At 51.3% G+C, this 115,343-nt stretch carries 86 protein-coding genes, 1 tRNA gene and 9 pseudogenes; 46 read left to right on the top strand and 50 right to left on the bottom strand.

Annotated elements, in window-relative coordinates:
• Positions 1-116: 116 nt before the first annotated feature.
• Positions 117-1,226: an iron-sulfur cluster carrier protein ApbC gene (gene apbC, locus AC3G3F_RS18380; RefSeq protein WP_488395496.1), complete on the bottom strand. Its 1,110-nt coding sequence runs from the start codon at positions 1,224-1,226 to the stop codon at positions 117-119.
• A 164-nt stretch (positions 1,227-1,390) separates the two neighbouring features.
• Between apbC and metG the strand changes: the two genes are divergently transcribed.
• On the top strand, positions 1,391-3,424 hold the full coding sequence (metG, locus tag AC3G3F_RS18375; protein ID WP_023248293.1) for a methionine--tRNA ligase: 2,034 nt from the start codon (positions 1,391-1,393) through the stop codon (positions 3,422-3,424).
• Between the two features lie 136 nt (positions 3,425-3,560).
• Positions 3,561-3,716 (top strand): annotated as a pseudogene (locus AC3G3F_RS18370) (DUF1307 domain-containing protein); the annotation flags it as partial.
• A 147-nt stretch (positions 3,717-3,863) separates the two neighbouring features.
• On the opposite strand, the gene AC3G3F_RS18365 reads toward AC3G3F_RS18370, so the two are convergent.
• From AC3G3F_RS18365 to AC3G3F_RS18355, 3 genes are read right to left on the bottom strand one after another with little or no spacing between them, the layout of a single operon-like run.
• The gene (locus AC3G3F_RS18365; protein ID WP_023248295.1) at positions 3,864-4,334 is read right to left on the bottom strand and encodes a YehS family protein; all 471 of its coding nucleotides are present in this window, start codon (positions 4,332-4,334) and stop codon (positions 3,864-3,866) included.
• A 46-nt stretch (positions 4,335-4,380) separates the two neighbouring features.
• Entirely contained in the window at positions 4,381-5,100 is a 720-nt protein-coding gene (gene btsR / locus AC3G3F_RS18360; RefSeq protein ID WP_000598637.1) for a two-component system response regulator BtsR, read from the bottom strand.
• Positions 5,097-6,782: a sensor histidine kinase gene (locus AC3G3F_RS18355; protein ID WP_023248297.1), complete on the bottom strand. Its 1,686-nt coding sequence runs from the start codon at positions 6,780-6,782 to the stop codon at positions 5,097-5,099. The genes btsR and AC3G3F_RS18355 overlap by 4 nt, the downstream gene beginning before the upstream one ends.
• Before the next feature lie 222 nt (positions 6,783-7,004).
• On the opposite strand from AC3G3F_RS18355, the gene mlrA reads away from it, so the two are divergent.
• Positions 7,005-7,736, top strand: coding sequence for an HTH-type transcriptional regulator MlrA (gene mlrA, locus AC3G3F_RS18350; RefSeq protein WP_063390616.1), 732 nt, complete (start codon positions 7,005-7,007; stop codon positions 7,734-7,736).
• A gap of 59 nt (positions 7,737-7,795) precedes the next feature.
• Positions 7,796-7,903 carry a protein YohO gene (locus AC3G3F_RS18345; protein WP_079813475.1) on the top strand — a complete coding sequence of 36 codons (108 nt, stop codon included), beginning with the start codon at positions 7,796-7,798 and terminating at the stop codon, positions 7,901-7,903.
• Here AC3G3F_RS18345 and AC3G3F_RS18340 read toward each other — a convergent pair.
• The 5 genes from AC3G3F_RS18340 to bglX form a co-directional block, all read right to left on the bottom strand.
• Positions 7,884-8,615, bottom strand: coding sequence for an ABC transporter permease (locus AC3G3F_RS18340; protein WP_023248298.1), 732 nt, complete (start codon positions 8,613-8,615; stop codon positions 7,884-7,886). The genes AC3G3F_RS18345 and AC3G3F_RS18340 overlap by 20 nt on opposite strands.
• Positions 8,599-9,546 carry an ABC transporter ATP-binding protein gene (locus AC3G3F_RS18335; protein ID WP_053510431.1) on the bottom strand — a complete coding sequence of 316 codons (948 nt, stop codon included), beginning with the start codon at positions 9,544-9,546 and terminating at the stop codon, positions 8,599-8,601. Before AC3G3F_RS18335 ends, AC3G3F_RS18340 begins: the two co-directional genes overlap by 17 nt.
• Entirely contained in the window at positions 9,539-10,705 is a 1,167-nt protein-coding gene (locus AC3G3F_RS18330; protein ID WP_070801831.1) for an ABC transporter permease, read from the bottom strand. Before AC3G3F_RS18330 ends, AC3G3F_RS18335 begins: the two co-directional genes overlap by 8 nt.
• 3 nt (positions 10,706-10,708) lie before the next feature.
• A complete protein-coding gene (osmF, locus tag AC3G3F_RS18325) occupies positions 10,709-11,626 on the bottom strand; it encodes a glycine betaine ABC transporter substrate-binding protein OsmF (protein WP_023248301.1) in 918 nt (305 codons plus the stop codon).
• Positions 11,627-11,806: 180 nt separating this feature from the next.
• Entirely contained in the window at positions 11,807-14,104 is a 2,298-nt protein-coding gene (gene bglX, locus AC3G3F_RS18320; RefSeq protein ID WP_488395491.1) for a beta-glucosidase BglX, read from the bottom strand.
• Between the two features lie 265 nt (positions 14,105-14,369).
• On the opposite strand from bglX, the gene dld reads away from it, so the two are divergent.
• Positions 14,370-16,100, top strand: a complete 1,731-nt coding sequence (gene dld, locus AC3G3F_RS18315; protein WP_023248303.1) for a D-lactate dehydrogenase — start codon at positions 14,370-14,372, stop codon at positions 16,098-16,100.
• Between the two features lie 50 nt (positions 16,101-16,150).
• Here dld and pbpG read toward each other — a convergent pair whose 3' ends face one another.
• The gene (pbpG, locus tag AC3G3F_RS18310; RefSeq protein WP_023248304.1) at positions 16,151-17,098 is read right to left on the bottom strand and encodes a D-alanyl-D-alanine endopeptidase; all 948 of its coding nucleotides are present in this window, start codon (positions 17,096-17,098) and stop codon (positions 16,151-16,153) included.
• A gap of 165 nt (positions 17,099-17,263) precedes the next feature.
• A complete protein-coding gene (locus tag AC3G3F_RS18305) occupies positions 17,264-17,851 on the bottom strand; it encodes a Yip1 family protein (protein WP_023248305.1) in 588 nt (195 codons plus the stop codon).
• Between the two features lie 158 nt (positions 17,852-18,009).
• On the opposite strand from AC3G3F_RS18305, the gene AC3G3F_RS18300 reads away from it, so the two are divergent.
• On the top strand, positions 18,010-18,579 hold the full coding sequence (locus AC3G3F_RS18300) for a DedA family protein (protein WP_023248306.1): 570 nt from the start codon (positions 18,010-18,012) through the stop codon (positions 18,577-18,579).
• Positions 18,580-18,626: 47 nt separating this feature from the next.
• Here the strand turns inward: AC3G3F_RS18300 and AC3G3F_RS18295 are convergent, their stop codons facing one another.
• Both AC3G3F_RS18295 and mdtQ read right to left on the bottom strand, forming a co-directional pair.
• Complete coding sequence (locus AC3G3F_RS18295; protein WP_023248307.1) at positions 18,627-19,388, bottom strand: SDR family oxidoreductase; 762 nt, start codon at positions 19,386-19,388, stop codon at positions 18,627-18,629.
• Between the two features lie 65 nt (positions 19,389-19,453).
• Entirely contained in the window at positions 19,454-20,890 is a 1,437-nt protein-coding gene (mdtQ, locus tag AC3G3F_RS18290; RefSeq protein WP_079796524.1) for a multidrug resistance outer membrane protein MdtQ, read from the bottom strand.
• A gap of 317 nt (positions 20,891-21,207) precedes the next feature.
• Between mdtQ and yohP the strand changes: the two genes are divergently transcribed.
• Entirely contained in the window at positions 21,208-21,291 is an 84-nt protein-coding gene (gene yohP, locus AC3G3F_RS18285) for a small membrane protein YohP (RefSeq protein ID WP_000698460.1), read from the top strand.
• 57 nt (positions 21,292-21,348) lie between these two features.
• On the opposite strand, the gene dusC is transcribed toward yohP, so the two are convergent.
• The 5 genes and pseudogenes from dusC to AC3G3F_RS18260 form a co-directional block, all read right to left on the bottom strand.
• Positions 21,349-22,287, bottom strand: a complete 939-nt coding sequence (gene dusC, locus AC3G3F_RS18280) for a tRNA dihydrouridine(16) synthase DusC (RefSeq protein ID WP_053510439.1) — start codon at positions 22,285-22,287, stop codon at positions 21,349-21,351.
• Between the two features lie 109 nt (positions 22,288-22,396).
• Positions 22,397-23,590, bottom strand: a complete 1,194-nt coding sequence (locus AC3G3F_RS18275) for a 3-hydroxybenzoate 6-monooxygenase (protein ID WP_023248310.1) — start codon at positions 23,588-23,590, stop codon at positions 22,397-22,399.
• Positions 23,591-23,604: 14 nt separating this feature from the next.
• Complete coding sequence (maiA, locus tag AC3G3F_RS18270; protein WP_023248311.1) at positions 23,605-24,249, bottom strand: maleylacetoacetate isomerase; 645 nt, start codon at positions 24,247-24,249, stop codon at positions 23,605-23,607.
• Between the two features lie 8 nt (positions 24,250-24,257).
• Positions 24,258-24,959, bottom strand: a complete 702-nt coding sequence (locus AC3G3F_RS18265; RefSeq protein ID WP_023248312.1) for a fumarylacetoacetate hydrolase family protein — start codon at positions 24,957-24,959, stop codon at positions 24,258-24,260.
• A gap of 48 nt (positions 24,960-25,007) precedes the next feature.
• A pseudogene (locus AC3G3F_RS18260) lies at positions 25,008-25,610 on the bottom strand (gentisate 1,2-dioxygenase); the annotation flags it as partial.
• Between the two features lie 2 nt (positions 25,611-25,612).
• On the opposite strand from AC3G3F_RS18260, the pseudogene AC3G3F_RS18255 reads away from it, so the two are divergent.
• From AC3G3F_RS18255 to preA, 8 genes and pseudogenes are all read left to right on the top strand, one after another.
• Positions 25,613-26,152, top strand: a pseudogene (locus AC3G3F_RS18255) (LysR substrate-binding domain-containing protein); the annotation flags it as partial.
• Positions 26,153-26,283: 131 nt separating this feature from the next.
• Complete coding sequence (locus AC3G3F_RS18250) at positions 26,284-26,682, top strand: CidA/LrgA family protein (RefSeq protein ID WP_023248316.1); 399 nt, start codon at positions 26,284-26,286, stop codon at positions 26,680-26,682.
• Entirely contained in the window at positions 26,679-27,374 is a 696-nt protein-coding gene (locus tag AC3G3F_RS18245; RefSeq protein ID WP_023248317.1) for a CidB/LrgB family autolysis modulator, read from the top strand. The genes AC3G3F_RS18250 and AC3G3F_RS18245 overlap by 4 nt, the downstream gene beginning before the upstream one ends.
• Before the next feature lie 153 nt (positions 27,375-27,527).
• Positions 27,528-28,412, top strand: a complete 885-nt coding sequence (gene cdd, locus AC3G3F_RS18240) for a cytidine deaminase (RefSeq protein ID WP_023248318.1) — start codon at positions 27,528-27,530, stop codon at positions 28,410-28,412.
• Positions 28,413-28,591: 179 nt separating this feature from the next.
• Positions 28,592-29,311 (top strand): outer membrane permeability protein SanA, encoded by a 720-nt coding sequence (gene sanA / locus AC3G3F_RS18235; protein ID WP_488395488.1) that lies wholly within the window; start codon positions 28,592-28,594, stop codon positions 29,309-29,311.
• Entirely contained in the window at positions 29,308-29,553 is a 246-nt protein-coding gene (locus AC3G3F_RS18230) for a DUF2542 family protein (protein ID WP_023248320.1), read from the top strand. Before sanA ends, AC3G3F_RS18230 begins: the two co-directional genes overlap by 4 nt.
• A gap of 203 nt (positions 29,554-29,756) precedes the next feature.
• Complete coding sequence (locus tag AC3G3F_RS18225; protein WP_488395486.1) at positions 29,757-30,998, top strand: NAD(P)-dependent oxidoreductase; 1,242 nt, start codon at positions 29,757-29,759, stop codon at positions 30,996-30,998.
• Positions 30,992-32,227 (top strand): NAD-dependent dihydropyrimidine dehydrogenase subunit PreA, encoded by a 1,236-nt coding sequence (gene preA, locus AC3G3F_RS18220; RefSeq protein ID WP_023248322.1) that lies wholly within the window; start codon positions 30,992-30,994, stop codon positions 32,225-32,227. The genes AC3G3F_RS18225 and preA overlap by 7 nt, the downstream gene beginning before the upstream one ends.
• A 66-nt stretch (positions 32,228-32,293) precedes the next feature.
• Here preA and mglC read toward each other — a convergent pair whose 3' ends face one another.
• The 6 genes from mglC to folE form a co-directional block, all read right to left on the bottom strand.
• Complete coding sequence (mglC, locus tag AC3G3F_RS18215) at positions 32,294-33,304, bottom strand: galactose/methyl galactoside ABC transporter permease MglC (protein ID WP_023248323.1); 1,011 nt, start codon at positions 33,302-33,304, stop codon at positions 32,294-32,296.
• A gap of 15 nt (positions 33,305-33,319) precedes the next feature.
• Positions 33,320-34,840 carry a galactose/methyl galactoside ABC transporter ATP-binding protein MglA gene (gene mglA, locus AC3G3F_RS18210; RefSeq protein WP_023248324.1) on the bottom strand — a complete coding sequence of 507 codons (1,521 nt, stop codon included), beginning with the start codon at positions 34,838-34,840 and terminating at the stop codon, positions 33,320-33,322.
• Positions 34,841-34,973: 133 nt separating this feature from the next.
• The gene (gene mglB / locus AC3G3F_RS18205) at positions 34,974-35,972 is read right to left on the bottom strand and encodes a galactose/glucose ABC transporter substrate-binding protein MglB (RefSeq protein WP_023248325.1); all 999 of its coding nucleotides are present in this window, start codon (positions 35,970-35,972) and stop codon (positions 34,974-34,976) included.
• A 291-nt stretch (positions 35,973-36,263) separates the two neighbouring features.
• A complete protein-coding gene (gene galS / locus AC3G3F_RS18200) occupies positions 36,264-37,286 on the bottom strand; it encodes an HTH-type transcriptional regulator GalS (protein ID WP_488395484.1) in 1,023 nt (340 codons plus the stop codon).
• A gap of 149 nt (positions 37,287-37,435) precedes the next feature.
• On the bottom strand, positions 37,436-38,578 hold the full coding sequence (gene yeiB, locus AC3G3F_RS18195; protein WP_488395482.1) for a DUF418 domain-containing protein YeiB: 1,143 nt from the start codon (positions 38,576-38,578) through the stop codon (positions 37,436-37,438).
• A 14-nt stretch (positions 38,579-38,592) separates the two neighbouring features.
• Positions 38,593-39,261, bottom strand: coding sequence for a GTP cyclohydrolase I FolE (gene folE, locus AC3G3F_RS18190; protein WP_023248328.1), 669 nt, complete (start codon positions 39,259-39,261; stop codon positions 38,593-38,595).
• 328 nt (positions 39,262-39,589) lie between these two features.
• Here folE and fghA point away from each other — a divergent pair, with 328 nt between their 5' ends.
• The gene (gene fghA, locus AC3G3F_RS18185; protein ID WP_053510447.1) at positions 39,590-40,447 is read left to right on the top strand and encodes an S-formylglutathione hydrolase; all 858 of its coding nucleotides are present in this window, start codon (positions 39,590-39,592) and stop codon (positions 40,445-40,447) included.
• On the opposite strand, the gene AC3G3F_RS18180 is transcribed toward fghA, so the two are convergent.
• On the bottom strand, positions 40,436-40,825 hold the full coding sequence (locus AC3G3F_RS18180; RefSeq protein WP_023248330.1) for a helix-turn-helix transcriptional regulator: 390 nt from the start codon (positions 40,823-40,825) through the stop codon (positions 40,436-40,438). The genes fghA and AC3G3F_RS18180 overlap by 12 nt on opposite strands.
• Before the next feature lie 4 nt (positions 40,826-40,829).
• On the bottom strand, positions 40,830-42,197 hold the full coding sequence (locus AC3G3F_RS18175; protein ID WP_023248331.1) for an L-serine ammonia-lyase: 1,368 nt from the start codon (positions 42,195-42,197) through the stop codon (positions 40,830-40,832).
• Between the two features lie 216 nt (positions 42,198-42,413).
• Between AC3G3F_RS18175 and serB the strand changes: the two genes are divergently transcribed.
• The gene (gene serB, locus AC3G3F_RS18170) at positions 42,414-43,301 is read left to right on the top strand and encodes a phosphoserine phosphatase SerB (protein ID WP_079796519.1); all 888 of its coding nucleotides are present in this window, start codon (positions 42,414-42,416) and stop codon (positions 43,299-43,301) included.
• Between the two features lie 32 nt (positions 43,302-43,333).
• The gene (locus tag AC3G3F_RS18165; protein WP_053510464.1) at positions 43,334-44,656 is read left to right on the top strand and encodes an MFS transporter; all 1,323 of its coding nucleotides are present in this window, start codon (positions 43,334-43,336) and stop codon (positions 44,654-44,656) included.
• A 43-nt stretch (positions 44,657-44,699) separates the two neighbouring features.
• Here the strand turns inward: AC3G3F_RS18165 and cirA are convergent, their stop codons facing one another.
• The 3 genes from cirA to yieE all read right to left on the bottom strand — a co-directional run bounded on the left by cirA (position 44,700) and on the right by yieE (position 49,559).
• On the bottom strand, positions 44,700-46,691 hold the full coding sequence (gene cirA, locus AC3G3F_RS18160; protein ID WP_023248334.1) for a catecholate siderophore receptor CirA: 1,992 nt from the start codon (positions 46,689-46,691) through the stop codon (positions 44,700-44,702).
• Positions 46,692-47,036: 345 nt separating this feature from the next.
• Complete coding sequence (gene lysP, locus AC3G3F_RS18155) at positions 47,037-48,506, bottom strand: lysine-specific permease (protein ID WP_000535001.1); 1,470 nt, start codon at positions 48,504-48,506, stop codon at positions 47,037-47,039.
• 189 nt (positions 48,507-48,695) lie between these two features.
• On the bottom strand, positions 48,696-49,559 hold the full coding sequence (gene yieE / locus AC3G3F_RS18150) for a DNA-binding transcriptional regulator YeiE (protein WP_488395478.1): 864 nt from the start codon (positions 49,557-49,559) through the stop codon (positions 48,696-48,698).
• A gap of 120 nt (positions 49,560-49,679) precedes the next feature.
• Here yieE and AC3G3F_RS18145 point away from each other — a divergent pair, with 120 nt between their 5' ends.
• A complete protein-coding gene (locus tag AC3G3F_RS18145; RefSeq protein ID WP_023248335.1) occupies positions 49,680-50,729 on the top strand; it encodes a YeiH family protein in 1,050 nt (349 codons plus the stop codon).
• A gap of 79 nt (positions 50,730-50,808) precedes the next feature.
• Positions 50,809-51,666, top strand: coding sequence for a deoxyribonuclease IV (gene nfo, locus AC3G3F_RS18140; RefSeq protein ID WP_079813487.1), 858 nt, complete (start codon positions 50,809-50,811; stop codon positions 51,664-51,666).
• Between the two features lie 64 nt (positions 51,667-51,730).
• On the opposite strand, the gene fruA is transcribed toward nfo, so the two are convergent.
• The 3 genes from fruA to fruB are packed head-to-tail and all read right to left on the bottom strand — an operon-like array spanning position 51,731 to position 55,504.
• Positions 51,731-53,419: a PTS fructose transporter subunit IIBC gene (fruA, locus tag AC3G3F_RS18135; protein WP_023248337.1), complete on the bottom strand. Its 1,689-nt coding sequence runs from the start codon at positions 53,417-53,419 to the stop codon at positions 51,731-51,733.
• Positions 53,420-53,435: 16 nt separating this feature from the next.
• The gene (gene fruK, locus AC3G3F_RS18130) at positions 53,436-54,374 is read right to left on the bottom strand and encodes a 1-phosphofructokinase (protein WP_023248338.1); all 939 of its coding nucleotides are present in this window, start codon (positions 54,372-54,374) and stop codon (positions 53,436-53,438) included.
• Complete coding sequence (gene fruB, locus AC3G3F_RS18125) at positions 54,374-55,504, bottom strand: fused PTS fructose transporter subunit IIA/HPr protein (protein WP_023248339.1); 1,131 nt, start codon at positions 55,502-55,504, stop codon at positions 54,374-54,376. Before fruB ends, fruK begins: the two co-directional genes overlap by 1 nt.
• A 368-nt stretch (positions 55,505-55,872) precedes the next feature.
• Here fruB and setB point away from each other — a divergent pair, with 368 nt between their 5' ends.
• Positions 55,873-57,054 (top strand): sugar efflux transporter SetB, encoded by a 1,182-nt coding sequence (setB, locus tag AC3G3F_RS18120; RefSeq protein WP_000551941.1) that lies wholly within the window; start codon positions 55,873-55,875, stop codon positions 57,052-57,054.
• 47 nt (positions 57,055-57,101) lie between these two features.
• Here setB and AC3G3F_RS18115 read toward each other — a convergent pair whose 3' ends face one another.
• The 3 genes from AC3G3F_RS18115 to AC3G3F_RS18105 all read right to left on the bottom strand — a co-directional run bounded on the left by AC3G3F_RS18115 (position 57,102) and on the right by AC3G3F_RS18105 (position 58,551).
• Complete coding sequence (locus AC3G3F_RS18115; RefSeq protein WP_488395475.1) at positions 57,102-57,785, bottom strand: GNVR domain-containing protein; 684 nt, start codon at positions 57,783-57,785, stop codon at positions 57,102-57,104.
• A 1-nt stretch (position 57,786) separates the two neighbouring features.
• Positions 57,787-57,909 (bottom strand): hypothetical protein, encoded by a 123-nt coding sequence (locus AC3G3F_RS18110; RefSeq protein ID WP_053510472.1) that lies wholly within the window; start codon positions 57,907-57,909, stop codon positions 57,787-57,789.
• Between the two features lie 387 nt (positions 57,910-58,296).
• Positions 58,297-58,551: a YkgJ family cysteine cluster protein gene (locus tag AC3G3F_RS18105; RefSeq protein WP_023248343.1), complete on the bottom strand. Its 255-nt coding sequence runs from the start codon at positions 58,549-58,551 to the stop codon at positions 58,297-58,299.
• Between the two features lie 309 nt (positions 58,552-58,860).
• Between AC3G3F_RS18105 and yeiP the strand changes: the two genes are divergently transcribed.
• Positions 58,861-59,433 (top strand): elongation factor P-like protein YeiP, encoded by a 573-nt coding sequence (gene yeiP, locus AC3G3F_RS18100; protein WP_001136822.1) that lies wholly within the window; start codon positions 58,861-58,863, stop codon positions 59,431-59,433.
• A gap of 48 nt (positions 59,434-59,481) precedes the next feature.
• On the opposite strand, the pseudogene torD reads toward yeiP, so the two are convergent.
• From torD to torC, 3 genes and pseudogenes are all read right to left on the bottom strand, one after another.
• Positions 59,482-60,110, bottom strand: a pseudogene (gene torD / locus AC3G3F_RS18095) (molecular chaperone TorD).
• Positions 60,100-62,598 carry a trimethylamine-N-oxide reductase TorA gene (torA, locus tag AC3G3F_RS18090; RefSeq protein ID WP_063390626.1) on the bottom strand — a complete coding sequence of 833 codons (2,499 nt, stop codon included), beginning with the start codon at positions 62,596-62,598 and terminating at the stop codon, positions 60,100-60,102. The pseudogene torD and the gene torA overlap by 11 nt, the downstream one beginning before the upstream one ends.
• Positions 62,599-62,607: 9 nt before the next feature.
• The gene (torC, locus tag AC3G3F_RS18085) at positions 62,608-63,741 is read right to left on the bottom strand and encodes a pentaheme c-type cytochrome TorC (RefSeq protein WP_023248346.1); all 1,134 of its coding nucleotides are present in this window, start codon (positions 63,739-63,741) and stop codon (positions 62,608-62,610) included.
• Positions 63,742-63,907: 166 nt separating this feature from the next.
• On the opposite strand from torC, the gene pdxR reads away from it, so the two are divergent.
• The 9 genes from pdxR to yejF all read left to right on the top strand — a co-directional run bounded on the left by pdxR (position 63,908) and on the right by yejF (position 75,794).
• The gene (gene pdxR / locus AC3G3F_RS18080; RefSeq protein WP_053510483.1) at positions 63,908-65,386 is read left to right on the top strand and encodes a MocR-like pyridoxine biosynthesis transcription factor PdxR; all 1,479 of its coding nucleotides are present in this window, start codon (positions 63,908-63,910) and stop codon (positions 65,384-65,386) included.
• A 119-nt stretch (positions 65,387-65,505) separates the two neighbouring features.
• Positions 65,506-66,492, top strand: coding sequence for a CobW family GTP-binding protein (locus AC3G3F_RS18075; RefSeq protein ID WP_023248348.1), 987 nt, complete (start codon positions 65,506-65,508; stop codon positions 66,490-66,492).
• Positions 66,493-66,520: 28 nt separating this feature from the next.
• Positions 66,521-67,240 (top strand): phosphatase PAP2 family protein, encoded by a 720-nt coding sequence (locus AC3G3F_RS18070; protein WP_024149691.1) that lies wholly within the window; start codon positions 66,521-66,523, stop codon positions 67,238-67,240.
• A gap of 412 nt (positions 67,241-67,652) precedes the next feature.
• Positions 67,653-68,225 (top strand): bifunctional murein DD-endopeptidase/murein LD-carboxypeptidase, encoded by a 573-nt coding sequence (gene mepS, locus AC3G3F_RS18065; RefSeq protein ID WP_053510488.1) that lies wholly within the window; start codon positions 67,653-67,655, stop codon positions 68,223-68,225.
• A 374-nt stretch (positions 68,226-68,599) separates the two neighbouring features.
• Positions 68,600-70,156 carry a cyclic di-GMP phosphodiesterase gene (locus AC3G3F_RS18060; RefSeq protein ID WP_053510490.1) on the top strand — a complete coding sequence of 519 codons (1,557 nt, stop codon included), beginning with the start codon at positions 68,600-68,602 and terminating at the stop codon, positions 70,154-70,156.
• 106 nt (positions 70,157-70,262) lie between these two features.
• The gene (locus AC3G3F_RS18055) at positions 70,263-72,074 is read left to right on the top strand and encodes an extracellular solute-binding protein (RefSeq protein WP_063390628.1); all 1,812 of its coding nucleotides are present in this window, start codon (positions 70,263-70,265) and stop codon (positions 72,072-72,074) included.
• Positions 72,075-72,083: 9 nt separating this feature from the next.
• Positions 72,084-73,178 carry a microcin C ABC transporter permease YejB gene (locus AC3G3F_RS18050; RefSeq protein WP_000501623.1) on the top strand — a complete coding sequence of 365 codons (1,095 nt, stop codon included), beginning with the start codon at positions 72,084-72,086 and terminating at the stop codon, positions 73,176-73,178.
• Positions 73,178-74,203 (top strand): ABC transporter permease, encoded by a 1,026-nt coding sequence (locus AC3G3F_RS18045; RefSeq protein ID WP_001137762.1) that lies wholly within the window; start codon positions 73,178-73,180, stop codon positions 74,201-74,203. The genes AC3G3F_RS18050 and AC3G3F_RS18045 overlap by 1 nt, the downstream gene beginning before the upstream one ends.
• 1 nt (position 74,204) lies before the next feature.
• Positions 74,205-75,794 carry a microcin C ABC transporter ATP-binding protein YejF gene (gene yejF / locus AC3G3F_RS18040; protein ID WP_053510507.1) on the top strand — a complete coding sequence of 530 codons (1,590 nt, stop codon included), beginning with the start codon at positions 74,205-74,207 and terminating at the stop codon, positions 75,792-75,794.
• Positions 75,795-75,797: 3 nt separating this feature from the next.
• On the opposite strand, the gene AC3G3F_RS18035 is transcribed toward yejF, so the two are convergent.
• The 3 genes from AC3G3F_RS18035 to rsuA form a co-directional block, all read right to left on the bottom strand.
• The gene (locus tag AC3G3F_RS18035; RefSeq protein WP_023248354.1) at positions 75,798-76,142 is read right to left on the bottom strand and encodes a YejG family protein; all 345 of its coding nucleotides are present in this window, start codon (positions 76,140-76,142) and stop codon (positions 75,798-75,800) included.
• 394 nt (positions 76,143-76,536) lie between these two features.
• The gene (locus AC3G3F_RS18030) at positions 76,537-77,727 is read right to left on the bottom strand and encodes a Bcr/CflA family multidrug efflux MFS transporter (protein WP_070803815.1); all 1,191 of its coding nucleotides are present in this window, start codon (positions 77,725-77,727) and stop codon (positions 76,537-76,539) included.
• Positions 77,728-77,754: 27 nt separating this feature from the next.
• Positions 77,755-78,450, bottom strand: coding sequence for a 16S rRNA pseudouridine(516) synthase RsuA (gene rsuA / locus AC3G3F_RS18025; protein ID WP_053510511.1), 696 nt, complete (start codon positions 78,448-78,450; stop codon positions 77,755-77,757).
• A 151-nt stretch (positions 78,451-78,601) separates the two neighbouring features.
• Here rsuA and radD point away from each other — a divergent pair, with 151 nt between their 5' ends.
• Positions 78,602-80,362 carry a DNA repair helicase RadD gene (radD, locus tag AC3G3F_RS18020; RefSeq protein ID WP_070803814.1) on the top strand — a complete coding sequence of 587 codons (1,761 nt, stop codon included), beginning with the start codon at positions 78,602-78,604 and terminating at the stop codon, positions 80,360-80,362.
• A 124-nt stretch (positions 80,363-80,486) separates the two neighbouring features.
• Complete coding sequence (gene rplY, locus AC3G3F_RS18015; RefSeq protein ID WP_000494191.1) at positions 80,487-80,771, top strand: 50S ribosomal protein L25; 285 nt, start codon at positions 80,487-80,489, stop codon at positions 80,769-80,771.
• 115 nt (positions 80,772-80,886) lie between these two features.
• Here the strand turns inward: rplY and yejK are convergent, their stop codons facing one another.
• Positions 80,887-81,894 (bottom strand): nucleoid-associated protein YejK, encoded by a 1,008-nt coding sequence (gene yejK / locus AC3G3F_RS18010; RefSeq protein ID WP_000050812.1) that lies wholly within the window; start codon positions 81,892-81,894, stop codon positions 80,887-80,889.
• Positions 81,895-82,074: 180 nt separating this feature from the next.
• On the opposite strand from yejK, the gene AC3G3F_RS18005 reads away from it, so the two are divergent.
• The 4 genes and pseudogenes from AC3G3F_RS18005 to AC3G3F_RS17990 all read left to right on the top strand — a co-directional run.
• The gene (locus AC3G3F_RS18005) at positions 82,075-82,302 is read left to right on the top strand and encodes a YejL family protein (RefSeq protein ID WP_001135903.1); all 228 of its coding nucleotides are present in this window, start codon (positions 82,075-82,077) and stop codon (positions 82,300-82,302) included.
• 31 nt (positions 82,303-82,333) lie between these two features.
• Entirely contained in the window at positions 82,334-84,094 is a 1,761-nt protein-coding gene (gene yejM, locus AC3G3F_RS18000) for an LPS biosynthesis-modulating metalloenzyme YejM (protein ID WP_070803813.1), read from the top strand.
• Positions 84,095-84,167: 73 nt separating this feature from the next.
• Positions 84,168-84,244, top strand: a tRNA-Pro gene (locus AC3G3F_RS17995).
• Between the two features lie 310 nt (positions 84,245-84,554).
• Positions 84,555-84,644, top strand: a pseudogene (locus AC3G3F_RS17990) (SOS response-associated peptidase); the annotation flags it as partial.
• Between the two features lie 219 nt (positions 84,645-84,863).
• Here AC3G3F_RS17990 and AC3G3F_RS17985 read toward each other — a convergent pair.
• The 3 genes and pseudogenes from AC3G3F_RS17985 to AC3G3F_RS17975 form a co-directional block, all read right to left on the bottom strand.
• The gene (locus AC3G3F_RS17985) at positions 84,864-85,667 is read right to left on the bottom strand and encodes a DUF4198 domain-containing protein (protein WP_023248359.1); all 804 of its coding nucleotides are present in this window, start codon (positions 85,665-85,667) and stop codon (positions 84,864-84,866) included.
• 15 nt (positions 85,668-85,682) lie between these two features.
• Positions 85,683-87,566 carry a TonB-dependent hemoglobin/transferrin/lactoferrin family receptor gene (locus AC3G3F_RS17980; RefSeq protein ID WP_230327651.1) on the bottom strand — a complete coding sequence of 628 codons (1,884 nt, stop codon included), beginning with the start codon at positions 87,564-87,566 and terminating at the stop codon, positions 85,683-85,685.
• A 501-nt stretch (positions 87,567-88,067) separates the two neighbouring features.
• A pseudogene (locus tag AC3G3F_RS17975) lies at positions 88,068-88,175 on the bottom strand (DNA polymerase V subunit UmuD); the annotation flags it as partial.
• Positions 88,176-88,378: 203 nt separating this feature from the next.
• On the opposite strand from AC3G3F_RS17975, the gene AC3G3F_RS17970 reads away from it, so the two are divergent.
• A complete protein-coding gene (locus AC3G3F_RS17970; protein ID WP_077944553.1) occupies positions 88,379-89,617 on the top strand; it encodes a sialidase family protein in 1,239 nt (412 codons plus the stop codon).
• Between the two features lie 69 nt (positions 89,618-89,686).
• On the opposite strand, the pseudogene AC3G3F_RS17965 reads toward AC3G3F_RS17970, so the two are convergent.
• Positions 89,687-89,832 (bottom strand): annotated as a pseudogene (locus tag AC3G3F_RS17965) (tail fiber assembly protein); the annotation flags it as partial.
• Positions 89,833-90,399: 567 nt separating this feature from the next.
• Here AC3G3F_RS17965 and AC3G3F_RS17960 point away from each other — a divergent pair.
• The 7 genes and pseudogenes from AC3G3F_RS17960 to AC3G3F_RS17930 form a co-directional block, all read left to right on the top strand.
• Positions 90,400-90,577, top strand: a pseudogene (locus tag AC3G3F_RS17960) (ISL3 family transposase); the annotation flags it as partial.
• A 325-nt stretch (positions 90,578-90,902) separates the two neighbouring features.
• Positions 90,903-91,730 (top strand): LysR family transcriptional regulator, encoded by an 828-nt coding sequence (locus tag AC3G3F_RS17955; RefSeq protein WP_023248362.1) that lies wholly within the window; start codon positions 90,903-90,905, stop codon positions 91,728-91,730.
• A 400-nt stretch (positions 91,731-92,130) separates the two neighbouring features.
• Positions 92,131-97,083, top strand: a complete 4,953-nt coding sequence (locus AC3G3F_RS17950; RefSeq protein ID WP_488395467.1) for a Tc toxin subunit A — start codon at positions 92,131-92,133, stop codon at positions 97,081-97,083.
• Between the two features lie 93 nt (positions 97,084-97,176).
• Positions 97,177-101,691, top strand: coding sequence for a Tc toxin subunit A-related protein (locus tag AC3G3F_RS17945; RefSeq protein WP_488395465.1), 4,515 nt, complete (start codon positions 97,177-97,179; stop codon positions 101,689-101,691).
• 51 nt (positions 101,692-101,742) lie between these two features.
• Positions 101,743-106,164, top strand: coding sequence for a SpvB/TcaC N-terminal domain-containing protein (locus tag AC3G3F_RS17940; RefSeq protein WP_488395464.1), 4,422 nt, complete (start codon positions 101,743-101,745; stop codon positions 106,162-106,164).
• Positions 106,161-109,040, top strand: coding sequence for an RHS repeat-associated core domain-containing protein (locus tag AC3G3F_RS17935; RefSeq protein WP_488395463.1), 2,880 nt, complete (start codon positions 106,161-106,163; stop codon positions 109,038-109,040). Before AC3G3F_RS17940 ends, AC3G3F_RS17935 begins: the two co-directional genes overlap by 4 nt.
• Positions 109,041-109,321: 281 nt before the next feature.
• Positions 109,322-112,249, top strand: a complete 2,928-nt coding sequence (locus tag AC3G3F_RS17930; protein WP_488395461.1) for an RHS repeat domain-containing protein — start codon at positions 109,322-109,324, stop codon at positions 112,247-112,249.
• A 388-nt stretch (positions 112,250-112,637) separates the two neighbouring features.
• On the opposite strand, the gene AC3G3F_RS17925 is transcribed toward AC3G3F_RS17930, so the two are convergent.
• The 3 genes from AC3G3F_RS17925 to AC3G3F_RS17915 form a co-directional block, all read right to left on the bottom strand.
• Complete coding sequence (locus AC3G3F_RS17925) at positions 112,638-112,910, bottom strand: hypothetical protein (protein ID WP_488395508.1); 273 nt, start codon at positions 112,908-112,910, stop codon at positions 112,638-112,640.
• Positions 112,911-112,945: 35 nt separating this feature from the next.
• Positions 112,946-113,266: a putative holin gene (locus AC3G3F_RS17920; protein WP_023248369.1), complete on the bottom strand. Its 321-nt coding sequence runs from the start codon at positions 113,264-113,266 to the stop codon at positions 112,946-112,948.
• 78 nt (positions 113,267-113,344) lie between these two features.
• Positions 113,345-113,830, bottom strand: a complete 486-nt coding sequence (locus AC3G3F_RS17915; RefSeq protein WP_023248370.1) for a glycoside hydrolase family protein — start codon at positions 113,828-113,830, stop codon at positions 113,345-113,347.
• A gap of 677 nt (positions 113,831-114,507) precedes the next feature.
• On the opposite strand from AC3G3F_RS17915, the gene narP reads away from it, so the two are divergent.
• Complete coding sequence (gene narP / locus AC3G3F_RS17910; protein WP_023248372.1) at positions 114,508-115,155, top strand: nitrate/nitrite response regulator protein NarP; 648 nt, start codon at positions 114,508-114,510, stop codon at positions 115,153-115,155.
• Between the two features lie 43 nt (positions 115,156-115,198).
• On the opposite strand, the pseudogene AC3G3F_RS17905 reads toward narP, so the two are convergent.
• Positions 115,199-115,343: pseudogene (locus tag AC3G3F_RS17905) on the bottom strand (cytochrome c biogenesis protein CcmH); the annotation flags it as partial.

Below are 115,343 nucleotides of genomic sequence, written 5' to 3'. Positions count from 1 at the left end.
TGCCTGTTTTAGCAGGAATTAACAATACGAGCTCTATTATTTATTTAATGCATTCACCGCATCAATATATATTAATGCAGTGAATGTCATATTCTCTTTGGAATACGTTAGAGTGCTTACACCGCGCGGAAGGCGATTTCACCCGGAATCACTTCCCCCTGCCAGTAAAGCTGCGCCGCGACGCGATCGGCCAGTTCGCGATAGAGCGCGGTAAACTCGCTCTCCGGACGGCTAACCACCGTCGGCGTACCGCGATCGAGATCTTCGCGCAGACTGATATGCAGCGGCATCTGTCCCAGAAGCTGAGTGTGGTATTTCTCCGCCAACTTCTGCGCGCCGCCCGTGCCGAAGATCGGTTCGTGATGGCCGCAGTTGCTACAAATATGCATACTCATATTTTCCACAATGCCGAGCACCGGCACTTCCACCTTCTCGAACATCACGATACCTTTTTTGGCGTCGATCAGCGCGATATCCTGTGGCGTAGTGACCACGACCGCGCCGGTAACAGGAATGTTCTGCGCCAGCGTTAACTGAATATCCCCGGTTCCCGGCGGCATATCCAGTACCAGATAATCCAGATCCGGCCACAGCGTCTCCTGCAACATCTGCATCAGCGCCTTACTGGCCATTGGGCCGCGCCATACCATCGCGTTATCGTCAGTCACCAGATAGCCGATCGAGTTGGTCGCCAGGCCGTGAGACATAATCGGTGCCATATGCGTACCGTCTGGCGATGTCGGGCGCTGATCTTCTGCGCCAAGCATGGTTGGGATCGACGGACCGTAAACATCGGCATCAAGAATCCCGACCTTTGCGCCTTCAACCGCTAACGCCAGCGCCAGGTTTACCGCCGTAGACGATTTACCCACCCCGCCTTTACCGGAACTCACGGCAATGATGTTTTTCACGCCATTAATGCCAGGCTGATTTTTGACGCGTTTCAGCGTCGCAATGTTATACGACAATTTCCAGTCGATCGCTTTTGCGCCTGTAATACGTAACAGATCGGCGCTGCATTGCTCTTTTAATACCTCAAACGCGCTGTTCCAGACGAACGGCATGACCACCTCAACGTGCAGCGTATCGTCCATCCAGGCGACGTGGTGCAACGCCTTAAGCGTGGTGAGGTTATGCTTCAGGGTTGGGTGCTGAAAATTCGCCAGCGTCCCGGCGACCATCGCTCGCAGAGTATCTGGTGATTTGGCCTGGGATTGTTCGTTCATCCCGACTCCTTTTGTAGTTCTGAAAAGTACGATTGTAACTTTGTAGTTTACTCCAGCGGTAACAATTATTCATTTACGGATAAATGCCCTTATCGCTTGGCGCAGTAATTACCATTTTGGTACTATCAAAGCCCTTTTTTACAACAGAAGAAGTAATACCTACTATGACTCAAGTCGCGAAGAAAATTCTGGTAACGTGCGCGCTGCCGTACGCCAACGGCTCTATCCACCTCGGCCATATGCTGGAGCACATCCAGGCTGATGTCTGGGTCCGTTACCAGCGAATGCGCGGCCACGAGGTTAACTTCATCTGTGCCGATGACGCTCACGGCACGCCGATCATGCTGAAAGCGCAGCAGCTTGGTATTACGCCGGAGCAAATGATCGGTGAAATGCGCCAGGAGCACCAGACCGATTTTGCCGGTTTTAATATCAGCTATGACAACTATCACTCAACGCACAGCGATGAGAACCGCGAGCTGTCCGAGCTGATTTATGGTCGCCTGAAAGAGAACGGTTTTATTAAGAACCGTACCATCTCTCAACTCTACGATCCGGAAAAAGGCATGTTCCTGCCGGACCGCTTTGTGAAAGGCACCTGCCCGAAATGTAAATCTGCGGACCAGTACGGCGATAACTGCGAAGTGTGCGGCGCAACTTACAGCCCGACTGAACTTATCGAGCCGAAATCGGTGGTGTCCGGCGCAACGCCGGTAATGCGTGACTCCGAGCACTTTTTCTTTGACCTGCCGTCATTCAGCGAAATGCTACAGGCGTGGACCCGCAGCGGCGCGCTACAGGAGCAGGTGGCGAATAAAATGCAGGAGTGGTTTGAGTCCGGCCTGCAGCAGTGGGACATTTCCCGCGACGCGCCGTATTTTGGTTTCGAAATCCCGAACGCGCCGGGCAAATATTTCTACGTCTGGCTGGACGCGCCGATTGGCTACATGGGCTCCTTCAAAAATCTGTGCGATAAGCGCGGCGACATGAACAGCTTTGAAGAGTACTGGAAAAAAGACTCCAGTGCCGAGCTATACCACTTCATCGGCAAAGACATCGTCTATTTCCACAGCCTGTTCTGGCCTGCCATGCTGGAAGGCAGCAACTTCCGTAAGCCGACCAACCTGTTCGTTCACGGCTACGTCACGGTGAACGGCGCGAAGATGTCCAAATCGCGTGGCACCTTTATTAAGGCCAGCACCTGGCTGAAACACTTTGACGCCGACAGCCTGCGCTATTACTACACCGCGAAGCTCTCGTCGCGCATTGATGATATCGATCTGAACCTGGAAGACTTTGTCCAGCGCGTCAATGCCGATATCGTCAATAAAGTAGTCAACCTGGCCTCGCGTAACGCTGGTTTTATCAATAAGCGTTTCGACGGCGTGCTGGCGGCTGAACTGGCCGATCCGCAATTGTATAAAACCTTTACTGACGCCGCTGCGGTGATTGGCGAAGCATGGGAAAGCCGTGAATTCGGCAAAGCTATCCGTGAGATTATGGCGCTGGCCGACGTCGCTAACCGTTATGTTGACGAGCAAGCGCCGTGGGTGGTTGCTAAACAGGAAGGCCGCGACGCTGACCTGCAGGCCATTTGTTCCATGGGCATCAACCTGTTCCGCGTGCTGATGACGTATCTGAAACCAGTGCTGCCGACGCTTTCTGAACGCGTTGAGGCTTTCCTCAACTGCGAACTGAGCTGGGAGGGTATTCAACAGCCGTTGCTGGGCCATAAAATCAACGCCTTCAAGGCGCTGTATAACCGCATCGACATGAAGCAGGTCGAAGCGCTGGTCGACGCCTCAAAAGAAGAAGTGAAAGCGGCGGTAGCGCCGGTGACCGGCCCGCTGGCAGACTCCCCGATTCAGGAAACCATCACCTTTGACGATTTTGCGAAAGTCGATCTGCGCGTGGCGCTGATTGAAAACGCCGAGTTTGTGGAAGGCTCCGACAAATTGCTGCGTCTGACGCTGGATCTGGGTGGCGAGAAGCGTAACGTCTTCTCCGGTATTCGTTCCGCCTACCCGGACCCGCAGGCGCTGATCGGTCGCCAGACGGTAATGGTCGCCAACCTCGCGCCGCGCAAAATGCGCTTTGGCGTCTCCGAGGGAATGGTGATGGCGGCAGGCCCTGGCGGGAAAGATATCTTCCTGTTAAGCCCTGATGACGGCGCAAAGCCTGGCCAGCAGGTGAAATAAGCAACAAGCCGGGGCATGCCCCGGCTTTTTTATCAGCTTAGTCCGGCCTGGCATCCACTATCGCCCCACCCGCCGCGTTTTAACTTTTTCCTTCATAAGCAATAGCGCTAAGACTCCCTATCCGGACTGCTAAATTGCGCAGGAAAACGTCTCTGTGGATATGGAAAAAGTGAACTTTAAGGCGTTACAGGGAATTTCAGGGACGATGGCGTCCGACGATGCCAGTAAGGGTATCGGCATGAAACCGCCCCAGACGCTGCTGGAAGCCGCTGGTTTTAAAGAAGCGAAATAACCGACAAGGCGTGCTGACAACGTACATCGTGTCGGCATTGTATTGCCTGATAGCGCTGCACTGATCAGGCCTACATTCAGAAACAGCATTTGTAGGCCGGATAAAACACCGACATCGCATCACTTCAGACAGAAAAGACAATCCAACTCAGGCTTTCGCCGCGTGTTCACGGGCCGCCAGACCACGCAGGAAATAACGCAGAAACTGATCGCCGCATTCGCGGAAGTTCTTATGGTCCGGCGCGCGCATCATAGCGGTGATCTCTGGCATCGAGACGCGGAACAACTGACCGGTAAGTATCGCCAGGATATCATCCGTTTTTAGCGAAAAGGCAATACGCAGCTTTTTCAGCACCATATTGTTGTTGATACGGCGTTCCGGCGTCAACGCAGGCGCCGCCTCATCTTTGCCGCGTTTTTCATAAATGAGGCCATTGAGAAATGAGGACAACACGATATCCGGGCAACGCTGAAAACCCTCTTCCTCTTCTTTGCGCAACCAGACCGTAATCTGCTCCGGCGTAGCATCAACGTTACCCAGCGCCAGGATACGCGCCAGATCGGTATTATTAGCTTTTAAAATGTAGCGTACGCTACGCAGAATATCGTTACTCAGCATGAGGCCTTCGGTCGTTTCTATGGCAAAACGATATTCTAACAGTCTTTTACAGGCCAATCGCCTCTTTTAAACTTTTTAGATAGCGACGGCTTACCGGAACCGTCAGGCCGTTGCGTAAAATCAGCTCTGCCTGCCCATTATCCTCCAGCCGAATTTCCTGCAAATGGGCCATATTTACCAGAAACTGACGATGACAACGCAGTAGCGGCGTCCGGCTTTCCAGCGTGCGCAGCGTCAGCTCGGTAAACCCCTCTTTCCCTTCACTGCTGGTAACATAAACGCCGCTCATACGGCTACTGACAAAGGCAACATCATCCATTTGCAATAAATAGATCCGACTGTGTCCGGTACAGGGAATGAATTTAAGCGCCTGCTGGTTTTCCGGCAACAACGAAACATCCTGTTTACTGCGTTCCTGACGCAGACGATGTAGCGTTTTCTCCAGCCGTTTCTCTTCTATCGGCTTGAGCAGATAATCAAAAGCGTGTTCTTCAAAGGCTTTGATGGCGTATTCATCAAATGCGGTCAAAAAAACAATATACGGGCGATGTTCCGGATCAAGCATGCCGACCATCTCCAGTCCACTGATACGCGGCATCTGAATATCCAGAAACAGCACATCAGGTCGCAACTTATGTACCGCGCCAATCGCTTCTACCGCGTTCGCACACTCCCCCACAATCTCAATGTCATCCTGCCCCTGAAGCAGAATCCGCAGATTTTCCCGCGCTAACGGCTCATCATCCACAATCAGCACTTTAATCATGCGTCCTCCTCCAGTGGAAGTCGTAATGTAATTCGGGTAAGGCAGTCCGGCTCGCAGGCCACGCTAATGCCATAATCATCGCCAAAGTGTTCGCGCAGACGTTTATCCACCAGACTCATCCCCAGCCCGCAACTGCTGGCGGAAGGCTGATACAGCCCCGCATTATCTTCAATATCTAACATCAAATGCTGCCCTTCGCGCCGGGCGCGAATAGCAACATTGCCAGTATCAAGCAGTTGCGACGTGCCATGTTTAATAGCGTTCTCAACAATCGGCTGTAACGTAAACGCAGGCAATTTCTGACGTGAAAGCGTCGGTGGCACATCAAGCTGAACCTGCAAACGCGACTGAAAACGCGCTTTTTCAATTTGCAGATAAGCGTTCACGTGTTCAATTTCATCAGCCAGCGTGACGATTTCCGACGGGCGTTTTAAATTTTTGCGAAAAAAGGTCGAAAGGTACTGCACCAGTTGGCTGGCCTGTTCGCTGTCGCGGCGAATCACCGCTTTAATGGTATTCAGCGCGTTAAACAGAAAATGCGGATTCACCTGCGCGTGCAACAGCTTGATCTCTGACTGCGTCAGCAGCGCCTTCTGCCGTTCATACTGCCCGGCCAGGATCTGCGCGGATAAAAGCTGCGCAATACCCTCCCCCAGAGTGCGGTTAATTGAGCTGAACAGTCGGTTTTTCGCTTCGTACAATTTAATGGTGCCCATTACTCGCTGATTTTCGCCACGCAGCGGGATCACCAGCGTCGAACCGAGTTTACACTGCGGGTGTAGCGAACAGCGATACGGCACTTCGTTGCCATCAGCATAAACCACCTCTCCGGTTTCAATCGCTTTCAGCGTATAACCTGATGAAATGGGTTTTCCCGGTAGATGGTGATCGTCGCCAATACCAGTAAAAGCCAGCAGTTTTTCGCGATCGGTGATGGCGACGGCGCCGATATCCAGCTCCTGATATAACACCTGCGCCACCTTCATACTGTTCACTTCGTTAAATCCCTGACGCAGAATCCCCTCTGTTGACGCGGCGACCTTCAGCGCGGTAGCAGAAAATGCCGAGGTATATTTTTCAAACATGGCGCGCTTATCGAGCAAAATACGCATGAACAGCGCGGCGCCGACGGTATTCGTCACCATCATCGGCGCGGCAATATTACTGACCAGATGCAGGGCATCGTCAAACGGCCGGGCTATCAGTAAAATGATCAGCATCTGCACCAGTTCGGCAACACACGTAATCGCTCCCGCCGTCAGCGGGCTAAACACTTTGTCCGGGCGTCCGCGACGTATGAGAACGCTGTGTACCAATCCGCCCAGCAGCCCTTCGACGATGGTGGAAATCATACAGCTCAGCGCCGTCATACCGCCCATAGAATACCGATGTAACCCACCGGTCAGACCGACCAGCCCACCGACGATCGGCCCGCCCAGCAGGCCGCCCATCACCGCGCCAATCGCGCGGGTATTGGCAATCGAATCTTCGATATGCAGCCCAAAATAAGTGCCCATAATGCAGAAGATAGAAAACGTGACGTAACACAGAAGTTTGTGCGGCAGACGAACCGTGACCTGCATAAGCGGGATAAACAGGCGCGTTTTGCTCATTAGCCACGCAATGACCAAAAACACGCACATCTGCTGAAGCAGCAGCAACACCAGATTAAACTCGTACATACCCGCAAACCACACTTCAATTAAAAGCGCGTAACATACATTGAGTACGATTAACTTTCTTTGAACTGTTGCATAAAAATATGAATTCGTGAGTACGATCACTTAAACGCCCCGCCGCGACCTGCTACCTGCCGTTTTAGTGCATAAAAAACAGGCAAAACTTCCTGGTTCGTAAAAGAGCGTCTAAAGTTAAACCGGGACCGCGCGAGCAAGGGTGAAACGATGGCGCTTTACACAATTGGTGAAGTGGCTTTGCTTTGTGATATCAATCCTGTCACGTTGCGCGCGTGGCAGAGACGTTATGGACTTTTAAAACCACAGCGAACGGATGGCGGTCACCGCCTGTTTAACGATGCCGATATCGACAGAATCCGCGAAATCAAGCGCTGGATAGATAACGGCGTTCAGGTCAGCAAAGTCAAAGTGCTGCTCAGTAGCGACAGTAGCGAGCAACCTAACGGCTGGCGCGAACAGCAGGAGATCCTGCTGCACTACCTGCAAAGCAGTAATCTGCACAGTTTACGGTTATGGGTCAAAGAACGCGGTCAGGATTATCCAGCCCAAACATTGACCACTAACCTGTTCGTCCCGCTGCGGCGACGACTACAGTGCCAACAACCCGCCCTTCAGGCGCTGCTCGGCATTCTTGACGGTATCCTGATCAACTATATTGCGCTTTGCCTGGCGTCTGCGCGTAAGAAACAGGGAAAAGATGCGCTGGTGATCGGCTGGAATATCCATGACACCACTCGTCTGTGGCTGGAAGGTTGGGTCGCCAGCCAACAGGGATGGCGTATCGACGTGCTGGCGCACTCGCTTAGCCAGCTCCGCCCGGAACTGTTTGACGGCAAGACGCTACTGGTATGGTGCGGAGAAAACCAGACGCTGGCGCAACAGCAGCAGCTCTCGGCATGGCGCGCCCAGGGACGCGACATTCATTCCCTTGGCGCTTAAACAGCAGCTAACAAATTTGCTTTAATGTATACTCCTTTTATTAACATAAGGAGTACATAATGCACATGGCGAAAATCGGGGTGATCGCACTTTTCCTGCTAATGGCTATCGGCGGTATCGGCGGCGTGATGCTGGCAGGTTACAGCTTTATTTTGCGTGCCGGGTAAGCGCGCGCGTCAGCCTTTCAAACAGGCGATCGATAATGATCGCCGCCAGCGCCACCAGCACCGCCCCCTGGATAACATAGGCCGTATTAAATCCGCTAAGCCCGATAATGATCGGCGTGCCTAACGTACTGGCCCCCACCGTTGAAGCGATGGTCGCCGTACCAATATTGATGATCACCGAGGTTCGGATGCCCGCCAGAATCACCGGCGCGGCCAGCGGCAGCTCAACCTGATATAACTGTTGGCGACGGCTCATTCCCATACCGCTGGCAACGCTCATCACGCTGGCAGGCACCGCGCCCAGTCCTGCCAGGGTCGCCTGCAGGATGGGCAACACCCCATACAGGATCAAGGCAATAATTGCCGGTTGCTGACCAAAACCCATGACGGGTACCGCGATCGCCAGCACCGCGACCGGCGGAAAGGTCTGGCCGACGGCGGCGATAGTCTCCACCAGGGGACGAAACTCTTTCCCACTTTCTCGCGTGACCGCAATCCCTGCGCCGACACCCGCCACGATGGCAAACAGACTTGAGATGCCCACCAACCAGAAATGGGCGAGCGCGAGGGCGGCAAAACTCTCCTGTTGGTAGACCGGGCGCGGCAAATCGGGAAACAGCGCGCCGAAGAGCGGCTGGCTATAAGGCAATCCAAACAGCAGAAGCAAGAACAGAACAATAAGCCAGAGAAGCGGATCACACAGTCGTTTCACGGGGGGACGTCTCCGAAAGCAGATCGCGGAAATGGAGCGTACCGCAGGGCTCGCCCTGCTGATTCACCACCGGCAGGACGTCGCACCGACGGGCGACAAACATCGATAGCGCATCGCGTAGCGTCATCTCTTCCACCAGCCCGTCGCCGCTGAGCTGTTCATGCCGGCGTACATAATCGCCTACGCTACGTAACGAAAGCAGTCTTACGCCCAGCTCGCTGCGGCCAAAAAACGCCTGCACGAAATCATTTTCCGGCGAGGTCAGCATAGAAAGCGGCGATCCCTGTTGGATAACGTTGCCGCCGTCCATCAGCACCAGATGGTCGGCGAGGCGTAACGCCTCGTCGATATCGTGCGTCACCAGTACGATGGTGCGTCCCAGCAGTCGATGGATACGAGTCATTTCCTGCTGTAATGCGCCGCGCGTCACCGGATCAAGCGCGCCAAAAGGTTCGTCCATCAGCAACACCTGCGGATCGGCAGCCAACGCGCGCGCGACGCCGACCCGCTGCTGTTGCCCGCCGGAAAGCTGATGCGGATAGCGATCGCGCAGCGCGCTTTCCAGACCTAATAATGCCATCAGTTCGTCAATACGATCGTTAATCCGCGCACGCGACCACTTTTGTAGTTGCGGCACGGTGGCGATATTTTGCGCCACCGTCCAGTGGGGAAAAAGGCCGATAGACTGAATGGCATAGCCCATGCGACGGCGCAGTTCAAGCACCGGCAGGCTGCGGATCTCTTCTCCGGCAAAACGGATCGTTCCGCTATCATGCTCTACCAGTCGGTTAATCATCTTCAACGTGGTCGATTTCCCCGAACCGGAGGTACCAATCAACACCGAAAAGCTGCCTTCGCTAAAGTGCAAATTGAGGTCGCTGACTGCCTGTTGATCGCCGAAGGTTTTACTGACATGGTTAAATTCAATCATCGGTTGCTCCCTTCAGAAACGCGATCCCTAAATCAAACAGCGCGTCGATCACTACCGCCAGCGCAATCACCGGAATGACGCCCAACAAGACTAAATCAATGGCGCTGCTCAATAGCCCCTGAAACACCAGCGCGCCGAAGCCTCCCGCGCCAATCAGCGCGGCGACGACGGCCATTCCCACTGTCTGTACCATTACAACCCGCAGGCTACGTAAAAAGACCGGCAGCGCCAGCGGCAGTTGCACATGCCTGAAGCGCTGACCGCTGCTCATCCCCATCGCTCTTGCGCTCTCCAGCGCATCGCGCGGCACCTGGTTGAGCCCGGCGACCACACCGCGCACCAGCGGCAATAACGCATAGAGCACCAGCGCTATCAGCGCAGGCGTCATGCCGGTTCCCGCGACGCCGAATGTGGCAAGCCACGGAAACTGTTTCACCAGTCCGGCCAACGGCGCAATCAGCAGGCCAAACAGCGCAACGGAAGGAATGGTCTGGATCACATTCAGTACGGTAAACACCGGCCCCTGGCGCGAGGCGGAAAAATAACACCAGACGCCCAACGGCAGCCCGATCGCCAGCGCCGGCAGCACCGTGCCCGCCAGTAACATCAAATGTTGCACCAGCGCGGCATCGAAAACATCCTGGCGATTGGTATACTCTTTCAGAAGCGAGAGGTTGTCGAACGTGCCTGAAAACAGCAGCGCCAGCGGTACAATGACAATTTGCGCGTGCAGCAACCAGCGCCACAGCGGCCCAACGGTAATACGGCGGATCGCATCGCTACAGGCCAGCAGCGTCAGACCAAGGCCGAGCCACAATCCGCTTCCCAGACTGGTGCGCGCCAGCGGACTGCCCTCCTGCGCCAACTGCGTCGCCGCCCTGCCGACGCCCCACAGCATGACAATGAAGAGCGTCTGCGCCACCATCAGCGTCAGTACGCTGCCGCGTTTACCGGGTACAAAGCACAGCGTAAACAGCGCGCATCCCGCGCCAGTCAGCATCCAGATGGTCGCCGGCCAGATCTCCCATAACTGGCGCCCCTCGCCGCTCACCAGACGATTCGGGGCGTAATTAATGAAAGGCAGCGCGACAGCAAGCAGGGTCAGAACAACCAACAGCAACAGCACACGATTAACCGTGATTTTGGCAACGTCACTCACAGATTACTTCACCCACCCTTTTTGTCGGAGGTAATCTGCGGCGACTTTTTTCGCATCCAGTCCTTCTACGGCGATTTTGGCGTTCAACTGTTGCAGCGTTTTCTCATCAAGGCTGGCGAAAACGGGTTGCAGCCAGTCGGCTATCTGCGGATAGGCCTGCAATACCGATTCACGCACTACCGGCGCGGGCGCATAGATAGGCTGGACGCCTTTCGGGTCGCTCAGGGTTTGCAGACCCAGCGCGGCGACCGGGCCGTCGGTACCATACGCCATCGCGGCGTTAACGCCGGATGTTTGTTGCGCGGCGGCTTTGATCGTTACCGCCGTATCGCCGCCCGCCAGCGACAATAGCTGGTTCTGATTCAAGGTAAAATCATAGGCTTTTTCAAATGCCGGTAGCGCATCCGCCCGTTCGATAAATTCCGCAGACGCCGCCAGTTTAAAAGTGCCACCCTCTTTCAGATAACGGCTGAGATCGGCAAGCGAGGAGAGTTTATTTTTTTCAGCGATGTCCTGGCGTACCGCTATGGTCCAGGTGTTGTTTGCCGGCGCAGGCGTCAACCAGACCAGCTTATTCTGCTCCGCATCCTGTTTTTTGACTTTCTCAAAGCCTTGCTTTGCATTCTTCCATGCCGGATCGTTTTCATCTTTAAAAAAGAACGCCCCGTTACCGGTGTATTCCGGATAGATATCCAGCTCTCCGGCGGTAATTGCGCCACGAACGACTGGCGTCGTCCCGAGCTGAATTTTATTGACCGTTTTAACGCCGTGGCCTTCCAGTACCTGCAAAATCATGTTGCCGAGCAGCGCGCCTTCGGTATCAATCTTTGACCCGACCGTCACGGGCGATGCCGCCTGTAGAGGTAAACTCACCGTCGCCAGCAACGCCAGCGAACTTACCCATAGCTTTGTGATCGTCATGATGCTTTCCTCATCCTTTTACGGCCTTTTTCAGAGACTTGAGAAAAAAGCATAGCTGAAAAGTCTGCGTTTAACCTGGGATTTTCCGGCAGGTTAAGTGACATGGCTGGCAATAAAAGGGTGGCAAGGAAAAGACATTGCCAAACAGGACGCTGATATCACGCCCTGTTGACGGCAGGCTTACAGTAGTTCGAACGATCCCTGTTTAACGCGAGCGGAATCCACGCCGATAAAGACGTTGAACTTGCCGGGTTCCGCGTCATATTTCATCTGCTGATTCCAGAACTTCAACGCGTCGATATCAATCGGGAAACTCACGGTTTTACTTTCGCCAGGCTTGAGGGTGATTTTTTCAAAGCCTTTTAATTGCTTCACCGGGCGGCTCAGTGACGCCGTGACATCCTGTAAATACATCTGGATGACCGTTGCCCCTTCGCGTTTACCGGTATTCGTGACCTCTACGCTGGCCGTGACGTTGCCGTCGCGTTTCATTGTCGGCGCGGAGAGCGTGACGTCAGACACCGTAAACGTGGTGTAGCTCAGACCGTAACCAAATGGATAGAGCGGGCCATTCGCTTCGTCAAAATAACGTGAGGTATATTTGTTTGGCTTTTCAGAGTTATACGGGCGTCCCGTATTGAGATGGCTGTAATAGACCGGAATTTGTCCCACCGAACGCGGGAAGGACATCGGCAGTTTGCCTGACGGGTTGTAATCGCCAAACAGCACATCGGCAATGGCGTTGCCGCCTTCCGTCCCGGCAAACCAGGTCTCCAGAATCGCATCGGCCTGTTGATCTTCTTTTACCAGCGCCAGCGGTCTGCCGTTCATTAATACCAGTACCAGCGGCTTACCGGTGGCTTTCAGAGCGGTGATTAAGTCGCGCTGACTCTGTGGAATGGTGATATCGGTACGGCTGGAGGCTTCATGCGCCATCCCCTGCGACTCGCCTACTACCGCGACCACTACATCGGCCTGTTTCGCCGCCTGCACCGCCTCATCAATCATCGCCTGCGGTGAGCGCGGATCGATTTTCACCGCCTCTTCATACAGGTTTAAGAAATCGACGATGCCTTTATCATTAGTGATATTAGCCCCTTTGGCATAGAGGATCTTCGCCCCATCGCCGACGGCATTCTGAATACCCGCCAGCACCGTCACCGACTGATCCGCGACGCCAGCAGCAGACCAGCTTCCCATTACATCACGTTGACTGTCGGCCAGCGGCCCAACAACGGCAATGGTGCCCGATTTTTTCAGCGGCAGCGTTTCCAGCCGGTTTTTCAGCAGCACCACACTTTCCCGCGCCACCTCCCGCGCCTCTTTACGATGCAGGCGGCTTTCGGCATTGGTGTCCGCTGGGTCGCTCTCTTTCGGCCCCAGATGACTGTACGGGTCGTTAAACAATCCCATGTCATATTTTACGTTGAGCACATGGCGCGTCGCGTCGTCCAGTTCCGCCATCGTCACTTTGCCCGACTTAATCAGTCCCGGCAGATATTTGCTGTAATACTCATCCGCCATGCTCATATCCACCCCTGACTTCAGCGCCACGCGCACTGCGTCTTCCGGGTCGGCCGCCGTACCGTGTTTAATCAGTTCCTTAATAGCGCCGTGGTCGGAAACGGTAATTCCCTTAAAGCCCCACTCATTGCGCAGGACATCTTTCAATAGCCAGGAATCTGACGTCGCAGGCGTGCCGTTCAGCGAGTTCAGCGCCACCATCACTGCGCCGCTCCCTGCATCCAGCCCCGCTTTGTACGGCGGCATGTAGTCATTAAACAGACGCTGGGAACTCATATCCACGGTGTTGTATTCTTTACCGCCTTCAACGGCGCCATAGGCGGCAAAATGTTTCACGCTGGTCATTACCGAGTAGCGGTCCGCCGGGCTTTTGCCCTGCATCGCTTTCACCATGGTTTCACCCATGATGGAGGTTAACCAGGTGTCTTCGCCAAAGCCTTCAGAGGCGCGCCCCCAACGCGGATCGCGGGAGACATCCACCATCGGCGCCCAGGTCATATTCAGGCCGTCGTCCGCTGCTTCATACGCCGACACGCGTCCTACGGTTCTTACCGCATCCAGATTAAAAGAAGAAGCCAGACCAAGGCTTATCGGAAAGACGGTTCGCTGGCCGTGTACCACGTCATAGGCAAAAAAGAGAGGAATTTTCAGGCGGCTCAACGCCATCACCTGATCCTGCATTTGACGGATATCCTGGCGGGTGACGGTATTGAAAATCGCCCCGACCTGCCCCTCTTTGATCATCTCGCGAATCGCTTCTTTCGGGTTATCAGGGCCGACGCTAATCAGACGTAACTGACCAATTTTTTCATCGACAGTCATTTTCTTGAGTAAATCGGTGACGAACGCGTCGCGCGCTTCGGGCGTCAGCGGGTGATTGCCAAACAGGTTTTCCGCCAATGCTGGCTGCATCGCCAGGCTCACAGCAACACCTACTGAACATAACCATTTCATGTTGAGTCTCTCTTTATCTTTATCCCGACGAGGCGGTAAAAACAGAATAAAAACCGCAGTTTGCCATAAGCCTAAACGCGAGAAGAGAAGAAAGCGAAGGTTATTCTCTTAATTTTCGCACAGCCGGATACACAACCGCCGGCAAATAGTATCAAGGCGGCAAATGAATGCCGCCAACACAGAGACAATTTGAATGAGAAAGCGTATTGTCATACAAAGCGCTATGCTTAACGCTGATATTTTGTCCCACCACAAGGAGTGGAGAATGTCTTCCATAACAATGACTGATAATAAAACGTTCCTGAATGAGCTGGCCCGCCTGGTAGGCCACTCTCACCTGCTGACAGACCCCGCAAAAACCGCCCGCTATCGCAAGGGTTTCCGTTCCGGTCAGGGCGACGCGCTGGCCGTTGTTTTCCCTGGTTCATTACTGGAACTATGGCGTGTGCTCAACGCCTGCGTTAATGCTGACAAAATTATTCTAATGCAGGCCGCCAACACGGGTCTGACGGAAGGCTCCACGCCGAACGGCAACGACTACGATCGCGATATTGTGATTATCAGCACCCAGCGGCTGGATAAGCTGCACTTACTGGATAGCGGCCAACAGGTTCTGGCCTGGCCCGGTACGACGCTCTATTCGCTGGAAAAAGCGCTTAAACCGCTGGGCCGCGAACCGCACTCGGTGATTGGTTCGTCGTGTATCGGCGCGTCGGTCATCGGCGGCATCTGTAATAACTCCGGCGGCTCGCTGGTGCAGCGCGGCCCAGCCTATACCGAGATGTCGCTCTTTGCCCGTATTGACGAGCAAGGCAAACTGCAACTGGTCAATCATCTGGGTATCGATCTTGGGCATACGCCGGAGCAGATCCTGAGCAAGCTGGATGACGAACGGATTAAAGATGAGGATGTGCGCCACGATGGTCGTCATGCGCACGATCACGACTACGTGACGCGGGTACGAGATATCAACGCCGATACGCCCGCCCGCTATAACGCCGACCCGGACCGTTTGTTTGAATCTTCTGGCTGCGCCGGAAAACTGGCGGTTTTTGCCGTTCGCCTTGATACCTTTGCAGCGGAAAAAAATCAGCAGGTTTTTTATATCGGCACCAATCAGCCCGCGGTACTGACTGAAATTCGTCGGCATATTCTGGCGAACTTCAACAATCTGCCGGTAGCGGGAGAATATATGCATCGCGATATCTACGATATTGCGGAGCAGTACGGTAAAGATACCTTTCTGATGATCGATAAACTCGGCACCGACAAGATGCCGTTCTTTTTCACGCTAAAAGGCCGAACCGATGCGATGCTGGAAAAAGTAAAATTTTTCCGTCCGCATTTCACCGACCGCGCGATGCAGAAATTCGGCCATCTGTTTCCCAGCCATCTGCCGCCGCGGATGAAAAAATGGCGCGATAAATATGAGCATCATCTGCTGTTAAAAATGGCGGGAGACGGCGTCGCAGAAGCGCAACGCTGGCTGAATGAATTTTTTAAATCCGCGGAGGGCGATTTCTTCGCCTGTACGCCGGAAGAAGGCAACAAAGCCTTCCTGCACCGCTTCGCCGCGGCTGGCGCTGCGATTCGTTATCAGGCCGTACACGCCGATGAAGTGGAAGATATCCTGGCGCTGGATATCGCCTTGCGCCGCAACGATACCGACTGGTTCGAGCATCTGCCGCCGGAAATCGACAGCCAACTGGTACATAAACTCTATTACGGCCACTTTATGTGCCACGTTTTTCATCAGGACTATATCGTGAAGAAAGGCGTCGACGTCCATGCACTGAAAGCGCAAATGCTGAAGTTGCTGCAAGCGCGCGGGGCGCAATACCCGGCGGAGCACAACGTTGGACATCTGTATAAAGCGCCGGAAACGCTGACGCGTTTTTATCGGCAAAATGACCCGACCAACAGTATGAACCCCGGTATCGGCAAAACGAGTAAGCGGAAATTCTGGCAGGAAAATACGCCCGACGAGACGCATTAATACTGAGCGGTTTACCGTGAATGCCCGGCGTCTGCCGGGCCTACGGCGACTTAATCGTTCTGTGCGGTTTGCGCCCCGGCATTGGCGCTGGCTGCTGCCATTTGCGCGGCTTTTTGCTTTTTATAGCTCAGCGCGGCAGCCGGAACGGGCATGACTTTACCGGTTTCAATCCATGTACGCAGGCGACTGGCGTCCGCAAAGTGGGTATATTTGCCGAACGCATCCATGACCACCAGCGCGACCGGTTTGTTATTGATCACGGTACGCATCACCAGGCAATGCCCCGCCGCATTGGTAAAGCCGGTTTTCGTTAACTGGATATTCCAGTTATCACGGTAGACCAAATGGTTGGTATTGCGAAACGGCAGCGTATACGCCGGATGCGAGAATGTCGCCATGTCTTCGCGCGTGGTGCTTAGCTGCCCAATCAGCGGGTATTGCTTCGTGGCAATCAGCAGTTTTGTTAAATCCCGCGCGGTCGAGACGTTATGAATCGACAACCCCGTCGGCTCAACGAAGCGGGTATGCGTCATGCCCAACGCTTTCGCCTTCGCATTCATCGCTTTAATAAACGCGTTATAACCGCCAGGATAATAGTGCGCCAGGCTTGCCGCCGCACGGTTTTCGGATGACATCAACGCCAGCAGCAACATATTTTTGCGGCTAATTTCGCTGTTCAGGCGCACGCGGGAGTAAACCCCTTTCATCTCCGGCGTCTGGCTGATATCGACCTTCAGTATTTCATCCAACGGCAATCGCGCGTCGAGCACGACCATCGCCGTCATTAATTTGGTTATTGAGGCAATCGGACGCACCAGATCCGGGTGGTTCGAATAGATCACTTTATTGGTGTTGAGATCAACAATCATTGCGCTACCGGAGGCAATCTCAGGTTGAGACGCCGCGGTTGTCGCTGCCGTTTTCGCCACGGCCTGCGGGGCAAAAGGAACGGCCAACATCAGAGCAAGGCTCAGGAATGAAGCTCGGAATTTCAGCATGATGAGATTTCTGATAATGATTCACGCGCGTCGTAACGCACACCGCCTGAGCTGAGATTTTACTCAAGCTAGCAGTGGCATCATAGCGGCACGCCAGCGTTGCCGCTACAGAAGAATCGTCAGCAAATGCTGCATTGCTGGCTTTTACGCCAGCCCTTTTTCGTATCAGAACAGGCGGTAGCCGTATCCCCACAGGATCACGGTGATTGCCAGTAGCACCTCCAGGACCAGTACGCCGATAGCGAGCGTCGAACTGGAGAAGCTTAATCCTTCCTCCTTATTAATGTTGAGGAAGGTCGGGATACCCAGATACAGCAAATAGCCGGTGTAAAAGAGCGCTACGGCGCCGACCAGAGCGCATAGCCATACCAGCGGATAGAGCGCTACCAGCCCGCTTAAAAAAAGCGGCGTCGCGACATAGCCGGCAAAAACCATACAGCGCGCAAGCGATGGCCGTTGCGGATAGTTTCGCGCCATCCACCAGATGACGCGTCCCATCACCGCGACACCCGCCAGCATCACGCCGTAGAACAAGACCGCCAGCGCAAGACCGGTAAACAGCGAGAGTTGTAACACATTACCGTCGCCAAAATTCCAGCCGATTTGCGTCGTGCCGATAAAGGCGCAGACGACGGGAATCGCCGCCATCAGCAAAACATGGTGCGTATAGTGATGCGAAACGGTTTCGTTTTCGCTTTTGATCACCTTCATTTCCCGATCGGGATGTGAAAAAAGTCCCCATACATGGTTCATACTGCCCCCTTCTGATGACTCAGATGTCAGTATGTTCAAGTATAATTCAGTTTCTGGTTATTTTATGAACAATAAAGAAATAGTCTCCGGCAAAACGTCGGCTTTGCCGCGCACACCTCTTGCCAGGGTGTATGCTTAATGCCGGAGGTGGTTTACGCATGGATATCAACACGCTTATTACGCATTATGGCTATGCGGCGCTGGTTATCGGCAGTATGGCCGAAGGTGAAACCGTTACCCTGTTGGGAGGCGTCGCGGCGCATCAGGGGCTGCTCAAGTTTCCGCTGGTGGTGGTGGCTGTCGCGCTGGGAGGGATGATGGGCGATCAGCTACTTTACCTGTTGGGACGATGCTATGGCGGGAAGATCCTGCGTCGTTTCCCCCGTTATCATACTAAGATTGGTCACGCGCAGAAAATGATCCAACGCCATCCGTATCTGTTTGTGATCGGCACGCGTTTTATGTATGGATTTCGGGTGGTTGGCCCGCTGCTGATTGGCGCCAGCCGCCTGCCGCCTAAAATTTTTCTGCCGCTGAATATTGTAGGCGCGCTGGTCTGGGCGCTGCTGTTTACCACGCTGGGATATCTTGGCGGCGAGGTGATCGCGCCATGGCTGCACGACCTCGATCAGCATCTCAGACACGGGGTCTGGCTGATTCTGGCCGTCGTACTGGTAGTGGGCGTGCGCTGGTGGCTGAAAAGACGCGGCAAAGCAGAGGCCCGTTAAACCGATGGTATCCGGATGGCATAACGCCGCCATCCGGCCCCCGGCGTTTATTTTGCGTTGAATTGCGGATTCGCCAGCATAAACCCGCCGTCGACAATCAGCGACTGACCGGTGGTATAGCTTGCGCCTTCCGAACACAGCCAGGCGACGAGGCTGGCTATTTCATGCGTAGAGCCAGGTCGGGCGATAGGGATCGAAGGTTCCGATCCCGGCTCGATGTCGCTGTCATCCATATCGTTCATCGGCGTGGCGATAGCGCCTGGCGCGACGGCGTTGACCAAAATATGATGCTCAATCAGTTCCAGCGCCATGGATTTAGTCAATCCGCCCAGCGCATGTTTCGCCGCGGTATAGGCGCTGGCTTCCGGAAGCGGCGTATGCTCATGGACGGAGGTGATGTTGATAATGCGCCCTCCCTCTCCTTGTTTAATCATATGCCGGGCGGCGATCTGCGCACAGAGAAACGCGCCGTCGACATCCACGGTAAAAATTTGCCGCCACTGCGTAAACGGCATATCAATAAACGCGGATTTGGTCATCGCCCCGGCATTATTGACCAGCACATCAACGCGCCCCAGACGCTGGATAAGATGCTCAATGGCCTGCGCGCCCTCGGGCAACTGGCTCAGGTCAAGATGAATGGTCTCTGCCCGCACGCCAAATTGCGCCGCTTTTTTCGCCGTCTCCTGCGCGCCGCGTTGATCGGAATGCCAGGTGATACCAATATCAAAACCGTTTTGCGCTAATAACAACGCACACGTTTTGCCAATTCCCGAATCTGATGCCGTTACAATTGCAACTTTGGTCATATTCCTCTCCGGATGAATCATACACAGCCTAAGTATAGGAACCCTGTCTGAATCATCCGGAAAAATCAGGAATGATAACCGCCGCCCAGCGCGCTGGTAAGCTGAATGGAAGCGTCCAGCCACTGGCCCTGCAACAACAAGCCGTTACACTGCTCGCGCAGTGCCGGGATTTTGGCCTCGCTCACGCGGGAACCCGCGATAACGCCGGCATTAAAGCGCGCTTGCGCCAGACCGACCACACGCTGCGCATCATGCTCAATCTGCTGCTGATGCTGATTTTTCTGCGCCAGCGTTTCCACCTGACTGGCGGTGCGCGCCACATCATTAACCGCATCTACCACCGCTTTGTTGTAGTTGGCGATAGAAAGGTTACTTTGCGCTTTGGTCATATCGAGGTTGGCATTCAGCCTGCCGCTGTCGAAAATCGGCAGCGTCAGCCCGCCGGTAATGCCATATTGCTGTGCGGAATGGCGGAACAGATCGCTCAGATGTAACGCATCCTGTTGTAAAAAAGCCATCAGATTGATATCGGGATAAAACGCTGCCTTCGCCGCGTTAATGCTGCTTAACGAGGATTCAATATACCAGTGCGCAGCCTGCAAATCCGCTCGACGCGCCAGCAGCGAATAGCCCAACTGCGACGGTAGCTGGCTTTCAACGGCGGGGAGACTCATCTGACGCAGTTTTAGGGCCGCCGATTGCGTATTGGTTAACGCGCTGAGCCGCGCCTCAATGACCTTCATTTTACCGTTAACGTCATTCAACTGCTGCTGGGTTTTACTGGCGTCGATATCGGTTTCAACCCCCTCGACGGAAGAGGTAATCCCGTGTTGATACAACTCCCGGTTTACCGCCACCACGTTTTGCTGCTCATGCTCGATTTGCGTCAGCACATTTTTCAACGCCGCCTGCGTTTGCCACTCCCAGTAGAGTCGCGCCACACCGCTTGCCAGCAGTTGCCGGGTCTGTTCCTGCTCCGCTTCGCGCGCTTTGACCGCCCCGATCCGCGCGGTAACTTCAGCGCGGTTTTTCCCCCATAAATCCAGATCCCAGCCCGCCGTCAGACCGAATGTGCCGTTGGTATACCACGGCCCGGTCGTTCCCGCGGCGGGATCGGTAATCGCGAATGGCCCCATCAGCCCTTCCGCGGACATTCGCTGGCGCTCAATGTCGGCAGAAAAGTCGAGTTGCGGACCGTCCTGCGCCTCAACCGCTTTGGCCTGCGCTTCCGCCAGTTGAATACGCTGTTCAGCCACCTGCATATCCGGCGAATGCTGTATGGCATTATCAATCAGCGCGTCAAGCTGCGCGTCGTGATACGCCTTCCACCACTGGCTATCCGGCCAACCGTTTTTCAACGCCGCCGGCAGGCTGGAATCAACATGAGAAGAGGGCGTCTGCTGGGTCAGCGACTGACGGGTATCATGCATGGGGGCACAGCCCGCCAGCAAAATAAAAAGCGGCAAGCTCGCTGTCGCGGCAAGGAAAGGATTACGATTCATGGAGGTGTTCTGATAAAAAAAGGTACGCAGAGAGTACGTCTTACGGCGATCTATTTTTTAGTTACGCGTGGCAATACATCATCAGACAATAAAAGATATATTTCGAAATTTATATGATTAGCAAATAATTTCATCTGATACATTTTTTGATATGATATTTCAATACAAAGTCCCACTAACCCGTTAATAAATGAACGATTTTACTGCAATACGCGCCAGCAGCCTTCATGAGTTAAACGTCGCCGCGCCCAACGAGGCAGCAGATGGCTTAATACTTTCCTATACTTTGTTTGTATTTACCAATAAAGGGACAAACAATGAAAATTCTTCTATGGGCAATCTTAATTATTTTTCTGATTGGGCTGTTGGTGGTAACGGGCGTATTTAAGATGATTTTCTGATGCCTGCGCCGGGGAGCGATAATGTCTGCCCGGCACACTTTCTGGACGCTATAAAGATTAGATTTTAATAGCCTGAATCGCCCGCGCAATCTCGGACGAACGGTTTAACGCCCGAATCGACTGAAAGAGTTCCGTCGCCTCGATATATTCTTTACGTAGATATCCCAGCCACTGTTTAATACGCGCGACATGATACAGACCGGTATCGCCCTGCTTTTCCAGTCGGGTATATTTTTGTAATAACGCAACCACTTCCGGCCACGGCATACGCGGTTCGTTATACTTCACCACCCGGCTCAGGTTAGGAATATTTAACGCCCCGCGGCCAATCATCACCGCATCACAGCTGCTGGTCGCCATACATGCCTGCGCGCTCTGCCAGTCCCAAATTTCGCCATTAGCGATAACCGGAATAGTCAGACGCTGGCGTATTTCGCCGATCGCCTGCCAGTCGATATGCTCGGCGCGGTAGCCCTGCGCTTTGGTACGGCCATGCACCACCAGTTCACTGGCGCCGGCCTGCTGCACCGCATCGGCGATTTCAAATTTTCTATCGCCACTATCCCAACCGAGGCGCACCTTTACCGTCACCGGCAGATGCGACGGCACCGCGGCCCGCATCGCTTTCGCGCCCTGATAGATGAGCTCGGGATCTTTGAGCAATGTCGCGCCGCCGCCGCTGCCGTTCACCACTTTTGACGGACAGCCGCAGTTCAGGTCCACGCCATACGATCCCAACGCCGCCGCCCGCGCGGCGTTTTCCGCCAGCCACTGCGGATGCTGGCCCAGAAGCTGAATACGCACCGGCGTGCCGGAGGGCGTGCGGCTGGCGTGAAGCAACTCCGGGCAGATGCGATGAAACACTTTTACCGGCAGAAGCTGATCCACCACGCGCACAAATTCGGTGATGCAGAGATCGTAATCATTCACTTCGGTCAGCAGCTCGCGCACTAACGCGTCGAGCACGCCTTCCATCGGCGCCAGTAAAACCCGCATATCGGTATCCACAGCAAAAAAAGAGGCGCTATCATAACGCCTCTCTGCGATGAGCAAAACTTTTTGCCGGATGGCGGCGCAAACGCCACGCTACGTCACGTAAAAGTGCTCAGCGCGGCTCAAGACAGTTATCTTCTTTCCAGCCGTACAGCCATTCGATACCGCGATAAAACGCCTCCTGCGATTTCCCTTTCCACAACAGATTACGCACCTGACGCTGCACCCCGGCGGCGTGATAGAGACGCCCCATCTCTCGGGTAGACCAGACGATACGCGCCGTGCGGGGAATACGCACCGACTCATACAGCGCAAATGCCTGCTGCGCGTCGCCATCGCAGCGTTCCAGCGCTTTGCCCAGCGTGACGGCGTCTTCCAGCGCCATACAGGCGCCCTGGGCCATATATTGCGCCACCGGATGCGCGGCGTCGCCCACCAGGGTAATACGCTCGGTTCCCCATTTCGCGACCGGCTCACGATCGGCGGTCGACCAGCGGCGCCAGGAGGTCGGCTTATCCAGCATCTGACGCGGGCGGGGATGAATACCGGCAAAATAAGAGAGCACCTCTTCTTTACTGCCGTCTTTCACGCCCCACTCTTCTTGCTGGCGGCTATGGAATGTCACCACCAGATTGTACTGTTGACCTCCGCGCAGCGGATAATGGACCAGGTGACAATGCGGGCCTGCCCACAGCACTGGCGCGTTAATACGTAAATCTTCCGGCATATCGTTGCAATCAATCACCGCCCGATAGACTACATGCCCCGTTACGCGCGGCGCGTCGCCGAGTAAACTTTGCCGCACTACCGATTTAACACCGTCGCAGCCCACGAGAATATCCGCCGTCCAGCTATTGCCCTGCTCATCAAACACCGTAACATCATCCGGCGTCTGGCGGATATCGACAATATGGGTCGAGGTACGATACTCCACACCAGGGTGCGTCAGCGCCGCTTCCCATACCGTTGCATGAATATCTACCCGGTGAATTACCGCATACGGCCCGCCAAAATGGTCGCGGAACGCCTGTCCGGTTTCAATGCGTACCACTTCTTCGGCATTCACGGCATCCATCATAGTAATGTGATCGGTAAACACCGCACGCTGGCGGGCAACATCGCCCACACCGAGACTATCCAGTGCCGAAAAAGCGTTCGGCCCAAGCTGAATACCCGCGCCAATCTCGCCAATTTCGTGCGCTTTTTCCAGCAGCATGACTTTTATTCCCTGGCGCGCCAGCGACAGCGCGGTCGCCGCGCCACCGATTCCGCCACCTACAATAATTGCGCTTGTCACGTTAGTCATGATCATTCTCCTTTTCAGGCCGGGATTTTATCTTGTTGATTTTCCGGTGCGGCGGCAATAAACGCCGGTAGCTGCACGCAGGCGTCATAAACGGCTTTGCAGCGCGAATAGCCTGACAAATCACAGCCCATCCTGAGCGCATTCGCCCACTGAGGAATCAGGCAGCAGTCCGCAAGACCTGGCGCGTCGCCCACGCAGAATGTTCCGGGCTGACTTTTACGCAATAGCTGCTCCACCGCGCTTAACCCTTGCTGTATCCAGTGGGCATACCAGCGTTTTTTCTGCTCTTCGCTAACCTTCAGCTCATCGGTCAGATAGCGCAACACGCGCAAGTTATTAATCGGATGAATATCGCAGGCGATGGTGTAGACAATTTCCAGCGCGTGGCTGCGCGCCGGATCGCTCGTCGGCAGCAGCGGCGTTTGCGGAAAATGTCGGTCCAGCCAGTCGACGATGGCCAGCGATTGCCCCAACGATTCGCCGTCATCAGTGACCAGCGTCGGCACCAGGCCTACCGGGTTCATCCGTCGGTAGGCCAGCGCATTCTGCTGACCGATACGAATATTGACGCCCACCGTCTGGTAATCGATCCCCTTTAACGCCAGCGCAATACGTACGCGATAAGACGCCGAACTATTAAAGAAACTGTACAGCTTCATCGTTCACCTCAGACAATTTTCACAGCAATGGGCGTCAGACCTTCCACGTTCCCGGTGATGACATCCCCTTTCACCACCGCGCCCACCCCCTCTGGCGTACCGGTGAAAATCAAATCGCCTGGCTGCAATTCAAAGAAGCCGGATAAATAGCTGATGGTTTCATTCACCGACCAAATCAGATGGCGAATATCGCTGCGCTGATGGTCCTCGCCGTTAACCTGTAGCCAAATAGGGGCATTATCCACATTATGCGTTTCAGCGGCTTTGTGTAATGGCGCAACAGGCGCGGAGAGATCGAACGCTTTACCAATTTCCCACGGGCGTCCCATCTGGCGCATTTCCATCTGACGATCGCGACGCGTCATATCCAGACCGGTGGCGTATCCCCAGACATATTCATGGGCTTTTTCCAGCGGAATATCACCCCCCTTTTTACCAATCGCCACCACCAGCTCAATTTCATAATGGTAGTTATCGGTCTGCGCCGGATACGGCAGTTCCAGGGTGTTTCCCGCCGCAACCGGGACGACAGCGTCCGCCGGTTTACAAAAGAAGAACGGCGGTTCGCGATCGGGATCAAAGCCCATTTCGCGGGCATGGGCGGCATAGTTGCGACCCACGCAGTAAACGCGACGTACCGGAAACTGCTCATCACTGCCCGCTACCGGTACAGTCACCGGTGCCTGCGGCTGGAATACATATTTGGTCATGTTCTCTCTCCCTAATTAATAACGTGCTTCACGGAACAGCCCCAGGGCTTACTGAACCGGCTTGTCCGAAAAGCTGAATAACACCGTGTCTTCGCTGCTGCGAAACGACACCTCATGCCAGGTTGGCGCCACAAAAATGTCTTTTGCGGAAAAATGCAAGGTTTCGTTGCCGATAGTGACTTGCCCTGCCCCTTCAACGACGTGGTAGATAGTGCTGTCGGTGCTCCGCGCCACACGCGAGGCAAAGCCTTTTGGCAACAGTTGCAGGAACGCGCCCATCGACGGCATCGGATAACCGCCGGTAACGGGATTAACGTAACGTAGCTTGTAACCTTCCCACTCATCAGGATCGCCCATACGGATCAGATCGTGCAGCGCCTCGCGACTGCGGTCGTAGCGGTAGTTGAAAATCGGCGACGAGTTCCCGCGCTGGTGGCGCAGCGGCAGCATATTCGCCGCATAGCGCGGCAGATAATCGCCCTCTTTTCGCGTTACCGGCTGCTGATCTTCGGGATAGTCTTCCGCAAAACCACAGCCCAGGAGGTTGACTAACGGCAGATCCAGACCATCCAGCCATACCACCGGATCTGACCCCGGATTACCATGATCGTGCCAGCGCCACTGCGGCGTCAGGATAAAATCGCCGCTATGCGATGCCGACCCTGCATCTGAATATTGAAGAGAAAGTAATGACGCCGCTGCTGCACGATCTGCTTGTCGGCCAGGTGGATGTGGTGGTAGGCCGTGTAGGCGGACGCGCCCTGCAACTGCCGCTTAATTATCAGGTACTTTATACCGAGCCGGTCTGCTTTGTGGCGCGTCCGCACCATCCGCTGGTCGCGCGAGCACAGATCGCCTGGAGCGATCTGGCGCACTGGCGGTGGATAGTCTGGCCAACCGGCACCCCTATTCGCATCAGTATTGATAACGCCCTCGTCGATAACGGCGTAATGCTCCCGGAAAACACCATTGAATCGGCGTCAATGAACGTCAGCACCAATTTGCTGCAAAGCAGCGATATGATCTCTATTCTTTCTTTACGGCTGGCGCAACGCTATGCCAGCCAGGGGCAACTGGCGATTTTAAACTTGCCAAAAATTGAGCAAAAAGGCAGCGTAGGGATGTTCTGGCGTAAGAATGAGACGCCCTCTTTGGCCCTGAGTCGCTTTTTATATTTTTTAGCCCAGGTTTAACGCCGCCGACCAGGAGTATTGCCCAATGTTCCTGCTGTCTATACCCACTATGCTAAGAATTCATGATGTGATCGGTAGCACGTTTTAACGTTTAATTGTATGATGAATCTATCTCATCAAGGGCTTTAAACATGAGTAAGTCACTGAATATTATCTGGCAATATATACGCGCTTTTGTATTGATTTATGCCTGTCTGTACGCAGGCATTTTCCTTGCATCGCTGCTTCCTATCACTATTCCCGGCAGCATTATCGGGATGTTAATTCTGTTTGTTTTGCTGGCGCTGCAAATTCTGCCGGCAAAATGGGTTAACCCCGGCTGTTATGTGCTAATTCGTTATATGGCGCTGCTGTTTGTGCCGATTGGCGTCGGGGTCATGCAATATTTTGATTTACTGCGCGCGCAATTCGGCCCGGTGGTGGTCTCTTGCGCTATCAGTACGCTGGTCGTTTTTGTGGTCGTGAGCTGGAGCTCACACCTGATACACGGTGAACGTAAAGTGGTTGGGCAGAAAGGATCGAAAAAATGATGGCATATATCTGGTGGTCGTTACCGCTGACGCTGGCGGTATTTTTCGCCGCTCGCAGACTGGCGGCGCATTTTAAAATGCCGTTGCTGAACCCGTTGCTGGTGGCAATGGTAGTTATTATTCCTTTTCTGTTGCTGACCGGTATTCCCTACGATCACTACTTCAAAGGCAGCGAAGTACTTAACGATCTGCTGCAACCGGCGGTGGTAGCGCTGGCCTATCCCCTTTATGAACAGTTGCACCAGATTCGCGCGCGCTGGAAATCCATTATTAGTATCTGTTTTCTCGGTAGCATGGTAGCGATGATTACCGGGACATCCGTCGCGTTGCTGATGGGTGCAACGCCTGAAATCGCGGCATCGGTGCTACCTAAATCCGTTACTACACCTATCGCGATGGCGGTGGGTGGCAGCATCGGCGGCATCCCCGCGATCAGCGCGGTATGCGTGATTTTTGTCGGTATTCTGGGCGCGGTGTTTGGTCACACGCTGTTAAACGCGATGCACATCCGTACTAAAGCCGCGCGCGGGCTGGCGATGGGTACCGCCTCGCATGCGCTTGGTACCGCGCGCTGCGCCGAGCTGGATTACCAGGAAGGCGCGTTTAGCTCCCTGGCGCTGGTAATCTGCGGCATTATTACCTCGCTGGCAGCACCGTTTTTGTTTCCGCTCATTCTGGCGGTAATGCGCTAACGACGGGACAAAAGACTGGGTTAAAATTTGCGATGCGTCGCGCATTTTTCATTTAAGTTTCACAAGTTGCATAAGCAATGAGATTTAGATCACATATTCAGACATGACAGGCCCGTAAACTACGGTTCCATTACATTGTTATGAGGCAACGCCATGCATCCACGTTTTCAAACTGCTTTTGCCCAGCTTGCGGATAATTTGCAATCAGCGCTGGCCCCTATCCTGGCGGACCACCATTTTCCCGCCATGCTGACCGCAGAGCAGGTCTCGACGCTTAAAAATGCGACGGGGCTGGACGAAGACGCGCTGGCTTTCGCACTGTTACCTTTGGCGGCGGCCTGCGCCCGTACCGATTTGTCCCATTTTAACGTCGGCGCGATTGCGCGCGGCGTCAGCGGCAACTGGTATTTCGGCGCGAATATGGAGTTCCTGGGTGCCACCATGCAACAAACTGTGCATGCTGAACAAAGCGCGATTAGCCACGCCTGGCTACGCGGCGAAAAAGGGCTCGCCGCCGTCACCGTTAACTACACGCCTTGCGGCCACTGTCGCCAGTTTATGAACGAGCTAAACAGCGGTCTGGATCTGCGCATTCATCTGCCGGGCCGCGCGCCGCATACGCTACGCGATTATCTGCCTGACGCTTTCGGGCCAAAAGATCTGGAGATCAAAACGCTGCTGATGGACGAGCAGGATCATGGCTTTGCGTTAACGGGCGATACGCTAACGCAAGCGGCGATTACGGCAGCCAATAAGAGTCATATGCCTTATAGCCACTCACCGAGCGGCGTGGCGCTGGAATGTAAAGATGGCCGTATTTTCACCGGCAGCTATGCGGAAAACGCTGCCTTTAACCCTACGCTTCCCCCGCTGCAAGGCGCGCTAAACCTGCTGAGTCTCAATGGCTACGACTATGCAGATATTCAGCGTGCGATTCTGGCGGAAAAAGGCGACGCGGCATTAATTCAATGGGATGCCACCGCCGCAACGCTGAAAGCATTAGGTTGCCATAAAATTGACCGCGTGCTTCTCGGCTAAGTTAACGTGCCGGATAGCGGCGCGCTGGCGTCTTATCCGGCCTGACTCTTCCCTCCTCCTACCACCAGACCCAGGGAAAATCATGCTGAAAATCTCCGCAATCAGACGGCGGTTTCTTGCGCTACGTCTTCGGGTACAGTAGCCTGATTGCACTTTCATCCTGGTATCGAGTTTCCTGCATGTTAAAGCGCGTGTTTTACAGCCTGTTGGTCCTGGTAGGCTTGCTGCTGTTGACGGTGCTTGGCCTCGATCGGTGGATGAGCTGGAAAACAGCGCCCTATATCTACGACGAATTGCAGGATCTCCCCTACCGCCAGGTTGGCGTGGTGCTGGGGACGGCCAAATACTATCGTAAGGGTGTGATCAATCAGTACTATCGTTACCGTATTCAGGGCGCGTTAAACGCTTACAACAGCGGCAAAGTCAATTATCTGCTGCTCAGCGGCGACAACGCCCTGCAAAGCTACAACGAACCGATGACCATGCGTAAAGACCTTATCGCGGCGGGCGTCGATCCTGCGGACATCGTGCTTGATTACGCTGGCTTCCGTACGCTTGATTCCATTGTGCGTACCCGCAAGGTTTTTGATACTAACGACTTTATTATCATCACTCAGCGCTTTCACTGCGAACGTGCTTTGTTTATTGCGCTGCATATGGGCATTCAGGCGCAGTGTTACGCGGTACCTTCACCCAAAAATATGCTGACAGTACGCCTGCGCGAATTTGGCGCCCGCTTTAGTGCGCTGGCGGATCTCTATATTTTTAAACGCGAACCACGTTTTTTAGGCCCGCTGGTTTCTATCCCCACGCAGCATCAGGTGCCGGACGACGCCCAGGGGTATCCGGCAGTTACACCGGAACAATTGCTTGAACTGGAAAAGAAAAAAGGGAAATGATCATGGATGTACAGACGATATTTGTCGCATTAGCCTTTCTGCTACTCCCGCTTTTTTGCTTCCGTGAGGCCTGGAAAGGCTGGCGAACCGGCGCGGTAGATAAAATTGTCAAAAATACGCGAGAACCGGTTTATGTCTATCGCCATGCCGATCCCGTACAATATTGGTCTTATCTTTTTCTTTATACCGGATGCGGTTTTTTATTTACTGGAATGGTTATTTATCTTCTTTTTTATCGTTAAGTTATTTATTATACATTAGTATTGAGAATAGTTATTATTATGATATAAGGAACAAATGCTGTTTTGCATTCTGGTTTCATTTTTTTGTGAATTCTTTCACAGAATCCCCTTCTTTCAATGCTTAGGCTGGCGGTAGATTTTGGATCATAAAAACGCGTTATTTGCGTTTCGCCTTAATTTATTCAAGCATTAAGGAAGATTATATGCCGCAACAAAATTATCTGGATGAACTCACGCCTGGTTTTACGCCATTACTGGCAATAAAAGAGGCTTCACGTTGTTTATTATGTCACGACGCGCCCTGTAGTCAGGATTGCCCGGCGCAAACCGATCCGGGGAAATTTATTCGTTCTATTTACTTTCGCAATTTTAAAGGCGCAGCGGAAACTATCCGGGAAAATAACGCGCTTGGCGCCGTCTGCGCCAGAGTCTGTCCGACGGAAAAATTATGCCAGCGCGGATGTACGCGTTCCGGGATAGATAAACCTATTGATATTGCGCGCCTGCAACGTTTTATTACCGATTTTGAACAGCAGACCGCCATGCAGATTTATCAGCCCGGGAGTAAAACACACGGAAAAGTCGCGATTATTGGCGCGGGTCCGGCAGGTTTGCAGGCGAGCGTGACGCTCACGCATTTAGGCTATGACGTCACCATTTACGAAAAACAGCCGCAGCCCGGCGGATGGCTGCGTCACGGCATCCCGGCATTTCGTCTGCCGCAAAGCGTTCTCGATCAGGAAATTGCCCGCATTGTAGAGATGGGCGTCAATATTAAGTGCAATTGTGACGTGGGCGAGTCGCTATCGCTTGCGCAACTCAAAGCCGAATATCGCGCCGTGCTGATGACCGTCGGGATGTCCTGTGGTTCTGATTTACCGTTATTTGAGCAAGCCAATCACGTAGAGATTGCCGTTGATTTTTTACAGCGCGCCCGTCAGGCCGACGGCGATATTAGCGTTCCGCGTAGCGCATTAATTATTGGCGGCGGCGACGTAGCGATGGATGTCGCCAGTACGTTAAAAATTCTCGGCTGTCCTTCCGTCACCTGCGTGGCGCGGGAAGAATTAGCCCAATTTCCCGCCAGCGAAAAAGAATTTACCAGCACGCAGGCATTAGGCGTATCGATTATTGATGGTTTTACGCCTGTCGCCGTCAGCGGAAATAAAGTGACCTTCCACCATGTACGCCATTCAGGAGAACTGACGCTGGAAGCGGAACGTATTATTCTGGCCGTGGGGCAGCACGCGCGACTGGATACCTTTGCGGAGATAAAAGCGCAGCATAATATTATCGACACTCACGATTATCAAACCGCCGACCCGGCGCTCTTTGCCGCTGGCGATATTATTAAGGGCGATAAGACCGTCGTTTATGCGGTAAAAACCGGAAAAGAAGCCGCTCAGGCTATTCATCATTATTTAGAGGAGGCCTGCTCATGTTAACAAAAGATTTGTCTGTTACCTTTTGCGGCGTTAAGTTTCCCAATCCGTTTTGTCTCTCTTCTTCTCCGGTAGGCAACTGTTATGAGATGTGCGCCAAAGCCTATGATACCGGCTGGGGCGGGATCGTTTTTAAAACCATTGGTTTTTTTATTGCTAACGAAGTCTCTCCACGTTTTGATCACCTGACCAAAGAAGATACCGGTTTTATTGGTTTCAAAAACATGGAACAAATCGCTGAGCATCCGCTGGAAGAGAATCTGGCCGCCATTCGACGGCTAAAACAGGATTACCCGGATAAGGTGCTGATTGCTTCCATCATGGGGGAAAATGAGCAGCAGTGGCAGGAACTGGCGCGTCTGGTTGAAGAAGCCGGCGCGGATATGATTGAGTGTAACTTCTCTTGTCCGCAGATGACCTCGCACGCCATGGGAAGCGATGTAGGACAAAGTCCCGAACTGGTTGAAAAATACTGCCGCGCCGTAAAACGCGGTTCATCTTTGCCAATGCTGGCGAAAATGACGCCGAATATTGGCGATATGTGCGAAGTCGCGCTGGCCGCCAAACGCGGCGGAGCCGACGGTATCGCCACCATCAACACCGTGAAATCCATTACTAACATTGACCTGAACCGCAAAATCGGGATGCCGGTGGTTAACGGTAAATCCAGCATCTCCGGTTATTCAGGGAAAGCGGTGAAACCCATTGCGCTGCGTTTTATCCAGCAGTTGCGGATGCACCCTGAACTGCGCGATTTCCCGATTAGCGGTATCGGCGGCATTGAGACCTGGGAGGACGCTGCCGAATTTCTGCTGCTGGGCGCGGCGACCCTACAGGTAACGACAGGCATTATGCAATACGGTTACCGCATTGTAGAAGATATGGCGAGCGGCCTCAGCCATTATCTGGCCGATCAGGGGTTTGCCTCATTACAGGAGATGATCGGGCTGGCGAATAGCAATATTATCCCGGCGGAAGACCTGGATCGCAGCTATATCGTCTATCCGCAGATTAATCAGGAGAAATGCGTCGGCTGCGGACGTTGCTATATCTCTTGCTATGACGGCGGTCATCAGGCGATGGAGTGGGATGAACACAGCCGCACGCCGCATTGTAATACGGAAAAATGCGTCGGTTGTCTGCTGTGCGGTCATGTCTGCCCGGTCGCCTGTATTGATTTAGGCGAGGTCAAATTTAAAAAAGGCGAAAAAGAACACGCGTTAACTCTGTAGCTCATGGTGTGAAGCCCGGCGCGAAGTCTCGCTGCGCCGGGTAAGCAAAGCAATACGCCTGGATAACTACTTCTTACGCGCGTATTTCAGCGAGTCCAACGCCACGGCGAAAATGATAATGCCGCCTTTGATAATGTACTGCCAGTACGGGTTTACCCCGATATAGGTCAGGCCATAGTTGATGACGGTAAAGATAATGACGCCGGTTACCACGCCGAAGACCGTACCCACCCCGCCGCTAAACGATACGCCGCCGACGACGCACGCGGCAATCGCATCCAGCTCATACATAAAGCCGAGGTTGTTAGTGGCAGAACCAATACGCCCAGCTTCCAGTAAGCCGCCGAAGGCATAAAACACACCGGAGAGCGCATAAATCATCAGCAGGTTCAGCGCCACGTTTACCCCGGAAACTTTCGCCGCCTCCGGGTTGCCGCCAATAGCAAAAATGTTTTTACCAAAGCGGGTCTTATTCCACAGGACCCAGACAAACGCTACCGCAATCAGGGCGTAAAAAGTGATATATGAGAGCCGGAAGCTACCCATCGCCACAAAGCCCTGCGCAAAGGTGGAAAAACCGCTGTCAAAGCCGGAAATGGGCGAAGCGCCAACAAAGTCATAGTAAAGGGAGTTGATCCCGTAAACGATAATCATCGTGCCAAGCGTGGTAATAAACGGTGTCACATTCAGGTAAGCAATAATGATGCCGTTCACAAGGCCAATCACCGCACCAATCGCGCAGACAATCAGGATGACCACCGCAATCGGCATGGTCGCCATTTCCGGAAACACTTTATTAGCGTTTTCCATCGATTGCAGTAATGTTGCCGCCACCACCGCCGCCAGCCCTACCTGACGCCCCGCCGACAGGTCTGTCCCCTGGGTGACGATTAATCCCGCCACGCCCAGCGCGATAATGATACGTACCGAAGATTGCGTCAGAATATTACTTAAATTCAGCAAACTTAAAAAAGTCGGGTCCTGGAAAATAATAATCGCCAGCAACACTAAAAGAACGACGTAAATTCCGCCCTCTTTCAGCCAGGTAAGAAAGCTTTTCTTATTTAACGCACTCATAAGGAGCCCCTGATCTTAAAGGTGCAAAGAAGCAAGACGCAAAATTTCGTTTTGCGTTGTTGTTTTAGTATCGACAATGCCGGAAACGAGACCATTGCTCATCACCAGGATACGATCGGTAATGCCTAATAGCTCCGGCATTTCAGAAGAGATAATGATGATTCCCTTGCCTTTTTTCGCCAGCTCAGCCATAAGCTGATAAATTTCAAATTTTGCGCCGACATCAATACCACGAGTCGGTTCGTCGAGCATTAATATTTCCGGCTGCGTTAATAGCCAGCGACCAATGATCACCTTTTGCTGATTACCGCCGGAAAGCGAACCAATTTGCGTACGATGCCCCGGCGTTTTTACCCGCATGGAATCAATGACCCATTGGGTATCGCTTTTCATGCGGGAATTATCCAGTAACCCCACTTTATTTTTATAATTACGGATATTCGAAATTAACGAGTTAAATCCGATATCCAGATAGGCGTAAATCCCGGTGGAACGACGCTCTTCCGTCACCAGCGCAAAACCGTGGTTAATCGCTTCGTTCGCAGTGTGATTGTTAATTTTCTTGCCATGTAAAGTGATTGTCCCGGACGACTTCTCACGAATGCCGAACAGCGTTTCGACGATATCGGTACGCTTTGCCCCAACCAGACCGGCAATGCCCAGAATTTCGCCCTTATGCAAATCAAAGGAGACATCACGAATGGAAGGCTGGCGCAGCGAGGTCAGGTTACGCACCTCCAGAATCACGTCGCCCGGCTTATTTTCTTTATCCGGAAAACGCTGGTTCAGGGAACGTCCGACCATCATCGCAATGATCTTATCCATATCCAGCCCTTCCAGCGGCTGGGTGGCAATCCACTGACCGTCGCGCAGGATGGTAATTTCATCGCACAATTGGAAAATTTCTTCCATTTTATGCGAGATATAAACAATACCGCAGCCGCGTTCTTTCAGCTTGCGAATAATGGTGAACAGATGATTAACCTCTTTCTCAGTTAACGATGAGGTCGGTTCATCCATAATAACGATCTTAGCGTTATAGGAAAACGCCTTCGCAATTTCGATCATCTGCATTTGCGAAACGGATAACGTTCCCACGCGCGCGCGCGGGTCAATATCGATATCCAGTTCATCAAATATCGCTTTGGTATCCTGGTACATTTTATCCTGGTCGACAAACATACCTTTGGTAGGATAACGCCCCAGCCACATGTTATCCATGACCGAACGTTGCAATACCAGGTTTAACTCCTGGTGTACCATAGAAATCCCATTCTCCAGCGCTTCTTTCGCGGAATGGAAATCCACTTCTTTTCCCTGAAATACAATGCTGCCGGAATCTTTTTGGTAAATACCAAAAAGACATTTTAATAATGTTGATTTGCCTGCGCCGTTTTCGCCCATTAATGCATGAATAGAGTGCGGACGAACGTTTAAGTTGACATTATCAAGCGCTTTCACGCCGGGAAATGATTTGTTAATGCCACGCATTTCCAACAAATATTCACCCGACGACGGAGAAATCGTGCTGACCATAATGATACCCTGTCGGCCTTTTTAATTATGACTATCCGTGCCGGATGTCAGAAGAAATACTTTATCCGGTCTACGGCGCGTCACCCTTCCACAGTTTCAGGGCGCAACGAAATTGCGCCCACAGACGGGAAACTTATTTCTGGGTAAATTCGCTCAGATTGTCTTTGTCCACGCCAACATAAGGCACGCGCACAATTTTGTTCTCAATCTTCCAGTTGGTGCCGTCAGCCGCGCTCTTGCCTTCTGCGAGGTTTTTCGCCAGATCGAATGTCGCTTTCGCCTGATTGTTGGCGTCATTCAGTACCGTACCGGCCATCGCGCCCGATTTCACCAGCGCCAGAGCTTCCGGTAACGCATCGACGCCAAAGACCGGAATCGACGATTTATTATGCGCTTTCAGCGCCTCTACCGCGCCCATCGCCATCGCATCGTTATTAGCGATAACCACTTCAATCTTGTTAGCGTTCGGGCCAGACAGCCAGGCATCCATCTTATCTTTTGCCTGCGCGGTATCCCACATGGCGGTGTCTAACGCCAGTTGCTCGGTCTGAATACCTTTATCATTTAACTCTTTCACCACATACGTCGTACGGGCTTCCGCATCCGGATGCCCCGGCTCGCCTTTCAGCAGGACATACTGAATTTTACCGTCTTTATTCAGATCCCAACCCTGATTAGCCTGCCAGTGTTTGGCAATCAAGTCGCCCTGAATCACACCGGATTCTTTAGAGTCAGTCCCGACATAATACGCCTTGTCATAGCTGTCCAGCGCTTTGCGGGAAGGCTCTTTGTTAAAGAACACCACCGGCACATTTTGCCCGCGCGCTTTTTCAATCACCGTACCAGCGGCAGCCGGGTCTACCAGGTTAATCGCCAGCGCTTTAACCCCTTTCGCCAACAAAACGTCAATTTGATCATTCTGTTTGGACTGATCGTTTTGCGAGTCATTCATCAGTAACTGAACATCCGGCGCGGATTTGCCATCTTTTTCAATAGCCTTACGCACGACGGACATAAAGTTATCGTCATATTTATAAATCGTCACGCCAATACGAGTATCAGCCGCGTGCGCGTGCGCACCGAATAACAGACTTGCCATCACGGCAGAAAGGGTCAATACCTTCTTATTCATGGTAGCTCCGGTTTTATTATGTAGGGTATAGCGTAAAAAAATGCCCGGCTGCTCAGCATGTTAACGTCGTGTTACTGAACGCCGAAGCGTATTTATTCAACTCTTTATTTTGTGGCCGGTAGTCGCTGGATAGGGTGATAACGGTTTTTATAAGCGAAATACCCCTGCAAAACTGATTACCAACTGTTACATATCAGTTACAGTGCGACAAACGTTGTCATCATAGCTATCGCAATGTTAATAAACTGTGAATTTACTCACAGATTGAAAACGGTTACATGCGGTGCGTAATCAGTTAGTGATCAGCACCGCATTCTGTCGCCACGCCACCGAATGGCGCCGCACCAGCGTCGGCATGAAGCAATGCGTCGCCGTAATATCCAGCGTGCCTGCGGCGCCCTGTAACGCCAGTTCGGTCGCGATTTTCGCCATAGAAGCAATAGGATAGCGCACGGTAGTCAACTGAGGATCGGTATAACGAGCGATAGGGATATCATCGAAACCGATGATAGACAGATGCAAGGGAATGGCGATGCCATTATCTTTTAACGCCGTCAGCGCGCCCGCGGCCATGTTATCGTTATAAGCAAATACCGCCGTCAGTTGCAGATTGCGTCCCAACAACTCAACCATTGCCGACTCGCCGCCCTGCATATCCGGGGTGCCGATGCCAATCCAGCTCTCCGACGCAGAAATCCCCTGTTCTTGCAGCGCGTTTAACCACCCTTCTCTGCGCATCGCGTCATCTTCAATACGGTGGCTGGAGGCAAGGTAGCCGATGCGCTGATGTCCATTATTCAGCAACATGCGGGTCGCCATTCTGGCGCCGCTCACATTGTCAAGACAGACACAACGATGCGCATAACCCGGCACGATACGGTTAATCAGCACCATGCCGGGGATCTGATCCATAAAGTCGCCCAGCTCGCGATCGGTTAAGGCTTTTGAGTGAACAATCAATGCGTTACAACGCTGGCGGATCAAGACTTCAATAGCATGTCGCTCTTTTTCCGCCTCATGATAACTGTTGCCAATGAGAACATATTTCTGGTGCTGCTGCGCGACCAGATCCACGGCTTTCACCAGAGCGCCGAAAAAGGCATCGGAAACATCCATGACCACGACGCCGATGGTGTCGCTCACCTGCGTGGCCAGCGCTTGCGCATTCGCATTTGGCCGATATCCCAATAGCGTGACAGCCTGCATGACGGCGTCACGGGTGTCGGGACTGACCAACGCGCTGTTATTCAGTACGCGAGAAACGGTCGCTACAGACACGCCAGCCTGGCGCGCTACATCACGAATGGTGATCATATTCACTGCCCTGTTTGAGTTCAAAAATACTCACAAATGCCCCGTTAGCAGGCGGCTATTTTGTCAGCACCCTGCACAGGACTGCGTGAGAAACATCACAGGGATGGAAACGGTTACAACCATTTTGTTAATGAATGTGATCCAGATCGTTATCTGGATGATCCTGACGCGCGCAACGTGAGTTGGCGCCATAACCACTCGACCGGTCCCTGTCGCCAGAAACGTAGCCAGATGACGGAAAAGAGAAGGTTTATTACCCATACCGGAACGACAAAGAACAAGAGTTCCAGCCGATTGAATTTCATAAATAAGCCAAACTGATAAAACAGCGTGGTACAGATGATCGTCTGCAGCAGATAATTGGTCAGCGCCATTCGCCCCACGCAGGCAATGGCAAGCGTCAGTCTGCATCGGCTAAGCTGCGGCCAGAAGCCAAACATCAGCGCGGCATAGCCCAGCGTTTGCAACGGCGCGCTCAGTTCGCGCGGCGCCTGCAATAAGAAGGCGCACCAGCGGTACGCCCAATCCAGCCGCCATTGTAAAATGACCGCAGGAAGGTTGATCATTAGCCCTAACGCCACCAGCAGCCCCCCGGTACGGCGATAGTGCCGCAGACTGTACTGACCTTTCAGCCAGCCGCTACGCATTAGCGCGGCGCCCAGCAGCATCATACCCGCCAGTTGCCAGCCATACTGCGCGCCGAGCGCCAGTAAATTATTCGACAACATCTCCGCCCGGTTGCTGATAGCCTCCATGCCGCCGTTCAGCTTCCAGTATTTTTCATACAATATTGCGGAAGCATCCGGCGTCCAGGCGCGACTGGTTTCGCTATTCGATACTACGCCCAGCAGCAGCAGCACGCCAATCCCGACCAGATAAAGGAGTACGCCGGTATTAAACAGGCTTTTTACCGAAGGCGCGTCACGTACCAGCCGCCAGCAGATTAACCCGACCAGACCGTAGGCCAGCAGAATATCGCCGTCCCAAAAGAATAACGCATGGATAAAACCTAACAGTACCAATAGCGTTAAGCGCGACTGAATCCACTGTGTACCACGCGGAAGCAGCATTTGTAACCCCGCGCCAAACAACAACGCGAATAGCGTAAGAAACTTAGCCTGCGCCACAATATCGAGAATCGCCCAGGACCAGGCGTCTTCGGCAATAATCGAGCCGTACCAGGCAGGGTTAAGATAAGCCGCCTTTGGCAATCCAAAGGCGCTGATGTTAAGAAGCAGGATACCGAGGATGGCGACGCCACGTACAAAATCCAGCGTGACATTACGCTCCATCGTCTCCGCCTTAATCAGTGATGATGGCGAACGGCGCGCAGGAACTCCTGGCGCGTATTCTGGCTGGACTTAAATAATCCGCCCAGCGAAGTCGTCGTTGTGGCGCTGGTTGCGTCACGAATACCGCGCGCTTTCACGCAGTAATGCACCGCATCAATCGATACCGCTACATTATTGGTGCCGAGCAAGGTTTGCAGCGCCGTCAGAATTTGCTGGGTTAAACGTTCCTGAACCTGCGGACGTTGGGCGAAGAATTGCACGATACGGTTAATTTTAGACAGGCCGATCACAGAATCTTTGGGGATATACGCGACGGTCGCTTTGCCGTCAATGGTTACAAAGTGATGTTCACAGGTGCTGGTCAGCGTGATATCGCGGACGGTGACCATTTCATCTACCTTCATTTTATTTTCAATGAGGGTAATTTTCGGGAAATTGGCATAGTCGAGACCGGCGAAAATCTCATCAACGTACATCTTAGCGATACGATGCGGCGTTTCCATCAGACTGTCATCGCTCAAATCGAGATTTAGCAACAGCATAATCTCAGTCATATGCCCTGCAATAAGGCTTTTTCGCGTTTCATTATCTAATTCATCCATAGGCGGGCGCAACGGCGTTTCCAGCCCCCGGGCAACTAGCGCTTCATGAACCAGGGCCGCTTCTTTACTGAGTGATGGCATTAATCGTGTTCTCCTGCAGGTGTGGCGCCTTTGCCCTGCGTGGGGCAAAGTTTGTCAATATTGTGACAACGTGATTATTGTGCGTGAGGTAGCGCACATAATCCAGTATTCACGCCCATAATTGTTGAAATTGTCGCTGCCTTTCATGACATCTTTTCCGGCGCGAGAATGATGGCAGGGCAAAGGGCATATTTGTTAACGCAACGTTATTTAAATGATGAAGCATGTTTATGTATTACGGAAGTGAAAGTTACTCACAACGCGGTGAATAATCTGTATTATGAAGAATCTGCATACCTTATCAGGTTCACTATAAAAGGAGCCCCGCATGGAAATGCTCGAAGAGCACCGATGTTTTGGCGGCTGGCAGCAGCGCTGGCGTCATCATGCCGCCACGCTAAACTGCGCCATGACATTCAGCATTTTTCTTCCGCCGACTCAGGATAATGAACCGCCTCCGGTGCTGTACTGGTTGTCCGGGTTAACCTGCAATGATGAGAATTTCGCCACCAAAGCAGGCGCGCAGCGTATCGCAGCAGAACTGGGCATCGTATTGGTGATGCCGGATACCAGTCCACGCGGCGAACAGATCGCCAACGATAGCGGATACGATTTAGGCCACGGCGCCGGGTTTTATCTCAATGCCACGCAGCCGCCCTGGGCCAGCCATTATCGCATGTATGATTACCTGCGCGATGAGCTTCCGGCGCTTATCCAGACCCAGTTTAACGTCAGCGACCGTTGCGCCATCAGCGGGCACTCGATGGGCGGTCATGGCGCGTTGATCATGGCGCTGAAAAATCCGGGCAAATACTCCAGCGTCTCTGCATTTGCGCCTATCGTCAACCCCAGCCGCGTGCCGTGGGGAATCAAAGCGTTTACCGCCTATCTCGGCGAAGATGAATCAGCCTGGATTCAGTGGGATAGCTGTGAATTAATGCTGACCAGCCAGCCGCAGGACGCCATTCCTGTGCTCATCGATCAGGGCGACAGCGATCAATTCCTTGCCGACCAGCTTCAGCCCGCCGTGCTGGCGGAAGCCGCGCGACAAACCGCCTGGCCGATGACGCTACGAATTCAGCCCGGCTACGATCATAGCTATTATTTTATTGCGTCCTTTATCGAAGACCATCTGCGCTTTCATGCCCGGTATTTGCGAGGCGAGCGTGAGGCGTCACCAACATAATGAATTTTCCAGCGCCGCGCTGTAATTCACCTCCTCCGACTGCGGCGCGGAAGATTTATTATTTAAATCCGCGGCCTGCTGGCGTACCTGAAGGCGGCCGCTGCCCTCTCCGCCTTCATAACTTTCGTGAAAATTACGCAGCTCGGATTCAAACAGCACCGCATCAAGATTATGCAACTTATCCAGAGCCCGCAGGAGAGAAATTAACGTATCAAGATTCAGCCCTCCCCCTTTCTCGATACGCTTGATGGTAGCGATGCCAACTTGCGCGCAATCGGCAAGCTGCTGCTGGGTCATCGAAAGAGACAGACGCGTCTCCTTTAAGCGGGCGCACAACGACAGGATAATCTCATCGTTATTCATCGTATTGTATTTCACTCTGTTACCCTCTCTTGCGCGGCTGAATTTTCCCCAGAGAACCATGATACGTTTCACGGTATTTAGCGCTCATGTCTTTACCGGTCTCGTACATCGCAGCAATGATCTCATCGAGCGAAATACAGGGTTCGCTTACGCGGCTCATCGCCATCGTCGCCGCGTTTATCGCTTTCACGGCAGAGATGGCATTTCTCTCTATGCAGGGAATTTGTACCTGCCCACCCAGCGGATCGCAGGTCAATCCCAGATGATGTTCCATGGCAATTTCAGCGGCACTCAGCGTTTGCTCCACGGATGCGCCCATCAGTTCAGCCAGGCCCGCCGCCGCCATTGAGCACGCCACGCCGATTTCCCCCTGACAGCCGACTTCAGATCCCAGAATAGAGGCGTTTTGTTTAAACAACATCGCGATAGCGGCGGCGGTCAGGAAAAAACGGGTCAGCGCACCGAGATCCAGCGGCGTGACAAATTTATCATACCAGCAGAGCGCCGCCGGAATGATGCCGCATGCGCCATTAGTTGGCGCGGTAACAATCTGTCCGCCGCTGGCATTTTCTTCGCTTACCGCAATCGCGAAGGCATTGACCCAGTTCAGAGCGGTTAAAAAATCACTGGCGGAACGGTTGGCCTGTAACGTTTTATGTAACGCGCAGGCGCGCCGCGGCACCTGATATGGGCCGGGTAACACCCCCTCAGTATGTAACCCGCGATAAACCGCCTGCTGCATCACGTCCCATATCTGCGCCAGATAATTTTGCAACGTCTGTGGCGAGTGGCGGCACAGCTCATTTTTCATCATCAGCGCCGCCACAGACAGGCCATTACGCCGACACAGCGCCAGCAACTGGGCGGCATGACTAAATTCAAAGGGCGACACTGTACGCAAAGGAAGCGATGGCGTCAGCGGCTCGCCATGTTTGCGAACCTGCCCGGCGCCTATCGAAAACCAGGTCTCTTCATACACCGTGAAATAATCATCCCTGGCGCGAAACGTCATAGCATAAGGATGCCCTGGGTGCGCCTGATGATTGGCGATAATCTTTACTTTTATCGTAGTTTCGCCCGCGTCGGAGAGCGGGAGTTCGATTTTATTTTCATTTTCCGCACGCTTAATCACCGACATATGCGAACGGAGATCGACATTCTCCGGCTGATAGCCCAACAGCCCAAGATAAAGGGCGGTATCCACATTGTGACACTTGCGGCTTAGCGATAAAGCGCCATACAGCTCGATTTCAATTTCCCGAATTAGCGGCAACGTCTCTTGTTCTCTGAGCAATGAAATAAAGAGCCTGGCGGCGCGCATCGGCCCTACGGTACGTGAGCTGGATGGACCTATTACTATTTTGAATATATCAAGGCAACTCTCCATCGTTATATCAATCCTTTCAGTCTCATTCGCGTTCAGTAATAAATACCATCCTCGCACAGTTGGCATATCAAAAATGATACCTTTTGTGTCTGAAGTTTACCGGGTATCAAAAACAATGCTTTTTTAGCGTTTTCCTGGCAGTGATATCTGTGATAGCACAAGATTCCACGTCCAAAAAGAGTCATTATAATACCCGTAAATTAAGGGAGTTATCGTATGAGTGTTATTTATTTTATTACCACACAGGATATCGATACGTTTCAGAAAAAATTACAGGAAACGTTATTTAATGCCGTTACCATGCCGTTCCCACTATTATTTGATAAACGTTATGCCGCGCTTATCGATACCGACTATCTAAAATTCACGCTGCCAGCGGAATGTCTTACACCTGAATTTTATCGCTATTTACGCGAGCTCTCATTACAGTGGCAGTTTGATTTTTTTATTAAGCCGCAGCCACTGCCTGTTAACGGTATTATCGCGTTTGATATGGACTCCACGTTTATTGCGGAAGAAGGCGTGGATGAGATTGCCCGCGCGCTTGGCATATCGACGCAAATCGCCACCATTACCCAACAGGCAATGGAGGGCAAACTTGATTTTAACGCCAGTTTTACCCGACGTATCGGAATGTTGAAAGGCACGCCGAAAGCGGTGCTGAACGCCGTATGCGATCGCATGACCCTTTCGCCAGGCCTGTTAACTATTCTGCCAGTCATCAAAGCCAAAGGATTTAAAACCGCGATTATCTCCGGCGGGCTGGATATTTTCACCCAGCGTCTAAAAACGCGATATCAACTGGATTATGCCTTTTCGAATACGGTTGAAATACGCGATAACGTTCTGACAGATAACATTACTTTACCGATTATGAACGCCGCAAACAAAAAAAAGACGCTGGCTGATCTGGCTGACCAGTTAAATATTGCCACGGAGAATATTGTTGCCTGTGGCGATGGTGCCAACGATCTGCCGATGTTACAGCATGCAGGCACCGGTATTGCCTGGAAAGCAAAACCGGTTGTACGGGAAAAAATCCATCATCAGATTAATTATCACGGTTTCGAATTGCTTCTTTTTTTTATTGAAGATGAATTATAACGCGACTCGCCTCGCCGGAAGGGAATTTTAAAATGAGTATAAAAACATGTATTTTCAGCCAGCCCGATAAGCCGATCGTAAAAGAGAAAAAAGAGATAGACCAGACCTATAAAAAATTTCGTCTTGAGATTATCGCCTCGGTCTTTATCTCTTATGCCGTCTTTTATCTCACCCGTAAAAACTTCTCCGCCGCAATGCCGGCCATGCTGACGGAAACATCGCTGACCGCAGAAGACTTCGCCATTATGTCTTCTATCTTCTACATTCTTTATGGCGCGATGAAGTTTGTCGGCGGGATGCTGGTCGATAAAATTAACCCGAAAGCCATGACCGGCCCGGTGCTGATTGGCGTGGGGATTGTGAATATTCTGTTCGGCTTTTCCGATAGCGTGGCGGCATTCTACGTGCTGTACAGTCTCAACGCGATATTACAGGGCACCAGCTTTCCGCCGATGGCGAAAATTATGGCCTCGTGGTTTTCGAAAAACGAACGGGGACGCTGGTGGGCTATCGTTGAAGCGGCGCACAATATCGGCGGCAGCCTCGCGCCGCTACTGACCAGTTTTGCTATCGCTTTTAGCGGTAGCTGGAAAATGGGGTTTTATGTTCCCGGCGCCATTTCGCTGCTGATGGGGATAGTGGCGCTATTTACTATTAAAGATCGTCCCGGTACGTTAGGTTTGCCCAACGTGGGGCAGTGGCGTAACGACACGACGGAACTGGCCCAGGTCAAGGCCAGCCCGGTCAACCTGAGCTTCTGGCAAATTTTTGTGAAATATATCCTGACCAATCCACTGGTATGGATCATTATTATCGGCGATATGTCGGTTTATATTGCGCGCACAATCCTTAACGACTGGCCGCAGATTTACTATTCGCAGGTTCACGGCTGGAGTCTGATAAAAGCGAACTCGATTATTTCCTGGTTTGAGGCGGGCGGACTGGCGGGCGGGTTGCTGGCAGGCTACTTGTCTGACTTTATGTTCAAAAGTAACCGCTGGATGACCGGATTAATCTTCGCGTTAGCGCTGTGCATATGCATCGTGCTGGTGCCGCTGGTTCAGGACACCTCTTACACCCTCACCGCGATTCTGTTCACCATCATGGGCTTCGCCTTATACGGACCGCATATGCTTTTTGCCGTCGGCTGTCTGGATGTGACCCATAAGGATGCGGCGGGATCGATTACCGGTTTTCGGGGATTGTTCAGCTATGTCGGCGCGGCAATGGCCGGTGTGCCAGTAATTATGGTGAAAAATAGCTGGGCGTGGTCGGGCGTTTATATTTATGCGTTGATCGCCATTCTGCTAACGACTCTGTCGCTGGCGCTACTCTCCAGGCTGCATCGTTTGTAACATTCTGGCGACAGCAGCAAAACACGGCTGTCGCCAGTCTCTGTCAGAACCGGTAATCCACCGCCATAAAGTAACGACGTCCGTCTTCGGTATAACCGTAGTCGTCGCGTTTGAGATCTTTATCGCCCACGTTCAGAACGCCCGCACGCAGTTTAACGTTTTTCGTCGCCTGCCATGCCGCGCCGGTATCCCAGACCACATACCCGCCAGGCGTCTTCGCCGTTGCGCTGTCGGCCCGCTTACGCCCGGTATAATTCCCCGATACGTAGAACGACCAGTCTTCAAGCTGCGTCGGTTTCCAGTCCAGCGTACCGTTCGCGGTGTGGAACGGCAGATCGGAAAGCGGCTTGTTCCCGCCATTGCTAATGTCGCGTCCGTCGTTATAGGTGTAATTCAACGACAGTTTCCACGCCTCGTTAAACGGAACTTTCAGCTCGGTTTCCACGCCCTGAATACGCGCTTTATTCACGTTGTAATAACGGAAGACCGGAACGCGCTGTCCCCGACTGTTGGTTTCGAAACCGACAAAGTTGGAATAGCCGGGCGCGGCGTTAACATCAGGGGTACGGCTAATGCTGATGCGATCGTCCACATCGTTACGGAACGTAGTAATGCTCGCTTCTACGCCATCCAGTATGCCCTCTTCGCCACGGTAATAGAGGCCAAGCTCCCAGCTTTCACTGGTTTCAGGTTTCAGATCCGGGCTACCGACAATGCGACATCCGCCACGGCAGGAATTGGTTGCCCAGTCCGGGCTTAATTGCAATAGCGACGGCGCCTTAAAGGCCGTGGCCCATCCACCTTTCACCGTCAGGGTATCCGTTGCGTTATAGACCAGATAAGCACGTGGGCTCCAGTGATCGCCATAGGTTTCATGGTCATCCATACGGATGCCCGTGGTCAGCGCCAGCGGTTCGAAGATCCGCCACTCATCTTCAAGGAACAGAGCGTACTGGCTGGCGGAGGTTTTAGTACTGGAACCACCGGTCAGGTTCACCGCATCGCTCAGTTTATCGTGACGCCATTCGCCGCCGAAGGTGACGAACTGGTTGACAGGCGCTAACGGCAGAACGTATTTCCCGTCAATAGAATTGCTTTCTGACGTGATGGGGCTACTGTTACCGGGGTTTTTGTTCTCCACTTTTTCGCCGTAGAACTTGAGCTCGCTATTGCCGAGATCCCAACGTCCGTTATGGCTCAACGCGTAGTTTTGCCGCTCCAGACGGTTTTTATCCAGCGAGTCGGAGTCCCGGTCCTGGCGGTCAAAACCGTAGCCTGCGGTAACGTCATGATTTTCGTTCGGCGTCCAGGCAAACTCGACGTTTCCATCCCGGCTGGTAAATCCTTCAATGCGCGGCGTTTCACCCGTAGCGGTGGTGGCGGAACGCTGCTGCTCGTCTTTGCCGCGTTTCGCCAGGCTGCCATAGGCTTTCATCCCCAGCACGCCGTCGATCAGCGGGCCGCTGGTAAAGAACTGACCGTTATAAGTGTCGCCACGGTCGCGATGTTCCTGAAGAGTGGAATCAACCGTGACGCTGCCGTGCCATTTCTGACCAATTTTTTTGGTGATAATGTTGACCACGCCACCCAGCGCATCGGAGCCATACAGCGAGGACATGGGCCCACGCACCACCTCAATGCGTTCGATAGCGTCAACCGGTATCCAGTTCAGATCAAAATCATTATGGCGGAAGACCGCGTTACGGGAGTTGACGCGCTTACCGTCGATCAGGATCAGCGTATAGCTGCTATCCAGACCACGAATACTCACGCCTTTACGGTTATCCCCTTCGCTGGTGAGCTGCACGCCCGGTACCTCTTTCAGGACATCTTTCAGGTTTTGCACGGGCCTGCGCTGTAAATCTTGCTGGGTAATGACGCTGATACTTGCCGGTGCGTCTTTCAGATTTTGTTCGATGGCGGACGCGGTAACGACCATGGTTTCACCATCATCTGTTGCTGCGGCAACCGGCCAGGCCAACGTTACTGCGGACACACAAATCCCTACCCGAACGAAAGGGTTCAACCTAAACATTCCATTTCTCCATGAGATAAATACGACAAAAAAATCGGTTATCGCTCACAACGCATTACGTTTCGCCTGCGATAACGGTTATCACGGCGAACTCTTTTTATGCAGGCGAGTCGGGCTGATTAGCGATGGCCGCCCCCGAATCTCTATCCTTCTGATTTTGAGCGTAACGATAAAGCAAACGATAATAATTATCAATTTAATTGTTAATAATTATGTCGCCAGAAGCCAATTGTGGAGAAAAAAACAAAAAACCCTCTCGAATGAGAGGGTTAGAAGGGGCAGTTCAGGCGGTCAGTACCGGATGTCGGCATAAAACCTTATCCAGCCTACGGCGAGAATACTGCGTTACTTTTTAACGCGTTCCGGGAAGTGCATTTCGCTATAGCGCACAAAATGCGTGCCTTTTATCAGCTTGTAGCCGAACCAGATAATCAGGAACAGAGGAATACCGATATAGGTCGCCGCGACGCCGCCCCAGTCGATGGTATCTTTCAGAAACGCTTCATAGTTCTGCCCTAACGTAATAATCAGGCACAGTACGAAGGCGAAGATCGGCCCCAGCGGGAAGAACCCGGAACGGTATGGCAAATCATTCACATCATACCCTTGCATCACGTAACCGCGACGGAAGCGATAATGGCTAATGGCGATCCCCAGCCAGGCGATGAAGCCCGTCATACCGGAGGTGTTCAACAGCCACAGATAGACCGTCTGGTTGCCGAACATTGAGGTCAAAAAGCAAAGACCGGCAATCACGGTGGTGGCATAAAGCGCATTGCGCGGTACGCCGCCGCGGGACAATTTAGCAAAAATACGCGGAGCCTTACCGTCACAGGCCAGGGTGTAGAGCATACGGGTAGAGGCATACATCCCGGAGTTGCCCGCAGACAGTACCGCCGTCAGGATAACCGCATTCATTATCGCCGCCGCAGACAACAAGCCCGCATGCTGGAACACTAAGGTAAACGGACTGACGCTAATGTCTTTGACGTCGTTCCGCAGCAGGTTCGGATCGGTATAAGGAATGATCAGGCTGATAATCAAAATCGCGAAGACATAAAACAGCAGGATACGCCAGAAGACCTGACGCACCGCGCGCGGAATATTCTTCTCCGGATTTTCGGATTCCCCGGCGGCAATACCAATAAGCTCGGTTCCCTGGAAAGAGAAGCCCACGATCATCGCAACGCCAATCATTGCCGCAAAACCGCCAGCGAAAGGCGCATCGCCCGTCGTCCAGTTGCTCCAGCCGACCGGCTCGACACCTTTAAAGATGCCGATAATCATCGCTACGCCAACGATGATGAAGATAATAACGGTCGCCACTTTAATTAACGAGAACCAGTACTCCGCCTCGCCAAAACCGCGCACGGAAATGTAGTTCAGCAAGAAAATGACGCAGAGGAATAGCGCGCTCCAGATCCAGCCCGGCGTATCAGGGAACCACCAGCCCATCACCAGCTGTGCGGCGACCAGATCAACAGCGATAGTCACTGCCCAGTTGTACCAGTAGTTCCAACCCAGCGCGAAACCAAAGCCTTCTTCCACATAGTTCTGACCATACGTCGCAAACGAGCCAGATACTGGCATATAGGCCGCCAGCTCACCAAGACTGGTCATCAGGAAATAGACCATCAAACCAATCAGAATATAAGAAAACAGCGCGCCGCCTGGCCCCGCCTGAGAAATTGTCGCACCAGATGCAACGAAAAGACCTGTCCCGATGGAGCCGCCAATGGCAATCATCGTCAGGTGACGCGCCTTTAATTCGCGACGTAGCGCGGGCGCTTCTGTGGTTTTAGTTTTGGAACCCATGTGAAAATGCTATCCATCCAAAAAATGAGGCGCGATTGTAACAGACGAAATGCTATCCTTCCGGCACAAATGCGCGGTTATAAGAGACCTTCATGACCGGCCACGGATTATAAGTAAAGCAGAGAATAACGTATACGTAAGCGGATACTAAAAATGGCGATGCCGCCCGGGTAGCCCTCCTCTTCACCCTTATGCACAGTAACTCAAAAAACGCTGCAACGCGTTAGAAAGATGTTTCTGCCGATGATGAACACGCCACAACGTGCGCACCAGGCGCGGTAACGGCACCGCGACTTCGCTCAGGGTTCCCGCCTGGAGTTGTTCAGCAATCACCCGGCGCGATAAACAGCTTATCCCCAGTCCATGACGCACCGCATGTTTGATCGCTTCTGAATTCCCCAACTCCATCGCCATATGAAAACGCGGCAAATGCGACAACAGCAAATAATCGACAATTTCCCGCGTACCGGAACCGCGCTCGCGTAAAATCCATGGGGATGCCGCAAGCTGTTCCAGCGTCACCGGCCCCTGCGTCAGCGGCGAGGACGGCGCGGCAAAGACCACCAGCTCATCTTCCAGCCATGGCTCAGAGATAATCTCTGTACTGTGACACGGTCCTTCAATCAGGCCGATATCGACCCGAAAATCCAGCACCGCGTTAATCACGTCCTGGCTGTTTCCCACGCTGAGTTCCAGCGGCAAGGCCGGATAATGCTGGCGATAGCGGGCAATCATGGCGGGTAAAATGTAATTGCCGATGGTGCTACTGGCATAAACCCGTATCGCGCCGTTATCTTCACGAAATAGCTGCTCAATTTCTACCGCTTGCTCCAGCAATGCCAGCGCGCGCGGATATAACAAGCGCCCATGTTCGTTGACCACCAGCCGTTTACCCACCCGGTCAAACAACTGTACGCCGAGCTGACCTTCCAGATCGGTGAGCGCGGCGCTAACGGCGGACTGCGATAATGACAGCATGACCGACGCCTGGGTTGTTGAACCGCTTTTCAGTACTTCAGCAAACACTTCAAGTTGTCGTAGCGTAATATGCATAGTCGTATCCCACCGATAGCGTTTCACTTACCACTTATAAAGATTAATTATAAATATATAATCAATTTTATTTTTAAACCAGATCACCGTAACCTTATTGTCCATATACAGGAGAAGGTTATGACAGAAATCACCTTGCAGAAGCATCGTCGTACAGTGTGGCATTTTATACCGGGGCTCGCTCTGAGCGCTGTCATTACAGGAGTCGCCCTGTGGGGCGGCGCTATCCCTGCCGTCGCAGGCGCCGGGTTCAGCGCCCTGACCCTGGCAATCCTGCTGGGTATGGTTATCGGGAATACCGTCTATCCACAAATATGGAAACAATGCGACGGCGGCGTGCTGTTTGCAAAACAACATTTGCTGCGTTTAGGGATTATCCTTTACGGTTTTCGCCTTACCTTTTCACAAATCGCCGACGTGGGCATTAGCGGTATTGTGATTGACGTATTAACGCTTTCCAGCACGTTCATGCTGGCCTGCTTCTTAGGCCAAAAAGTCTTTGGTCTGGACAGGCACACCAGTTGGCTGATTGGCGCCGGTAGCAGTATCTGCGGCGCAGCGGCGGTACTGGCGACAGAGCCGGTGGTAAAAGCAGAAGCCAGTAAGGTTACTGTAGCCGTAGCGACTGTCGTTATCTTCGGCACAATCGCCATTTTCCTTTACCCGGCGATGTATCCGCTGCTGGCACACTGGTTCAGCCCGGAAACTTACGGCATCTATATCGGCTCAACCATGCATGAAGTCGCGCAAGTGGTCGCTGCGGGTCACGCTGTTAGCCCGGATGCGGAAAATGCGGCGGTTATCGCTAAGATGCTGCGTGTTATGATGCTGGCGCCGTTCCTGATCATTCTGGCGGCGCGCGTTAAACAGCTTTCACCGGCGGCCGGCGCGGAAAAAAGCAAAATTACTATTCCGTGGTTTGCTATTTTCTTCATCGTAGTGGCGATCTTCAACTCTTTCCACCTGCTGCCGAAAGCCGTGGTGGATATGCTGGTGACGCTGGACACGATACTGTTGGCGATGGCAATGGCGGCATTGGGTCTGACCACTCACGTTAGCGCCTTGAAAAAAGCAGGGGCGAAACCGCTGCTGATGGCGCTGGCATTATTCGCCTGGCTGATTATTGGCGGCGGAGCTATTAACGTCCTAATCCATAGCCTTATCGCATAAACTATTACGTTTCACGCCTGTTAACCCGTTATCATAGCGTTCGCAATGAACCGTATAGCGGGTTTAACAGGAGTCTTTTATGAAATACATCGGAGCGCACGTCAGCGCTGCTGGCGGTCTGGCTAACGCCCCTGCCCGCGCGGCTGAAATTGGCGCAACGGCCTTTGCGCTTTTCACGAAAAACCAGCGTCAGTGGCGTGCCGCCCCCCTTATTCCCCAAGTCATTGATGACTTTAAAATCGCCTGTGAAAAGTATCATTTCTCAGCGGCGCAAATTCTTCCCCACGATAGTTACCTGATTAATCTGGGCCATCCGGTCAGTGAAGCGCTGGAAAAATCGCGCGATGCTTTCCTCGATGAAATGCAGCGCTGTGAACAACTCGGCTTAACCCTGCTTAATTTTCATCCCGGTAGCCATCTGATGCAGATTGCACAGGAGGATTGCCTGGCGCGGATCGCTGAATCTATCAATATCGCCCTCGCGCAGACCGAGGGCGTCACGGCGGTCATCGAAAATACAGCCGGTCAGGGCAGTAATCTGGGATTTGAGTTTGAACAGCTAGCCGCCATCATCGACGGCGTAGAAGATAAGTCGCGCGTCGGCGTCTGTATCGATACCTGTCATGCCTTTGCCGCCGGATACGATCTGCGTACGCCAGAGGCGTGCGAAAAAACGTTTGCCGAATTCGGGCAAATTGTCGGATTTCAGTATTTGCGCGGGATGCACCTTAACGACGCCAAAAGCGCCTTCGGTAGCCGCGTTGACCGCCATCACAGTCTGGGTGAAGGCAATATCGGCCACGATGCGTTTCGTTGGATTATGCAGGATGCACGTTTTGACGGTATTCCGCTGATACTGGAGACCATCAATCCTGATATCTGGGCGGAAGAGATTGCGTGGTTAAAAGCCCAGCAAATTGCCGAAGCGATGGTCTGACGCTCCATGTTCTTCAGGCAATAAAAAAGGCAGAGCGCGCTCTGCCTTTTTTAGCGTGTATCTCTTATGCCGCTTTTGCCGCGACTTCCGTCTCCGGACGTTTTATGACGGCATAAGCCAGCCCTGCCACCAGCGTACCGGCTACAATCGCCAGCAGGTATCCCAATACCGGCGTAATTGCGCCTGGGATAAGCAGAACAAACAGACCGCCATGCGGCGCCATCAATTTTGCGCCTACCGCCATAGAAATAGCCCCGGTCAACGCGCCGCCAACGATACAGCACGGTAGTACACGCATCGGATCGCGTGCGGCAAACGGAATAGCGCCTTCAGTGATAAAGCACAGCCCCAGTACCAACGCCGCTTTACCGCCCTCCTGCTGCGCTTTGTCGAACTTACGACGCGCCACCATCGTCGCCAGACCCAGCGCTAACGGCGGTACCATACCTGCGGCCATGATCGCCGCCATCGGCGCGTAAGTTTGCGTACTCAGCAGACCAACGCCAAACGCATACGCCGCTTTGTTCACCGGGCCGCCCATGTCGGTACACATCATCCCGCCGAGAATCGCGCCCAACAGCACCGCGTTTGCGGTCCCCATGGTTTGCAGCCAGTGGGTCAGCCCTTCCAGAATCCCGGCAACCGGTTTACCGATCAGGTAAATCATCGCCAGCCCCACCACCAGACTGGAAATTAACGGAATGATCAGGATCGGCTTCAGCGCTTCCATACTTTGCGGAAGTTTCAGTTTGGTACTGATAAGCTTCGCCATATACCCGGCAAGGAAGCCGGCAATGATCCCGCCGATAAAACCGGAACCGGTACTAACCGCCAGCATACCGCCAATCAGACCCGGCGTAAGGCCTGGACGATCCGCGATGGAGAAAGCGATATAACCCGCCAGTACCGGCACCATCAGCGCAAATGCCGAACCGCCGCCAATCTGCATCAGCGCCGCCGCCAGCGTGCCCGGCTCCTTAAAGGCTTCAATACCAAAGGCAAAGGAAAGCGCGATACACAGCCCCCCGGCAACCACCATAGGCAGCATGTAAGAAACGCCCGTCAACAGATGCCGATACGCGCCAGCGCTCTCTTTCTTCCCTTCGGTCGCCGCTTGCGATGCCTTACCCGCCGGTTGATACGGCGTCGCTTCCGCTACGGCTTTATCCAGCTCCTGCGCCGTCTTTTTCAGCGCCAGGCCGGTCGATGTGCGGTACATCGGGAGACCGGCAAACTTCGCCAGATCCACTTCGATATCCGCCGCCACAATCACTAAATCCGCTTCCGCCACCTCTTCCGGGGTGATGGCATTGCCGGCCCCCACGGAGCCGCGTGTCTCGACTTTTACCCACCAGCCGCGTTTTTTCGCTTCTGTTTCAATGGCTTCAGCCGCCATAAAAGTATGGGCGACGCCGGTCGGGCAGGCCGTTACCGCTACCACGCGTTTCGGACCGCCGCTCGCCGCAGGAGCAGCCGCAGCAGGGGCGTTGTAAGGGGTCGCATGGCTTTTGGCTTCACTCAGAAACAATTCCGGATGCGCGACGGCGCGACCAATATCCCCCAGCCAAACCCTTTTGCCGTTCAGAGCATTGTCGTTCGGCAGAGATTCGCCCAGCACGATCGCCAGCTCAGCATCATTCGGATTGTCGATAATTTCCAGATTTGCTTTATGCGCCGCCGCTCCAAGCAGGGTTTTCGCCATGTAAGCGCGAGCCTGGCCGAGATTAGCGTCAATTATCAGCAGCGTTTTCATTATGCCTCTCCTGCTGTCAGTTAAACGGTTGTAAGTCGACGCGCGCCATCATTGCGGCCAACTGAGGACGATCGGTAATACCTACATTGCTCTGGCTTACCGCCAGCGCGGCAACCGCCGTCGCCAGACGCAGCGTATGTTCGCTGGACTCGCGCATCAGCAGGCCGTAAATCAATCCGCCAACCATGGAATCGCCCGCGCCGACGGTACTTACCACGTCAACCGCCGGTGGTTTAGCGATCCATTCTCCCGAGGCGTTAACCCACAGCGCCCCTTCCGCTCCCAGCGAAATCACCACATGGGCGATCCCCTGTTCGCGTAACGCGTGCGCCGCATCAATCACATCTTTCATTTCCGGGAGCTTACGACCCGCCCAAATTTCCAGTTCGCGGCGATTCGGTTTCACCAGCCACGGCGCAGCTTTAAGACCAGCGACTAAGGCTTCACGGCTACTATCAAAGATAATGCATGGACACTGGCTGCGCAGACGCGTCATCCAGTCGGTGAACGCTTCCGGACTCACGCCAGCCGGTAAGCTACCGCTGACGCAGACCATATCGAACTGACCCAGCCAGCTCAGGGAGTCGTTAACAAAGCGTTCCCAGTCTGCAGGGGTCACGTCAAAGCCGGAAAAGTTGAAGTCGGTCACTTCGCCATCTTTTTCCGTCAGCTTCACGTTGATGCGGGTCCGTCCCTGAACCACCTGAAAGCGGTTAGCGATACCCAGTTCGCTGAACAATTGCTGAAAACCGTCCTGGTTATCTTTACCGAGGAAACCACCGACGGTGACGTCGATGCCTAAGTCTTTCAGCACCCTGGCAACGTTGATGCCTTTGCCCGCCGCGTGCAGGCCCGTAGTTTTCACCAGGTTCACTTCGCCGCGTTCAATTTCAGGACAAAACCCGACCAGATCATAAGCCGGATTAAGGGTGATGGTGGCGACACGTCTGCTCATTATGCACCCTCCCCGAGACCGGCGGCGATCGCATCGCCAATCGCTTTCAGCGCCTGTTCAGCATCTTCACCCTGCGCGGTAAAGCGCAGACGATGGCCTTTCTTCACGCCTAACGCCACCACTTTCATCAGACTACGTCCGTTTGCCGGCTTGCCGGTTCCATCAAGGTTTGTCACGGTAATTTCACTGTTAAATTGTTTAATCGTATTCACCAGCATGGTGCCCGGACGGGCATGGAGGCCATGCTCATTACGCACTACAAATTCCGCGCTCAGTACATCGTCAGTCAGCGCATCATCACTGGTCAGCAACGCCAGCAGCGTCGCGGCGTCCGCGTTCAGCAGCCGATCGGCTTTATTGTCCAGCAACAGGTCGCCGAGGCGTTTTAACACGGCAATCGGCTGCTCGTCGTTCATCGCGACAGTGACTAATAAGGCCGCTTTTTCACCCTCTACGTCAAACGCCTGTGTCGCACGGCTTACTGCAACAGCGCTGCGCAAATTGCCTTCCGCGCTATCGTTCAGCCAGATGCCTTGTCCCAGATTCATCGGACTATCGTTAATCGTTTTTGCGACGAACGCGGCATCAACCGCTCCCGCCTCTTTCAAACGCGCCGCATTTAGCGCCTGCAATGTGACCAGCGAGCTGGCGATGACATCCAGCATCATCGTCTCGTTATCAAGTTTTAATTGTTCACTTTGCTTCTCGCCCATCAGCAATGCGCGCAGCTCTTCCGCCGTTGTCGCGGATTTCAACTGTTCAGCCACGGAGTCATCGCTCAACACATGCGTCAACTGACGCAGCAGGCCGAGGTGTTCGTCCGAACTGGCGGCAATACCAATCGCCACGTAGGCGACCTGACCTTCTCCCCAGGTAACGCCCTGCGGGAATTGAAAAACCTGCACGCCGGTTTTCAGCACCTGATCGCGCGTATCTGTTGTGCCATGGGGAATCGCAATACCATTGCCAAGAAAGGTCGAGGTTTGCTGTTCGCGCGCCAGCATACCGTCAACGTAGCCGCTCGCCACATTCCCCGCCTGCGCTAACGCGGCGGCGATTTGCCGAATAGCCTCTTCTTTATTTCCGGCCTGCTCGCCCGGATGAATGTCCTGAACCGATAACTGGAACATGTGTCTCCTCTCCTGCTGAATTGAAACGATTCAGCCAATATGAGAAAAAAGGCGCCAATCTGGCTTATCAAAAAAACAAGATAGCGCTGAAACGTTTCAATAAGTCTGGATCTTTCTGCTTCAGCACGCAAGAAAAGTTGCCGGGTTTATGGTGATTTTTTGAGGTATAGCACATTTTTTCCCCAATAAACGCTCAAGAGCTGACGCAAAAAAGGCTTCAGCACTTTTCTTTCAGCTACCGTCAGCACGTACTGGTAACAAATTGAAATGCTATTTTGATTTTTCGTGTCGATTTTGATTCAGACACCTGTTTATTTTCTGACGGGCAGCGTAAACTCCGCCTCTCTTCACATCACTGATAAAGAAACATGCACAACAGTCCCGCCGCCGCTGCGCCTAAATCGTTCGACCTGACGTCTACCGCCTTTTTGATCGTGGCTTTTCTCACCGGTATTGCCGGTGCGTTACAGACGCCGACGCTCAGTATTTTTCTGACGGATGAGGTTCACGCCCGCCCCGGTATGGTGGGATTCTTTTTTACTGGCAGCGCGGTTATCGGCATTATCGTGAGCCAGTTTCTGGCGGGTCGCTCAGATAAAAAAGGCGATCGCAAAAAACTGATCGTTTTCTGTTGCGTGCTGGGCATGTTGGCCTGCGTGCTGTTTGCCTGGAACCGTAACTACTTTATTTTGCTGTTCATCGGGGTCTTTCTCAGTAGCTTCGGCTCTACCGCCAACCCGCAGATGTTTGCGCTGGCCCGTGAACATGCCGATCGTACCGGTCGTGAAGCGGTGATGTTCAGCTCAATCCTCCGCGCCCAGGTCTCATTGGCCTGGGTCATTGGGCCACCGCTGGCCTATGCGCTGGCGATGGGTTTTAGCTTTACGGTGATGTATTTGAGCGCGGCGGTAGCTTTTATCGTCTGCGGCGTCATGGTGTGGCTGTTTTTACCGTCAATGCGCAAAGATGCGCCGCTGGCAACCGACGTGCTGGAAGCGCCGCGTCGTAATCGCCGCGATACGCTGTTGCTGTTTGTCATCTGTACGCTAATGTGGGGGACTAACAGCCTGTATATCATTAACATGCCGCTGTTTATCATCAATGAGCTGCATCTTCCGGAAAAACTTGCAGGCGTGATGATGGGTACCGCAGCCGGACTGGAGATTCCCACAATGCTGATTGCAGGTTACTTCGCCAAACGGTTGGGGAAACGCCTGTTAATGCGCATCGCCGTTGTCGCCGGACTGTGCTTTTATGCGGGTATGTTGCTGGCGCACGCGCCGGCGACGTTGCTCGGCTTGCAGTTGTTGAACGCGATTTACATTGGCATTCTCGGCGGAATTGGGATGCTCTATTTTCAGGATCTGATGCCGGGTCAGGCGGGTTCTGCTACCACTCTGTATACCAATACCATACGCGTCGGCTGGATCATTGCCGGTTCGCTGGCAGGAATAGCGGCAGAAATCTGGAATTACCATGCGGTCTTCTGGTTTGCGTTAGTGATGATTGTCGCCACAATGTTCTGCCTGGCGCGTATTAAAGATGTTTAACTCGCAAGCCTAATACTTTTGCTATTCGACGCATTTCAGCGCAGGGTTTATCTCTGCGCGATGTTCCTTACGCTGTCCTTCACTGTCTTTTTCTCAACACGATATTCTGTTAGCGCCCTTTTACATAAAAGAGTAGCTATTGAAAAAATGAAGCCCATCAGCCCGCAAAGGGCCAACACCAGGCGCATCTTATATTGTGGCGTAATAGCAACATCTATCACTTCAATGTTGGCATTATTTTTAACTGCCTCCGACAGCAATGATAGTTTTGCATATGTTTCCGTTTGTAACATATTTTTATGCAAACTATAGCGTTTAATATCACCATCATCGATATACCATGCCGCCATTTTATCAACGCTATTTCTCAGTGTGGAAATAATATTATTGATGCTTTCCTCTCTCCCCTGCGCCTTAAAAAGGATAAGTTGATTTTTCGCCTCGAAGCTTATTTTGTTTTTATACTCCGCAGGCAAAAAGCGGCTAAACCGATTAAGAATAACCGTTACTTTACATTGAATATCATTGATATAGCCGCATAACGCATAGGTAGCAGGCGTATCCAGATTGGGTTTAATTTTAATACTCACAACCCTGGTATCGTGTTGCAAGTTCACAAAAACATAACCAATGGCAACAAAAATAAGGGTAGTCATTACAATACTTAACCATTTTCTTATAAGAAAAAAAGAAACATCGACTAAATCAATTTCACTATTTTCACCCTGCATTTCACATCCCTTTTAAAACGCTAATTGTCAGCCAGGACACTAAAATAACAAAAAGCAACACCAGAGTAAAAATAAACGCCCTGGCTGCGAACGTATATTTCTTCATAAGATAAAACCCGTCCATAAGAATGTGAGTATTTTAAAAGAAAATAACAATACATTCACACTGGTTATATCGATCGGTGAAACCACCAATGATAGGTATAAACTATCGAATTTGCAATATTGATCGTTGTGAATAATTAAAATCGATCGAAACCCCTTGTTTTAATAGTCAAAGGCTATCATATAAATAAAATTGATCGTTTTTGCTTTGTGTGGCAGCTTATTCAGTACACGTTCAGGCGCCGACGACCATGAGCGGCAGTATTTACCGCTTCAGAAGCCACGAAATAAGGGAAGCATGTATTACGCCATTTAACGGTAAAAGGAGGTAATTTGATGTTCAGCTTTTGCAGACTATTTCAGGATATAACGCAAACCCCTACGCGTTTACCAAAAGCGGTTTATCTCATGGTAAGGTTTGCTGTTCGAGTTCCAGCAAATAAATCATTGCCTCTTCCCGGGTCGTTAAACACATATCTCTTGCCGGTTGTAGGCCTGAACACACTTTTGGGCGTAAAGGTGAGCCAAAGATAAGGCACAAGTTATCTTCCGAAAGCTGCACGCATCGAGTATTCATCGGCTTGCCATTCGGCATTCCGGGTATCGGCGACGAAATTGAAGGCGCAATACAGCAAGCGCCACAACCGCTACGACAATCCATGCTCGATCCCTCTATTTATAACCAAATGAAAGATAACAGAATTTGCCCAAAGCAAAATCCAGACTTAAAATGTGGACGTCATCATGAGCAGGTCTGCTCTCAGACATTCCGGAAACAGAAGGGACAACACAGCGCATCCACCATCCGGGCGACATGCCATCGCGTATTCTCGTTGAACTCGGAGCTGAAGCGAGCGAACAGTATCACCTTTTTTGCCCCAGCAAAAGTGACAATTCCACTTGCCTGAACGGCCCGGCGCGAGTAGTTTGACGCGATATTTTAGATAATCTCTACAACAGGATCTCCTCGATGCCAAGAGCGAACGAAATCAAAAAGGGTATGGTACTGAACTACAACGGCAAGTTGCTGATTGTGAAAGATATCGATATTCAGTCGCCTACCGCCCGTGGCGCCGCCACACTGTATAAAATGCGTTTTTCCGATGTCCGCACCGGTCTGAAAGTGGAAGAACGTTTCAAAGGCGACGATATCGTTGATACCGTCACCCTGAGCCGTCGCGGCGTTGACTTTTCTTATGTCGATGGCAACGAATATGTGTTCATGGATAAAGAAGACTATACGCCGTATACCTTCACCAAAGATCAGATTGAAGAAGAGTTGCTGTTTATGCCTGAAGGCGGAATGCCGGATATGCAGGTTCTGACCTGGGACGGCCAACTGCTGGCGCTGGAGCTTCCGCAGACCGTGGATCTGGAAATCGTCGAAACCGCGCCGGGTATTAAAGGGGCGTCAGCCAGCGCACGTAACAAACCCGCTACCCTGAGCACCGGTCTGGTGATTCAGGTTCCCGAATACCTGAGCGCAGGTGAGAAAATCCGTATTCATATCGAAGAGCGCCGTTATATGGGACGCGCGGATTAAGTTTCGCGTTTTTCGGCTGCGCCCCAGGGCGCAGCCTGCCCCTTTTCTTTAGTGGTTTCGACAGTCAACGTCATCCATTAACAGTGATTGCAGATACTGCGCATCCTCGCGCATAAAATGCACCATATCACTACGGCGAGAACATAAAATCCCCTGGCGTCCCGTTGCTGGCAGCTCGCCATAAAAAGCGGCGCCCAACACAGAATATGGTGTTGCAAAAAATAGTATTGCGTCGCCACTGGCGCTTCCCTGCTGACCTGTTCCGCCATTAACGCCAACTGAATCGCAATATGATCGGAGGCTTCATTTTCTCGTGGCGCCAGTTCTTGTTCCACCAGTAGCGCATTCATCTGCCGCCGCTCTTGCGCTGGCGTAGTATGAGGATAATGTCCGGCATACGGCGAGACGCCCACAGGCGGCGCCAACAAAAACAGCGAGGCGAAGTCTGCCGCCAGTTCTTGCGCCCGCGCTGCGCGCTGCAAAACGCGCGTCAGGCTACGTTCAAATCCTTTGATGTCGGAAGCCAGGCCAGGAATGGCGGAGAGCGAAGCAATCCAGACTCGGCTCTCCTGACTGCCAAGCGCGGCCAACTGCGCCTCACTCAGCTCCTGAAACAGCAGTTGCGAAAACCACTGATATACCGCCGCGCGCCGTGAGGTAAGAGGACTATGCCGCATTTTCGCCCTCCTCTTTTACCGTATCCGGACCGCCGAATCCCGTCACGTCAGGCGCCTGCGGCTGATAGCGTTCCACCTCCACCAAAACCGTGTGGGCAGATGGCCCCTGCGCCAGTTGCGACGTGGCGACGTCCGCGCTCAGAACATTGGGATCGCCGTAAGTACACAGCGTTCCCGCCTTGCCGCCTTTCTGCGGAGAATACCAGGCACCCTCGTGAATACGAATGACGCCGGGGACATAATCGGCGCTAATCACCACGCCCGCCAGCACCTGGCCGCGGTCATTAAAAACGCGCGCGATATCGCCGGCTTTCAGCCCGCGCGCCCGGGCATCCTGCTCACACATATAAAGCGGCTCCCGCCCTGCGACGGCGTACGTTTTGCGAAACGCGTCGCTGGAACAAAGTTGAGAATGAAGCCGTTTATCCGGATGGCAGGATTGCAGATGTAGCGGATATTTTGTTTTCGCTTTGCTGTGGCTGCGTTCGAACGGCTCCATCCAGACGGGATGCCCGGGACAATCCGCATAGCCAAATCCGGCTATCGTCTTACTGAAAATTTCGATTAATCCCGAAGGCGTTCCGAGCGGGTTCAGGTCAGGCTGCTCGCGAAACTCGCTATGGCGCACCCACGGCTGCCCCGCCGGATATTCAATGTAGCCTTCGCCCTGCCAGAAGCTGTCGAAATCCGGCAGAGTAACGCCCAGCGCCGCCCCGGTTTTCACCCCTTCATCATAAATAGCATTAATCCACTGCATTTCATCGCGATTTTCGCGGTACGCCGCCTCGCGATCGAAGCGTTTGCACAACCCGGCGAAAATATCAAAATCATGCCGCGCCTCGAATTGCGGTTTGACCACCTGATGCAACGCCATCAGACCTTTATTCGAATGCGTGCCGAACTGTTCAATATCATTACGTTCAAAGCGCGTAGTGACAGGCAATACGATGTCGGCGAAACGGCAGGAGGCGGTCCACTGATGGTCCAGCACCACCACCGTTTCCAGCTTCTCCCAGGCCTCAATCATACGGTTGCGATCCTGCTGCGCATGAAACGGATTCGCCGCGCTATAAATCGCCATTTTGATATCCGGGTAGGTTAATGTCTCTCCGTTAAAGGCGATTTTTTTACCCGGCGCCAGCAGACAATCGACAATTCGCGAAGTGGGAATATGTTCTGACGCGCCGCGAAAATCCGGCTTATATTTTGCCGCTGGCGGATTAGCAATACTGCCAAGCCCGGACAGCACCGGCCCCGCGGAAGTCACGGTCCCGCCGCCGTTATAGTGCCAGCCAAATCCAACGCCGCCGCCGGGCAGACCGATTTGTCCGACCATACTGGCAAGCACCACCAGCATCCACGGATACTGTTCGCCGTGATGCATCCGCTGTACGCACCAGCCGCCCATAAACTGCGTACGCCCACTGACCAATATGCGGGCGAAATCCCGGATGTTTTCCGCGCTCAGGCCGCAAATTTCCGCCGCCCACTGCGCATCTTTCGGTTGCTTATCCGTCGTTCCCAATAAATAAGGCAGGAACTGCTCAAAACCGACGGTGTAATCATTAATAAAATTCACATCGTAACGTTTCTCGACATACAGGGTGTGCGCTACCCCCAGCATCAGGGCGACATCCGTTTGCGGACGCAGCGGTAACTGTTCACAATTAAGATAGTTTTGCGTCTTGCTTCGCACCGGATCGACGCTAATCACGCGTATTTTTCCTTGCGCCACCGCCTCTTTTATCTGCGCCCAGTAGCCGAACGCATCGTGATCGGGCACCAGAAATTCGATCTGCAAATTTTTGATCGGATCACAGCCCCACAGCACAATAGTCTGGCTATGTTCAATCACCAGCGGCAGCGAGGTTTGTTGCTCATAAACTTCCAGTGAGCCAATGACATGCGGCAGAATCACCTGCGCTGCGGCCGCAGAATAGTCGCCAACAGTGGTCACATAGCTCCCATGTAGCCCCAGCCCTCTATCCATCGCTCCGCCAGCCTTATGATATTTCCCCACCATTTGCCAGTCGGCAAGGCCGGTAAACACGCCGGAAGATCCGTAGGTTTTTTGTACCCGCTCCAGCTCCTCATAAAAAAGATCTAACGCCCGATCCCAACTTACACGCACAAAACGATTATCGCCCCGCTGGCGACGATCGGATTTTTCACGCTGACGCAGCCAGTCAAGCCGGACCATCGGATAGCGAACGCGTGAAGGGTTATACACCACCTCGCGAACGGCGTTGAGCATATCGCAGGGATATTTATCCTGTTTGAATGGCCGGGTCGCAACCCACTCGCCATTCATCACTTTTGCTTCAAAAGCACCAAAATGCGAGCCGGACTGAATCCAGTGTTCAGGATTTTCACCGGCAGCCCACGCTTTTTTGATCAGCGGGGACGGCGCAAGCGCGCTGGCGGCGCCCACCGCCAGCATAGCGGTCAGAAAACGTCGACGCGACGCGTTAATCTCTTGGCTATCCATAACTTCTCCTCATTTTTTCTCGGATGTGGTCACATCGCTGGCATGGGTCTGGAGGTATTTCAGCAACGTGCGCTCTTCCACCGGGTTAAGCCGGTAATAGGTGGACATGGCTTTCAATCCGGCTATCCAGCCGTTGGCGGTATAACGGGTCGGCGGCGGCGTGCTATGGCAGGCGCTACAGGTGGATTGCAGCATTTGATCGGCATACTGCCAAAGCGGATCGACGTTATTGATAAATCCCGTTGCGGGACTCCAGGCGGTGACGCTCACCTGCTGCCACTGCTGATGAGATTCAGGATCGATCTGCGTTTGCAGCACTTTGACGTTGTCCATCAGCGTGGCATCCAGTACGGCGGAAAACACGCGCTTGCCCCTGAATTGGGTGATCACTCGCCCGCGGCCTTTACTTTCCCGCCAGCCGGTCACTTCCACCAGAAAGTCACCTTTCTCTCTTTTCAGTACTTTCACCGGCGTGGCCGGGAAAAGCAGAGCTTTCCCGACTGGCGCTCCGGGCGCGGCGGTAAGCGCGTTTTCACTTAGCGTGTACAGCGTGTCGGTATCCGCCTGGGCTTCACCCTGGCGTAGCAATTGTTGATAACGCTCGCGAAAACCGCTGCTCATATCCGGTTTGTGGTGCGCTATTCCTTTGTGACAATCGATACAATTGCTGTTTTTCGCCGCGGCAGCGGACATTTGCGCCGCGGCGTTAGCGGATTGCTTCGCGTGATCCATTGCCTCATAGCGATGACAGGATTTGCAGGTCGCCGAATTGTTGGCGCTCATCCGTTGCCATTCGCGCTGCGCCAGCTCCGCGCGTTTCCCGGCAAATTTTTCAGGCGTATCGATCGAAGGGGAGATAAAGGTGTGGTAAAGATCGTTTAACGCTTCGGTTTTACGCACCAGTGTCGGCACAATGCCGGGGGGAATATGGCAATCTTTGCACTCAGCGCGCACGCCAGAGGCGTTACGAAAATGCGTACTGCTGCGATATTCCTCGCCGACGGTGCGCATTGCATGGCACGATAAACAAAACTCCGTCGTACTGGTGTAATGCACCCCCTGCCAGGTTCCCGCAATAACAAGCACCATCGCCGCCGCGCCGCCAAATCCCCACCATAGCGCGCTCTTTTTTATCCACGACATATCTGCCTCCATTATTTTAATACCGGCACGCTAAGCGATATTAAAAAACGAAAATAGAGACACCCGTGGTGAATGATAGGAACACGCTTCACACTATGAAGCGCATCAAAATAACCGGCTTGCGTAATTCGTAATATACCGTTAGCGCAATAATGAGGAATCTCTTATGCTGTCATTATCTCTGAACAGGGAAAGCACCACGCCGCTGCAATTACAAATATTTCAATATTATTTTCAGGCCATTCAGCACGGCGATTTACTTTGCGGCGATAAGCTTCCCTCCATTCGCGAACTGGCGCTGCGGTTAAATGTGGCGAAAATAACGGTGGTGATGGCTTATGAAAAATTAACGGCGGCAGGGTATATCAAAAGCCGACGAGGAATTGGCTATGAAGTTATCTTTACCGCCCCGTTACGCAGCATCCAGCCTGCTATGCTTTCTGTGACGGGCTCCCCTCCGCCTACCCCAGGGCCGCCAGGCGTAGCCAGCGACGTGTATAGCGAGCAAGGGCGGGAGATCTATTGCCGTATAGGCATTCCCGATCCTAACGCGTTTCCCTGGTCAAGCTGGCGCAAGTGGAATAATGTGCCGGCACTGCAAAAAGAACAATTAATGACCAGATATCATTCACCAAGTGGATTATTTTCACTCCGTGAACAAGTGGTTCGCTATCTTAATTTGTCCAGAGGTATTAATACCTCGCCGGACAATATCATTATTACCAATGGTATTCAGGAAGGACTCTCCCTTCTCAGCCAAATATTTATTCTACACCAGGCGCAGCAGCGGCAAGAAAAATGTCATATTGTGACGGAATCCCCTTGTTATTCCGGCGCCTGGCATCTTTTTAATTATTACGGCGCCGCCGTTACGCCTGTCGCAGTCGATCGACAAGGCATTTGTACCGATAAATTACCTGAATGTAACACCCAACTTTGTTACGTCACGCCAGCGCATCAGTATCCGCTGGGCTATACGCTTTCGTTGGCGCGGCGAGAGGCCTTGTTAAGCTGGGCGCTGCGCGTCGGCACTTATATTATTGAAGACGATTATGATGCGGTCTTCACATACAGCGATAATCCCTTGCCTGCGCTGAAAGCGATGGATTATCACGATCGGGTCATTTATACCGGCACCTTTTCTAAAACGCTGGGGCCAGGGGTGCGTCTTGGCTACCTCATCTGCCCGGACGCGCTGCTTCCCGCCCTGCAAAATATGAAAGCGCTGAGCAATAATGGCAGTCAGTGGCTGCTACAACAGTTTTTAGCGGAGCTGATGCAAAACCAGGTTTTTTATACTCACATCAGTAAACTGGCCTGCCAGTATGCCGCCCGCCAGGCGCTATTACGTACGGGCCTGACAACGCTTTTTAGCGAAGGGGAAATTGGCGGCGCATCCGCAGGGCTGCATCTGTCGTTGCGCATCCCGTGGCCCGCGGCGGTCGTCGCGCAGCTACGCCAGCGCTGTCTGCGCGCTGGTATTTGCTTCGATACGTTGATGGAGATAGAAAACGGCTCCGAAATCGCCTGGCGAAAAGAGAATCACGAAACAGTGATGCTTTTTGGCTTTGGCGGTCTGCCAATACAGCAAATCCGCAGGGTACTGGCTGTCCTGCAACAGGAAAGAGAAGCGTTAAAAAGTTAACATTTTCTGCTCTTAAGAGGGGAGAAGTACGACTTTGTCAACTCGCCTCTTCTCTTTTTCACATTTCTTCGCCAGGATTATTGAAAGTTGTTATGTTGTATCAATACTCTGGAGCTGACGTGACCAAAACCAATCTTATTACTGGATTTCTCGGTAGCGGAAAAACAACCTCTATCCTTCATTTATTAGCCCATAAAGATCCGGCTGAAAAGTGGGCCGTCCTGGTCAATGAATTTGGCGAAGTGGGTATTGACGGCGCGCTACTTGCCGACAGCGGCGCACTGCTAAAAGAGATCCCCGGCGGCTGCATGTGCTGCGTCAACGGGTTGCCTATGCAGGTGGGGCTCAACACGCTGCTGCGCCAGGGCAACCCTGACCGGTTGCTGATTGAACCGACCGGTCTGGGACACCCAAAACAGATTCTGGATTTATTGACTGCGCCGGTTTATGAGCCGTGGATTGATTTACGCGCCACGCTCTGCATCCTGGACCCTCGCCTGCTACTGGACCAACAGAGCGTCGCCAATGAAAATTTCCGCGATCAGCTCGCCTCAGCCGATATTATCATCGCCAATAAAACCGACCGAGCCACGGCGCAGAGCGATGCCGCCCTGCAACAGTGGTGGCAACAGTACGGCGGCGATCGTCAACTGATTCATGCCGAACATGGACAGATAGACGGTAAGCTTCTGGATTTACCGCGACAAAATCTGGCGAAACTGCCGGCCAGCGCCGCGCATTCTCACACTCATGCCAGTAAAAAAGGACTCGCCGCGCTAAATCTACCCGCACAGCAGCGCTGGCGACGCAGCCTCAATAGCGGACAGGGTCATCAGGCCTGCGGCTGGATTTTCGATGCCGATACCGTGTTTGACACCATTGGCCTACTCGAATGGGCGCGTCTGGCGCCGGTGGGCCGGGTGAAAGGCGTTATGCGCATACAAGAGGGGCTGGTACGCATCAATCGCCAGGGCGATGACCTGCACATCGAAACACAGAGCGTTGCGCCGCCGGACAGCCGGGTTGAACTTATCTCAAACACAGAAACCGACTGGAATACGTTACAGACGGCCTTGTTGAAGCTTCGTTTAGCGACGCACGCGTAAGGTTGCCACCGTTTAAAACTATGGCGAAATGACGATGAAAACCCGCTATCCCTTGATAATTCTACTTAATGTCGCCGGTCTGGCGCTGTTTTTGTCATGGTATCTTCCCGTCAATCACGGTTTCTGGTTCCCCATTGATTCTGGCATATTCCACTTCTTTAACCAGAAACTGGTGGAAAGCCACGCGTTCCTCTGGTGGGTCGCCATTACCAATAATCGAGCGTTTGACGGCTGTTCGCTGCTGGCGATGGGGGGGCTGATGCTCAGTTTCTGGCTGAAAGAAAGCGCGTCGGGTCGGCGGCGCATTGTGATAATCGGGTTGGTCATGCTGTTAACAGCGGTGCTGCTTAACCAGCTCGGTCAGGCGTTGATCCCCGTCAAGCGTGCCAGCCCAACACTCTCTTTTGAGCATATTTATCGCGTCAGCGAGTTGCTGCACATCCCGACAAAAGACGCGTCAAAAGATAGTTTCCCGGGCGATCACGGTATGATGCTGCTGATATTTTCCGCCTTTATGCTGCGTTATTTCGGCAAAATGGCGGGGATTATCGCCCTTATTATATTTGTGGTTTTCGCGTTTCCGCGCGTTATGATTGGCGCTCACTGGTTCACCGATATTGCGGTCGGTTCGCTCACGGTTATTTTGATTGGCCTCCCCTGGTGGCTGATGACCCCGCTCAGCGACCGGGCGATAGCGCTTTTTGAGAACTATCTTCCGGGCGGAAATAAACAAATTTTAAACAAATAGCCCGTGTAATTAACATTACCTTCAGCGATACTTTTGCATCGTTGAAGGTAATTTATGATGATCCCCCCCCGCCTATCATCTTTTGGTCATATTATTCCTCTGCAAAATGAACAGGTTGCCCACTTTTTAAACGATTTGCGCTTAATTTGACCAGTACTGATGGCTCACTTTTCGTATCATAAATTCTTATAAAAAATCACGCGAAATTGCTCGCAATGACAACAACGATCGGGTAATCTCAAATTCGTTTTGCCTCGCCAGATAATTATTCTCATTGCGAATAAATTTGTGCGTTCCGCCACAGATTTGTGCTCAAAGAATTGTCTCAAGCTGTGCAGGTAATTAGTCTCATCACGTTTGGCATTTTTATAACGATATTTATCGTTAAGGACTTCAAGGGAAAACAAACAACATGGTCAAATCTCAACCGATTTTGAGATATATCTTGCGCGGGATTCCCGCGATTGCAGTTGCGGTTCTGCTTTCTGCTTGTAGCACGACCACCAATACCGCAAAGAATATGCATTCTGAGACGCATGCTGTGGGCAATAGCGATAGCTCTTCACTGCAAGCCTCTCAGGATGAATTTGAAAGCATGGTGCGTAACCTCGACGTTAAGTCGCGGATTATGGATCAGTATGCTGACTGGAAAGGCGTGCGTTATCGCCTGGGCGGCAGCACTAAGAAAGGCGTCGACTGTTCCAGCTTTGTACAACGCACCTTCCGGGAACAGTTTGGTTTAGAGCTTCCGCGCTCAACCTATGAACAGCAGGAAATGGGCAAAGCAGTGTCACGCAACAACCTGCGTACGGGCGATCTGGTTCTGTTCCGCGCCGGCTCCACTGGTCGTCATGTCGGTATTTATATCGGTAATAACCAGTTTGTCCATGCGTCTACCAGTAGCGGCGTCATTATCTCCAGTATGAACGAACCGTACTGGAAAAAACGTTACAACGAAGCGCGTCGAGTTCTGAGCCGCAGTTAATCTTCGTCAGGCAGCACTTCCCTTGGCTTACCTGATGAGACGATATCAAAAGCACTGCTTCGGCAGTGCTTTTGCTTATTATCCCTTCTGAATCCGTTTTGCAGAATAGCGTATTCGGCCTGGCAGACTACACCGCCAGGCGACGATATACCGGATGGCGACGCGTGGCGTCTTATCCGGTCTACAACACACGAACATAGGCCTGATAAGCATAGCGCCATCAGGCATTCAGGTCGTATCACCCAGCCACTACTGTGGCAATACGCTTTCCTGCGCATCACAGAAAAGCATGACTATACGGGGTAATCCAGGCTATAGTCTTATAAATCAACCAGTTTAACCGGCATCCGCCCTTTCAGGTCACACCAGGAATTATGCTTACACGCGACTCCTCTTCCGGTCGGAAAATCCTGCTTACCTGTATCATTACGGGGATGGCGGCAGCATTACTTATTGGTAGCCTGCAATTTTTCCTGTCGTGGCATAAACGGGATGTTAAATACAATACGCTCCTTTCTGATGTACAACATTATCTTGTCAGCTATTTCGCCGACCTGAAAGCCACCACCGATATTCTTCAGCCGTTGACGATCAACACCTGTCAGCAGGTTGGCGCAGAACTCACCTCAAGAGCCGCTTTTAGCCTCAATGTGCGCGCCTTCTTATTGATTAAAGATAAAAAAGTCTTCTGTTCTTCCGCCACTGGCGTCATGAATATGCCGCTTCAGCAACTGGTACCGGAGATAGATATCCGTAAAAACGTTGATATGGCGATTCTGCCCGGCACGCCAATGATGCCCAACAAACCGGCAATGGTGATTTGGTATCGAAATCCATTATTAAATGACAGCGGCGTATTCACATCGCTGAATATTAACCTGACGCCCTACTTACTCTATACCACGCGCCAGGACGATTTTAACGGCATCGCTCTGATTGTCGGCAATACCGTGCTGTCGACCTTTTCTTCGCGTCTGCTGACCGTCGCGGAGCTGCCAGGCACGCCATCACGACAGGCAACCATCAGCGGCCTGCCGCTTAAAATACAGCTTTATGCCGATAGCTGGACCTACAATGATTTGTGGTATGCGTTGATGCTGGGCTGTATTAGCGGCATCGTGGCGGGGTTTATCTGTTACTTTATCTATGCCCTCCGGACGCGACCAGGCAAAGAGATTTTAACGGCAATCAAACACGAGCAGTTTTATGTGGTTTATCAGCCCGTCGTCGATACTCGTACGCTGAGCGTCACCGGGCTTGAAGTCTTACTACGCTGGCGTCACCCTACGGCAGGAGAGATTCCGCCGGATGCCTTTATCCACTATGCCGAAGCGCAGCAACTTATCGTACGGTTAACGCAGCATCTGTTCGAGCTGATCGCCCGCGACGCTCCCACGCTACAGAAGGTGATGCCCGTCGGCGCCAAATTTGGCATTAACATCGCGCCGGAACATCTGCACAGCGACAGTTTTAAAGAGGATATGCACCGGCTCAGGGACGCCCTGCCCGCGCGCCATTTTCATATTGTGCTGGAAATCACTGAACGCGATATGCTTCAGCAGCATGAAGCGGCCAAGCTGTTCGAATGGCTGCATTCCGCCGGGTTTGAAATCGCCGTGGATGATTTCGGTACAGGCCATAGCGCCCTGATCTATCTGGAGCGATTTACGTTAGATTATCTGAAAATTGATCGCGGCTTTATCCAGGCGATCGGCACGGAAACCGTCACGTCGCCGGTTCTGGATACCGTGCTGACGCTCTCCAGGCGCCTGAATATGCTGACGGTGGCCGAGGGCGTTGAAACGCCGGAGCAGGCCCGTTGGCTACGCGATCATGGTGTTAATTATTTGCAGGGGTACTGGATTAGCCGTCCTTTACCCCTTAAAGATTTCGTGCTGTGGATGTCGGCGCCTTCTGTGCCTGAATGGTAGTCCCCTTATGGTTTTAACGGATTCACATCAGACGCGACGTCACTTATTATTCAGCGAGACGCCTGTTGGCTTGCAACAGACGATACGATAAGGAAACCGCCTTCAGATGATTGCGCGCGTAATGCTTCTGCTTGTCGCCCTGGTTAGCGCTGGTGCCCAGGCCCAAGCCCAGGCGATCAAAGAAAGCTACGCTTTTGCCGTACTCGGCGAACCTAAGTATGCTTTTAACTTTGATCACTTTGATTATGTGAATCCTGCTGCGCCGAAAGGCGGTCAAATGACGCTTTCCGCTATTGGCACGTTCGATAATTTCAACCGCTACTCGCTGCGCGGCAATCCCGGCGTACGTACCGAAGCCCTTTACGATACGCTTTTTACCACCTCGGATGATGAACCCGGAAGCTATTATCCACTGATTGCCGACCATGCCCGCTATGCCGCCGACTATTCCTGGGTGGAAATTACGATTAATCCCCGCGCCCGTTTTCACGATGGTACGCCCATTACCGCCCGCGATGTGGCCTTTACTTTTCATAAGTTTATGACCGAAGGTGTACCGCAGTTTCGTCTGGTCTATAAAGGCACTACCGTGAAGGCGATTGCGCCTTTAACCGTGCGAATTGAGCTGGCGAAGCCTGGTAAAGAAGACATGCTTAGCCTGTTTTCATTACCGATCATGCCCGAAAAATTCTGGAAAAATCACAAACTCAGCGATCCGCTTTCAACGCCTCCCTTAGCCAGCGGGCCATACCGGATTACTCAGTGGAAAATGGGCCAGTACATTGTCTATTCACGCGTCAAAAACTACTGGGCGGCTAATCTGCCGGTCAATCGTGGACGTTTTAACCTCGACACTATCCGCTACGATTACTACCTTGATGACAATGTCGCTTTCGAAGCGTTTAAAGCGGGCGCATTTGATCTACGGCTGGAAAACGATGCTAAAAACTGGGCGACGCGCTATATCGGTAAAAATTTCGATAATCATTACATCATTAAAGAAGAGCAGAAAAACGAGTCGGCGCAGGACACTCGCTGGCTGGCCTTTAACATTCAGCGCCCGGTATTTAAAGACCGACGGGTACGTGAAGCCGTCACCCTGGCCTTCGATTTTGAGTGGATGAATAAAGCGCTGTTCTATAATGCCTGGAGCCGAACCAACAGTTACTTCCAGAATACCGAATACGCCGCCAGAAATTACCCTGACGCCGACGAACTGGTATTACTCGCACCGATGAAAAAAGATCTTCCTCCTGAAGTCTTCACTCAGATCTATCAGCCGCCGGTCTCTAACGGCGACGGCTACGATCGCGAAAATCTTCTTAAAGCTGACGCCTTGTTGACGCAGGCCGGATGGGTGATCAACGGACAGCAACGGGTCAATAGCGTCACCGGTAAGCCTCTGACGTTTGAACTTCTCCTTCCTGCCAGCAGTAATAGCCAGTGGGTTCTGCCCTTCCAGCATAATCTTCAGCGTCTGGGCATTACGATGACTATCCGTCAGGTTGATAATTCTCAACTCACCAATCGGATGCGTAGCCGCGACTATGACATGATGCCGAGGCTATGGCGGGCGATGCCCTGGCCCAGTTCCGATCTACAAATCTCATGGGCGTCGGAATACATTAACTCCAGTTATAACGCTCCCGGCGTACAAAGCCCGGTGGTTGATAAACTGATCGCGCAAATTATCGCAGCGCAGGGTGATAAAGCGAAACTGGTGCCGCTGGGACGGGCGCTGGATCGCGTGCTGACCTGGAACTATTACATGCTGCCGATGTGGTATATGGCGCAAGACAGGCTCGCCTGGTGGGATAAATTCTCCCATCCGGCGATTCGCCCGGTATATACCATCGGGTTAGATACCTGGTGGTATGATGTCAACAAAGCCGCCAAACTACCGGCAGCCAGGAGGTAGCGAGAACGAATGGGCGCCTATCTTATCCGCCGTCTGTTACTGGTGATCCCCACGCTATGGGCCATTATTACCATTAACTTTTTTATCGTGCAGATCGCTCCCGGCGGCCCTGTCGACCAGGCGATTGCCGCAATTGAGTTTGGTCAGGGCGGCGCGTTGCCCGGCGCCAGCGGCGAAGGCGTTCGCGCCAGTCATGCGCAAACCGGCGTCGGCAATATCAGCGACAGCCATTATCGCGGCGGCCGAGGGCTCGATCCGGAGGTGATCGCGGAGATCACCCATCGCTACGGCTTCGACAAACCGCTGCATGAGCGTTATTTCAAGATGCTACGGGACTATCTCTCTTTTGACTTCGGCGACAGTCTGTTTCGCAGCGCATCCGTACTGACGCTGATCAAAGATAGTCTTCCCGTCTCTATTACCTTAGGTTTATGGAGTACGCTGATTATTTATCTGGTGTCTATCCCGCTGGGGATTCGCAAAGCCGTCCATAACGGCAGCCGCTTTGATGTGTGGAGCAGCGCGTTTATCATTATCGGTTATGCGATCCCTGCCTTTCTGTTCGCTATTTTATTAATCGTCTTTTTTGCCGGCGGCAGCTACTACGATATCTTTCCGCTGCGTGGCCTGGTCTCCGCCAACTTTGACACGTTACCGTGGTACCAGAAAATCACCGATTATTTGTGGCATATTACGCTACCGGTGTTGGCGACCGTCATTGGCGGTTTTGCCGCCCTGACGATGCTGACGAAAAATTCGTTTCTCGACGAGGTACGTAAACAGTATGTCGTTACCGCTCGTGCTAAAGGCGTTAGTGAAAAAAACATTCTCTGGAAACACGTATTTCGTAACGCCATGCTGTTGGTCATCGCCGGTTTTCCCGCCACCTTTATCAGTATGTTTTTTACCGGATCGCTGCTGATTGAAGTCATGTTCTCGCTCAACGGCCTGGGACTGCTGGGTTACGAAGCCACCGTTTCGCGCGACTATCCGGTGATGTTCGGTACGCTTTATATCTTTACCCTGATTGGCTTATTACTGAATATCCTGAGCGATATCAGCTATACGCTGGTCGATCCACGCATTGATTTTGAGGGACGATAATGCCGCGATTAAGCCCGGTCAATCAGGCGCGCTGGGCGCGTTTCCGCCATAATCGCCGGGGCTACTGGTCGCTATGGATTTTTTTGGTCGTATTCAGCCTGAGCTTATGCGCGGAACTGATTGCTAACGATAAACCATTGCTGGTGCGCTATGAAGGCCAGTGGTATTTTCCGCTGGTGAAAAATTACAGCGAGCGCGATTTCGGCGGCCCGCTGGCGACAACAGCGGATTATCAAGACCCCTGGCTACAACGGCAGCTTGAGAATAGGGGCTGGGTGTTGTGGGCGCCCGTACGTTTTGGCGCCAATACCATTAACTTTGCCACTACACAACCTTTCCCCTCCCCGCCTTCGGCGAAAAACTGGCTGGGCACCGATGCGAATGGCGGCGACGTTTTCGCCCGCATCCTGTACGGCACCCGCATTTCTATTTTATTCGGCCTGATGTTAACGATTTGCTCCAGCGTCATGGGCGTACTGGCGGGCGCGTTACAGGGCTATTATGGCGGCAAAGTCGATTTATGGGGACAACGTCTCATTGAAGTCTGGTCGGGGATGCCGACCCTGTTTCTGATCATTTTACTTTCCAGCGTGGTGCAGCCTAACTTCTGGTGGCTGCTGGCTATAACCGTGCTGTTTGGCTGGATGAGTCTGGTGGGCGTCGTGCGCGCCGAGTTTTTACGGACCCGCAATTTTGACTATATCCGCGCCGCGCAGGCGCTTGGCGTCAGCGATCGTGACATTATCCTGCGTCATATGTTGCCTAATGCGATGGTCGCTACCCTGACATTTTTACCGTTCATTTTATGTAGTTCCATCACTACTCTGACGTCGCTGGATTTTCTGGGATTCGGTCTGCCGCTTGGCTCTCCTTCTCTCGGCGAACTTCTCTTACAGGGGAAAAACAACTTACAGGCACCCTGGCTGGGGATCGCCGCCTTTCTGTCTGTCGCCATTCTGTTATCGCTGCTGATTTTTATTGGCGAAGCGGTACGCGACGCCTTTGATCCTGCCAGGGCGGTATAAGATGACATCTCCATTGCTTGCAATTGAAAATTTATCGGTAGGTTTCCGTCAGCAACAGAACGTGCGTCCTGTCGTTAACGCCATCTCGTTACAGGTGAACGCCGGGGAAACGCTGGCGCTGGTCGGCGAGTCCGGGTCAGGAAAAAGCGTGACGGCGCTTTCCATTCTGCGTCTTTTGCCTACCCCTCCCGTCGTCTACCTCTCCGGCGATATTCGTTTTCACGGCGAATCATTGCTTCATGCCAGCGAGCAGACGCTACGCGGCGTGCGCGGCAATAGAATCGCCATGATTTTTCAGGAACCGATGGTTTCACTTAACCCGCTGCATACGCTGGAAAAACAGCTCTATGAAGTACTGTCGCTCCATCGGGGAATGCGTCGGGAGGCGGCAAGGGCTGAGATTATCAATTGTCTCGATCGGGTCGGCATCCGCCAGGCGACTCAGCGTCTGCGCGATTATCCTCATCAGCTTTCCGGCGGCGAGCGCCAGCGCGTCATGATCGCCATGGCGCTGTTAACACGGCCGGAATTACTTATCGCCGATGAGCCGACCACCGCCCTCGACGTCTCCGTACAGGCGCAGATTTTACACCTGCTGCGGGAACTCCAGCGCGAGCTCAATATGGGATTGCTGTTTATCACCCATAATCTCAGCATTGTAAAAAAACTGGCGGATTCGGTGGCGGTAATGCAATACGGCAATTGCGTAGAGTACCAACGCGCCGACACGCTGTTATCCGCGCCGACTCATCCGTACACGCAAAAACTACTCAACAGCGAACCCGCAGGCGATCCGGTCCCTCTCCCCGCCGGGCAGGCGCCATTGCTGGAAGTGGACAGGCTGCGTGTCGCCTTCCCGATCCGCAAAGGCATTCTGAAGCGCGTCGTGGATCATAATGTGGTGGTTAACAATATCAGTTTCACCCTGCATCCAGGCGAAACGCTGGGTCTGGTCGGCGAGTCAGGGTCGGGGAAAAGTACCACCGGTCTGGCGCTGTTACGGCTTATCCACTCCGAAGGCCGCATCGTATTTGACGGTCAATCGCTGGATACGTTAAACCGCCGCCAGCTTTTACCTGTTCGCCACCGTATCCAGGTCGTATTTCAGGACCCGAATTCATCGCTAAACCCGCGTTTAAACGTCTTGCAAATTATCGAAGAAGGCTTGCGCGTCCACCAGCCCACGCTTTCAGGCGCGCAGCGCGAACAGCAGGTGGAAGCGGTCATGATGGAAGTCGGCCTGGACCCGGAAACGCGGCATCGTTATCCCGCTGAGTTTTCCGGCGGCCAGCGTCAACGTATCGCCGTCGCCAGGGCGCTGATTTTAAAACCGTCGCTTATCATTCTGGATGAACCGACCTCATCGCTGGATAAAACCGTTCAGGCGCAGATTCTTGCTCTCCTGAAATCGCTACAGCAAAAGCATCGTCTGGCCTATATCTTCATTAGCCACGATCTGCAGGTAGTCCGCGCGCTGTGTCATCAGGTTATCGTGCTGCGGCAGGGGGAAGTCGTTGAACAGGGGCAATGCGAGCGCGTGTTTACCGCACCGCAACAGGCGTATACGCGTCAGCTACTCGCGTTAAGCTGACGCTTAAAAAGGATTATGGTTAGAAAAAGGTTCCGCTATCGCCACGCCGAAATTTTTCAACCGGCAGGTGGCGGCGAACTCATCCTGACGATTAACGAACAGGCATGGTTCCCCTTCGCACTCCAGCACGGAGCAAGGGACTTCAATATCGCTTAGCGCCTGGCTGAGCTTATGCATCACCGACCACGCGCTATCGCCTGCCGGACTCAACAGTTTAAGCGCCACCAGACTATTCTCGGTGCTCTGCCCGTTTTGCGGAATCGGTTCAACCTTTGACCCCGCGAAACCCGCCGACCAGCGATAGTTTTGCGGCAGGCGATGAACAATTGAGAGCTGTAATGTATTCACTTTCTTTCCCCGGAAGCACAATTACTTCACAATTTATTTACATCAATATTAACACATCATTGACAATCCGTCCTTAAACAGATTGCTAACGCCCGTATCTCCGTCAGTGGCTCTACAGCAAGCGGGTGTTAAAATATTTTTACCGGCGCGGAGATAACGGCGGGCTATATGTACCCGTTTCTGCGATCTAACTCAACCTTTTTAACTACAATGATGTGACTTTTTACATAAATGGATTTTACATAAAATAAACATAAAGAAGGGAAATGATGAATTGGTAATTGATATACATCAACTACGGAAGCCGTTTGGCTTTGCCATCGTGTAGCTGATAGCGTCCCTCAACGCTTCCTGCGCGTTCTTCGCCAGTCATTTGAGGGACACACCACGCCGGTCACCGTTTTTTGGGACGGCTGGCGTAGAGATAAAACAGAATGGAACAGGCGGCGCAAAGCGCAATCGACCAGATCATCGGCCACGCGCTGGTAAAGGTAGCCAGTGACAGCAACGCGCCGACGATGGCGCCAATACCAAAACGGAAGGTGCCCGCCAACGAAGATGCCGTTCCGGCCATATGCGGAAACTCATCCAAAATGACCGCCATCGCATTGGACGAAACCATCGACACACAGCCGACAAACGCCGCAACGCCGACCACCAGCGCCCAGAATCCAATGCCCATCAGCGCGCTGAAAACCATCCACGCCGCCATCGCAAACTGAATCCATAGCCCGGCCCGAAACATGTTTAACGCCCCTACTCGTCTGACAAAACGGCTGTTGATAATCGTCATCACAAACAGGAATACGATGTTCAATGCGAAGTAGTAGCCGAAATCCTGCGGCGGAACATGATTAATTTCGATATAGACAAATGGCCCTGCGCTCAAAAAAGAGAACATACCGGCAAAACTAAACCCGCTCGCCAGCATATAACTCAGTACGCGTTTGTGGCGAAACAATGCAGCAAAGTTACCTATTGTGATACGAATATGAAAAGGCTGACGCCGCTCAACGGGAAGCGTCTCTTTAATCAGAGCAAAGATCATGACTGACGCCAGAATCGCCGCGATGGCCAGTATCCAGAAGATATAGTGCCAGCTTAACCATACCAACACCCAGCCGCCGACAATGGGCGCCATTAACGGCGCTATCGTGGTGACCAGCATGACAAACGACATCATGCGCGAAAACTCTTCCTTTGGATAAATATCCCGCATCAGCGCATTGATGACGACGCTTGCCGCCGCTGCCGCCAAACCGTGAAAGAAACGCATCACGATCAGTTGATCGATAGTCTGCGCCAACGCACAGGCGACCGCCGCTGCGGCAAACACCAGCGTCCCGCCCAGGATGACTGGCTTACGCCCGAGGCTATCCGCCATCGGACCATAGATAAGCTGACCCAGCGCAAACCCCAGAATATAGGTGCTGAGCGTCATCTGCGCGCTACCGGCAGGCACGCCGAATTGTGCAGAAATCACCGGCAGCGCTGGAAGATACATATCAATCGACAGCGGCATTAACATGGCCAAAAGGCCAAGGATAAAGACAATGGCAAAGGAAGAGTGCTGCCGGGTAGTCACATCGAGCTCCTGAATTTAACGAGATAGTTAGCCGACGCTGGCGATTTCTTCTTCAGTCAACGGGCGATACTCGCCGGGAGCCAGATTCTCATCCAGCGTAATGGCGCCAATCCGTTCGCGGTGCAGTTCCACAACGTGATTGCCTACCGCGGCAAACATGCGCTTCACCTGATGATAACGGCCTTCGCTGATGGTCAGACGGACCTGCACAGGCGTTACCACCTCCAGCGTAGCGGGTTTAGTAAGATCTTTTTCATTATGCAACTGCACACCTTTAGCAAATTGCGCCGCCGTATCGTCTGCCACCGGAGTCTCCAGGGTCACCAGATAGGTTTTTTCACAATGATGGCGCGGCGACGTAATGCGGTGCGACCACTGACCGTCATCTGTCATTAACACCAGACCGGTAGTATCGATATCCAGACGTCCTGCGGCATGCAGCTTATACGCCACCGGCTCATCCAGGAAATACAGCACCGTTGGATGATCGGGATCGTCGGTTGAACAAACGTATCCCTGCGGCTTGTTAAGCATAAAATAGCGTGGCCCGTGTTGCTGCGCTAAGGGATTACCGTCATACGCAACCGCATGTTCCGGGAGCAGTTTGAAGGCCGCATTTTTAATGATGTCGCCATCGACGGTAACGCGGTTACCACGAATTTCACGCCCGGCAATAGCGCGGCTGACGCCAAGCTGCTGAGCGATAAATTTATCAAGTCGCATGTATGTGATTTAGCCTGTAAGAATACGGAAATCGGGCATTCTACCCGAAAAAAGGAAATTGCTATCCGCTCAGTATAGCGGGCTAACTATATCCCTCAAGGGAAATGATTCATGGCATACTATTCCCGGAACCGTTTAATGTAGTGAGACCATGATTTTTACACTCCGCCCCTACCAGCAAGAAGCCGTAGACGCCACGCTCAGCCACTTTCGCCGCCACCGTACCCCTGCCGTGATTGTTCTGCCGACCGGCGCAGGTAAAAGCCTGGTGATCGCCGAACTGGCTCGCGTCGCCCGCGGACGGGTACTGGTGTTGGCGCATGTGAAGGAGCTGGTCGCGCAGAACCACGCCAAATATTGCGCTCTGGGGCTGGAAGCGGATATTTTCGCCGCCGGCCTCAAACGTAAAGAAAGTCAAGGTAAGGTCGTGTTCGGCAGCGTACAGTCGGTGGCGCGTAATCTTGACGCCTTCCAGGAGGAGTTTTCGCTGTTGATTGTCGATGAATGCCACCGCATCGGCGACGCTGAAGATAGTCAGTATCAGCAAATCCTCACTCACCTGAGTAAAGTTAATCCTCACTTACGTCTGCTTGGGCTAACCGCCACGCCTTTCCGCCTCGGAAAAGGCTGGATTTATCAATTTCATTATCACGGTATGGTGCGCGGCAACGAGAACGCTCTGTTTCGCGACTGTATTTATGAACTGCCGCTGCGCTATATGATTAAACACGGCTATCTGACGCCGCCGGAGCGTCTTGATATGCCGGTCGTACAATATGATTTCAGCCGCCTGCAGGCCCAAAGCAATGGGCTGTTCAGCGAAGCCGACCTGAACCGCGAGCTGAAAAAGCAGCAACGGATTACGCCGCACATCATCAGCCAGATTATGGAATTTGCGCAGACGCGCAAAGGCGTGATGATTTTCGCCGCCACGGTCGAACATGCGAAAGAGATTGTCGGCCTGCTTGCGGCGGACGACGCGGCGTTGATTACCGGCGATACGCCAGGGCCCGAGCGCGACGCGCTGATTGATGATTTCAAGGCGCAGCGTTTTCGCTATCTGGTTAACGTCTCGGTGCTGACCACCGGCTTTGACGCCCCGCACGTTGATCTCATCGCGATTCTGCGCCCCACCGAGTCAGTTAGTCTTTACCAACAAATTGTCGGGCGTGGTCTGCGCCTTGCGCCGGGAAAGACCGATTGCCTGATTCTTGATTACGCTGGTAACCCGCACGACCTGTATGCTCCGGAGGTCGGCAGCCCGAAAGGAAAAAGCGATAACGTCCCTGTCCAGGTATTTTGCCCGGCCTGCGGCTTTGCCAACACCTTCTGGGGGAAAACCACTACCAACGGTACGCTGATTGAACACTTTGGCCGTCGCTGCCAGGGCTGGTTTGACGATGATGACGGTCATCGCGAGCAGTGCGATTTTCGCTTCCGCTTTAAAAACTGCCCACAGTGTAATGCCGAAAACGATATTGCCGCCCGACGCTGCCGGGAATGTGACGCCATTCTGGTCGATCCGGACGATATGTTAAAAGCGGCGCTCAGGCTCAAGGATGCGCTAGTCCTGCGCTGTAGCGGAATGACAATGCAGCATGGGCAGGATGAGAAAGGCGAATGGCTGAAAATCACTTACTATGACGAGGACGGCGCGGATGTCAGTGAGCGCTTCCGCTTACACACGCCCGCCCAGCGTACCGCTTTCGAACAGCTATTTATTCGCCCGCATACCCGCACGCCCGGCGTTCCTTTACGCTGGATCACGGCGGCGGATATTGTCGCACAGCAGGCGCTGTTGCGGCATCCCGATTTTGTGGTCGCGCGGATGAAAGGCCAGTACTGGCAGGTGCGTGAAAAAGTGTTCGACTATGAAGGCCGCTTCCGCCGGGCGCACGAATTACGTGGTTAATCGCACTTTTCATTGATGTAACGGCGATTTGAGTATAGAATCTCGCCCGCTTTTGCATACGCAAAGCAGATCACTTACCTGTTGCTGGGTCGCCTGTAGCAGGAATTATTAAAGAGAGATTTAAATGTTTACTATCAACGCAGAAGTACGTAAAGAGCAGGGTAAGGGTGCGAGCCGCCGCCTGCGCGCCGCTAACAAGTTCCCGGCAATCATCTACGGCGGTTCTGAAGCCCCGATTGCTATCGAACTGGACCACGACCAGGTGATGAACATGCAAGCTAAAGCTGAATTCTACAGCGAAGTTCTGACCCTCGTTGTTGACGGTAAAGAAGTAAAAGTTAAAGCTCAGGCTGTACAGCGTCACGCTTACAAACCAAAGCTGCAGCACATCGACTTCGTTCGCGCGTAATTGTCGACACGTTGCAAGAACCCCGCTCCGGCGGGGTTTTTTTATGGCGTTTTTGGTTTTTGTAGGCCGGATAAGACGCCGCCATCCGGCATTGCCTGATGGCGCTACACTTAGGTTACTTTCCGCCCGACGTGCGCCGCTGCAACTGATCGCGCAAATTCGGCGGCGTCCCTTTGATAGTCAGCGTATCGGTTGCCGGGTCCCAGAAAATCCGCTCGCCCAGTAGCATCGCATCAAAGTTAATGGTTAACCCGCCGCCGCTGCCGGCATATTTCGTTAGCTGGCGCAGCGTACTCCGATCCGCCGGAAAACTCTCTTCCAGCTCATAGCCTTTTTCGGCGGTAAATTCGCTGAAACTTACCTCACTGACGCCGGAAAGCTCCTTCGACAGCGATTCCAGCTCAATCTCTTCCCCGGCTTGTAACTGTTCGTTACAGTAGCTGTAAACCTGTTGACGCACGTTCTGACGTTCTGCTTTATCCAACTGCGCTTCTGCGGTGAAATCATCTACCGCCTGCAACAGGCCTCGATTCTGCGCTTTGGCATTCAGCCCTTCACTGGCACCGAGGAAATCCATAAAAAAGTCAGCGACCTTGCGCCCTACCCGACCTTTGAGAAACGTCAGATAGCGGGTCGATTGCGGATTAGTTTCCCACTCGGTAAGATCGATACGCGCCACGATATCCGCATGGTTGATATCAAGATAATGCGTCGGGTTAATGTCCAGATTTTCATTTACCCGCATACTGCTCAGGTTGTTCAGTACCGTAACCAGCAGATACTCCACCGCCAGGTAACGATAATGGCAGAACAGCACAATGCCGCCGTCCGCAAAGGGATACTTCGCCAGTTCGTCCCGCAGGCGTCCGGTCGCCGCCCGGCTAAAGGCAAGAAAATCTTCTTCCCCCTGACGTTGCAACCGCAGCGCTTGCGCCAGTTCACTCTCTTCGCTAAACAGGCCATACGCCTTATTCTTGGCGCTATAGACCCGATGCAGTTCAGCCACCATCTCGACAACGGTGGTTGTCGGCTCCAGCAATGAATCGCGCAAGACCAGCTCAAGATTTTGCTCATCGCGCTTGATAAGCTGGTGCAGGGCAATCTGGTTGATATCCAGACTCATGATAAACTCTCCTTTAAGACCGGGCGGTATTCAACCACCGCCTGCCGGAAGACGCAAGCCGATCGCCCTGTCATTTCAGGCGTTATCCGTAACGCGAATGATTTAGGGGATAAAAATGCAGAAAAAAAACTGTTGCTACGGTAATATGTTGCCCTTTCATGAACAAACAGATTTTGATTTATGCCACAACTCTCCCGCTATAGTGATGAACATGTTGAACAATTACTGAGCGAACTGCTCAGCGTACTGGAAAAACATAAGGCGCCGACCGATCTTTCCCTGATGGTGCTGGGAAACATGGTCACCAACCTTATCAATACCAGCGTTGCGCCAGCTCAACGCCAGGCGATTGCGAACTCTTTTGCCCGCGCATTGCAGTCTTCGATTAGCGAAGACAAAGCGCACTAAAAAGCCGACTCCGGAGAAACAAGCGACAGGTATGGTAACTCATCGTCAGCGCTACCGTGAAAAAGTCTCCCAGATGGTTAGCTGGGGGCACTGGTTCGCTCTGTTCAATATACTGTTGGCTACGCTGCTCGGCAGCCGTTACCTGTTTGTCGCCGACTGGCCGACAACGCTTGCAGGTCGTATATACTCTTACCTGAGCATTGTCGGGCACTTTAGCTTTCTGGTGTTCGCCGCCTATTTGCTTATTCTTTTTCCGCTCACGTTTATCGTGATGTCCCAGCGGCTGATGCGGTTTTTATCGGCTATTCTGGCGACGGCGGGTATGACGTTATTGCTTATCGACAGCGAGGTCTTTACCCGTTTTCACCTGCATCTTAATCCCATTGTCTGGGAGCTGGTCATCAACCCTGACCAGAACGAAATGGCGCGCGACTGGCAGCTTATGTTTATTAGCGTGCCGGTTATCTTATTGATTGAGATGTTATTTGCGACATGGAGTTGGCAAAAGCTGCGCAGCCTCACGCGCCGCCGCCATTTCGCAAGGCCGCTTGCGGCATTCTTTTTCGTCTCCTTTATCGCATCGCACCTTATCTACATCTGGGCAGACGCTAATTTTTATCGACCAATTACCATGCAGCGGGCAAACCTGCCGCTCTCTTATCCGATGACGGCGCGACGTTTTCTTGAAAAACACGGTCTGCTGGATGCGCAGGAGTATCAGCGCCGTCTGGTAGAGCAAGGCAATCCGGAAGCGGTCTCTGTACAGTACCCGCTCAGCGATTTGCACTATCGCGACATGGGCACCGGTCAGAATGTGCTGCTCATTACTGTAGACGGCCTGAACTATTCTCGCTTTGAGAAACAGATGCCGGAGCTGGCTAAATTCGCTGAACAAAACATCGACTTCACCCGTCACATGAGTTCAGGGAATACCACTGACAACGGTATTTTCGGCCTATTTTATGGTGTATCGCCGGGCTACATGGATGGCGTGTTATCCACCAGAACGCCTGCGGCGCTCATTACCGCGTTGAATCAGCAAGGCTACCAACTGGGACTGTTTTCCTCGGATGGCTTCACCAGCCCGCTTTACCGGCAGGCATTACTGTCCGATTTTTCGATGCCGGCAGCGCAGACGCAGTCTGATGCGCAGACGGCCAGCCAGTGGATAGACTGGCTTGGGCGCTATGCACAGGAAGATAACCGCTGGTTCTCATGGGTATCATTTAACGGTACTAACATTGATGACAGCAATCAGAAGAATTTTGTTAAACGCTACGCCAGCGCCGCCAGCGACGTGGATGCGCAAATCAGTCGGGTTCTGAACGCACTGCGTGAGGCCGGTAAACTCGACAATACCGTCGTGATCATTACCGCTGGTCGCGGCATACCGCTAACGCCGGAAGAAAACCGCTTCGCCTGGTCGCGAGGACATCTGCAAGTGCCGCTGGTGATCCACTGGCCGGGGACGCCTGCGCAGCATATTAATGTGCTTACCGACCATACCGATGTGATGACTACGTTGATGCAACGCCTGTTACACGTCAGTACGCCAGCGAACGAATATTCACAGGGCCAGGACATCTTTACCGTTCCACGTCGCCATAATTGGGTAACGGCGGCAGACGGTAGTACACTGGCAATTACGACGCCGCAAATGACCCTGGTGCTCAATAATAACGGTAATTATCAGACATATGACTTACACGGCGAAAAGATCAAAGATCAGAAGCCGCAGCTCAGTCTGCTGCTGCAAGTGCTGACAGATGAGAAACGTTTTATCGCTAACTGATTAATTATAAATCAGTTAGCACCGCCTCCCCTTGCATTCGCGATGGAAAGCGGTAGTATTAGCACCCACAAGTCGGCACGTAGCGCAGCCTGGTAGCGCACCGTCATGGGGTGTCGGGGGTCGGAGGTTCAAATCCTCTCGTGCCGACCAAAATCCCTTAGAAAAACCAACCACTTAAGGTTGGTTTTTTTATGTCTGTTTTTTGTACGGGGAAGATTTCGGGAGCTATCGGGGAAAAACCCCCGAGGCCATTCATCTATTACAGGACATCAATTCAGCAGATTACATCACCTGACTCCCGTCAAACTCCCCTGATCTTGCATCGCTAATGACACACTGATCATGCCAAATACCGACGGAGCACGACGATACCCGTCTTCATCCGCTGGTAGTCGCTCTTTTTTTGACTCCAAATTGCCTGGTGAAGTCGCGGATAGCTTCTGTACTGCTTAATACGTAACCGGCTGATAAATTCCTATGCCACGCTGTAACCCGGGCTGTCGTAAATGTGAAAAATCAGGGAGCAGATTTAATTAAACCTGTTACTTAGCCTGAAGCAGGTCTTCTCCGATCATGATGGTTGCCGGCATCCACGTTACAAACTGCCCCGAAAAATATTCCTGACCTGCCCCCTATTGACGATCCCCTGCGCCCACCAGACCCGGTGACATCCCCGGTTCATAGATCACCGGGGGCAGTAATCATGCCGGATCTGGCGGACTAGTACCCCATTATAAGGGGTTAGAATAAGGCAATGCGGGTAACAGGGTTACCTACGGGTAAAGGACAGTGTCGCGGCAGTCATCGTTTCGTCGCAACGGGAAATATCGCTGTAAGCCGATTTCTGCTTTGTTAACAACAGCCATTCTCCGGCAGGCAGTTGATTTACGGTGATAATCCCTGTTGCATCACTTTTTAATATCATTTGCGAGGCATGCTCATGATGTTCAACTGTGTTTCTGTGAGAACGGTGATCGTGGTGATGCTGAGAAACATACTCCGCAGAGTTGATCTCCACTTCCGCATTCTCCAGGGGGACGTTTTTATACATTATCCTGAATTTTGCAGGATGCTCGCTAGCTTTCAGCGGATTCGTCACAGGAATGATCTCCAGCTCCTGGCCTGTCGGTTGGGCTATGACAGCCATATCAGCCGGACCTCCGGTGCCTGTGATGGTCCGGGCATATTTTGTGGCAAATTCACAGTAGGTCACATCCGGCCGCTGCTTTTTATCGGCAGCCCTCCAGCCTGCTGAGGTACGGGACCAGAACGTCGGTTTCATACTGGCGGTAATAATATAGCTTTCTGGTACCGGGATATTTTCAGCCCGATAGATATAGGCCTCCCGTGTGGGCTGCAGTGTGATGATCTGTTTTCCATCCGTCAGTCGGGGAAGGGAGAAGTAATGTTTTCTGCCAGGCAGCGTTCCCCTGTCTGGAAAATGGTGACCGTAACCAATCACTGCCACAACCTCCCTCTGTTCAGAATGAGACGTCACCCAGACATCGTGCGCCCGCACGCTGAAAGCCATAAGGGAGAGAAGAAACGTGGCTGAAACGGGTAGTGTTTTCATTTGATGTTATTCCTTTTACCATTGGTAACTCAGAAAGAAATTCAGTGAACGCCCGGGAGACGGTAGCCCCTGTACGCTATAAGCCTGCTGATTAAAAGCGTTATCCAGCACCAGAGACGCTGTCATCCCCGCTTTAGTGTCAGGAAGATGATAATCAAGCGAGAATGCATGCAGGGCATATCCGGGCTGTGTTTCTGCATCTGCTTTTACGTGACGGGCGGGAGCAACAAAGGTACTGCGCCATCCCGCCGCGAGTCCCTGACCGGGAAGGGGGAGTGCCAGAGTGCTGACAACCGTGTCCGGGTTCAGCGTTCCCAGCCACTCCCGGCTGGCATCATCCATCCCTTCCGTTCGGTTATATGACAAATCCCAGTTAAACCACCGGGTGGCGTAAGCCGCCTGAACGTCCCAGCCCCAGATTCTGGCGCGCGGAACGTTATAGGAGTAGGTTCGTTTTCCCGGCATATCGACTCGTGTGGCAATGTAATTTCTGGCATGCGTACTGAAATAGCTGCCTTTCAGCCGAAACTCATCATCTTCCGCAAACAATGAAACAAAACGCAGTCCGGCCCCTATTTCCTGAGAAGTATTGGTCTCCGGTTTCAGATCGGGATTTGGAACCCAGTAATTAGGCCGGCCGCGGGCATAAAAATGCAGGCCATCCCGGTACATTTCCTCCATTGTCGGTGCCCTGAATGCGGAAGAAACGGACCCATATATGGTGAGCCATTCAGTTGGACTGAGGGTCAGTGCCGTTCTGGGCGATAATTCCCCGGCCGTCAGTTCCCCGTACTGGGGATTGATACTCTGGTAATGATCGTAACGGATACCCGTCACCAGTGAGACAGGAAAATTCCGCAGAGTGATTTCATCCTGCAACAGGCCGGAATAAAAATTAATTTTGCCCTCCGGATAACGCGTTTCGGCTCCGGAAGGCGTGTGGCGCTGCTGGTAATACTCGACTCCCCAGGAGAAATGATGGGCTGTTGTCTGTGTCTGAATCTCACTACGGTTAAGGACCTTCATGCCGTAGGTTACGCTCTGGCGGTTCTGACTTTCCCGGCCATCAGGCCTGGCCTTAATCCGGACGTCTGAGGTATACAGACGGGTTTCCAGATCCAGCCAGCTCTGATCGGCAGGATGCAGGTTATAGCTCAACTGCGCATCGCGTTGTGTGATATGCCGTAAATACGCCGCCGGATTGCCGTTGCCCGCGCGACTCAGTGTGGGGTTACCGGGTTCTTCTGATGTATTATCATAGAGTCGGATACTGCCGCCTAAAGACTGAGCATGATCGAACTGATAGAGGCCCTTTGCGAGCAGAGCCCCAGGCTTCTCGTCATCAGGGGCGGTTCCGCCGTCACTTTGTCGAATATTTCCCCGCTGGCGTTTAATTACGGACAGGAGCCCGTCAAAGTTGTCGGTACGACCGAAGGCGGAAATACCGCCTCCCAGACTGCGATCGCCCGTTGCTCCGGAGGAAAAAATGCGCCAGCCCGCATGCCGGCCATTTTCCAGTAAATCTGCGGCACTGACGGTCTGGTAGCTGATGACCCCACCAAGGCCTCCGCTGCCATAGAGACTGGACATTGGTCCCCTGACGACTTCCGCTTTTTTGATTAATGCCGGCTCCAGGAAAGTGGCGCTGCTTTTATCCATCCCACTGTCCTGTCTGACACCGTCCACCATAACAAGCACACCGCTTTTGTCATAACCCCGCAGGTTAAATGTTTGTCCGTTGGTTCTGCCGACCCCCACGGGGGTGATACCGGCAATGCCCCGAAGAAAATCGCCGGCGGTAAAGGCTGTCCGGGTATAAGCCGCATGATTATCAATCACGTTGACGACAGAAGGTGCCTCAAAAGCTGAGATTTCGGTCCCGGTTGCGGTAATGGTCATAGTGTCCTCTGCGGGAGAGGACGCATGGCTGAAGGCGGGCATACAAAGCACAAAAATGGGATAACAGTGAATGGTTGGTAATTTCATCATGGTGTAAGAATTGTAAAAAAAGAAATGTTATAACATAACATTTTACAAAAAACACCATTTGGATATGAAGTTAACGGTTTCCCCCGTGCCACCTCCCCAGGCTGTTATCCGTAATATATTATCGTATATTACGTAATGACCTGTTTCTGACCCCCGGCTGAATCTGGGCAGCCGATGAGTATCATCCACCTTCGCTGTTTTCAGGTACAGGCTACAGTGGACCTGCGGAGGAAATGCATTCAGAACAGCATTAAATCCGGTAAATTTAATATATTTAATCTGAGTATCACCACCGGTATGTCACAGTTAAATTGTTTATCCTGCCCTGCAGTCGCATTTCCTGTATTTTTTGTATAGATCAGAATATTTCCCATAATGGTATAAGCGTACCGCAGTGTGATTTTGGTTGTCCTATATGTCGAGCCTGTCCTCACTGCCGATAGGTATAGATCGACAGCCACCGTCTATGGGAATTAACTGAACTGTCGGACGCAACTGTAACCACTTTATTATGAACTCAAATTATGGCTTTTATAAATTTTCTGTATCGCATCAATAGCCCTACATCATAAATAGTGGTCAACCGCTTGTTCGATTCTTTAATAAATTGATGGAATAATTAATCATCATTTAATTACCGTACTAACCTTTTGAAGAGAATTACCTCAAAAGACGGTTCTGTGCTATTCGTCACATAAACAGCAATAACGGTAATAATATGTTTGACCAGACATCTACTTAATCGCAGAATACTGTACATATATCCACTACTGGATATATGTACACATCAATTAATTAAGGAAGGAAAGAGTATGACTGTAGAAAAATCCGTGGTTTTTAAAGCTGAAGGTGAGCATTTTACTGATCAGAAAGGCAACACTATTGTCGGTAGCGGCTCTGGGGGAACAACCAAATATTTTCGAATTCCAGCAATGTGTACAACCTCAAAAGGTACCATTGTTGTATTTGCTGATGCGCGCCATAACACTGCCAGCGATCAGTCCTTTATTGACACAGCAGTGGCCCGTAGCATAGATGGTGGGAAAACATGGAGTAAAAAAATTGCGATTTATAATGACCGTGTCAACAGTAAACTTTCCCGCGTCATGGATCCCACGTGCATCGTGGCGAATATTCAGGGAAGCGAAACAATCTTCGTCATGGTCGGGAAATGGAATAATAATGATAAAACATGGGGCGCATACAGAGATAAAGCTCCAGATACTGACTGGGATTTGGTTTTATATAAATCAACTGATGATGGCGTTACCTTTTCAAAGGTAGAAACGAACATCCATGATATAGTAACTAAAAATGGAACGATATCTGCAATGCTTGGCGGTGTTGGATCTGGTATTCAGCTAAATGACGGTAAACTGGTTTTCCCGGTACAAATGGTTCGTACTAAAAATATCACCACAGTTCTAAATACATCATTCATATACTCCACTGATGGCATAACATGGTCATTGCCATCAGGATACTGTGAGGGTTTTGGTTCAGAAAATAACATCATAGAATTTAATGCTTCTTTGGTTAATAACATCAGAAACTCTGGCCTCCGCCGTTCTTTTGAAACAAAAGATTTTGGAAAAACATGGGCTGAATTTCCACCGATGGACAAGAAGGTTGACAACAGGAATCATGGAGTACAAGGTTCAACAATTACTATTCCATCAGGCAATAAACTTGTCGCGGCTCACTCATCCGCGCAGAACAAGAATAATGACTATACCAGAAGTGATATCTCTCTCTACGTTCACAATCTATACTCCGGGGAAGTAAAGTTAATTGATGATTTTTATCCGAAAGTCGGTAATGCCAGTGGGGCGGGTTACTCTTGTCTTTCATATCGTAAAAATACAGATAAAGAAACACTGTATGTTGTCTATGAAGCCAATGGAAGTATTGAGTTCCAGGACCTCAGCCGTCATTTACCCGTAATAAAATCATACAATTAAACATCAAAAAATAGCCATTGCTGCTATATGTTATATATAGCAGCAGTTTCTGCTACATAGCTATATTTTTTATCGCTGAGCTGGTTTTTCCGGCAAGTCAGCATTTGAGGCATCAATCCGATTTACCACCCTATATTTTTCCATTCGTCGAGCTGCGCTTTCTCATCATCTGTTGCAATTCCAGGATCAACGGCATCCGGTAATGGTGCGGCTTTCAGTCATTTAAAAACGGCGCCATGGGGTGTCGAAGGTTCTAATTCTCTTGTGCCGACCAATCAATCATCTGTACCAGTCTACAGTCATGCAGACTGTAGACTGGTACAGAACCCCCTTAAGAAGTTGTGCTCTTGCATCCACGGTTTAAATGTCTGTGCTGTGACCGATCGGTCAGTCGACCAAAAACCAACCAGCCACAAACTTTATTTTCCCTAATAAATTCAATTAATTATTGGGATAACTGTAATGCAAAAGCCACGAGCACTCACCACTATCGGGATAAAAAATACCCGCTGAATCATTAAAGTAATGGATTATGCCCTTACCCGCTCTGCAAACGCAAAACGCTGCGTGAATGACTACTGGATCTATTGATTGGTCAGCTTTATGAACATGGTTGCAGTGAACTCAAATCCCGCCTCAACCCCTCCGTTAATTATCTTCCGGGTAGTCTGTCCTCAAATGCTTTACTGGCGATCCGCAGAATAAACCAGGAAGACATCCTTGCCCGCCAGCGGTGAAGAAGAGCTCCCACCTTAACGATAAACTGCTCGCCCCCCCCTCTACAAGTTGCTCAACAGCTAAGCAGAGGGTTCACCAGTATCAGCGAAAACAGCTTCATTGAGCTTCAGCGTGTTGCAGCCTGGATGGAAGCTGATGCTGCAGCAATATGTGAAGCTATTAATAGCAGGCGTGACGGTGTAGTCGGAGTATGCGAATCGTCTCAAAATGCTGAAACGGTAGATGCACGCGTGAGCCCGATTCGAGCCAATGAGACGACGGGGGATGAGTTCTCTGGCGTGAAGGGCGCTATTCCTATTGAATATAATGCATTTATTTCTTCTGTATAAAAATAAATCAGCCAGAAAACACCTCAATATTCATAACAATCATCTATTAAAATAATACAATTGATAGTCACACACTATTATTTATTAAAGCAACGTCAATACTTATCGCTTTTTGCACTAAAAACGGCAAAAAAAATTTTTTTCGATAAAAATTTCAAATTAGAATTTCCTGTAAATAAAGACTAGAATTATTACTAATTATTGCCGAGTAAATAGATATGGGTATTTTCATTTCAAAAAAGTTAAAATATTTTATAATGGCTATGGAAAAGCGTTCTTTTGCCAGTGCTTCTGAAGCATTGTGTATCACACGCTCACCATTAAGCAAAGCAATCACTGAAATTGAAGAGCATCTAGACGGCAAATTATTTATCAGAAAACATAACGATTTAATACCCACACCTCTGGCAATAGAATATTATAAAAAATGCAAACCGATATACGAAGATTTATTAAAGCTGGAGCAAAACAAAACGGTAAAATCATATAAGATAATTTTCGACAGTTATTTTCCTTTGAGTTTTGTAAATTTCTTACGCGATTTTATTGAGGCGCCAGGTATTGAATTCCGCGTTGAACACACAATTATTACACCTGAGAACCTATTCTCTCTTAAAAATGAAAACAAAATATTTATAACTTTCAATGACATAATTGACATTCCGGATGAAAATAAATCCTTATTGACAACCGGAGGCTTGCTCATGCTATCACCATTTATCCCATCAAATAATAACGTATTCGTCTGCAAAGATATTTATATTAATTTCCTGAAAAATATATTTTCAAAAATTTTAGGAGATTTTTTACGTGACATTAACTTTGTTGAACACACTTACGATCTTTCCTCTTTGATCTACAAAGTAAAAAATGGTGACGGCCATGCATTGCTCACCAACAAATTAGCACAGTACTATAACCTCAATGGAATAAAAAAAACGCCAATAAAAGAATATAACAGTCGCTTAGTCATTTATCATGATGCGTCTGTTCTGGATAGCAGACCTTTGTTAAAATTGAAACAAATACTTAATGATTTTATTTAGTAAAAAACCGCCTTTTTAGAAGGCGGTTTTAGTACCAATACGCAAGTACTAACTCAAAAAGTCAAATCGAAAGTTTTGCTAACTCTATTAGGGTTAATCTAAAAACCCTCCCCTATTTTCACTTCCTGATATCCATAGCATCGATCTTCACGTCTTTAGACGGGCATCTTCTCTATAAGATCGCGTTAGTTCACTTTTCTTATCTGATGACAAAACTGCACTTATTGAGTCATTTATTGAAAAAAAAACCACCCAAAATATTTATAATACTTATTGTAGTGTGATTAAGAAAAACATAATTCATTGTCTCTATCAAAAGTAGAGACATATCAACTATACAAGTAATGCCATTACATATACTGCGTAAAAGGCATTATCTGTAACAATAAAGGATAGTGAAATGAGTATGACAGCCACTTTATCTCTCAAAAAGTTAGAGGAGCATTTTGGAATACAGGACCAGTTATCCAACCGCGGATATTATTCTATATTTGATATCCTGAAGCTATCAAAAAGTGAATTTACTCGCCAGTATCAAGGCCTTTTTGGTGCTAAAGCCAGTAAAATCTACGATACCGCTTCCGGTTACGCAACGCAGATTATGCTGTTGTTTCGCAAAAATAACCTTGCTCAGGCGGTACAGACGTCGGTGTATTCCACTCAGTTGCAGGATAACGATTCTGTAGTGCCCACAAAGGGCGGCCCGACGTGGCAAACCCTATTTGCTGATGACTGGCGTGAATATTGTCAGAATAGCGCACCGGAAGCCAATGACTCTCCGGTTTCTTATCTCTCCTGGCTGTATAATCAGGCCACGAATTTTGAATCACAGATGGGGGTCGATAATATTATCCCGCTGGCTGTCCGCCGCCCTGACTTAGCAGAGCTTATGCTGGATAATGACGCGATTAATCAGGTTGTGCCCTCTTTGCAACTGGTTAATAAGGTACTTGAGCAGTCCGTCACTCCATACGTTAATAACATCGCCCCGAATATCAGCGTTAGCGAAACGCTAGCTGCCACCCGTTATTCAACGCTTCTACCTTATCATTACCCACATCAGCAGACGTTGCTTTCCCTGAAAGCCAGTGACGAATCTCTACAGAATACAATTAAAAAAACCGATACCGCCTGGCCTTATTTTGTGAAGCAGAACCTGCGTGCAGGGAAAGCGGAAACGGCATGGCAACTGGGCAGTGATCTGGCGCCTGAGCAGCAGAACATTCTTATTGAAAATTTTGCTGATTCTACAACCGAATTAACTAATTTCTACTATCAAAGTCTTGGGTTAAATTCCAGTAATTTTGAACCTTTCGTAAATAGTGATGTTTTATGCCAGCAACTCGGCATTACCAAAGAGGAGATGGAAAACTTAATCGCCTCAACCTGCAACGAGTCTAAAGTCTCTATTTCAGATAATTACCAACCTGCTTATCAGGCATCCGGTTCTGATTTGTATGGTGCCAGTTATATTAATAGTTATCTTAACGACCCTGCATTGTTGCAGGACAGAGGTGTGGTAAAAGATGAAGGCACTAATCCGACGCCGATGTATATCAGCTCACAAGGAGTTAGTTTTGTAGCTGGCAAGTTTGGTTCAGCGTTAAAAATTGATGCGACAAAAAATGCTGAAGTCTATTTCAAATCAAATATTGCTACTGATGGTTCCCAACTTATTCCTTTTACATTATCGTTCTGGTGTAATATCCCAGCGAATATAAAGTCAGACAGTCTGGTGGTGACCAATAAAACAGATCATTATGTTTCAACTGCAAAAGGAATTACCGTTAAGGCATCTCCTGGCGAGAATGGTAATTGTAGTCTGGAATTAAGCGCGTCAGATGGCGAAAACGACCCGCTGGCCGTGTCACGTGTACTCCCTGCTGATACCTGGATTTTCGTGTGTATTGAATACTCACTCAACACGAATCTTTACTTGATAACTAATGTTAATGGTTCTGGTTCTACACACTACGACACCATACAAATAGACTCCCCAGAAAGCATCGCATTAGAAGAGGAGTATTGGGGATTTAATGGAAATTATGGCAACAAATACTATAAAGATCATAGTAGTTGCCGTTCAGTCCTTTTATATGACGATATTGCCGTTTGGAATAAGAGTATAAGCGATAGCGAGATAAATACTTATCTTTCAAAAGGTACCACAGCGCTAGCGTTAAATGATCCAATTCAGTATTATTCCTGTGATGCTGCTGACGTTTCTATCACAAAAGAAACATCGCCAAAAATAGAAGTTTCCCAATCGCAAAATGAATATTATCCAGAACTACTATCCGATAGATATGGTGAATATTATAAACTCTGCGCAACGAAAAGTAACTACATCCGCCTGAATGATACTATTTGTAATCAGTTCGATGGTAATCAGGATTTTTCATTCGGTTTTTGGTTCAAATACTCCGAACTTCCAACAAACAGAACCCCGGTAGCCATGAATATATATCCAGAAAATGGTGAACATGGTTTTTCCATTGAACTTTATTCAAGCGGCGGTCTTCACGTCATTGTACAAAATGATCACAACTACAAAAACCTTGATACCGCTGCATTAACTACAGACACATGGTATTACGTTGCTCTCGTATGGTGCACATCGACTATGGTTGCCACCCTATATTTGGTGGAGGAGGGTTCAAGTGATATCAACGTTTATGAAACCAATGCGGTAAACGCGGGTTCATTTACTAAAAACGGTGAATTCTGCTGGACACTTAACGAAAGTGGAAATGTTAACCGAACATGGTACACCACGAACAATGATTCTTCAGTAGCACTCTGTTTTTCTGAGCCTGCATTCTGGTCTGGCCTCATCAACCAAAATGATGTCGCGCTTATTGCCTCATTACAGAGTTCATTGGATGACAAAGATTCGGGACTCAGTTTATATCCAGCGTGTTATTTCGACTTCAATACTTGCCCGACACTCATGCATCTGAGCGATGTACGTATGCAGCGCATCAATCGCATGGTCCGTTTACAACGCTGGCTTGGCCTCTCCTTTGAAGAGGTAGATTTATTAATCAACGCCTGTATTCGCGGTCAGGGTAGCCAGAATAGCGATAACTCCCTTAACACACAAACGCTGCGCATGTTGGGCGTTTACCGCCACTGGCAGCAAGCGTATCAGGTCACCGCTTTCCAGTTTGCCGCTATCCTGTATCAAATTACGCCTTATGCGATCTCTCCTGCTGTTCCTTTTCTGGACCAGGTATTTAATACTGCTTCCGCTTTTGATGAACCGTTCAAAATTACCGATCGGGCGTTTAACTATACCGCGCTGACTGGTGAGGATGGTCAGATTGTCAAGCAGATTTGCACGGGTCTTAGCATCACCCGCACTCAGTTTCTGGTACTGGCGAAACAGGTCAGCGATGCACAAAACTGCGGCGCGAATACCCTAATCTGCTCGTTAGATGTTATCACTGCGCTCTACCGTCTGGTGATGACGCCTCGCTGGCTGGGTCTTAGCTTTGAGGATGGCGTAGCATTATTAATGCTGGTAGAAGAAGGCAAAGCGCTGGCACGTCTTGCAAATATTCCGGTGTATACGGCAGTAGAGAATAGCGCCAGCGATCTGCTGGATACCCTGATGGCATTGTCTGACGCCGCGCAGTGGCTTGCTGATAATAACCTGACGGCGACCTGGGCGCTTGCCATGTTACATGACGGTGGAAAGATTCTTCCGGCTACAACGGCTGAACTGAATTTTGTGACCGATATTAATCAGCAACTCTCAGCCTCCCTCGTGACTGAGACCAGTTTTAATGGTATTGCATCCCCTCAGCTTAGCCCACTTACTTTTTCAAGTTATTCAGTTGTAACCGACAGCCCGACGGGTAACGGTTTCCAACTGGATTCAACACAAAATCAGTATGCGCAAATAAATGGGGATATTAACCAGGCCGTTGACGGGCTGGAAAATTACACGATTGGCGTCTGGGTAAATATCCCTCAAAAACTCAGCGATATAACACCTTTATTAGTAAATGCCACTATAAAAGACACAGACCACCTGACAACGGATATTGGTATTTATCTGTTAGCCAAATCGTCTAATAATATCACACCAGGCATACATGATCTTAATCAGGACGGAAATAGTGGAGATATTTCATTTACGCCAGGCACATGGTTTTATCTCGCTGCGGTTATGAATACTGAAAATAAAAAATTCACCGTTTATATTGTTGACCACGACACTCAGCAGTTAAGGAGTAAACAACTCAATATATCGTCAGTAACAAGTGTGACGTCAGGAAATAGATGGGCACTGAACCAGGATGGTGCCCTGCAATATTATAACATCTATCCAAACCGTGCCGGCACAATTCAGTATGACAATCTCACCGTGTGGAATGAATCACTCACAGAGGACGATATTAAAGAAATTAGTGCTTCTTCGGAGGTTGCAGGGGGTAGAAACGATTATATCGCGACAACAACCCTGGCAGGTAATTTTTCCTGGACAAAATGTTTTGACGATTTGCTTGATGCTAATGGCCTTGTTTACCCGGTAACGCCAGCATCAGGTGAAAGCGTCAACTCGCAGATTGAAAAACAGGTCCTGGCGGATATTCAACGCTGGCACTTGCCGCAAACTCCGCTGACACATGAACAGATTGCAGAGTCTGCTACAACGATTATCGCGTCAGCGAAGCAAAGCCAGGATGGTATTGCCGATAGTGCGCTGGCGAAAGCGTTTAATATTGATCACTCATATCCACCATACCTGCTCGCCTGGGCCGCATCCTCTGAATACGATCTGCTCAGCCAGATCCTGGCGTTAAATGGTATCACGACGCCAGATACAATCCCGGATGAGTATCAACAATATCTGTATCAGATTGCCCGCCGCGCAGGGTTATGTAATACCTTTAACCTGACGCCAGCCATGCTTTCGACGCTGCTGGCCCACCCAGCCTGGTTCGGCGTAGCCGATACTACAATTGATTTTAACTTGTTGTATCTGTTCAGCCGCTATAGCGACTGGATGAAACTGGCCGATAAAGAGGACGCCATGCTGGCTTACCTGCGCCGGGTAAACGGCACGCCATCGCCTACCCCAGAACAGGCCGCCTCCTGTCTGGCGTTGCTAACCGACTGGGAAAGCGATGAAGTCTTACAGGCCGCCGCGCACGCCGACCCAGCCACAGGGATCGCCACAACACTAGCCCACATTGACGTTGTGATGCGCCTGAAAACGTTGTGTACCCATACCGGTACATCCGTTGAAACCATGCTGAATACCGGCGACCTAACCACCACTTCCACTTATCAGGAGTGGCAATCTGTCGGAGAGTCATTAGTCGCCACGCAAAGTAATCACTAATTATCCAACCCTTTTTGCGGAGCCATCCGCAAAAAGATTTATTAATACCGTCACGGGCGGCGGGACTTTCGTCGCCCTAAAAAAGGAATTATTATGTCAACAACCATTAGCAGTGAATTAAATCAGGGCTACCGTAGCGCCTTACTCGCGTATTATATTGGGCAATATGCACCTAATAGCGGTGACACCACTTTAAGCAATATGATTAAAACATCAGACGATGTTTATGAATATTTGCTAATTGACCCACTGGTCACCAATGATGTGGAGACCTCTCGTGTAGCACAAGCGATGTCCAGTATTCAGCAATATATCAATAGTATTGCATTGAATATGGAACCGGGCTACAACACGCAAAACCTGGATACGAATCAACTTCAACAATGGAATAATGGCGCCGATCAGTATGCAGTCTGGGGTGGTTATGTTGAACTCGACAGCTACCCGGAAAATTATATTGATCCCACACTGCGCCAGGATCAGACCTCCTGCTTTAACGATCTGATCACTGAACTGAATCAGAAAACGGTCAGCAATGATACCGCTCAACAGGCGGTAATGGGGTATTTAAATCAGTTCGAACAAGTCGCTAACCTGACGATTGTCAGCGGTTATACCGATAATAGAGATCAGTCCAAAGGAACCTATTATCTGTTGGGTAAATCGACTTCTTCGCCGGTGCAATACTACTGGCGCTCGTTTGATATGTCTCTCAACGTTGATAACATTGTAGCATCAAACGCCTGGTCTGAATGGTATCCAGTCAAAACCTCCATAAATGATGACCTGATCCAGGGAACGCCGCGTCTGGCCTATTTTAATAATCGCTTATACCTGTTCTGGTTTGAACGTGCGGAAGGTAATGGTCCAAATGAAAGTGATACCATTACGGCTTATTCATCGCAGTGTGATTTTAGCCGCAACTGGTCATCGCCTTATACCATGATGTCAATTGACTCTGATACCGCGAATCATCACGGGGATCAAACATACTGTGATAAATTGTTCACTTCCGGCTATCTCTGTACTGCCTGTGGCTATAATGAAACTGATAATTATTTAGTTGTATCATTATACGACGGCACAGACGTTAAGGCATATACGGACAACGGATATAACGATTTCACCATCACGATAGATTACTGGTTTAATACTGAAAAAAAAGAAGCAAAAGTTAGTACCGGGATGACCAACATACTCTCCAAGTTTTTATACAACTATATCGAGAGCCAAACCATTACCAACAATCAAAGTAAAATCCAGTCCTGTTTCCTTGTGGATAAATTTTACGTTGCTGATGTTAAATGCGATTCAACAAAATTCTATGACGGATTACACTCGTATATTACGCTTCCGGCACTGGATACCAGTAACTTTTCTGTTAATACCGCAGATGATGGTAGCATCACTTTAGAAGGTTCGATTATCACCGCCTGCAACACCCAGAATACTGGCAATTTTTATAAACAGAGTTGGAATTTGAATGAAGATGCTGATGCCCTGTTAAATGGTTACATTTCGTTTACGGATGCAATATTTACCGGTCTGGAACTGGCATCTTTACCGACCACTTTATCCGCAACGATTAACACTGTCGCTATTGAGTCTCCTTATGGTAGTGGAATGAAAACCTTCCCATTATCCAGGTCCTACTCTATTGAAAAGGGAGTTGTTACTGACGCTGCTAATTTTGCTGCTGAAATGATTGTGACCAAGTCTGAGTTGGGGTGTGACTTTAATCTCGAACTCAGAAACGGTAACACCGAAGTTCTATCAATAGTTAAGTATAGCACTACTGACAACTTTTATAAAAAAACATCGTGGACCCTTGATGTCTTTGAGAGCAAAACAAGCGGTTGTTGGCAATCAACAGATGCTACCACTTGCGTAAGTAATACGGCTGCCTCGATAAATATCAATACAAAATTTAACTATTCTGTTTCTGATATTACAACTGATGAAATAAAAGCCGGCGCTATCACACGCTACATTTCTGTTGGCTATATTAATAATTGCGGCGGCGCGACCACCCATACCGAATATTGTATTTCGCTTCAGAAAGCAACGAATATTCCTCCTACTCCGCTCATCGCGACCCGCAGGGACGAGGAACTGGGTACCGTGGTATTCCTCTCTTTTAACGGTACGTTCGACGATGGCGTCACGATTTCTCCTGTCCGCCTGAACACCTTGTTTGCTAAACAGTTAATCAATAAAGCCAACGTTAGCATTGACGATCTGCTTGCCTGGGACACCCAGCTAACCCTGGAACCCGCAATGGTCAGCGGCGCTAGCCCAACGCCAATGGATTTTTATGGCGCGAATGGCCTCTATTTCTGGGAACTGTTCTTCTATATGCCGTGGCTGGTCGCCAGCCGCCTGAGCCAGGAAGGCAACTACGCCGACGCGCAAAAGTGGTTTAACTATATTTTCGACCCTTCCGCCTGCGGCCGCGTAAGTTCAAATGCCGATTACCCGGAACCGGATTACTGGAACGTTCGCCCGCTGGTTGAAACTAACTCACAGGAGAGTCTTGCGGCGTTAGTCCTGAACCCAGATGACCCGGATATTATCGCCAAAGCCGATCCTGCGCATTATCAGAAAGCGATCGCCATGGCGTATCTGGCAAATTTGATTGCCGCTGGCGACGCTGATTACCGTCTTTTAACCAACGATGGACTTGCCCAGGCCAAACTGCGCTATATGCAGGTCAAAACGCTGCTTGGTCCTCGCCCGGATATCTCGACGCTACAGCAATGGCAGCCCGATACGCTGAAAAATATCGCCAGCCAGCGCAATACCGACCTCACCGCGCTGGAAGATAGCGCAGGCATTTCGCTGCATGCTTTCTCCGGCAGCAGCACGGTCGCGCAGGATGTCACCATTAACGACGCGTTTTCGCTGCCGTTAAACGCGCAGTTGCTGAACTATTGGGACGTTATCGACTCACGGCTTTACAACCTGCGTCACAACCTCTCTATTACCGGCCAGCCGATTAACATTCCGCTGTACGCCACGCCGGTGAACCCGGCATTGCTGGTACAGATGAATGCCACCGGAGGTTCGTTGTCAGGCCAGGCTTCTACGCTCAGTATGACCATCCCGCCTTACCGTTTCGCCTCCATGCTGCAACACGCCCGCGGCGCGGTCGGCACATTAAGCCAGATGGGACAAACCCTGCTCAGCTACTACGAGCGTAAGGAATCCACCGGATTACAGGAGTTGCAACAGCAACAGGCGCTGGATCTCTCCTCCTTTACCATCAGTCTGCAAAAACAGGCTATTGACGCGCTGAAAGCCGATCAAAAAGCGCTGAAGGCCAGCAAAGATATCGCTCAACAGCGCTACGACTACTATTACGACCTGTACACCACCGGTATCTCCGCCAGCGAGCAGGAAGTAATGAATATGCAATCTTCCGCCAGCGCATTATTCTCTTCCGCAGAGCCCTTCCTGACGACAGGCGCGGCGTTAAATATGGCGCCGAACATCTTCGGCGTGGCCACCGGCGGGGCCGTCTGGGGTGCCGCGCTCACCGCCAGCGGCATGGTATTGCAGTTCAGCGCTAACAGCGTTCAGGCCACAGCCCAGCGTATCCAGGTATCGGAAGAGTATCGTCGCCGCAGCGAAGAATGGAAACAGCAATACCAGCAGGCGGATGCTGAGATGACCAGCATTGACAGGCAACTGGATGCGCTTGCGGTACGTCAGCAGGCGGCCCAGACCTCGCTGCAGCAGGCGCAGACCGAACAGGCAAATCTGCAGTCCACGATGCAGTACATCTCCAGCCGATTCACGCAATCGTCGCTATATAGCTGGCTTATCGGCCAACTGGCGGCGCTTTACTACCAGGCATACGACGCGGTGTTGTCGCTGTGCCTGAGCGCCGAAGCGTGCTGGCAGTATGAAATGGGTGATTTAACCAGCCGTTTCATTCAAACCAACGCCTGGAACGACAGTTACCACGGCCTGCTGGCGGGCGAAACGCTGGAGCTAAACCTGCAGCAGATGGAGTCTGCCTGGCTGTCACGTAACCAACGCCGGCTGGAACTCACCAAAACCGTGTCGCTGAAAACCCTGCTTGGCGATTCTGACTTCGCCAATCTGATCGCGGCCGGAACGGTAAACTTTAGCCTTGATGAGAAGCTGTTTGACAACGATTATCCCGGCCACTACCTGCGCCAGATTAAGTTTGTCACGCTCTCCCTGCCGACGTTGCTTGGCCCATGGCAGGATGTTCGCGCCACGCTCACGCAAACCAGCAGCAGCACGCTTCTGAAAGCGGATATTAATGGTGTGAATTATCTCAACGACACCACCACCGGCAATGCTGCGAACGTGGTCACAAACCTACGCGCCAGTCAGCAGATTGCCGTCTCTTCCGGCATGAACGACAGCGGACTGTTTGAACTCAGTTTTGGCGACGAACGCTACCTGCCATTTGAAGGTACCGGCGCAGTATCCAGTTGGCAGTTGAGTTTCCCTCGACCGAAAAGCAGTGAGCAGAAGGCCATTCTCGATAACCTGAGCGACGTCATTGTGCAGGTGCATTACACCGCCGTCTCTGGTGACAGTGACTTCGCGAGCACCGTTGAAAAAACTCTGTAATTTCCCTTGAAAAGTCACCGGCCAGACCTGGCCGGTGACTGGAGCAAAAAAATGTTAAACGAAAATGCATCTTCATCCACGGCCTCACTTATGGTAACCCCCCCTTCCTTACCAAAAGGAGGCGGCACCTTAAGCGGTATGGGAGAGGCGCTCGGTCAGGCAGGTCCTGACGGCATGGCGTCAATGACATTACCTCTTCCCGTAAGCGCGGGTCGCGGTTTTACACCTTCATTGTCACTGACTTACAGCAGCTCTGCGGGAAATAGTATTTTTGGTATTGGCTGGGCGTGCGCTACGCTGCGCATTAGTCGACGAACCAGTCATGGCGTACCGCAGTATAACGACAACGACGAATTTCTTGGCCCTGATGGCGAAGTGCTGGTCAAAACCATTAGTACAAGTAAGACCCCTAACCCCACCACCTGCCAACAATATGGCAGTACGAAACTATCTCAAACCTGGACGGTTACCCGTTATCAGCCACGTACAGAAGGCGCGTTTCATCGTCTGGAGCGCTGGCAAGGTAAGGCCCCAGAGGATGATTTTTGGTTACTGCATGAAAGCGCGGGTAATGTGCATATGCTGGGTAAAACCGCATCAGCTCGTATCAGCGACCCGCATAATACCGCACATATTGCTGAGTGGCTGGTAGAAGAGTCGGTCAATCCCGTAGGGGATCATATTTATTATTGCTGGCAAGCGGAAAATGACAGCAATATCAACCAAGTAGACAAAAATAATCAGCGAGATTGCTCCACACAACGCTATCTCGCCAACGTACAATATGGCTGTCAAACGCCCGCTGCTGATTTGTATCTCTGGAAAAGTGATAAACCTGACGCAAAATGGCTGTTCACGCTTATCTTCGACTATGGCGAACGGTCACTCGATCCCGGCTCGGCCCCTGCTTTCTCAACGACGACAAGTTGGCCTGCTCGTCAGGACGCGTTTTCCCGCTACGAGTATGGGTTTGAGATTCGTACACATCGTCTGTGTCATCAGGTATTAATGTTTCATCATTTCCCTGATGAACTAAAACAAGATAATGCCCTGGTTTCACGCTTATTACTGGAATATAACGAAACGCCGGTGCTCAGCCAACTGTCATCGGCACAAACGCTTGCCTATGACGCTGACAGCTCGGTACTCTCATGCCCGCCATTAGAGCTTTGTTATTCACAACCTGATATATCTGATACCCAGTGGCAAGAGATGTCATCGCTTGCCGGCCTGGATTCCCCGCCTTATCAGTTGGTGGACCTCTATGGTGAAGGCGTACCGGGCATACTGTGGCTTAATGGCAAAGACTGGCGTTATCGCGCGCCTTGCCGGGGCAAAACGGGTACAGACGAGGTTGTCTATGCCGACTGGGTTAACCTGCCGCAAATCCCGGCCTTGCAAAACACAGCCGCCCGCCTGATAGATATCGACGGCAACGGCCAGCTCGACTGGGTAGTCGCAACACCAGGCATGGCAGGTTTCTTTACTCAACAATCAGATAAAAGCTGGAGCCGTTTTACCCCGTTCAGCGCCCTACCTGAAGAGTTTTTTCATCCACAAGCTCAGTTTACAGAGTTAATGGGGTCCGGACTTATCGATCTGGCGATGATCGGGCCAAAAAGTGTGCGTCTGTATGCTAATGAGGGCAGCGCGTTCAGCGCAGGACTGAATATTAATCAGGATGAAAATATTGAACTGCCAGGCCCTGGGCGGGATGCCCGCGAATTGGTGCTTTTTACCGATATTCTGGGGTCAGGGCAATCACACTTATGCCGCATCCGTTATAACAGCGTTACCTGCTGGCCTAATCTCGGCGGCGGTCGTTTCGGCTCGCCTGTCCAGTTGTCCCTGCCATCGCCGTTAGACAGTGAAGAACAGTTTAATCCTGAAAATTTGTTGTTGGCTGATACCGATGGTTCCGGCGCGCCTGATTTAATCTATGTGCAGCATAACCAGGTGACTGTTTGGTTGAATCAGGGCGGTAATGGTTTCGTTTGCGGGTCCAGTATTGCTTTTCCTGACGGCGTCGTTTATGACCGTCTTTGCCAGCTTACTGTGGCGGATATTCAGGGCAATGGCATGGCTGAACTGGTTCTTACTGTTCCCTGGCCAACCCCTGCGCACTGGCATTTTGCTTTTTGTGCACAAAAACCCTGGCTCCTGGCGGGCACGAATAACAATATCGGCGCCAACACCACGCTCTTTTATCGCAGTTCAGCGCAAGAATGGCTGGATGAAAAACAGCAAAACCCACAGGCGACGCCGGCATTACCTTTCGCTATGCATCTGCTGGTTAAAACAACCACAGAGGATGAAGTTACCGGCAACCAGCTTAGCCAGAGCATCCGTTATCGTAAGGGGGTTTATGATGGCAAAGAGCGTGAATTCCGTGGTTTTGGTTATGTCGAAACTGAAGATACCAATGATGATGCGCTCCCGGTTGGCGACGATACCCCTGTCGCCGCAACGCTCCTGACAAAGTCCTGGTTTCATTGTGGCCGTGAAGAGGATGAAAACACACTATTTGGCACGCCCTGGCGCGGTGATACAGAAGAGATCGCGCTTAATGCCACGCTTCTGACAACCTGGCAGTCAGGAGAGGATCAGGTGTTGAACAACGCCGATGAAGCCACGCGCTGGTGGATGTTCCGTGCATTAAATGGAACAGAGCTGCGCAGCGAAACCTATGGACTGGATAACAGTAGCGTCGCCACTTCTCCTTATACCACCACACAACAGCGAATGCAGGTTCGTCTGGTTCAGGATGGCGCGATGCCCGTTGTATTGCCCGTCGCACTGGAGCAAATAACGCATCATTATGAACGTCTGGTTGGCGACCCACAGGTTTCACAACAGGTGACGCTTCAGGCTGACGACTATGGTTGCGTTACCCGGCAAGTTAGCGTTGCGTACCCCCGTCGCGCTTATCATGCCCTTCAACCCTACCCGGCCAACTTGCCTGATGATGCCTGGGAAAATACCTATGATGACCAACAGCAAAAACTGCGGCTGGTAGAGAGCCTGGCATCTTTTATTCACCTGGAAAATTCACAAACCTGGCGATTGGGGCTTCCCTCTCAACAACGGGTAAATCAACTGCAATTCGATTCTGTTCCCGCTGGCGGTATCAGTTACGAAACGCTTCGGGCAGATAACGGCCTGTTAAGTGCCGGACAAACTCGCTATCTGACCCAACAAAACGAAATTATCTACACGTCGACGCCCCCTGATTTGCCGGCGCTGGTGCACTATCAACGCACGGCGGTACTGGATGAAACAGCGCTTAAAGCCTATGACGGGATAACTATCCCTGCTGAATACAGTTTCGATAAGCTAGGTTATGTTAAGACACCGGCACTCTTTTCCTTTACAACCGAAGCCGACCTTTGGGCAGTTGAGCACAGCTTTACGCTCTATAACGATGCCAGCCAGTTCTCAACGGTTGCAAGCCAGCAATCTACCGGACTCGTCGGGGCTATAACCTGTCAGTATGACTCGTATTATCTGGTGCCAATTAGCCAACAAGATGTGCTGGATAACACCGTTAAAATGGAATACGACTATCGTTTCCTGAGCCCATGGCGCATCACTGATATCAATAATAATTATCAGGAGTGTCAACTGGATGCGCTCGGCCGTCTGCTGGCAACCAGTGTATATGGAACAGAAAACGGTGGTCAGGCGGTAGGGTTTGCAAAAATCGCAGACTATCCGGTCTCGTCTTCGCTTACCGTTGAGCAAGCCATTGCGATGGCGACAACGGCGGGGTATCTCCAGCAACTGGCCGCCATCAACGTCACTGATATGTTCAGTTGGATGGGGTGCGTTTCCGCTGACCAGGCAAACAGTGTCACTGCTGATGGCTGGTCGACTCTGCTGCAGAACCGCTTTATTACCTTTACCGGGCATATTCGTTCATCAGGTCATCTTTGGGCGCGTAAAAATCCACAACATCCTCTGGCAAATTTACTGGCTGAGGCAACCCGTAATCCCATCCACAGTGTGACCCTGACCGCAGATAACTATCCTGCAACGCTTGATCCAGATGACTCAACGACCCCCTTGCAACAAACCCGTATTTCGCTGAGCTACAGCGATGGTTTTGGCCGGGCATTGCAGCAATGTGTCCTCTTTCCGGATGGGAAAGCCTGGCACAGAGAAAGCGATGGAGAAATCAGTACAACAGAGATCGATGCCAGCCCTCGCTGGGCCGTTTCCGGACGCACTGAGTATGACAATAAAGGCCAGCCGGTTCGCAACTATCAACCCTTTTTCCTTGATGACTGGCACTACGTTGTCGATACCGCTATGCGTACGAATGGCTATAGCGACACGCATTATTACGATGCAACGGGCCGCAATATTCGCACGGTTACGGCTAAAGGCTATCTGCGCCGCAATACCTACTATGCCTGGTTTACGGTCGCAGAAGATGAAAACGACACGGTGGGCCTGGAGAATATTCCCGTATGACTTTAGCAATCGCCACGCCGGTGATTGCCGTCTGCGATAACCTCGGTATCACCATTCGTACTCTTAACTGGAACCGCGAGGATAAAGACAGTCCGCGCCGGCTTCTGGTTAACCACACCCGGCTGGATACGGCCAGCCGGGCCACCGTACAGCGCGATCCTCGCCGTTTCGCCGCCTGGCAACAGGACGATACGGCGTTGCCGAACCTGTACTGTATGGCATCGTTGACAGGTCAGACGCTGAAACGCGCCAGTACTGACAGCGGCTGGCAGGTAACGCGCTTTGATGCCGCCAGCCGCCCTGTGTGGTCCATTGATGGTCGGGACGCCGTACACGCTCAGGTTTACGATACGCTGGGCCGCCCGCAGAGCGGTAGCGAACAGCTAAAAGGCGAGGCATTGCGGGTAAGCTGGCGTCACGCCTACACGGATACCTGTTCTGCAGATGCTAACGCGCAGAAAAACAACCTGCGCGGATTATGCGTACAGCGCTGGGATGATAGCGGTCTGCAAACTGTCGAATCGATGGCGCTGAGCGGAGCAATTCTCTGCCAGACGCAGCAGTTCCTCTTATCTGCGCAAGCGCAGCCTGACTGGCCGGAGGATGATGCCGACAGACAGGCGCTACTGGAGGATAAGATTTATGTTTCGACAATATCTGCCGATGCGCGCGGTATTAGCCTGAACCAGACCGATGCAATGGGGAATCAGCAGAGCTGGCGTTATGACGTCAGTTCCCATGTAAAAAGCCAGTATGCGACACTTTCAGAGGGTAAAAAACAGACACTGCTTGAGGACATTATGTGGAATGCCGCAAGCCAGGTTCTGGAGGAAACCACGGGTAACGGCGTGACCACAACCTACAGCTATGAGCCCGAAACACAGCGTCTCTCGGCGATGAGCGCACTACGCGCCGACAGCGCTCTGCTTCAGGATCTGGTCTACGGCTACGACAATACTGGTAATTTAATTTCAATTACTGATAACACCATTGCGACCCGCTACTTTCAGAATCAGCAAACCGACGGATTAAGGGAGTTCACTTATGACGCACTCTACCAATTGCTGGAGGCAACCGGGCGCGAGAATGCCGGTAATACCGCCGTCCCGTATGCTGCTCTCCCCGCTTCTATCCCAATAGACAGCAATCAAACCATCGGTTATACCCGCTCCTTTCGCTATGATGACAGCGGTAATCTGCTCTCCCTCTCTCACCAGGGCGCCGCAAGCTTTACCCGTACAATGGTGATAAGTGATATGTCCAACCGCAGCAGGTTGCAAAACGACACCGGAACGCTGACGCCGGATGACGTTGATGCTGCGTTCGACCCTGATGGCAACCTCCTCAATCTGCAGGTGTCTGCCACTGCCTCTGACCCACTCATCTGGGACGCCAGTAACCATCTACAAACGGTCAACCTACTTGATCGTAACGGCGACATCCAGCAGAGCGATCGGGAGATTTACCAGTACAGCACCGGGATACGCATGCGCAAACAGACACGCCGCCTGACAAAAGCCGAAGATAATCGGTGGACTGTTGATGAAGTGCGTTACCTGCCCGGTCTGGAACTGCGACGTCACTGGCAGGAGACGGTCAGCGGCGACACTATTACGCCGCAGGCGGTTACTGAAGAACTGCATGTGATAACCACCCAGGCGGGGCGCGCCGGTATCCGACTGCTGCACTGGAAAACAGGTAAACCTGACAGCATTGATAATGACCAGGCACGCTGGCAGTTGAGCGACAATATTTATGCGCTGGAGCTGGATGCGCAGGGGCAAACTATCAGCCGCGAAGAGTACTACCCCTTCGGCGGTACTGCGGTGTGGGCGACACGCAGTGAGGTGGAGGCCGATTATAACGTGATTCGTTATTCTGGCAATGAGCGTGACGGCACCGGATTGTATTACTACGGCTACCGCTATTACGCTCCCTGGCTGTGCCGTTGGACGGCAGCCGATCCGGGCCAGGAAATTGACGGGCTGAATCTGTACCGCATGGTGAGAAATAATCCGATCACGTTGACGGACGTTGACGGATTAATGCCTAAATTAGCGTTGACGAAGGAGGAAATCGCAGAATTTGAGCATTTATATGAAAGCGCGCTGAAAAGTGGAAAATATGAAAAAAATTCCCCTGCCATGAAACGCTTCGTTCTCACCAACCATTCACGCGCCAGTACATATTCCTTAAAAAGCGAAACCATTATAAATGTTCTTTTTCACATCATGTATGAACAGTCAAAATATGTCCTTCCACCTGCATCCTCACAGAAAGCCATGAGTGCAAGTAAAGAAGCAAAAGCTAAAGCAGCTCAGGCGGCTGCCGACAATGGGAAAAAAGCAATACTCTATGTTTGGGCTGCACAATCCCCCTTGATACAAAACGCCTCTCCCACAGAGAAATTGAACGCAGACAAAATTGTTAGACATATAAGAAAACTAAACAGAGATCCAAATGCAACCAGAGATCGGTATGACATTTTCGAGCAAAACGCACATAAAGGTGTGGCGAACGGCATATATGAACTTGATGGTAAGACTGGCGCAGAACTTGCCGACCTTCTTGATGACTATATTAAGAATCACGCCACATTAATAAAGAAAAAACTCTATCGGGGAACAACGGCATTGCCATCCGTTAGGCCTGGTCAATTCACCGCGACATCGGAAAATCGGGATATTGCTGGATTGTTCGGGCCACATATCGAAACCTTTAGTGGCGGATATGCAGTACGGGTACCCAATATTTATTGCAACAGAGATGAAAAAGAATATTTATTCAGTCGGATCGCCCCGCCCAAACTGGCTCACTCTACTAATCCTCGCCAGAGAGCATTAGATCCTGGCGCTGGGTGTAGTAAAGCCGCCTGAGTCTTCATGTCTTGTCTCATTCCCATTACGGGAATGAGGCTTTTTAAATAATGTTCGGCATTAACCACAATGCGTTGCATTCTGTATTTCCCACTGAAGTGACTATCAATTCAATATTTTTAACTTTTACTCGCCTGATATTCATCATTCTCCATCTATGCCATACAGCGTGCTGTTATTGCACCAGTTACCTCCTTATTTAGCATCATTTCCAATGTTTATCTGGCTACGCTGACAGGATGCGTAACTAACAAGCGTAATACTACTGAGGAGTGAAAATAATGTGCACTGTAACAGTTGCTGCAGGCACTCCGGTTATCAGCGTTAATGATAATCGGGGATTTACCGTACGTATACTAAACTGGAACCGTGAAAAAGCCTCCGTTCCACGGCGTCTTTTGGTTGACCACAGCTACCATGCTGATGAGAGCCCGGTGGAAGAAAAACGTGATCCCAGGCTATTTTCAGCATGGCTAAATGATCGGAGTGTGGTGGCAAATTTGCGCAGTATGTCATCTCTTGCCGGGCAGGTAATCAAAAGGGAGAGTACCGACAGCGGATGGTTGGTCACGCTTTTTGATGCCGCGGCTCGCCTGGTGTGGTTCACTGATGGTCGGGGCACCACGCAAGAGCAAACCTACGATGAACTGGGCCGACCGGTACAGACAAAGGAGCAGCAAAAAGGCGGGGAAAAACGCGTCAGCCGGATAACTGAATATGGCGATAAAGGTCTGGAGGGCGATAATCTGAAAGGGCTACCTGTACGGCAGTATGATGACAGCGGCCTGCAAATCATCGATTCTGTCGCGTTGAGCGGAGCAACCTTACAAATATCGCAGCAATTCCTGGCGTCAGGTGACATCGCGCCAAACTGGCCCGCAGACGACACTAGCAGAAAACGTCTTCTGGATTCGGAAATCTATGTGACTTCACTACAAGCAGATGCTTCCGCAAATACGCTAAACAGAACCGACGCCATGGGGCACCAACAAAGCTGGCGCTATGATGTCAGCGGAAAAGTAACAAGTCAGGCCATAAAACTGGCTGGTGAAACTAAACAGACGTTACTTGAACATATCAGTTGGAGTGCGGCGAGTCAGGTTTTAGAAGAGAAAACAAGCAACGGCGTAACCACGGCATACGGCTATGAGCCTGAAACACAATGGCTATCGACACTGGCAGCACAGCGCGCTGATAACACAGTACTTCAGTCACTGGTATATGGTTACGACAATACAGGAAATGTCACCTCGATTACGGATAACCTGGTAGCAACACGCTACTACCAAAATCAGGTCACGGACGGGCAGAAAGAATTCAGCTATGACGCCCTCTACCAGTTGCTGGAAGCCACGGGGCGGGAAAACGCCGGGAACAAAATAATACCCTACAGCAGTTTACCTGCCGCACTGACGCCTATCCCCACGGACAACAGTCAGTATGTAAACTACACCCGCACCTGGATCTGGGATGACAGCGGCAACTTGCAGTCACTGGCTCACACAGGGGCCGGAAACTATACGCGAACGATGGTAACAGAGACGACATCAAACCGTAGTGTACAAATGAACGACGGTGGAGCGCAGGATTCAGATGAGGTAAGCCAGTGGTTCGATAACAATGGCAACCTGAAGCAGTTACAGATTTCGGCCTCTTCATCCAGTAATAACATGCTCTGGGACGGCAGCAATAACCTGCAGACGGTAGTGCTACTGTGCCGCGACGCCACGGATATGACGCAGAATGATCGGGAAATTTACCAGTATAGCGGCAGCAGGCGCGTGCGTAAGCAGACCCGCACCCTGACGAATGCCAGCCAGCAGCTTTGGAGCGTAGATGAAGTACGCTACCTGCCGGGTCTTGAGCTACGGCAAAGCTGGCAGGAGTCAGTAGAGGATAACAACGTTATTTCAGTAAACACATCGCAAGAACTTCATGCCGTAACCGGTCAAATAGGCCGTGCCGGCATACGGATATTGCACTGGGAATCAGGTAAACCGGATGACATTGATAACAATCAGCTACGCTGGAGCCTTTGCGACAATATCGGCTCAGCATCGCTGGAACTGGATGCTGATGGCCAGCAAATTAGCCGGGAAGAGTACTATCCTTTCGGCGGTACCGCGGTGTGGGCGGCACGCAGCGAACTGGAAGCCAGCTATAAAGTGATTCGCTACTCTGGTAAAGAACGTGACGGCACCGGATTGTATTACTACGGCTACCGCTATTACGCCCCCTGGCTATGTCGCTGGACAGCCGCCGACCCGGGGCGGGAGATCGACGGCCTGAATTTATACCGGATGGTGAGAAATAATCCACTGACACTTGCGGATGCCGAAGGCCTCGCTCCGACAGCATCAGGTAGCACTGAGACGCCCAAACTTTCTGCTAAGCAATTTAAGGAAGTGAATGGAGTCTATAAAAAAATGGCAACGGGTAAACTCTGGCAGAGGAAACCCAATGATCCGACAGTACGTATACCTGGCTCAACTTATGAGGTGCGTGCCATCAGCGCCAGGAACATCGAAAATCTGAAAAAAAGGTTGGGGAAAGCAAGCCAGGAACAACTAGATTTTTTTCAAAGGTTTAAGCAGCTTGAATTCCAGATGGTGCATCATACCAATGCCTGGATAACCAATCCTGAAACATTAGAAACGACTTTTTTAAGCCGCGATGAGTTAATAAAAAGAAAGATGGTGTTTGATAAAACCCATACCACCAAAGCTGATGTTGTTCAACTTGCTAATACCGGGTTCGCTTTCTTTGCCCTTTCGGTTAAAGGGATTAAACTGCAAAAGAACAGTAGTCGCTTTGGCAGCAACGCGCATGTGACATCGATAGACAAGGCGAAACAGAAAAGTCCCTATATGGCTGAAGCGCATATGATTCTTAACGATACATTAAAATTCCAGGAGAGAAAAGTATCAGATAGATTAGTTACCCTACTGGGTGGGGATGATATAGCGCGTAAAGATGCGATAGCGTTTAGTAAGCAGGTTGTCGCAGAAAATGCCGTAGATACGCTTTTTCATATTGATGATCTTCATATGGGCCTTTCGTTATCTATTCTCTGGAGTATTAAAACAGCGCCCATTTCGGAAAGATCCAGGAAAATTTTATTGGGTGTTAAGGGCGAAGCTCAGTTTGAACAATTAATTACTACCTTATTCAGGCCCCAGATACTGGTTCCTGTGGAATTGACGGTTTAATATTACGGTATACCTACTGTATTAATTGTCTATATAAAAACATACGGCCAATTTTGAACATTTCAGGTTGGCCGCTCATAACATCATACAAAAAATAAGAAACACGTTCACCATCACCCAATAAATAGTGGATAAATCGCTAAACGAGATCGGCTGTAAAATGGAGTGATTCAGAATGCAATGCTTTCGCCTGACTATGCTGGGCCGTATTTATCGTCGTGATCACCGCCGCGCTGATTACCTGAATTTGCGCGTTTCCCTAAGTATCAGAAGAGGATTGAGCTACAGATAATTTGCCCACGCATTATCTGCCGTCCAGTCAATTACCGCCTCTTGCGATGCTTTACCATATTGCTCGACGACATATATCGTTAAGGTAATCGGAGCATTACCGCTTGCGATAGCGCTCGTGGCTGATGCATCCAGCCTGGTGAGAAGCGATGCCGTCCAGTGTATAGTTATTGACGCCGCTGCGCTGCCAGGCTGGCAGCGCTATCACAAATTGCTCGGGGCTACTGGTCGTGATTTTAACGCCGTGGTTGAAGAAGGTACCACCGTGCCATTCAATATGATCCAGGCCATATTTGGTTTTCACTTTTGCCATTATTGCCTGTTTTGTCTGCTTGCCCTTTGCCAGTGCAAGAGGTAATGAAAGTGAAATCAGATCCTGTTTACGGCACTCAGGGGCAATATTAGTTATATATGATTACTCTTGTCCGCTTGTAAATCAACTATCCGTTTTCCTAAAAAAACGAGTACACGAATAGAAAGCGTAGAGGCAACAACAGCCCCAACGGACGAAGGGATTATTAACATCACAGAGAAGTGTTTATCAATTAAATGCGTTAATGCTAACGCAACCAAATCAGCGCATATAATACCTATAATTACTGATACAACAAAAAGGATAATGCGGACAGATAGTATATACTCCGACGCCGACACTACAAATACTGTACTTCCAGCAATTGCTCCAAGAATAATCCATACTGTATCTTGCCCAAGTAACTGGAACATTGATTCCTCCTTACCTTCTAAAGTTAATATCCTTATGAGCTTACATAAATTATAAAAACCGTATTATCCTGAAAGGATCTATTGGTTAATAACAAAATTGTATACCGGTGCCCATTGTCCTGTTTCGATTACTGTAGCATGTCTTTCAGCCCGTTCCGGTGTCTGTTTTGCCCAAATACTCCTTCTCATTTCATCTGCTGCGTTATTCCAATCCTGCCCAGTTATCGCCACGAGCATATTATTAAAACCAGCAAGACCATTCACCCCCATCTGATATGCCATTGATATCAGGATATCTGCACGTACTGAATTGCTGTATAACAAAGCCCGATTGATCTTCTCATTCCGTTGCATGCTCCTGTAAACCCTATCAATATTTTCCTGAAGCCAGGCCTCGATGACATTATCTGTTAAACAAAATGTATAGTTTTTCAGACTAGCACCTTGTGGACCAAGCTTAAATCCAACGCCAACAGTAGGATAACCGAGACTATCAATATAAGGTTTATGACTAACTCCCTCTTCCATTTTTAGCAATGAGAAAATTTCGCTATTTTTATACATTTATCTAACCTTACATTATTTTAGATAACCTTTTTATAGGTTACTGTGTCGCTATTATTTTATAGCGATAGACATTAAACCGATTGAATCGATTATACCAGGATATAAAATTACACAATCCACTGGTTATAGTCGTGATTGTTTTTTAATTCAATCTCGCGATAACAAGTTTAATAAAATATTAAATTTGTTTTTACAAAAATATTTCCCAAGCTATTACATTGTGTAACATCATTTAAAAATACTTATCAAGTATAAATTATTCGGTGCCATTACCTTTTACTACTCTCCGTGAATGCAATAATGATAGCTTGTTAAATATAGTGTTTTTATCATTTTTTACGCAAATCTGCTCAAATCTAAAAACAATGATTAGGTAGTGAATTCCGCCTGTACCTACTACAATCAATTGCATGAAAATAACTAATCATTTGAAATTAATAATATTTAAAAATAATGCCGTATGATTTAACTTAACAGAAGTCCTTTTGCCGGATGGCGGCGCAAGCGCCTGCTCCTCGGACAAGCAGGTATTCATGTCATTTATCCCTTTACAGGTTTTACTACTAACCCATGCACTAATTAGGGTAAAATTTACGCTCTTGGCAATGTGGTGAATCTGGACGATTTCCGCGCTGAAAACAATAATCATTCTAATAAAACTCAGGAGATACAGCATGCCTGAAGTAACACCTTTTCAGGTGCTTATTGTGGACGACCATCCACTTATGCGGCGAGGTATTCGTCAATTACTGGAACTGGACCCGGCTTTTCATGTCGTTGCCGAAGCGGGCGATGGGGCAAGCGCGATCGATCTGGCGAATCGCATTGAGCCCGATCTGATCCTACTGGATCTGAATATGAAAGGTCTGAGCGGGTTAGATACCCTGAACGCGCTACGCCGGGATGGCGTGACGGCGCAAATTATTATTCTTACCGTCTCGGATTCCGCCAGCGATATCTACGCGCTGATCGACGCCGGCGCCGACGGCTATCTACTCAAAGATAGCGATCCGGAGGTACTGCTGGAGGCCATTCGCAAAGGCGCTAACGGCGGTAAAGTCTTTAGCGATCGGGTTAGCGAATATCTGCGTGAGCGCGAACGGTTTGGCGTGCAGGAAGATCCCTTTAGTATTCTGACCGAACGAGAGTTAGATGTCCTGCATGAGCTGGCGCAGGGGCTTTCTAACAAACAGATTGCGTCAGTGCTGAATATTTCTGAGCAGACGGTTAAGGTGCACATTCGTAATCTGCTTCGCAAGCTTAACGTGCGCTCGCGCGTCGCGGCGACCATTCTATTTTTACAAACACGCGGAATGCAGTAACAAGGCAGGCCCGATGGCGCTACGCCACCGGGCCGTCAGGGCATTATTTCTCCTGCGCCAGCCGGATACTGCGCTCTATCACCGCCCGCCGGGCGTCGCCAGCCGGCAGTAACTTCAGCATCATCTCCCAGGCCGCCACCGCCTCGCCAGAACGCCCCTGCTCAAAGGCGCTGAACGCATACAGGCTT

It is taken from the genome of Salmonella sp. FC25216 (assembly GCF_057751355.1).
This window is presented reverse-complemented; position numbering and strand designations above follow the sequence as displayed.

What these genes read in the sequence shown, in the direction of transcription:
- apbC (WP_488395496.1), bottom strand. Translation starts at nt 1,226, where the DNA reads ATGAACGAACAATCCCAGGCCAAATCACCAGATACTCTGCGAGCGATG.
- metG (WP_023248293.1), top strand. Translation starts at nt 1,391, where the DNA reads ATGACTCAAGTCGCGAAGAAAATTCTGGTAACGTGCGCGCTGCCGTAC.
- AC3G3F_RS18365 (WP_023248295.1), bottom strand. Translation starts at nt 4,334, where the DNA reads ATGCTGAGTAACGATATTCTGCGTAGCGTACGCTACATTTTAAAAGCT.
- btsR (WP_000598637.1), bottom strand. Translation starts at nt 5,100, where the DNA reads ATGATTAAAGTGCTGATTGTGGATGATGAGCCGTTAGCGCGGGAAAAT.
- AC3G3F_RS18355 (WP_023248297.1), bottom strand. Translation starts at nt 6,782, where the DNA reads ATGTACGAGTTTAATCTGGTGTTGCTGCTGCTTCAGCAGATGTGCGTG.
- mlrA (WP_063390616.1), top strand. Translation starts at nt 7,005, where the DNA reads ATGGCGCTTTACACAATTGGTGAAGTGGCTTTGCTTTGTGATATCAAT.
- AC3G3F_RS18345 (WP_079813475.1), top strand. Translation starts at nt 7,796, where the DNA reads ATGCACATGGCGAAAATCGGGGTGATCGCACTTTTCCTGCTAATGGCT.
- AC3G3F_RS18335 (WP_053510431.1), bottom strand. Translation starts at nt 9,546, where the DNA reads ATGATTGAATTTAACCATGTCAGTAAAACCTTCGGCGATCAACAGGCA.
- osmF (WP_023248301.1), bottom strand. Translation starts at nt 11,626, where the DNA reads ATGACGATCACAAAGCTATGGGTAAGTTCGCTGGCGTTGCTGGCGACG.
- bglX (WP_488395491.1), bottom strand. Translation starts at nt 14,104, where the DNA reads ATGAAATGGTTATGTTCAGTAGGTGTTGCTGTGAGCCTGGCGATGCAG.
- dld (WP_023248303.1), top strand. Translation starts at nt 14,370, where the DNA reads ATGTCTTCCATAACAATGACTGATAATAAAACGTTCCTGAATGAGCTG.
- pbpG (WP_023248304.1), bottom strand. Translation starts at nt 17,098, where the DNA reads ATGCTGAAATTCCGAGCTTCATTCCTGAGCCTTGCTCTGATGTTGGCC.
- AC3G3F_RS18305 (WP_023248305.1), bottom strand. Translation starts at nt 17,851, where the DNA reads ATGAACCATGTATGGGGACTTTTTTCACATCCCGATCGGGAAATGAAG.
- AC3G3F_RS18300 (WP_023248306.1), top strand. Translation starts at nt 18,010, where the DNA reads ATGGATATCAACACGCTTATTACGCATTATGGCTATGCGGCGCTGGTT.
- AC3G3F_RS18295 (WP_023248307.1), bottom strand. Translation starts at nt 19,388, where the DNA reads ATGACCAAAGTTGCAATTGTAACGGCATCAGATTCGGGAATTGGCAAA.
- mdtQ (WP_079796524.1), bottom strand. Translation starts at nt 20,890, where the DNA reads ATGAATCGTAATCCTTTCCTTGCCGCGACAGCGAGCTTGCCGCTTTTT.
- yohP (WP_000698460.1), top strand. Translation starts at nt 21,208, where the DNA reads ATGAAAATTCTTCTATGGGCAATCTTAATTATTTTTCTGATTGGGCTG.
- dusC (WP_053510439.1), bottom strand. Translation starts at nt 22,287, where the DNA reads ATGCGGGTTTTACTGGCGCCGATGGAAGGCGTGCTCGACGCGTTAGTG.
- AC3G3F_RS18275 (WP_023248310.1), bottom strand. Translation starts at nt 23,590, where the DNA reads ATGACTAACGTGACAAGCGCAATTATTGTAGGTGGCGGAATCGGTGGC.
- maiA (WP_023248311.1), bottom strand. Translation starts at nt 24,249, where the DNA reads ATGAAGCTGTACAGTTTCTTTAATAGTTCGGCGTCTTATCGCGTACGT.
- AC3G3F_RS18265 (WP_023248312.1), bottom strand. Translation starts at nt 24,959, where the DNA reads ATGACCAAATATGTATTCCAGCCGCAGGCACCGGTGACTGTACCGGTA.
- AC3G3F_RS18250 (WP_023248316.1), top strand. Translation starts at nt 26,284, where the DNA reads ATGAGTAAGTCACTGAATATTATCTGGCAATATATACGCGCTTTTGTA.
- AC3G3F_RS18245 (WP_023248317.1), top strand. Translation starts at nt 26,679, where the DNA reads ATGATGGCATATATCTGGTGGTCGTTACCGCTGACGCTGGCGGTATTT.
- cdd (WP_023248318.1), top strand. Translation starts at nt 27,528, where the DNA reads ATGCATCCACGTTTTCAAACTGCTTTTGCCCAGCTTGCGGATAATTTG.
- sanA (WP_488395488.1), top strand. Translation starts at nt 28,592, where the DNA reads ATGTTAAAGCGCGTGTTTTACAGCCTGTTGGTCCTGGTAGGCTTGCTG.
- AC3G3F_RS18230 (WP_023248320.1), top strand. Translation starts at nt 29,308, where the DNA reads ATGATCATGGATGTACAGACGATATTTGTCGCATTAGCCTTTCTGCTA.
- AC3G3F_RS18225 (WP_488395486.1), top strand. Translation starts at nt 29,757, where the DNA reads ATGCCGCAACAAAATTATCTGGATGAACTCACGCCTGGTTTTACGCCA.
- preA (WP_023248322.1), top strand. Translation starts at nt 30,992, where the DNA reads ATGTTAACAAAAGATTTGTCTGTTACCTTTTGCGGCGTTAAGTTTCCC.
- mglC (WP_023248323.1), bottom strand. Translation starts at nt 33,304, where the DNA reads ATGAGTGCGTTAAATAAGAAAAGCTTTCTTACCTGGCTGAAAGAGGGC.
- mglA (WP_023248324.1), bottom strand. Translation starts at nt 34,840, where the DNA reads ATGGTCAGCACGATTTCTCCGTCGTCGGGTGAATATTTGTTGGAAATG.
- mglB (WP_023248325.1), bottom strand. Translation starts at nt 35,972, where the DNA reads ATGAATAAGAAGGTATTGACCCTTTCTGCCGTGATGGCAAGTCTGTTA.
- galS (WP_488395484.1), bottom strand. Translation starts at nt 37,286, where the DNA reads ATGATCACCATTCGTGATGTAGCGCGCCAGGCTGGCGTGTCTGTAGCG.
- yeiB (WP_488395482.1), bottom strand. Translation starts at nt 38,578, where the DNA reads ATGGAGCGTAATGTCACGCTGGATTTTGTACGTGGCGTCGCCATCCTC.
- folE (WP_023248328.1), bottom strand. Translation starts at nt 39,261, where the DNA reads ATGCCATCACTCAGTAAAGAAGCGGCCCTGGTTCATGAAGCGCTAGTT.
- fghA (WP_053510447.1), top strand. Translation starts at nt 39,590, where the DNA reads ATGGAAATGCTCGAAGAGCACCGATGTTTTGGCGGCTGGCAGCAGCGC.
- AC3G3F_RS18175 (WP_023248331.1), bottom strand. Translation starts at nt 42,197, where the DNA reads ATGGAGAGTTGCCTTGATATATTCAAAATAGTAATAGGTCCATCCAGC.
- serB (WP_079796519.1), top strand. Translation starts at nt 42,414, where the DNA reads ATGAGTGTTATTTATTTTATTACCACACAGGATATCGATACGTTTCAG.
- AC3G3F_RS18165 (WP_053510464.1), top strand. Translation starts at nt 43,334, where the DNA reads ATGAGTATAAAAACATGTATTTTCAGCCAGCCCGATAAGCCGATCGTA.
- cirA (WP_023248334.1), bottom strand. Translation starts at nt 46,691, where the DNA reads ATGTTTAGGTTGAACCCTTTCGTTCGGGTAGGGATTTGTGTGTCCGCA.
- lysP (WP_000535001.1), bottom strand. Translation starts at nt 48,506, where the DNA reads ATGGGTTCCAAAACTAAAACCACAGAAGCGCCCGCGCTACGTCGCGAA.
- yieE (WP_488395478.1), bottom strand. Translation starts at nt 49,559, where the DNA reads ATGCATATTACGCTACGACAACTTGAAGTGTTTGCTGAAGTACTGAAA.
- AC3G3F_RS18145 (WP_023248335.1), top strand. Translation starts at nt 49,680, where the DNA reads ATGACAGAAATCACCTTGCAGAAGCATCGTCGTACAGTGTGGCATTTT.
- nfo (WP_079813487.1), top strand. Translation starts at nt 50,809, where the DNA reads ATGAAATACATCGGAGCGCACGTCAGCGCTGCTGGCGGTCTGGCTAAC.
- fruA (WP_023248337.1), bottom strand. Translation starts at nt 53,419, where the DNA reads ATGAAAACGCTGCTGATAATTGACGCTAATCTCGGCCAGGCTCGCGCT.
- fruK (WP_023248338.1), bottom strand. Translation starts at nt 54,374, where the DNA reads ATGAGCAGACGTGTCGCCACCATCACCCTTAATCCGGCTTATGATCTG.
- fruB (WP_023248339.1), bottom strand. Translation starts at nt 55,504, where the DNA reads ATGTTCCAGTTATCGGTTCAGGACATTCATCCGGGCGAGCAGGCCGGA.
- setB (WP_000551941.1), top strand. Translation starts at nt 55,873, where the DNA reads ATGCACAACAGTCCCGCCGCCGCTGCGCCTAAATCGTTCGACCTGACG.
- AC3G3F_RS18115 (WP_488395475.1), bottom strand. Translation starts at nt 57,785, where the DNA reads ATGCAGGGTGAAAATAGTGAAATTGATTTAGTCGATGTTTCTTTTTTT.
- AC3G3F_RS18110 (WP_053510472.1), bottom strand. Translation starts at nt 57,909, where the DNA reads ATGGACGGGTTTTATCTTATGAAGAAATATACGTTCGCAGCCAGGGCG.
- AC3G3F_RS18105 (WP_023248343.1), bottom strand. Translation starts at nt 58,551, where the DNA reads ATGGATTGTCGTAGCGGTTGTGGCGCTTGCTGTATTGCGCCTTCAATT.
- yeiP (WP_001136822.1), top strand. Translation starts at nt 58,861, where the DNA reads ATGCCAAGAGCGAACGAAATCAAAAAGGGTATGGTACTGAACTACAAC.
- torA (WP_063390626.1), bottom strand. Translation starts at nt 62,598, where the DNA reads ATGGATAGCCAAGAGATTAACGCGTCGCGTCGACGTTTTCTGACCGCT.
- torC (WP_023248346.1), bottom strand. Translation starts at nt 63,741, where the DNA reads ATGTCGTGGATAAAAAAGAGCGCGCTATGGTGGGGATTTGGCGGCGCG.
- pdxR (WP_053510483.1), top strand. Translation starts at nt 63,908, where the DNA reads ATGCTGTCATTATCTCTGAACAGGGAAAGCACCACGCCGCTGCAATTA.
- AC3G3F_RS18070 (WP_024149691.1), top strand. Translation starts at nt 66,521, where the DNA reads ATGACGATGAAAACCCGCTATCCCTTGATAATTCTACTTAATGTCGCC.
- mepS (WP_053510488.1), top strand. Translation starts at nt 67,653, where the DNA reads ATGGTCAAATCTCAACCGATTTTGAGATATATCTTGCGCGGGATTCCC.
- AC3G3F_RS18060 (WP_053510490.1), top strand. Translation starts at nt 68,600, where the DNA reads ATGCTTACACGCGACTCCTCTTCCGGTCGGAAAATCCTGCTTACCTGT.
- AC3G3F_RS18055 (WP_063390628.1), top strand. Translation starts at nt 70,263, where the DNA reads ATGATTGCGCGCGTAATGCTTCTGCTTGTCGCCCTGGTTAGCGCTGGT.
- AC3G3F_RS18050 (WP_000501623.1), top strand. Translation starts at nt 72,084, where the DNA reads ATGGGCGCCTATCTTATCCGCCGTCTGTTACTGGTGATCCCCACGCTA.
- AC3G3F_RS18045 (WP_001137762.1), top strand. Translation starts at nt 73,178, where the DNA reads ATGCCGCGATTAAGCCCGGTCAATCAGGCGCGCTGGGCGCGTTTCCGC.
- yejF (WP_053510507.1), top strand. Translation starts at nt 74,205, where the DNA reads ATGACATCTCCATTGCTTGCAATTGAAAATTTATCGGTAGGTTTCCGT.
- rsuA (WP_053510511.1), bottom strand. Translation starts at nt 78,450, where the DNA reads ATGCGACTTGATAAATTTATCGCTCAGCAGCTTGGCGTCAGCCGCGCT.
- radD (WP_070803814.1), top strand. Translation starts at nt 78,602, where the DNA reads ATGATTTTTACACTCCGCCCCTACCAGCAAGAAGCCGTAGACGCCACG.
- rplY (WP_000494191.1), top strand. Translation starts at nt 80,487, where the DNA reads ATGTTTACTATCAACGCAGAAGTACGTAAAGAGCAGGGTAAGGGTGCG.
- yejK (WP_000050812.1), bottom strand. Translation starts at nt 81,894, where the DNA reads ATGAGTCTGGATATCAACCAGATTGCCCTGCACCAGCTTATCAAGCGC.
- AC3G3F_RS18005 (WP_001135903.1), top strand. Translation starts at nt 82,075, where the DNA reads ATGCCACAACTCTCCCGCTATAGTGATGAACATGTTGAACAATTACTG.
- yejM (WP_070803813.1), top strand. Translation starts at nt 82,334, where the DNA reads ATGGTAACTCATCGTCAGCGCTACCGTGAAAAAGTCTCCCAGATGGTT.
- AC3G3F_RS17985 (WP_023248359.1), bottom strand. Translation starts at nt 85,667, where the DNA reads ATGAAAACACTACCCGTTTCAGCCACGTTTCTTCTCTCCCTTATGGCT.
- AC3G3F_RS17980 (WP_230327651.1), bottom strand. Translation starts at nt 87,566, where the DNA reads ATGACCATTACCGCAACCGGGACCGAAATCTCAGCTTTTGAGGCACCT.
- AC3G3F_RS17955 (WP_023248362.1), top strand. Translation starts at nt 90,903, where the DNA reads ATGGGTATTTTCATTTCAAAAAAGTTAAAATATTTTATAATGGCTATG.
- AC3G3F_RS17950 (WP_488395467.1), top strand. Translation starts at nt 92,131, where the DNA reads ATGAGTATGACAGCCACTTTATCTCTCAAAAAGTTAGAGGAGCATTTT.
- AC3G3F_RS17945 (WP_488395465.1), top strand. Translation starts at nt 97,177, where the DNA reads ATGTCAACAACCATTAGCAGTGAATTAAATCAGGGCTACCGTAGCGCC.
- AC3G3F_RS17940 (WP_488395464.1), top strand. Translation starts at nt 101,743, where the DNA reads ATGTTAAACGAAAATGCATCTTCATCCACGGCCTCACTTATGGTAACC.
- AC3G3F_RS17935 (WP_488395463.1), top strand. Translation starts at nt 106,161, where the DNA reads ATGACTTTAGCAATCGCCACGCCGGTGATTGCCGTCTGCGATAACCTC.
- AC3G3F_RS17930 (WP_488395461.1), top strand. Translation starts at nt 109,322, where the DNA reads ATGTGCACTGTAACAGTTGCTGCAGGCACTCCGGTTATCAGCGTTAAT.
- AC3G3F_RS17920 (WP_023248369.1), bottom strand. Translation starts at nt 113,266, where the DNA reads ATGTTCCAGTTACTTGGGCAAGATACAGTATGGATTATTCTTGGAGCA.
- AC3G3F_RS17915 (WP_023248370.1), bottom strand. Translation starts at nt 113,830, where the DNA reads ATGTATAAAAATAGCGAAATTTTCTCATTGCTAAAAATGGAAGAGGGA.
- narP (WP_023248372.1), top strand. Translation starts at nt 114,508, where the DNA reads ATGCCTGAAGTAACACCTTTTCAGGTGCTTATTGTGGACGACCATCCA.